Here is a 110,971-nt window from a genome sequence, read left to right on the forward strand (position 1 = left end):
GTGTCCCACTCCCAGTTGCTCGAGTGGATCTCGGGGTCGTTCATCCAGTCCCACTGGCCGTGCATCGTGTTGTGGCCGATCTCCATGTTTTCCAGGATCTTGGCCGAGCCGAGCATCAGCGTGCCCAACAGCCATGCCGGCGGGAAGAAGCTTGCGAACAGCGTGATGCGGCCGGCCGCTGCGAGGCGGCGCTGCAGGGTGATGACCCGGGTGACGTAGTCGCGGTCGGCCTGGCCGCGGGAGGCCTCGACCTCCTTGCGGATCTCGTCGAGCTCGGCGCCGATCGCCTCGACCTCTTCGTCGGTCAGGTGGGTGTATTCGCGTACGTCTGCGTATGCCATCGTGATCTCCTTTTCGTGGGGAGGTGGTCTAGAGAGTGAGGGTGCAGTCGCCGGCGGCGACCGAGATGCAGGTCTGGATGTATTCATTGGGCTCGTCGTGCTCGTTGCCGCTGCGCAGGTCGCGGATGCGGCCCGACGCCAGTGGCACGTCGCAGGTGTGACAGATGCCCATGCGGCAGCCGAACAGCATGTTGACGCCGGCCTTTTCTCCCGCTTCGAGCAGCGTCGTGGCGCCGTCGACCTCGACGGTCGGCCCGCCGACACCGAAGGTCACCATGCCGCCGGCTGCATCGCCGCCGGCCTTGTTGAGCGTGAAGCGCTCGATGTGGAGCTGGTCGAGCACCCCGTTGTTCTCGTAGTGCTCGCTGAATGCGTCGAGCATGGGCCCGGGTCCGCAGGCCCAGGTCTGGCGTTCCTTCCAGTCCGGGCACACCGTGTCGAGCTGGTCGGCGGTCAGCATGCCGTCGGTGTCGGTGAACCGGGGGAGGAAGGTCAGGGAGTCGGCCCGCTCCGCGAGCTCGGCAAGCTCGTCGTGGAACATCATGTCCTCGCGGTTCAGTGCCGAGTAGGACAGCACGACATCGGGCAGCGACTCCCGGCGCTCGAGGGTTCGGACGATCGACATGATCGGCGTGATGCCGCTGCCGCCGACGAGCATCAGCATCTTCTCCGGCGGCGGGTCAGGGACGACGAAGTCACCTTGGGGGGAGGCGAGGCGGACGATGGTGCCGGGCTCGAGCCCGTTGACCAGGTGGTCGGAGAGGAAGCCCTCCGGCATGGCCTTGACCGTGATGCTGACGGTCTTGCCCTCGACCAGAGGCACGGAGGACAGCGAGTACGACCGCCAGTGGAAGCGGCCGTCGATCTCGATGCCGATGCCGATGTACTGGCCGGGCGCGTGGTCGAACGACCATCCCCAGCCGGGCCGGATCACCAAGGTTGCGGCGCGCTCCGTCACGGGCTCGACTCGCTCGATGCGCCCACGCAGCTCGCGCTGCGACCAGAGCGGGTTGATCAGGGCGAGGTAGTCGTCGGGCGACAACGGTGTGGTCATGGCCTTGCCGAGCTGCCGGAGGCGGCGCAGAGCCGTGGACCGTTCGATGAGTGGTTCGGGCATCTGAACTCCCTGCGAGGTGGTGTGTAACTAAGGGTTACACCAAAGGGTTACACCTGTACACCGAACGCGCAACGGGAAGCCGACGTGACGCCCATGACGTGATGCCGATCATGATGGGTGGATGCACCCGCTCCATGACCTGACTTTGGCCGAATTGCGCCAGCGGACGAGCCTGAAGTGGCAGCTCCACGGGCCCGACGTCCTGCCACTCTGGGTCGCCGAGATGGACGTACGCCTGGCTCCGCCGGTCGCCGATGCCGTGACGGCCGCGGTCGCCGCAGGTGACACCGGCTACCCCTACGGTCCCGCGTATGCCGAGGCGTTCGCCGACTTTGCCGGTGAGCGCTGGGGGTGGAACGACGTCGACCCGCAACGGACCGCGCTGGTCGCCGACGTCATGACTGGGCTCGTCGAGGCGATTGCCCTGGTGTCATCACCCGGTGATCCGGTCGTGATCAACCCGCCGGTCTATCCGCCGTTCTTCCAGTTCGTCGACCACGCCGCACGCCACATCGTCGAAGCGCCCCTCGGCGCGGACGGCCGACTGGATCTGGAAACGCTCGAGGCCGCCTTCATCCGCGCCGGAGTGGATGGACGGCCGGTGACCTATCTGCTGTGCAATCCCCAGAACCCCACTGCTGTGGCGCACAGCGCGGAGGACCTCGGCGGAGTCGCGGCGCTCGCCCAGACATACCGGGTGCGCGTCGTCGTCGACGAGATCCACGCGCCGCTGGTGCCGGACGGGTTCGTGCCCTATCTCAGCGTGCCGGGCAGCTCGAACGCGATGAGCGTCGTGTCGGCCTCGAAGGCGTGGAACCTCGCCGGCATGAAGGCCGCGCTGCTCGTGGCGGGTCAGGATGCGGCGACCGATCTCGCGGTTGCCCGAGATCGTGGGCCACGGTCCGAGTCATCTGGGTGTGCTCGCTCACACCACCGCGATGCGGGAGGGTCGAGACTGGCTCGACGCCCTGCAGGCCGATCTCGCCGACAATCGGACGCTCCTGGCCGGGCTGCTCGCGGAGCACCTGCCCGGGGCTCGGTGGGCCGAAGGGGCGGCGACCTTCCTCGCGTGGATCGACTGCCGTGAGCTGGGGCTGGGCGACGACCCCGCGACGGCGTTCCTCGACGAGGGGCGGGTCGCGGTCAACTCGGGTCTCCCGTTCGGCAAAGGCGCCGGCCACGTGCGCCTCAACTATGCGACGACTCCCGAGATCCTGGCCGAGGCGGTCGAGCGGATGGGACGCGTGCGGCCGTGTTGAGCCTTGCTCGACGTGCTGATGGCCGGTTTCGGTCCTAGCGTGACGACATGGGTGAGACACCGAGACCTGAGCACATCCGGCCTGACGGGGCCAGCGACAACACGGTCGAGGCGCTCGGCAAGCTGAGCGAGGCCTTGGAAATCGTCGAGGAGGCGCGGGGCCATCTCTATGCGTTTCACCGGCGCACGGGAGCGGCCGACCTGGCGCTGGGCGAGGCAGTCGACCTGCTTCGCGACGCGGGTCACGACCAGATTGCCGAGCAGGTCTCCACGGAGCTGATCGGCCGCAATGTGCTGGAAGGCCGATGGACATTTCAAGTCGTGGAGGAGTACGACCGCGGCTACTACGCGGCGTTCCGTGCCCAGGAGCAGGCAGCGCGCGATCACCTCGTCGATGGCCGCACCCACCTGTTCGAGGCGGAGATGAAGGAGGCCCGGCGCACCCACGGCCGACGCCATCACGAAGCGACACCCGACTGAGGTGCTTATCCCGGCCGCAAACGGGTATACGGATGGCACGTCTACGAAAGGAACCCCTCATGGGACTCGATGACAAGCTGAGCAACGCAGCCGAAGACGCCAAGGGCAAGACCAAGGAAGCTGTTGGCGGCGCGACGGACAACGAGAAGATGGAGCGCGAGGGCAAGGGCGATCAGGCCAAGTCCGATATCAAGGGCGCCGGCGAAAAGGTCAAGGACGCGTTCAAGCACTGAGCGGCAGTCATTCAGGGGTGTCTCGACGTGAGTCGGGGCGCCCCTTCTGCACGTTCGGGCACGGATCGGCGCGTCAGCGGCCGCGTGCGTCCAGCACGGCGGCCTCCTCCAGCGTGGGGGCTGAGCCGCCCAGACGCGCCGGGACCCACGACTCGCCGGCCGGGTGCGGCCCATATGCCTGCTGAACCTCGTGGAGCAGCGCAGTCATCGCCACCCGGAGTGCGGCGGTGAGCTCCTCGGCCGTGCCGGTCGGCGAGATGGGCTCGCCGACGGCGATCATGACCGGTGTCTTGGTACGACCGAGGCTGTTCGCCCGGCCCTTCGGCGCGATGCGCTGCGAGCCCCACACGATGCTCGGGATGATCGGCACGCCGGCCTCAAGGGCCATGCGGGCCGCACCCGACTTGAAGTCCTTGAGCTCATAGCTCTGGCTGATCGTCGCCTCGGGGTAGATGCCGACGATCTCGCCCTTGCGCAGCTCCTGGACCGCTGCGAGGTAGGCGTTGTGGCCCGCCGACCGGTCGACCAGGATGACCTTGCAGGCCCACATCAGCCAGCGGAGGAGGGGGTTCTTGCGGAGCTCGACCTTGCCCATGAAGCGGATGAGGCGCTTGTCGCGGCCCTTGGCCTCGATGCCCATGAAGGTGAAGTCGACATAGCTGGTGTGGTTGATCGCGAGCACCGCGCCGCCGGTCGCCGGCAGCCGGGTGGAGCCCACCCGGCTGACCTCGTGCCCGCCGGCAAGATAGACGGCCCGCACGAACAGGACGAACAGCGCATAGATCACAGAGCCTCCAGGGTCACAAGGCCTCCAGGGTCTCCAAGGTGCGGGCCCACGCCCGCGACGAGGGGTCGATGACGACGAAGTGATCGCCCTCGACGTCGATGAGCTCGGCGTCCGCCCCGGCCGCCTTCGCCTGCTCAACGTAGTCGATGGACTGGCGCAACGGCACGATGTCGTCGGACCTGCCGTGAACGCATCTGACCGGCACGTCGAGCGGGATCTGCTCGCTGGGATCGGCCTGCTCGAAGTCCGCCGCGCCAGCCTCTCCCATGAACGCCTGCGTCGCCCCGGAACCGAGGTTCTCTGAGACTGCCGAGCCGAGGTCCAGCACACCGGCCTGCGCGATCGCGGCCGTGACCGGCACGGCCGGCGTGGCCCACGGGGTGCCGCGAAGCTTCGGCCGGCCGGCGGCCCACACGGCGAGATGCCCCCCGGCGGAATGGCCGAGCGTCACGACCTTCGTGGTGTCGAGGCCTTCGACCGTGCCGAGCGCATCGATGCCCGCCGCGACGTCATCGAACGTACGTGGCCACCCTCCACCGTTGCCGACCCGTCGATATTCGAGGTTGAAGGCAGTCCAGCCCTGCGCGACCAGGGATTCGGCCAGGGGCCGCCCCAGCGACAGGTCATACATCGATCGCCAGAAGCCTCCATGGATCACCACGACGACACCTTTGGACGCCCCTGAGGGGCGGGACAGCTCGCCGAACTGCGAGGGATCGCTGCCATATCGGACTTTCTGCACGCTGCGACCCCGCTTCCCCTTGGGCGATCCGGGAGACGACGAGCAGGCGGCGAGCGTCGACGCCGCCACCAACGCGATCATGCTTCGCCGGTCCACGGTCACAGCCAATCGGACTCCCGTGCGGGCCGCCACCTCAAACCTGCTCGCACGGTCAGAGCACCGCCTTCGGCCCGATAGAATCGGTGTCTGTCGAGACCTGGGAGGAGCCCGCGTGGACGCCCATGAGCTCGACCAGTATCTCCTGATCGGCTCCGGGGTCCTGGTTCTGGCGATTCTCGCGGTGCGAATCTCCGTGACCGCTGGCCTGCCCTCGCTCCTGGTCTATCTGTTCCTCGGCCTGATCCTCGGCAGCTCGGGGGTGGGGATCCAGTTCGCCGATGCCGATCTCGCCCACGCACTCGGGTTCGGCGGGCTCGTCCTGATCCTCGCCGAGGGTGGTCTCACCACGAAGTGGGAGCACGTGCGGCCCAATCTCGGGTATGCCCTGTTGCTGGCGACGCTCGGCTCGATCATCAGTGTCGCCGTCGTCGCGACCGGCGCGCACTACCTGCTGGGCCTGGACTGGGAGCTGGCGGTGCTGCTGGCCGCGGTCCTGACGCCGACCGATGCCGCTGCGGTGTTCTCGGTCCTGCGCACGGTCCCGCTGCGCCACTCCGTGACCGGGACGCTCGAGGCCGAGTCCGGGTTCAACGACGCTCCGATCGTGGTGCTGGTCGTCGCGATCAGCGCTGGTGATGCGCTCGAGCGCGGCGTCTGGGCCCTGATCGGTCTGATCGCCTTCGAGCTGGTCGTCGGCGGTGCGATCGGCTTCGCCATCGGGTGGTTCGGCGCCAACGGACTCCGGCGGGTCGCCCTTCCGGCTTCCGGTCTCTATCCGTTGGTCGTGTTCGCCTTCGCGGTGCTGGCATACGGATCGGCAGCGGCGATCCACGCCAGCGGCTTCGCAGCGGTCTACGTCGCCGCGCTGGTGCTCGGCAACACCGAGCTCCCGCACCGGGTCGCGACGCGTTCGTTCGTGGAGGGCATCGGCTGGCTCGCGCAGATCGGCCTGTTCGTGATGCTCGGCCTCCTCGCCAGCCCAGACGAGCTGAGGTGGTGGCATGTCTGGCAGGGCCTGGCCGCTGGCGCGATCCTGACGTTCGTCGCCCGACCACTGTCGGTCGGAGTGTGCGCGATCTGGTTCAAGCGTGACGTCCGCGAGCAGCTGTTCGTCGGCTGGGCGGGACTGCGCGGAGCAGTGCCGATCGTCCTCGCGACGATCCCGTTGGCCGCAGATGTGCCGGGGTCGCGCGACCTGTTCAACGTGGTCTTCGTGGCGGTGGTCATCTACACGCTGGTCCAGGCCGCCCCGCTGGCCCGGCTCGCCGCACTGTGCGGGGTCCTCAGCGCCGACGCGCGCGACGTCGAGGTCGAGGCCGCCCCGCTGGAACGGGTCTCCGCCGATCTGCTCCAGATCCACGTGCCCACGGGCTCGAGGCTTGCTGGGGTCGAGATGGGTGAGCTGCGGCTGCCCACCGGCGCCTCGGTCTCGCTCGTCGTCAGGGCCGGAACGACATTTGTGCCGCACCGGACCGACCGGATCGCGATCGCCGACGACCTGCTGATCGTGGCCGATCGGTCGATCCGCGAGCAGACCGAGATCCGACTGCGGGCCGTCGGCCGGCATGGGCGCCTCGCCGGCTGGGGCACCGAGGACTGATCCGTCGGCGAAGCCCGCCCGACTCAGGGCAGCGGGACGGTCGGCATGCAGACCTCGATGTCGCGATCGGTCCGGATCGACGTCGGGGCCTTCGACCGCAGCTTGCTGTAGTCGTCGCCGACGATGACCGCGACACCACCGTCGACAGGGATGTCGGGCTTGCGGTAGGCGACCTTGTCCTTGAACTGCCTGGCCACCAGGCGTACGCGGGGATCCTTGCGCTCGTCGGTCAGGATCGCGACACGTCTGGGCTTCGTTGCGCTCTCGCTGTTGCCGATCGAGTCGCCGAGGAATCCGTTGGTCTGCAGGTTGATCGTGACGCGGTTGGCCAGCCCGGACCGGTCAGAGGCGTTGTAGACGTCGACCTCCACGACGTTGCTGTCGAGCTTGGCGCCCTTCTTGATCGTCTGGTTGGTGCAGGTCGGGGGGGCAGTTCCGTCGGTGTCTGTGCTCGCGGTCAGGAGCCGGAATCCAGTGAGGCCGCCGAACACCAGCACGACTGCCGCGACAAGCAGGGTCAGCGCCCTGAGAGCCCCGGTCATGCGTTCCTGCCGATCGAGTGGACGCGGGCATGCAGCATGTTGCGCTGCTGGAGTGCGGCGCGCAGGGCGCGGTGCAACCCGTCCTCGAGGAACAGCTCGCCCCGCCAGCTCACGACATGGGCGAACAGGTCGCCGAAGTAGGTGGAGTCGTCATCCAGGAGGTGCTCGAGGTCGAGCTGTGTCTTGGTCGTCGTCAGGTCGTCGAGCCGCACCTGGGAGGGGGAGATCTCGGCCCAGGAGCTTTGCGTCAGCCCGTGGTCCGGATAGGGGCGCCCCTCGCTCACCCTCCTGAAGATCACCCGGTCAGTGTAGACAGGCGGCACGGCCGCTGACGGTAGCGTGTGCCCATGACGACCAGTGACGACGCGCAGGCGGCCGCAGACGAGGCCGCGGAGGCGGCAGAACGGGCCCGGGCCGGGGCCGACGCGGCCCAGAAGAAGGCTGACGAGCTCGCCGCCGCTGCCCAGCAGGCCAAGTCCCCAGAGGTGGGGGCTGCCCCCGCTGAGGCGAGTGAGATCGTGGCGATCGTCAAGGCCGGATATGCCACCTCCGGCACGGCGATCGAGATGGGCGCCCTGGTCGATGGTGACCCCGTCCCGGACGCACAGGTACGCATACCGCTGGCGATGCTCAATCGTCACGGACTGGTGGCCGGTGCGACCGGAACCGGCAAGACCAAGACCCTGCAGGTCCTGGCCGAGCAGATCTCCGCCAACGGGGTGCCGGTCTTCGCCGCAGACATCAAGGGCGATCTGTCCGGCATCGCGACGCCCGGCGTTGCCAGCGACAAGCTCCTCGAGCGCACCAAGAGCATCGGCCAGGACTGGCAGCCGGTTGCGACCCCGACGGAGTACTTCGCTCTCGGCGGGATCGGCATGGGCCTGCCGGTGCGTGCCACGATCGACGGCTTCGGGCCGACGTTGTTGTCCAAGGTGCTGGGGCTCAACGACACGCAGGAGTCATCACTGGGACTGGTGTTCCACTATGCCCGTAAGGCCTCGCTACCCATGGTCGACCTACAGGACCTGCGCGACGTCCTGACCCATCTGACGAGTGTGGAGGGCAAGGTCGAGCTCAAGACCCTCGGCGGTCTGTCGGCGGCGACGGTCGGCGTGATCCTGCGTGAGCTGATCGCCTTCGCAGACGAGGGCGCCGACCAGTTCTTCGGTCAGCCCGAGATCGTGGTCTCGGACTTCCTGCGCACGGCCCCTGACGGTCGCGGCATCGTGTCGCTCCTCGAGGTGCCCGGTGTGCAGGACAAGCCGGCTCTGTTCTCGACCTTCCTGATGTATCTGCTCCAACAGCTGTTCACCGAGCTGCCGGAGGTCGGCGACACCGACAAGCCCAGGTTGGTGTTCTTCTTCGACGAGGCGCACCTGCTGTTCGCGGATGCGTCCGACGACTTCCTGGCATCCATCACCCAGACCGTTCGCCTGATCCGGTCCAAGGGGGTCGGCATATTCTTCGTCACCCAGACTCCCAAGGACGTACCCGGTGATGTGCTGGCGCAGCTTGGCTCGCGGGTCCAGCACCAGCTCCGCGCCCACACGCCCGATGCAGCCAAGGCCCTCAAGGCCACGGTGTCGACATATCCCAACACGACGTATGACCTCGAGGAAGTGCTGACCTCGCTGGGAATCGGCGAGGCCATCGTGACCGTGATGAGCGACAAGGGTGCGCCCACCCCGGTGGCCTGGACGCGACTTCGGGCGCCGCAGGGCTCGATGGACCCGACCCCGGCGGACCAGATCCAGGCAGCGGTGGCGGCGTCGCCGCTGCTCGCGAAGTACGGCGCGGCCACCAACCCGCACTCGGCGAGCGAAGTCCTCAGCGCCAAGGTCGGAGCGGCCGCCAGCAATGGTGCCGCGGAGACGGGCGGCCAGCGGGGGCAGAAGGAGGCCGATCGCTTGCAGAAGGAGGCCGACAAGCTCGCCGGGCGCAAGGCGCCGACCAGGCCGAGATCGCGCCGGATGTCGACAGTTGACCGCGCCGTGGGAGAGGCCAGTCGAACGCTGGCGCGCGAGATCGTGAAGAACTTGTTCAAAAGACGTCGGTAGTCGCCGGTATCGTCTCAGGGAAGAAATCAGGGTGGACTCTGGTTGCCCTAGGCACGACCAGTTCGAGAGAGTGGTTCGCAGAGGACGTACTTGGGCGCCTTCTGCAGGGACTGGAGCCCAGTTTGAGCGCAGGAGGGGTGATGACGCAGTCGTCACAGCAGTCGCCGCCCACGCTGGTGGCGCGCCGCTCTCCTGCCCTGCACAGCTTCCGCCGGGCCGGCATCGAGCTGACGTTGATCGGCGCTCTCTACGCCTTCTACTGCGTGTCACGCACCCTCGCGTCGTCGGCCTTCGCGCCGGCTCGCGGCCGCGCCCTCGACATCCTCTCGTTCGAGAAGACGTGGCGTTTCGATGTCGAGTCGGGGCTCAACGAGCTGTTCCACCAGCACGAGTGGCTGGCGATGTTCGGCAGCTACTGGTACGCCACGACCCACTACGCGGTCACGTCGTTCGTCCTGGTGTGGATCTACCGTCGCAGCGCGACTGAGTACGTCACGGCCCGCCGCGCGCTGGTGTTCGCCACAATCATCGGTCTGGGGTTCTATCTCCTGATGCCCACCGCCCCACCGCGCCTTGTCGATGCCGGCTACTACGACATCCTCAGCATGCATTCCTCGATCGGCTGGTGGAGCACGAGCGGGTCGGCGCCCAAGGGACTCGGCGACATCACCAACGAGCTGGCCGCGTTCCCCTCCCTGCACGCGGGTTGGGCGCTGTGGGTCGCGATCGTGTTGATCCGGGCGGGCGTCCCGAGGGTGGTCCGCGCGATCGGCCTGTCCTACGCCGCGATGATGACGATCGTGATCATCGGGACCGGCAATCACTGGGTGCTCGATGCCGTCGTCGGCTGGGCCGTCGTCCTGATCGCCTTCGGTGCCGTGATCGCCTGGGAGAAGGGCCGCCCGGTCGTGGCCCACGAGGACCAACCCGTACCGATCTAGGTGAACAGCCTCGGAGCCGCAGGTCGGCAGTCGCAGCACACCGTCCGGTTCGACTGGGGCAGCTCAGGCGCCCGGGCCGTTGCCGAGGGGGTCGACGTCGCAGTGGTTGTCGATGTGCTCTCGTTCTGCACGACGCTGAGCGTGGCCGCCGACCGCGGGACCGTCGTCCTCCCCTGTCCGCCGAGTGCATCGGACGCCCCGACATACGCTGCGCAGCGCCAGGCCGTGCTCGCGGTCGACCGCCACCGGGCAGGACCGGGGCAGGTGAGCCTCTCGCCCGGGAGTCTGCGCAGAGCCGACCCGATCGACCGGCTCGTGCTTCCGTCACCCAACGGCTCTGCCCTCTCGATCGAGCTCGCATCGCTGGCGACGACAGTCGTGGGCGCCTGTCTGCGCAACGCGGTGGCGGTGGGCGACTGGATCGCCCGCGAGCACGACGCCGAGATCGCCACGATCGCCGTCGTGGCGGCCGGCGAACGGTGGCCTGACGACTCGCTGCGGCCGGCGGTGGAGGACCTGTGGGGCGCCGGCGCCGTCCTCGCGGCGCTGGAGGACCACGACTGGCCGGGGCTTTCGCCGGAGGCCGCGATGGCCGCCGATGCCTATCGCCTGATTGCGGGGCGCGAGGCCTCGCACCTGCGTGCATCCGCGTCCGGTGCCGAGCTGATCGAGCTGGGGTTCGGCGAGGACATCGACGTGGCCGCCGAGGTGGGTTCCAGCACCGTTGTGCCGCTGTTGAGCGATCGCGGCTTCGTCGTGGCCCCCTGACGCGCGAGAGCTTCGGCGCTGCTGTGGGCTGATCTGCTTGGAGCAGCACGTGCTGTTGTCGAGCGTCGCCCGGATGCACCATGGCGACATGGCCGACACCGATAAGATCCATCTCTTCTCTGCGCAGGCGCGACAACAGCTCCTGCACCGTCGCGTGCTGGTGCTGGACGGCGCCCTCGACGACGACAACGGGACCATGCTCGCCACGCAGCTGCTGACGTTGGCGGCAGAAGACCCGACCGCTGACGCCGTGCTCTGGATCCACTCGCCCGGTGGATCTGTGCCCTCGATGCTGGCGATTCGTGACGTGATGCGCCTCGTCCCGTGCGACGTGGCGACGCTGGCGTTGGGGCTCGCCTGCAGTGCAGGACAGTTCCTGCTGTCCGCCGGGACGAGAGGCAAGAGGTTCGCGATGCCGCACTCGCGGATCCTGATGCACCAGGGCTCAGCCGGGATCGGCGGATCGGCCGTTGATGTCGAGCTGCAGGCAAACGATCTGCGGCACACCCGCGACACGGTCCTGGGCATCATCGCCGAGGACACCGGGCAGCCGGTCGATCGAATCTTCCAGGACTCCCTGCGGGACCGGTGGTACTCCGCGCAGGAGGCCGTCGACTATGGATTTGTGGACAGCGTCGTCGACTCGTTCGACCAGGTGATGCCGACCATGAGGCAGGTCGTGGGGATGGGTGGTCGGGCATGAGCGGCTACACGATCCCCAACGTCATCGCCCAACATCCGCGGGGCGAGCGGATCATGGATGTCTATTCGCACCTGTTGGCCGAGCGGATCATCTATCTCGGCACGGGCATCGATCCCGGGGTTGCCAACGCCCTCATTGCCCAGCTCCTCCACCTGGAAGCCGATGGTCCGGGTCGCGAGATCAACCTCTACATCAACTGTGAGGGTGGCGACGAGACGGCGATGCTCGCGGTCTACGACACGATGCAGTTCATCCAGGCACCCGTGGCCACGACGTGTGTGGGTCAAGCCATCGCCGCCGGCGCCGTGCTGCTCGCGGCCGGCGCACCAGGCCGCCGGTCAGTCCTGCCGCACAGTCGCGTGGTGTTGCATCAACCCGCTGTGCAGGGGCGAGGCGCAATCCCTGATCTGATTCTGCAGGCAGACGAGGTCGTCCGGATCCGCGGCGACATCGAGGCAATCCTGTCGACCCACACCGGACAGTCCGTCGAAGCTCTGCGGGCAGACACAGACCGCGACCGGGTCTTCGCCGCGAGGGCCGCGATCGACTACGGATTGGCCGATGAGGTGCTGGTTCAGCGTGTGCACGCCGAGCCCGACAGCTGAGACCCGTCAGGCGGCGATCATCAGCACGGTCCGGCCGGACACCTCGGGGGAGTCTGCGAGGTCGCTGCGGCGAAGGTCGATGGCAACCTGCGTGGTGAGGTCGAGCAGACGGGCCTGCAGCGCGCCGGCCACAGCCGCGAGCACCTCGCTGGAGGGATCTTTGAGTCCGCGCTCGATCTCGGAGAGATATTGCGGGGAGATGCCGGCCCGCTCGGCCGTGTCGGCCAGCGTCTCGCCCCGCCGCACGCGCCTGGCGCGGAGTCGCCGGCCCAGCACTTCTCGCCACAGTGGCTCCGGGTCGGGGCTCCGGTGGCTCGGGACGGGGTGCAGGCGGACGATCTCGGTCATCTCCTCAGAGTAGGCAGAGGTGGGCCGAACGCGCCGTTGATTACGCTGTGAGCAGATCGCTTGTCAGGCGCCCGGGCCGGCCAGGTGGGCCCGCCTGCGGGTCAGGCACGACGTGGCCGCCGGGTCGTGTGTCGAGGAGATCGCGGCGGCGTATTGCGCGCGCGACTCGGCATCGCGACCGAGTCGCCGCTGGAAATCGGCCCGCCCCGACAGGTCGGCCCGGTCTGCTGATCACCCATGCCCAGCGCGCCGAACCGATGTACGTTGAGCGGACTCCCACGACAAAGGACCACGTCATGACCTATTTCGTGACCGGCGCGACCGGCTTCATCGGCCGCCGCTTCATCGCTGAGCTCGTGGAGCGTCGCACCGGGGACATCCACGTGCTGGTGCGCTCTGGCTCCGAGCCCAAGCTCGAGCGCTACGCCTACCTGTGGGATCACTCGCCCCGGGTCAAGCCGGTCACGGGCGAGCTCACCGAGGAGGGTCTCGGGGTCGCCGAGGAGTGGGTTGCCGACCACTCAGGGACGATCGAGCACGTCTTCCACCTCGCGGCCTCCTATGACATGACCGCCAGCGCAGACCAGAACGACCGTCTCAACCTCGACGGCACGATGCACGCGCTTCAGCTCGCTGGCAACGTCAAGGCCGAACGGTTCCACCACGTGTCGTCGATCGCGGCGGCAGGCGACTTCGCCGGCACCTTCACCGAGGACATGTTCGAGGAGGGCCAAGGATTTCCGTCGGACTATCACCGCACCAAGTTCGGCTCGGAGAAGCTCGTGCGCGAGACCGCGACGATGCCGTGGCGGGTCTATCGGCCGGCTGTGGTGGTCGGTGACTCCGTGACCGGCGAGATCGACAAGATCGACGGGCCCTACTACTTCCTCCCCTTGCTCAAGATGTTGCGCAACGCCCTCCCACCCTGGCTCCCGCTGGCCGCCGCGGGTCTCGGCCGGACAAATGTCGTCCCGGTCGACTATGTCGCGCGGGCCATGGACGAGCTGGCCCACAAGCCGGGCCTGGACAACCGGGCATTCCACCTCGTCAACCCTGAGCCGCAGTCCAACCTCGATCTCATCGACACATTTGCCCGGGCTGCCGGAGCGGCGCACCTGGCGGTATCGCTCGACAACGATCTGACCGACAACGTCGCCGAGAAGATCGTCGGTCCGTTGATGGCCCGGACCGCTGGCAGCGGTCCGGGACGGACGATCAGCCGCCCGGTACTGGCTCGGATGGGCATACCGCCGGAGGTCCTGAGCCATCTGCACATGCCGACGATCTTCGATGCGACCGCGACGCTGGCCGAGCTGGAGGGGTCCGGCATCGAGCCGCCCGCCCTGGCGACATACGCACCCGTCCTCTGGGAGTACTGGGAGGAGCACCTCGACCCGGCGATCCGTGCTGACAGCGCCACGCGGGCCGCAGTCGAGGGTCAGACCATCGTCGTCACCGGCGCCACCTCCGGCATCGGGAGGTCGACTGCCATCCGACTGGCTGCACTCGGCGCTTCGGTCGTGCTGGTGGCGCGTGGCGCCGAAGACCTGCAGCGGACGGTCGATGAGATCAGGGCCGAAGGCGGATCGGCGTCGGCATACCCGTGCGACCTGTCAGACCTCGACTCGGTCGATGCTCTCGTCAAGGATCTGGAGCGTGACCTCGACGGCATCGACGTGCTGGTCAACAGTGCCGGCCGGTCGATCCGGCGGTCGTTGCGCCTCTCGTACGACCGGTTCCACGACTTCGAGCGGACCATGCAGCTGAACTACTTCGGGGCCATCCGGCTCATGATGGGGCTGACTCCCGGCATGGCCCACCGAAAGCGTGGGCACGTCGTCAACATCTCCTCGATCGGCGTGCAGACCAACCCGCCGCGGTTCTCCGCCTACATTGCGTCGAAGGCCGCGCTCGACAGCTGGACCCGAGTCGTCAGCTCCGAGTTGTTCGACCGCGGAGTCACCTTCACCACGATCCACATGCCGTTGGTGCGGACCCCGATGATCGCCCCCACCAAGCTTTACGACGCCTTCCCGACCATCAGCCCTGCTCAGGCCGCCGACCTCGTGCTCAAGGCGGTCAGGGACAAGCCGCACGAGATCAACACGCTCGGCGGCACGGCGGGCGAGCTGGGTCATGCGGTTGCTCCGCGCATGGCGTTCAGGGTGCTGAACCGCGCCTATCACCTGTTTCCCGACTCGGCCGCAGCGCGCGGCAGCTCTGCTGGAACCTCCGCGACGCGGGCCCAGCGCACGCTCGCCTCGATCCTCAAGGGCGTCCACTGGTAGGAGTTCGGGAACGGCTAACGACTTCAGGATGGTTCCTCCAAGATTGTTATTACGATCTGTACACGGTTGAGTCAAGCATGTAATGTGCCGACATGACCGCGACCCATACCGTCACCAATCAGGTTCCGCCGCTCGTGGACCACGACGTCGCCGACTATCCGGCACTGCTGGAGGCCCTGCACCGCGAAGGCGCCGGCCACGCGATCGAGGAGCTGCATGCGGTCGGCCGGCTCGCCGGCAGCGCACAGGCTCAGGAATGGGGAGACCTCGCCGAGGCGCACCCGCCCATCCTTCGAACCCATGACCGCTTTGGCCACCGGGTCGACGAGGTCGTCTACGACCCCAGCTATCACCGGCTGATGGAGACAGCAGTCTCGCTCGGTCTGCACGGCGCTCCGTGGCAGGACCCGCGGCCGAACCCACACCTGACCCGTGCTGCCCGATCCTCGGTCTGGGGAGTCACCGATGCCGGTCACGGCTGCCCGATCTCGATGACATACGCGGTCGTGCCCGCCCTGCGTGCGAACCCCGAGCTGGCCGCGGAGTATGAGCCGCTGCTCTGCTCGCTGGACTACGACCCGTCGCAACAGGCGCCGTCGGGCAAGCGCGGTCTGATCGCCGGGATGTCGATGACCGAGAAGCAGGGTGGGTCCGACGTCAGAGCCAACCGGACCGAGGCCGTGCCGCAGGCCGACGGCTCGTACCGAATCACGGGCCACAAGTGGTTCACCTCCGCGCCGATGTCCGACCTGCTGCTCGTGCTCGCGCAGGCCCCCGGCGGTCTCTCGTGCTTCTTCCTGCCCCGGATCCTGCCCGACGGCACGCGCAACGCCATGACGATCCAGCGCCTCAAGGACAAGCTTGGCAACCACTCCAATGCCAGCGGAGAGGTCGAGTATGACAACGCGGTGGCTTGGCTCGTCGGCGACGAGGGTCGTGGCGTCCCGACGATCATCGAGATGGTCAACATGACCCGGCTGGACTGCACGATCGGCTCTGCGGTCGGCATGCGGGGGGGGGTGCAGCCGGCCGCCCACCCCGCCACCCCCCGCTGGGCCTTCGGCGCGCCGGTGGTCGACCCGCCGCTGATGCGCATTGGCCGGGCCGATGTGGCCATCGAGGCGGAGGCCTCGACGACCGTCGCGATGTGGCTGGCTGCGCTGACCGACCGTGCGGTGGCCGGCGACGAGCAGGCGACGGATCTTCGCCGCATCAGTCTTGCTGTCAGCAAGTACTTCGTCTGCAAGCGTGGGCCGATCCACGCTGCTGAGGCTCTGGAGTGCCTGGGCGGCAATGGCTATGTCGAGGAGTCGCGCATGCCGCGGCTCTACCGCGAAGCTCCGTTGATGTCGGTGTGGGAGGGCTCGGGCAATGTCGCAGCGCTCGACACCTTGCGCGCCATGGCACGGCAGCCCCACACCTTGCAGGCGCTCCTCGACGAGCTCGACAGCGCGGCCGGCGCAGACGCGCACCTCGATGCCGCCGTCATACGGCTCAAGGACTCGTTCACGGACCTCGAGTCGATGCAGCACCGCGCCCGCGCCATCGTCGAGGACATGGCGCTGGCGCTGCAGGGGTCGCTGCTCGTCAAGCACGGGCATCCCGCCGTGGCTGACGCCTTCACCCGCAGCCGGCTCGGTGGCGAGTGGGGGAGCGTGTTCGGCACGCTGCCCACGGGGGTCGACACGGCCGCGATCATCGAGCGTGCATGCCCCAAGGTGGGGGCATGAGCGACGGGACCCGGCCTGCGGCCTGGCGGGACGGTCATTCCGACGGCAGCGGGTCGCTCTACGCGGGTCGGCCCGAGCCCGTCGACCAGGCTGACTATCCGACCCTCACCTATGAGGTCACGGGCAGGGTGGCTCGGCTGACCTTCAACCGACCCGCGCAGGGCAACGCCATCACCAATGACACGCCGCTCGATCTCGCCCATGCCGTCGAGCGCGCTGACCTGGACCCGCGGGTGCACGTCATCTTGCTCAGCGGTCGGGGCAAGGGGTTCTGCGGCGGCTACGACCTGTCGGTCTATGCGGAGAGCGCCTTTGCGAGCGATGGCGCGGATGGCTCAGCCGGCACCGTGGTCGACCCCGTGGTGCAAGCCCGCAACCACGATCCGGATGGCACGTGGGACCCGATGGTGGACTACGCCATGATGAGTCGGTTCAACCGCGGCTTCTCCTCGCTGCTCCACGCCGACAAGCCGACGGTCGCCAAGCTCCACGGTTTCGCGGTGGCTGGCGGCAGCGACATCGCCCTGTTCGCCGACCAGATCATCTGTGCCGATGACACCCGCATCGGCTACCCGCCCACTCGTGTGTGGGGCGTACCGGCGGCAGGCATGTGGGCGCACCGCCTGGGCGACGCCCGGGCCAAGCGTCTCCTCCTCACCGGCGACTCGCTGACCGGGCGACAGGCCGCCGAATGGGGACTCGCGGTCGAGTCCGTCCCGGCCGATCAGCTCGACTCGGCAACCGAGGACCTGGTCGGGCGCATCGCCCAGATGCCTCTGAACCAGCTGATGATGGTCAAGCTGGCCCTCAACAGCGTGCTGCTCGCCCAAGGCGTTGCCACCTCGGGGATGGTCAGCACGGTGTTCGACGGCGTCTCACGCCACACCCGCGAGGGCTATGCCTTCCAGCAACGCGCCGCGACCGTCGGTTTCCGCGAAGCCGTTCGTGAGCGCGACGAGCCCTTCGGTGATGCCAAGCCGAGGGCGTCCCGATGACCGTCTCGGTGGAGCGCCACGGAGCCGTGACGCTGATCGGGATCGATCGGCCCGATGTCCGCAACGCGGTTGACGGGCCGACGGCCCTCGCCCTCGCCGATGCCTTTCGCGACTTCGACGCCGACGACACCGCCGCGGTCGCTGTCCTGTTCGGTCACGGCGGGACGTTCTGCGCCGGGGCGGACCTCAAGGCGCTCGCGACCGATCGAAGGAACCGCCTCGACGATGAGGGTGACGGCCCGATGGGCCCCACGCGGATGCGGCTCGGCAAGCCGGTCATCGCCGCCATCGAAGGTCACGCCGTTGCCGGGGGTCTCGAGCTGGCGCTCTGGGCCGACCTCCGCGTCGTCGCTGAGTCCGCGACCTTCGGAGTCTTCTGCCGGCGTTGGGGCGTACCCCTCATCGACGGTGGCACGGTCAGGTTGCCCCGCCTCGTCGGTGAGAGCCGTGCGATGGACCTGATCCTCACCGGCCGGCCCGTCGATGCGTCCGAGGCCGAACGAATCGGCCTGGCCAACCGGGTGGTCCCTGACGGCACTGCCGTCGACGCCGCGCGGGAGCTCGCCCAGAGCCTCATCGACTTCCCGCAGGACTGCATGCGGAGCGATCGGCAGTCCGTGCTCGACCAGGCGGGTCGGAGCGAGGCGGATGCGATGGCGATCGAGTTCGGCCACGGCCGGGCCGCCATCGGCTCCGAGATGCTCCAGGGGGCTGCCCGGTTCGCCGACGGCGCCGGCCGGCACGGGACCTTCCGCGACGCCCCGGCATGATGGGACCCATGTCTGTGCTGGCCGAGGTCCGCCCGCTGACGGCTCGGTCGGCCATCCTCAGCGTGCTTCTCGGGGCGCATCCTCCCGAAGCTGCCGGGAGCGAGATCGTCATGTGGGGCCTGCGGGTCGGCATCAGCGAGCCCGCCGTCCGCGTGGCCCTTTCGCGAATGGTGGCGTCGGGAGACCTTGAGCGACGCAACTCGGTCTATCGGCTGACCCCGCGCCTCATCGAGCGCCAGGCCCGACAAGATGACGCCATCGAGCGGGCACCCAAGACGTGGGACGGGACCTGGCACGTCGCCGCCGTCACGACCGTCGGCGCCGACTCCGCGACCCGCGCGAGCCTGCGTCACAGCATGACGACCGCCCGGTTCGGCGAGCTCCGTGAGGGGGTCTGGATGCGCCCGGCCAATCTGGACTGGACGCCCCCCGAATCACTGGTCGGCAGCCTGGAAGTTCTGTCGGCCACGCCGACGCGCCCCGCCGACGAACTTGCTCGCACCCTGTTCGACCTCGATCGATGGGCCCACACAGGCCGAGAGCTTGCCGCCGGGCTCGCCCGCACCGATGTCCTCGCCGGGCGGCTCGCACTGGCCGCCGCGGTCGTACGGCACCTGGTCGACGATCCGCTGCTCCCCGCGGAGGTGCTGCCCCGGGACTGGCCGGGTCAGGAGCTCCGCGAGGCCTACGCGGCCTTCAGGGCCGAGCTCCTGGGCCTGAGCGGGTTGTCGACGGGCTGATTCTGGGGCGTTGCGACGGTCCACCTCAGTCAGGGGCGTGCCTCAGCTTGCTCACGTCCTCACTGAGGACTCTTGTCTTGACCGACATCATCGACGGTGATGACTTCGTCATCGCGGGGTGCGACAACGCCTACGAAGAACTCGGCTCCTCGGTGCCGCGGGACTGGTCCATCCCCGACCCCGGGTCGCGAGGTGACGACGATGCGTTCGCCTCCTGAACCGAGCAGTCATGAACGGGGCGCAGGCAGGGCGTCGATGAGCTGGTCGATCTCCTGTTCGTCGTTGTAGTAGTGGGCGGAAGCGCGAACCAGGTCCCGTACGCCCCGTTGGGGAAGGTCGAATCGGGCGTAGTCAGCGAGAGACACGCTGGTGTTGACGCTCCGCCCGCGCAACTGCTTGTGCACCTCCTGGGCGCCGACCCCTGCGACCGTGAAGGTGACGAGGCCGCACCGCCGCTTGCCCTGATCATGGACCCGCACACCCTCGACGGACTTCAGCCGCCCGCGCAGCACGTCGGCAAGTGCTGTCACGCGTGTCTCGATCGCGTCAAGACCCCAGCTCAGGGCGTAGTCGACGGCGACACCCAGACCGATTCTGCCGGCGTAGTTGGTCTCCCAGGTCTCGAAACGGCGCGCATCCGTGCGAACCCTGAACTGGTCGGGGGCAGTCCACGTCGCGGCATGAAGGTCGAGGAATGGCGGCTCTAGACGTTCGATCATCGAGGAACGCACGTAGAGAAACCCCGTGCCGCGTGGGCCTCGCAGGAATTTGCGACCCGTCGCCGTCAGCATGTCGCAGCCGATGCGCTCAACATCAATCGGCATCTGGCCAACCGACTGGCACGCATCCAACAAGAACGGCACGCCAGCCTCGCGAGCGACCGCTCCGACTTCCTCGACAGGATTTACCAGCCCGCCGTGTGACGGTACGTGCGTGACGGCGATCAGTTTCACCGTGCCTGCACCGCCGTGCCCGATCTCGACACGACGGCGCAGATCCGCGATCGAGATCTGGCCGTGCTCATCGTCATCGACGACCTCGACCCTCGCGCCCGTTCGCGCCGCGGCCTGTAGGAAGGCGATGACGTTGCTGGCGTACTCCGCACGACCGGTGAGGATTCGATCGCCGGGCGCGAAGGACATCCCGTAGAACGCCATGTCCCAGGCTCGCGTTGCATTCTCCACGAGCGCAACCTCATCCGTCGTGCAATTGAGCAGTCGCGCGATGGCCGCGTATGTCGATTCGACCTGTCCCGCGGCGTCCTCGGCGGCTTCGTACCCGCCGATCTCGGCCTCCCGCCGAAGGTGAGCGATGACCGCCTCCGTGACCTGTGTCGGCGGCAACGCCGCTCCGGCATTGTTCAGGTGCGCAACATTGTTCGCGCCCGGCGTGTCGTGACGGGCCCGATCGAGATCGAAATCCATGTCGACACGCTAGCCCGGAGCCATGTCCGTCGGGCTCGCAGGCGAATATCTGCTGACCAACCTGTGACGGCTCAACCTCCACGGTTGTTTTTGTCGGTAGGCGGGTTGTAACTTCTCGAACCATGGGTGCACCAGTAGGCACAACCACATCGCAGCTCCCGGATTCGCCGTCGACGCAGATTTTCGATCGCGATCAGGCCGAGGCCTATGTGGCGATGATCTGTTTCAAGCACGGCCCTCCCCGGCTCCACGGGGTCGAGCTCGAGTGGACACTGCACCACCGCAACGATCCCGGCCGTCCTTTGGTCGCAAACGATGTGAGTTTGGCCCTTGGGGAACACGCGCCCAAGACAATCAACCCGCAAAGCACCCACGCCCCTCTTTCTGGCGGCTCCCTCGTCACCGTTGAACCCGGTGGTCAGGTCGAGATCTCACCGCCACCCTTCGTCTCACCCGCCGCTCTGATTGCTGCCGCCTCAACGGACGCATCCGAGCTCGCCGGCCTCCTCGACACATATGGATTCGTGGTCGGTCAACACGGGATCGACTCGCACCGCCCGCCCATGAGGTTGCTGTGTCTCCCGCGCTATGACGCCATGCAGTCCGCGTTCGACCGAGTCGGGCCGCAGGGCGTGCACATGATGTGCAGCACCGCATCGATGCAAGTCTGCCTCGATGCTGGCGAAGGCGAGGACGTCGCCAGACGTTGGCGGGCGGCTCACGCTCTTGGTCCCGCGTTGGTGGCACTGTTCGCCAATTCGCCTGAGCACGGCGGGCATCGCACCGGCTGGGCCTCCTCACGACTGAGGGCAACCCTTGGCACCTGCCCGCCCTTCACCTCACCGCCCGCACCGACAGATGATCCGGCCGCCCAGTGGGCCCGGATGGCCATGGAGGCCCCGGTGATCTGCGTCCGCGGTGATGGCCCGTCGTGGGCTGCCCCCCCAGGGCTGACGTTCGCGCGCTGGGTTTCCGAGCCCGGGTCGGTGGGACGCCACCCGACGTATGACGACCTCGACTACCACCTGACGACGCTTTTCCCGCCGGTGCGACCCAAGGGTTATCTCGAGATCCGATACCTGGACATGCAGGCCGGATCCGGGTGGGTGACGCCCTTTGCCCTCCTTTCGGCCTTGATGGCCCGGCCGTCCACGGTCGACCGGGTCCTGGATCTCACCGAGTCCACGGCGGGCCGATGGTTGGAGGCGGCGCGCGAAGGCATGGCCGATCCGGCCCTGCGGCATACCGCGGCCCAGATCGCCCAGCTCGGCGCCGATTCTCTGGACTGTCTTGACTTCACTTCCGCCCAACAGGCTCAGGTGATCGACGACCTGGCGCGCCGCGTCGGGACGAGTTCTTCGACCCGGAGGTGGTCGGCATGACAATCGCCCCATCCGCAGCAGACCGCACACCCGAAGACTGGCGTTCCCACGTTGCAGAAGTGTTGACCCGGTCCCGCAACCGCAGTCAGATGTTGACCGACGCCGTTGATGATGAGGACCTGGTGCGCCAGCACTCCCCATTGATGTCGCCGTTGGTCTGGGACTTGGCCCATATCGGCAACCAGGAGGAGTTGTGGTTGGTCCGCGACGTGGGTGGTCGCGCCCCGGTCCGGCAGGACATCGATGAGTTGTACGACGCCTTCAAGCATGCGCGCACGGACCGACCTTCGCTTCCCCTGCTCGGGCCGGCCGAAGCCCGCCACTATGTGAGCGAAGTGCGTGACAAGGTGTTCGACGTCCTCGAGCACAGCCCCTTGGACGGACGCCCTCTTCTGGAGCAGGCATTTGCCTTCGGCATGATCGCGCAGCACGAGCAACAGCATGCCGAGACCATGCTGGCCACGCATCAACTGCGTGCTGGCGCGGCGAGCCTGCATGCTGCGTCGCCCCCGCCAGGCACCCGGCTTCCTGCCTCGGAGGTCCTGGTTCCGGCTGGTCCTTTCACGATGGGCACCTCCACCGAACCGTGGGCACTGGACAACGAACGCCCTGCCCACATGGTCGATGTTGCTGACTACTTCATCGACACGGCGGCGGTGACCAACGGCCAATATCTTGCCTTCATCGAGGCCGGTGGCTACGACGAGCCACGGTGGTGGAATGCCGAGGGATGGGCTCACCGGGTGAAGAGCAGGCTGACCGGGCCGCTGTTCTGGGAACGTGACGGCGACACCTGGTGGCGCGTGCGATTCGGCGTGCGGGAGCAGGTGCCTGTGCAAGAGCCGGTCATGCATGTGTCCTTCCATGAGGCGGACGCGTATGCCCGGTGGGCAGGCAAGCGACTGCCCACCGAAGTCGAGTGGGAGAAGGCGGCGCGCTGGGATCCGGCCACCGGACGTTCGCGGCGATACCCGTGGGGGGATGAGGACCCGGGACCCGACCATGCGAACCTCGGCCAACGGCATCTGCGTCCTGCCGAGGCTGGTGCCTACCCCGGCGGCGCCTCACCACTTGGCGTGCATCAACTCATCGGCGACGTCTGGGAATGGACGTCGAGCAACTTCAGCGGCTATCCGGGCTTCACGGTCTTTCCGTATGCCGAATACTCGCTCGTCTTCTTCGGCTCGGACTACAAGGTGCTCCGCGGAGGATCGTTCGGCGCCGATGCCGTGGCCGTCCGCGGCACGTTCCGTAATTGGGACCTCCCGATCCGCCGGCAGATCTTCTCCGGATTCCGGTGCGCGCGCGACGCCCGGCCCGAAGAGTTGAGCTGACCATGTGCCGCCACCTCGCCTATCTCGGGCCACCCGTCACGCTGGCCGAGATGGTGCTGCTCGGCCCCCATTCCCTTCTGCACCAGTCATGGGCACCCCGTGAGATGCGGGGAGGGGGGACCATCAATGCTGACGGCTTCGGCGTCGGCTGGATCGATACCGAGACAGGCGGAGCCGCACGGCGCTATCGGCGAGAGATTCCGATCTGGTCCGATGCTTCGCTGCCCGACCTGGCGGCATCGGTCTCATCGGGTGCGATCCTGGCGGCGGTTCGTAGCGCAACGGTCGGTATGCCGGTGACTCACACAGCCTGCGCCCCGTTCGTCGAGGGGCCCTGGATGTTCAGTCACAACGGAGTGGTGGCCGGCTGGCCGGCCTCGGTCGCGGTCTTGGCTGACGACCTGCTTGCGGTGGACCTCATGACGTTGTGTGCGCCCACGGACTCTGCCTTCCTGTGGGCCTTGGTGCGCCAGCGATTGGGCGAAGGGCAGTCCGCGGCCAGGGCATTGGCTGGCGTCGCCGACGAAGTGCTCGCGTTGGCCCCAGGCTCGCGGTTGAACCTCCTGCTCAACGACGGTGTCACCATCGCGGCTACCACCGCCGGCCATGCCCTGTGGTATCGCCAGGGCGATCGGAGCGTGACGGTCAGCTCCGAACCCATCGATCCCGACCAAGAAGGGTGGCAGCCGGTGCCCGAGCTCAGCCTGCTCGAGGCAACGGCAAGCCAATGCTCAATCCAGTCCCTCGACAATCCAGCGACCAAGGACGGCCATGAACGCGCCAAGAGTTGACGTCTACCTGACCCACGACCATGCCGATCGGTCGCTTCGCGCGGACGCTCTTCGTGGGCTGACGAGCAGCCCCAAGTGGTTGCCGCCGAAATGGTTCTACGACAAGCGGGGCAGCGACCTGTTCGAGGAGATCACCCGGCTTCCTGAGTACTACCCGACCAGGGCGGAGCGCTCGATCCTCGACGCCTACGCCGGAGACATCGCCCGACGCACCGGCGTCCACACGCTGGTGGAACTCGGGTCGGGATCATCGGACAAGACCCGCCTCTTGCTCGACGCCCTGCAGGGGGAGGGGTCGCTGCGCGAGTTTGTGCCGTTGGACGTCTCCGAGACAGCGCTGCGCGACGCGGTCGAGGCACTGCACACCGACTACCCGGCGCTGGGCCTGCATGGAGTTGTCGGAGACTTCACCGAACACCTCGGCCACATCCCCGGCCAAGCCCCACGGATGGTGGTGTTCCTCGGCGGCACGATCGGCAACTTCTTCCCCAAGGAGCGCGCCACGTTCCTCGGGGACCTGCACAACACCCTCGAGCCCGGCGAATGGTTCCTGCTCGGCGTCGACCTGGTCAAGGACCCGGCAGCCCTGGTTCCGGCCTACGACGACGCGGCCGGCGTCACCGCTGAGTTCAACCGCAATGTGCTTGCGGTTCTCAACAGAGAGCTGAGCGGCGACTTCGACCTCCCCAACTACCGGCATGTCGCGGTCTGGGATGCGGAGAACGAGTGGATCGAGATGAGGCTTCGGGCCACTGCCGCAGCGACCGTCACACTTGCGGACCTCGACCTGCAGATCGAGCTTGCGGCCGGCGAGGAAATCCGGACCGAGATCTCATCCAAGTTCCGCCGGGAGGGCATCGAGCGTGAGCTCACAGCCGCGGGCTTCAGCCCGGACTCCTGGTGGACCGACCCCGAAGGCCGCTTCGCCCTCTCGTTGGCTCGAGCCACCTGAGCGCCAGGACGTCATGGGGTCAGGAACGAGAAATCCCGCCCGAGGAATCTGCGGCGATTCCAGAGGCGGGATTCTGCTGCGGAGGATAGGGGATTCGAACCCCTGAGAGCTTTCACTCAACCCGCTTTCCAAGCGAGCGCACTAGGCCACTATGCGAATCCTCCGCGAACGAGGTTACCGGTCGTGTCGGTCCGCTGATGACTCGGCATGTCGGTGATGGCCCAAAGCCCGGCTTGAGTGCGTACGAGACGGCTCCGTATGATGAACGCAGCCCCTCGCGCGGCGACACATCACCCAACTCCCCCAGGGCCGGAAGGCAGCAAGGGTCAGTGACCTCTGTCGGGTGCGCGAGGGGTCCTTTCATGCTCGCCCGCCGGTCGATTCATACACCGCCCCACGGTCGGTGACCTAGCGTCCAGACGAGACGCCCGAATGGTCGATAACTCACCGCCGACGGGGGCCGGAGCTCAGGGGAGGGGCTCGACGACGGTGTGGTCGACGAGGTTCGCCATCAGCTGGTTGAGGTGGTGCCGGCCGTCGCCGAGTGTGTGGTCGATCGCGGTGAGCCGGCTCATGTAGTGACCGACGCTGTACTCGGCGGTCATGCCGATGCCGCCGTGAAGCTGGATGGCTTCCTGGCCGATGTGCCGCCCCGCCTTGCTGACCTGCAGCTTGGCCCGCGATGCGGCCTGGGCCGCGTCGCCGCCGTCGAGGAGCACCAGCGTGGCCCAGCTGACGGTGCTGCGTGCCAGCTCCAGCGAGACATACATGTCGGCGGCCCGGAAGGTCAGCGCCTGGAACGTCATCAGCGGCACGCCGAACTGCTTGCGCGTCTTGAGGTACTCCGTGGTCGTCTTGAGGGCGGTGTCCATCGCGCCGAGCGACTCATGGCCGTATGCGATCTGGGCACGCGCGACCGTCGCGGCGATCGCCTCGGTCTGATCGGCGCCCGCCGCGCCGAGCGGGGTCGCGACCGTGCCGGCGAACGCGACGTGCGCGGCACGGCCACCGTCGTACGTCGTGTAGCTCGTACGCGTGAGGTTGTCGGCGTCACCCTTGACGACGAACAGGCCTGTCCCGCCGTCGACCGCAGCACTGACGATCAGCAGGTCGGCACGCTCACCGCCCAGGACGGGCTCCTTGACGCCGGTCAGCGTCCAGCTGTCGCCGGACTCGGCGGCGGTGACGCCGGAAGCGGCCAGGTCGTAGCGGGAGCCGGGCTCGGTGTGGGCGAAGGCGGGGACGAGCGTGCCCTCGGCCAGGGCGCCGATGATCTCGGCGCGCTGCTCTGCAGTGCCTGCGGCGGCGACGAGGCCGCCGGCCAGCACGACCGCCTCCACGAACGGCTCAGGCGCGATGACCCGCCCGATCTCCTCGGCGACGATCGACACCTCGGCCGGTCCCGCACCCATGCCGCCGTCCTCCTCCGCGAAGGGAAGCCCGAGGACCCCCATCTCGGCGAGTCGCTGCCAGGTCTTCTCGTCCCAGCCCGGGTCCTTCTTGGTGGCGGCGCGGCGGGTCTCGGAGGTGTCGTATGCCTTGGCCAGCAGGCCGCGAACGGCGTCGCGGAGTGCCTCTTGCTCGGAGTCCAGTAGGAAGTCCATGTCAGCCCCTCAGTCCCAGGATCGTGCCGGCGATGATTTGTCGTTGCACCTCGTTGGAGCCGCCATAGATCGACGCCTTGCGGAAGTTGAGGTAGTTGGGTGTCGCGACGCGAGCCCAGTCGGCGATGTCTGAACCATCACCGGCGCCCGAGGCCAGCGAGGCAGGTCCGGCGAGATCGACCACGAGTTCGGTGACGGCCTGCTGGAGCTCGGTGCCGCGCAGCTTGAGGACCGACGAGGCGGGGTGCGGCTTGCCGTCGGCGGAGTTCGCGACAACCCGCAGGGCCGTGAGCTCGAGCGCGAGCAGCTCGTTCTCCAGATCCGCGAACTGGGCTGCGACCAACGGATCGTCCAACAGCGACGTGCCGCCCGGGCCAGCGGTCTTGGCGACCTCCTTGGCCTGCGACAGCGTGCGCTTGGTCGAGCCGACCGGCGCCACGCCGACGCGCTCGTTGCCGAGCAGGAACTTGGCGTAGTCCCAGCCCTTGTTCTCCTCGCCCACGAGATTCTCGGCCGGGACGCGTACGTCCTCGAACCAGACCTCGTTGACCTCGACGCCGCCGTCGATCAGCTCGATCGGGCGCACCTCGACACCCGGTGACGTCATGTCGATCAGGAGGAATGAGATGCCGGCCTGCTTCTTGACCTCGGGGTCGGTGCGGACCAGCGTGAAGATCCAGTCGCCGTACTGCCCCAGGGTCGTCCAGGTCTTCTGGCCGTTGACGACGTACTCGTCGCCCTCCTTGACCGCGGTCGTACGCAGCGAGGCGAGATCGGACCCGGCGTCGGGCTCGGAGAATCCCTGCGACCACCAGATGTCGAGATTGGCGGTCTTGGGCAGGAAGCGCTCCTTGACCTCCTGGGAGCCGAACGCCGCGATGACCGGACCGACCATCGATGCGTTGAACGCCAGCGGCGGCGGGACGCAGGCCAGCTGCATCTCCTCGTGCCAGATGTGGCGCTGCAGGGGAGTCCAGTCCTTGCCGCCCCACTCGACCGGCCAGTTGGGCACGGCGATGCCGGCGGCATTCATGACCTGCACCGACTCGACGATCTGCTCCTTGCTGAGCTCACGACGGGCGGCGACGGTGTCGCGGATGTGCTGGGGGACCTTGGTCCGGAAGAAGTCCCGCATCTCTTCGCGGAAAGCGGCGTCCTCGGCTGACAGCTGCAGTTTCATATACGGCTCCTCGGCGATCGCGCCTCGTGGCGCAGCACGAGTCTAGGTGTTGGGCAGAACTATCTGCACGGTCAGCGCATCTTCTTTCGAACCGCCCGCGCTCGCAGCGGCCCGACGAGTCGAGGCCCGGCCAGTCGCTGTTCGAGCCGCCGAGCCTCACGACCCAGGGGCTGGGCGACGTATTCTCCGAGGATCACGCCGGCGGCGAGCGAGATCGCGATCGCAATGGCGGTGATCATCTCGAGGATGCCGGTGTAGTCGTTGTCAGCCAGCAGCGACAGCCCACGATAGATCGACAGGCCCGGCAGAAGCGGCACGATCCCGGCGACCACGATGACCAGCGGCGGGACACGAGCCCATCCTGCGACGGCATAGCTCACCAGGCCGATGAAGATTGCGGCAATGGCGGCCGGCCACGCCCGCCCGAGGTCGCTCTCGGCGAGAAGCAGATAGATCGCGGACGCGACACCGGCGATCCCGGCGATCGGCAGCAGGACGCGCCCGGGGGCGTAGGCCGCGAACGCGAAGGCTGCCGCGCTCAGCGCCGCTCCGGCCACCATGAGGGGGAAGCGTGACAGGCCCGATGCGCCGGGGTCGAGCGCGATGTCGACCCCCAGCATCCCGCCGACCGTGAGTCCGCCGCTGACCCCGACGATGACCCCGACGGTCGAGATCATGACCTCCAGGATGCGGGCCACGGCCGTGATGTAGAAGTCCGTGAGAGCATCCTGGATCGCGCCGATGAAGCCGAGCCCGGCCAGCAGCATCACGATGCTGGCGGTGATGACCAGCGAGGGGTCGGCGGCGATGTCGACGGCCGAGGCGCTGACCGCCAGCAGCGAGGCGAACAGCCCGCCGGCGACCTGCGCATAGAAGAACGGGAGCCGGAGGCGGGAGAGGAAGCGCTGCAGGATCTCGATGCCGACAGCTGCCACCGCGGCGATCAGGGCGACGATCCAGCTGCCTCCGATCAGCATCGCGACGCCTGCTCCGATGAATCCCCAGCTCAGCGTCACGGCCCAGCGGGGTGTCCGGTGACCCGTCGAGGAGATCTGGGCGATCCGGATGCGGGCCTCGTCGAGGTCGATCTCGCCCGACAGCAGATCGGTGACGAGGTGGTCCACCCGGGTCAGGTCGTCGAAGTCGGTCTCACGATGTGTGACGTGACGGGTGGCCGAGACCACGGGGTCGTCGGGAGTCGGCTGATAGCTCAGGTGCACCGTCGTGAACGTGACATCGACGAGGGTCTGCCGCAGGCCCAGGTGATGTGCGATCGACGACATCGTGGCGGTGACATCTGCGGCTCCGGCCCCGTTGGAGAGCAGCATCTCACCGACCCGCAGGGCGAGGTCGAGCGTGCGCTGCACCTCGCGTGTCTCGATCACCCTTCCCATACTGTTGGGTCCGACGTCCGTGTTCAAACGAGGAGTGCCGAATGACCGATTGGGTTCCCGATGAGCTGGGCGACGGCTATCAGCGGCGCACGATCCCACTCGGGGAGGACCCCGACGGCGAGGGTCTCGTCGAGGCGACCCTCGTTCGGCGCGCCCCTGGCAAGACCTACGACGCCGCCGTCCTGTACGTCCACGGGTTCAGCGACTACTTCTTCCAAAAGGAGCTCGCCGACTTCTTCGCCGAGCGCGGCTTTGCGTTCTATGCGCTCGACCTGCGCAAGTGCGGTCGTTCGCGCCGCGAGGGCCAGACCGGCCACTACGTCTCGGACCTCGCGCTCTATGACGCTGAGCTCGATGAGGCGCTGTCGATCATCCGGGACGAGACCGGGGACAAGCCCGTCGTCCTGTCCGCACACTCGACCGGCGGACTCATCCTGCCGCTGTGGCTGGACCGGCTCAACGCCCGCCCGGGAGGCACCACGGGCGCCGGCGTCGTCGGGCTGGTGCTCAACAGCCCGTGGTTCGACCTGCAGGGCAAGCCCTGGATGCGCTCGGTCGGCACCGCGGCGATTGCCGTCGCGGCGCGAATCCGGCCCAAGTCGTTCATGAAGCTGCCACACACCGATGCCTACGGCACGAGCCTGCACAGCAGCGCCCACGGCGAGTGGGACTTCAACACGGTCTTCAAGCCACTGGAAGGGTTCCCGGTGTCGTATGGCTGGCTGACCGCGATCCGACGTGGGCATGCCGAGCTGCACAAGGGTCTGGATGTCGGGGTGCCGTCCTTGGTGCTGCGGTCGACGAAGACCAGGTTTGCCGCGAAGTACTCCGCCGAGGTCGACGACGCCGATGCCGTGCTCGACGTCAAGCAGATCGCGCGATGGGCCGGATGCCTGGGCGATCACGTCTCGGTCGTGCCGATCGACGGTGCGCGGCACGACGTCTTCATCTCCAAGGACGGGCCGCGCAAGGCCGCCTACGCCGCGGTCGACGGGTGGTTGCGGACGACGCGTCTGATTCCCGCATGAGGCTGTGCCCCGGTCCGGCGGCGTCGTCACTGTCGGACCGGGCCCACCGAGCTCTGGACAAACCCTTCCTCTGACCAGTCATCTGTCCTTCAGCACCTCGCGGGCGACGACGGCCATACCCACGGCGGTGAGGCTCCAAGCGACGAAGTCGACCTGCGGGCTGCCGAGGATCACGGTGGCGGTGAAGTGCAGCGGCTGGGAGACGATGATCGCCCAACCCGCCCACGCCGGGATCCGGCCGGATCGGAGGAGCGCCAGTCCGAGGAGCACCGTGCCGATCACGTGACCCAGGACGAACACGCCGATGGCGACATCGATTGACGCGTGAGCTGCATCGACCATCGCGACGGCATCGGCTCGCGACAAACCGGCGTCTGACGCGCTCCAGAGGAGGTGGTCAGCACCCACGAGCATCCCGAGTGACAGGTAGCCGGGCACGCTGAACGCCAACGCCCAGGTCGTCAGACGCGGGGACGGGCCGCGGCAGACCCGTGCTGCTGCGAAGAGCCCCGGCACGAGTGTGAGGATGCCGATGTACGCCAGCCACAGGACCGCGCTCTGTCGTCCCGGATCCGCATAGACCGCGTCGACCATTCCGGCCGAGTCGCTCTCGGTGTAGTACGGCAGGATCAGCCTGAGTACGGCGATCGCTGCAGGCCCGATGGGCAACAAGAGGGCCATGCCCCACGTGGCCAGAGGGATCGAGCGGGCACGCGACGGCGCAGGCGTAGTGGTCATGACGCCACCGTCACTCTGTGACCACCGGCCACGAGCAGGACGCCCGCGGCCGTAAGGACGACTACGCCTGCGGCGGCTGCCTGTGCGCCAACCGGCACGTCGGAGACGAAGAACGCGGGCAACACGGTGATGGCGGACAGGACGCGCAGCCCGATCAACAGGCGGAGCGGCTTGCTCGGGTCGCGAAAGGCCTGGATCGCGAGCACGAGCGACACGAGCCCCAGCAGAGCTCCTACCGCGGCGACGGCGTAAGGCGGCGTCTCGCCGTCTGTGATGGCGAGGGTCGCGATGTCCCCGACAGACAGGAATCCGAAGATCGCGAGCCCGAGGCGTCGGCCGGTGGTGCGAGAAGTGTTCATCATGATGCTGATCCCTTCGAGAGGTGGCTGTTGTCAGCCACCGTCCAACGCGCCACGGCCCGGAAGTCAGAGGAACGTTCCCGGCAGGTCAAGGAGATCTCCGCGTCAGTCGGGAAGATTTCCCGGAATCACACCGGTGTGCAGCGGTATTGTCAGCCGAAGCCGCAGGAGGTGTTCGATGCGTAGAAGATTGCTCGCCGGGGCACTGGGCATCGCTGCGGTTCTTGCCGCGGCCGGCGCGATCGTGGGCGTGAGAGCGGTCGACTGGACCTTCACCGACGCGCTCGAGGCGTTCGTCGTCAGCAACATCCTCATCGGTCTCAGCTTTGGTCTGTGCGGAGCATTGATCGCGTGGCATCGACCGTCGTCGGCGCTCGGCTGGATGTATGCCGTCGGCGGTGTCTGCCAGACGATGTCCGCGCTGGCCGCGCCGCTGGGTCAGCTGCTCCATGACCGTGGCGCCGCGGAGTGGGTCCAGCGGCTCGACTCGACCGTGTTCCAGTGGGCATGGCCGGTCAACATCACCTTGATCCCGATCTCGCTCCTGCTGCTTCCCGATGGTCGAGTCGCGTCACGGCGTTGGCGACTCGTCGCAATCGCCGTGTCGGTCACTGCCCCGTTGTTCGTGCTCGAGATCGGGTTGGATCCGGAGGCCCCAGCCGGTATCGCGAGGTCGTACCTGACGCTCGACGAGGGAACGTACGACTCCTTGGCCTGGTTGTGGACTGTCAGCGATGTACGGTGGGCGCTCTCGGTGCTGATCGGGGTGGCATGTCTGGTCGTCCGGTATCGGCATGGCAACGAGGTCGTTCGTCGTCAGCTGTTGTGGCTGGTCGCTGCAGCTGCGGTGATCGTCGCAGCGGTCGTCCCGTGGGCCTTGGTCGCGGGCACGCCTCTGGCCGTGCTGTTCACGATTCCGCTGCTTCCCGCAGCAGTTGCCGCCGGGGTGCTGCGTCACCAGCTGCTCGACATCCGCCTGGTGGTGGCCCGCGGACTCACCTATGGGTTGCTCTCCGGGCTGGTCCTTGCAGCCTACGCCGGCCTGGTGGTCGTGCTCTCCGACGTCGCCTCCGCACTAGTGGTAGCCCTGATCGCTCTCCCGCTGCGCTCACGGCTTCAAGCCGGGGTCGACCAGCTGCTCTATGGGGAGCGCGGGGACCCGCTGAAAGTCGCCTCCCGTGTTGGCCGCTCGCTCGGTGCTGGGCTGTCCGAGACGCTGGGGGAGATTGCGAAGGCGCTCCGCCTGCCCTTTGTGGGCGTCATGGTCGATGGTCAGCCACTCGCGACCGGCGGGGTGCTGGTTGGGCCTTCGGCCGAATTGCCCCTTGAGGGAGGGACGCTGGTCGTCGGCCTTCGCCGGGGCGAATCTCGGCTCGACCCGGCCGACGAGCGCGTGCTCACGTTGCTCTCCGGGCCGCTGTCCACCGCGGTGCACGCCACCACTCTGCTCGAGCAGCTGCAGCTCTCCCGCGATCGGCTTGTGGGCGCCCGTGAGGAGGAGCGTCGTCGGCTCCGGCGCGAGCTGCACGACGGGCTGGGACCGCTGCTGACGGGCGTGGCGCTGTCGGCCGACACCGCCGCCAACCTTGCCGGCGGAGCAGCGGACGCCGCGCTCCAGGACAGACTCTCCGAGGTGCGATCCGACACAAGATCCGCGATACATGAGGTACGCCGGATCGTTGACAATCTTGGCTCACCCTCCTTGGACTCCTACGGGCTCGTCGAGGCGCTGCGCATCCGCGCGGACCAGGTCAGCCGCCGGTCCGACGGTGCCGAGCTGCGGACCGTGGTGGAAGCCGTTCATCTCCCACCGCTGCCTCACGCAGTCGAGCAGGCGGCCTACCGGATCGCCACCGAGGCCCTCACCAACGTCATACGGCACTCTCGTGCGACGTCTGTCGTGGTGCGGCTCGGCGCCGACGAGGCCGGACTGCACTGCGAAGTGCTCGACGACGGGGGCAGCTCGACCGCGTGGCTGCCCGGCGTCGGAATCGTGGGGATGCGCGAGAGGGTCGCCCTGCTGGGCGGCAGCTGCGAGGTGGGTCCCGGCCCGAGTGGCGGGGAGGTGCGGTATGTCTTCCGATGGAGCTGGCGTGATCCGCGTCCTCGTCGCCGACGACCATCCTGTCGTCCGATCCGGCTTGGTCGGCGTCCTGACCTCGCTCGACGGGTTCGACGTCGTGGCAGTCGCCGCCGATGGTCGCGAGGCCGTGCGCGAAGCCGTGATGCATCGACCGGACGTCGCGCTGATGGATCTGCAGATGCCCGGAACCGACGGTTTCACGGCCATCCGCGAGCTGGCACGGGCGGCGCCATCCGTGCGGGTCTGCGTGCTGACGATGTACGACGACGAGGACTCGCTCTTCGCTGCGGTGCGGGCCGGCGCTCATGGGTACCTGCTCAAGGGTGCCGAGCAGGATGAGATCGCCCGCGCGGTCCGGGCGATCGCAGCGGGCGAGGTGATCTTCGGGCCCGGTATCGCCGTACGTGTGCTGAGTCAGCTGACGTCACCGGCAGCCGAGTCAGCCGCTGCCCGCTTCCCGCACCTCACGGCGCGCGAGCTCGAGATCCTCGACCTGCTGGCCGAGGCGGCGCCGACCTCCGTCATCGCCCGGCGGCTCGACGTGACATCGAAGACGATCAGCAACCACGTCTCCAACATCCTCTCCAAGCTCCACGTCGCCGACCGAACCCAGGCCGCGATGCTGGCGCGTGAGGCAGGGCTGGGGCGGGGCCAGGATAACGGCACGCGCGGCCGCACCTGATGACTCGGCGGATCGGATCCCGCTCCCGGACCAAGGCGGACCGGCTCTGGAAACGGGCCTGGGCCGACGGCCTCGTCAGCGTCGGACCGGGTCTATAGAGTTCAGGTCGTGGATGCCCCCCTCGCCCTTTACCGCCGCTACCGGCCGGAGACGTTTGCCGAGGTGATCGGGCAGGACCATGTGACCGAGCCGTTGCGCCACGCACTGGCCGCCAACCGGGTCAACCATGCCTATCTGTTCTCGGGTCCGCGAGGCTGCGGCAAGACCACGAGCGCCCGCATCCTGGCCCGCACTCTCAACTGCGAGAAGGCGCCGGTCGCTGATCCGTGCGGCGAGTGCCAGAGCTGTCGCGACCTCGCCCGTGGCGGGCCGGGCAGCATCGACGTCATCGAGATCGACGCGGCCAGTCATGGTGGTGTCGATGACGCCCGCGACCTGCGTGAGCGGGCGTTCTTCGCGCCGGTCAGCAGCCGCTACAAGGTCTACATCATCGACGAGGCGCACATGGTCTCCCCGCAGGGCTTCAACGCCCTGCTCAAGCTCGTCGAGGAGCCGCCGCCTCATCTCAAGTTCATCTTCGCCACGACCGAGCCCGACAAGGTCATCGGCACGATCCGTTCGCGCACCCACCACTACCCGTTCCGGCTCGTGCCGCCCAAGACGCTCGCTGAGCACCTGATGCAGCTGTGCACGGCCGAGCACGTCACGCTCGAGCCCAACGCCCTGCCGCTCGTCGTTCGCGCTGGTCAAGGATCTGTCCGAGACACGCTCAGTGTCCTCGACCAGCTGCTGGGTGGTGCCGGACCCGACGGCGTGACCTATGACCTCGCGGTCCAGCTGCTCGGCTACACGCCCGACTCGTTGCTCGATGAGGCGATCGACGCCTTCGCTGCGAGTGACGGCTCGACGGTCTTCGGCGTGGTCGACAAGGTCATCGAGTCAGGCCAGGATCCGCGCCGGTTCGCAGAGGACTTCCTGCAGAGATTGCGCGACCTGGTGATCGTCGCGGCGGTGCCCGACGCGCTCTCGAAGGGCCTGCTCGATGTGCCCGGCGACCGTGCGGAGCGGCTGCTCAGCCAGGCAAGCGGCTTTGGCCCGTCCGAGCTGACCCGGGCCGCCGACATCGTCAACGACGCGCTGATGGAGTTCCGCGGCGCCACCGCACCTCGCCTGCTGCTCGAGCTGATGTGCGCGCGAATCCTCGTGCCCGGATCCGACAACTCGACCCAGGGGTTCCAGGCCAGACTCGACCGGGTCGAGCGGAGGCTGTCGATGGACGGCGGCGCTCCTCCGGTCGCCGCGGTCCCAGCGCCCGCTGCAGCACCGCCATCTGCGCCCCCTGGTGTCGTGGCCGCAGCCCCGGCTGCTCCACCTGCAGAGGTGTCGCCCGCACCGCAGGCCCCTCCGGTCGCTGAGGCTCCTGCACCCGTGGCCGAGCCCGAGCCGGTCGTCGAGACCGAGACTCCGCGACCCGAGCCGATCCAGCAGCCCGCCGAGGTGCCGCAACCCGAACCTGAGCCCGAGCCGGCGACCACGGCAGGACCTGCGGCGGGAGCCCTCACGATCGCCGACGTTCGCCGGTTGTGGCCCGAGATCCTCGACAAGATCCGCGACCTGCGCCGGTTCGCCTGGGTCATGCTCAGCCAGAACGCCACGGTGACGGGCCTGGACGGATCGACCCTGACGATCGCGTTGGTCAACTCCGGAGCCCGGGACTCATTCATCAGCAGTCGGTCCGAGGACTATGTCCAGCAGGCGCTGCACGCCGTGCTCGGCGTCACCTGGCGGATCGAGGCCATCGTCGATCCCGGCGCCCGCCCCGCGACGTCGTCAGGAGTCGATGAACCGGCTTCGGTCGACCCCAGCCCGGCCTCCGCCGAGGCCCGCAAGGGTGTCGGCGCACCCGACTCGGTGCGCGAGGCGCTGCGTGACCCGGTCACGCCGCAGACGCGTGAGCACCCAGATGTCTCGGCCAACCGCGACGACCCCGTGGTCGACAGCGAGATCATCGATCCCGAGCTGTTGCTGAGCCGGGAGCTGGCGGCCGAAGTCATTGACGAGACCCGCACGGACTGATCACGGCGTCGCCCGAACGCGTCTGGACCTTGATCTCGACCCGCTCGACGTCCTCCGCTTGTTTCGGGGCCGCGACCGACTCGTGGCGCTGCTCGGCGCTTGGCACCATGGCGAGGCGCTTATCGCTTTCGACCCGGTCGAGGTCCTGGAAGGCGACCCGTTCACCGGCATCGATGACTCGATCGGGCCGGGGGGGCGCCTGGATCCCCTGGTCGATGGGTTCGGTGGCGGCTGGATCGGCGCATGGGGGTATCAGCTCGGCCGACTGATCGAGCAGATCCCGGCGGCCCCGCACCGCCCGATCCCGCAGCCCGATCACCGCATCGCGTTCTACGACCATGTCCTCCGCCGGACCGATGGCACGTGGTGGCTCGAGTCGCTGAACCCTGATGCCGAGCGCGATGCCGGCATCGTGGCGATCCTCGCCGGCCCGCCGGCCGACCCGCAGGCATACGAGGTGGGCGCGTTCGAGATGACCCCGACGCCGGACCGGCATCGAGCTGCGCTCGCGCAGGTGCTGGAGCACATCGCGGCCGGCGACATCTTCCAGGCCAATCTGTGCACACGGCTCGAGGCATCGTTCGGCGGCGACCCGCTGGACGTGTTCTGCGCAGGGGTCGAGCGATTGCGCCCGGCATACGCGGGATTCGTGTCGAGCCCCGAGGGTGCTCTGGCGAGCCTGTCCCCCGAGCTGTTCCTGCGCCGCACCGGCGATGAGGTTCTGAGCTCGCCGATCAAGGGCACGGCCCCGCTGGACACCGATCCCGAAGAGCTGGTGGCGTCGGCCAAGAACCGCGCGGAGAACATCATGATCGTCGACCTGATGCGCAACGACCTGGGGCGGGTCAGCGTGCCCGGTTCCGTGCGAGTGCCGGCCATCACCCGGGCCGAGCGGCACGCGGTGTGGCATCTCGTGTCGGACGTGGTCGGGCATGTGGCTCACGGTGTGAGTGACTCGGAGCTGCTGCGGGCGACCTTCCCGCCGGGGTCGGTGACCGGCGCGCCCAAAGTCCGCGCGATGGAGATCATCAACGTTCTCGAGGTGACCGGACGCGAGGCCTACACCGGCGCGATCGGCCATGTGAGCCCGACGGCCGGGATGGAGCTCAACGTCGCGATCCGCACGTTCGAGTTCGCCCGCGACCGCGTGTGGCTGGGGGTCGGCGGCGGGATTGTCGCGGACTCGACGCCAGATGGTGAATATGCCGAGTGCCTGGTCAAGGCGCGCCCTCTGATCGAGGCGATCGGCGGGATCCTGGAGCTCACCGCGAGGACGCCGGAGGTCGACGAGCCGCGGATGCCGGGTGTGCCCCAGCAGATCCCCACGGTCGACGAGTCGGTCGGCATCTATGACACCCTGCTCGTCGACGACGGACGGGTCGCCGATCTCGAGGCCCACCTCGCGCGGCTCGACGCCAGCGTGCGCGCGGTCTACGGCACCACGATCCGGGCAGGTCTCGACGATGCCGTGATCCGCCGCGCAGCGGGGATGCGAGGACGCCAGCGACTGCGCATCGACGCCGTGCCGGACGACAGCGGAGTCCGGGTCACGATGGCTAGCCGGATCATTGACGATGATGCCGACACCTGGGCCCTGACACCTCGCACGATCGAGGGCGGCTTCGGGCAGCACAAGTGGGGCGACCGCCGAGCGCTGTCCTTCAAGGGCGGCCCCGATCGTGACCTGGTGCTGTTCGCCGAGGACGGATCGCTCCTGGAGACCGCACGTGCCAGCATCTTCGTGGTGCACGACGACGGGGTCCACACGCCTCCGATCGACGGCCGCATCCTGCCCGGCACCGCGCGCGCCCGGGTCATCGAGATCCTGCGCGACGCAGCGGTGCCGGTGTTCCAGCGCCGTCTCACAGTCAGCGACCTGTCCGCGGCGACCGAGGTCTTTGTGACCAACTCCCTGCGCGGCGTGGTGCCTGTGGTGTCATGCGAAGGTGTCGGCGGCTGGACCGTCGGGCGTACGACGAGCTGGCTCCGCGATGAGCTCCGGCGCTTCTGGCGCGACTCGAGCCTCGGGGGCGGTGGGTCCGCGTCCACCATGCCTCCCGTCGTGGACGCCACGTCACCGCCCACGCAGGCCAGGGTGATGTTCATCGACAACTACGACTCGTTCGTCTACAACCTCGTCCAGTACGTCGGCGAGCTCGGCGCGCAGGCTGACGTCGTACGCAACGACGCCGTGACCGTCGACGAGCTGGTCGCGGCGAGGCAACGAGGCGACTTCACGCATCTCGTCGTCTCGCCGGGACCGGGCACCCCGGCTGATGCGGGGATCAGCATCGAGGCGATCCGTCATCTGGGTCCCTCTACGCCGACGCTGGGCGTGTGTCTGGGTCACCAGGCGATCGGCCAGGCCTACGGCGCCACGATCGTGCGAGCCCCCGAGATCGTGCATGGCAAGCCGTCGCTGATCCACCACGACGGCCGGGGTGTCTATGCCGGGCTGCCCACGCCGCTGGTCTGCGCCCGCTATCACTCTCTCGTGATCGACCCCGCAACCCTGCCCGTCGACCTCGAGGCAACCGCGCACACTGCGTCGGGCATCGTCATGGGCGTGCGCCACCGCACCCACCCGGTCGAGGGTGTGCAGATGCACCCGGAGTCGATCTTGACCGCCCGAGGTCACGACATGCTCCAGTCCTTCCTCGTCCGTTGATCTGGCCGCCCGTCCGAGCGTGCCCGGCAGCGAGTCGGCGAGGCCCGCCGGGTGCGGACGGCATACGCTGAGCCCCTATGTATGACGGCGTGATCCAGGATCTGATCGATGAGCTCGGGCAACTGCCCGGCATCGGTCCCAAGAGTGCGCAACGCATCGCGTTCCACCTGCTCGACGCCGACCCCGAGGACGTACGCCGCTTCGCTGCCACGCTCCTCGAGGTCAAGGCCAAGGTCCACTTCTGCTCGATCTGCGGCAATGTCACGGTCGACACGGAGTGCCGGGTCTGCGCCGATCCGCGCCGTGACCTCAGCGTGATCTGTGTCGTCGAGGAGTCCAAGGACGTCGTGGCGATCGAGCGCACCCGTGAGTTCCGCGGCCGCTATCACGTGCTCGGCGGTGCGATCTCGCCGATTGCCGGCATCGGGCCGGACCAGCTGCGCATCAAGGAGCTGCTCCGCCGCCTGCAGGACGGCGTCGTGACCGAGGTCATCATCGCGACGGACCCCAACCTCGAAGGCGAAGCGACCGCGACCTACCTCATCCGGATGTTGACGCCGCTCGGCTTGCGGGTCAGCAAGCTCGCGAGCGGCCTGCCCGTGGGCGGCGACCTCGAGTATGCCGACGAGCTGACTCTCGGCCGTGCGTTCGAGGGTCGCACCACGATCGGCTGACCCGTGACCAACGTCTGACGTCTGCCCTCCACCTGTTGTGGCATGTCGTCCGCCCGACCAGACTCACCACATGACTGATCCGGATTTCAGCGATCTTCGTGCCGTCTTCATCAATGCCACCCTCAAGCGGTCTCCCGAGCCGAGCAACACCGACGGCCTGGTGACCAAGAGCGCCGACATCATGCGCCGTCACGGCGTTGAGGTCACCGAGATCCGCGCGATCGACCGTGAGATCGCGACGGGTGTCTGGCCGGACATGACCGAGCACGGTTGGCAGGTCGACGAATGGCCCGCGATCCTCGAGCAGGTCATGGGCGCCGAGATCCTGGTGCTTGCCGGACCGATCTGGCTCGGTGACAACAGCAGCATCATGAAGCAGGTCATCGAGCGGCTCTACTCCGCCTCGAGCATCCTGAACGATGCCGGCCAGTACGCGTTCTACGGCAAGGTCGGCGGTTGCCTCATCACGGGAAACGAGGACGGCATCAAGCACTGCGCCATGAACGTGCTCTACAGCCTCCAGCACGTGGGGTTCACCATCCCGCCGCAGGCCGACGCCGGCTGGATCGGCGAGGCAGGTCCCGGTCCGTCCTATCTGGATGACGGTTCGGGCGGTCCCGAGAACGACTTCACCAACCGCAACACGACCTTCCTGACCTACAACCTGCTGCACGTGGCGAAGCTCCTCAAGGGAGCCGGCGGCATACCTGCATACGGCAACCAGAGGACCGTGTGGGACTCCGGCGTGCACGAGTATGGAGCGAATCCGGAGTATCGGTAGACTTGTCGCGCGCAGCGTCGCGCATCCGTACGTTCTCCAGCTCCAAGGAACAATCGTGGGCATTGTCGTCCAGAAGTACGGCGGCTCCTCGGTTGCCGACGCAACCAGCATCAAGAGGGTCGCCCAACGCATCGTCGCGACCAAGAAGGCCGGTCACGACGTCGTCGTCGTGGTCTCGGCCATGGGCGACACGACCGATGAGCTCATCGATCTGGCCAACCAGGTCGCACCGTTGCCGCCGGGTCGTGAGCTCGACATGCTCCTGACCGCTGGCGAACGGATCAGCATGGCGGTGCTCGCGATGGCGATCGGCACTCTCGGCCAGGAGGCGCGCTCGTTCACCGGCTCGCAGGCCGGTGTCATCACCGACTCCGAGCACGGCCGAGCCAAGATCATCGACGTCACCCCGGGTCGCATCGAGGCCGCCCTCGCCGAGGGGGCCGTCGCGATCGTCGCGGGCTTCCAGGGTGTCTCGCAGACCACCAAGGACATCACGACTCTTGGCCGCGGAGGCTCGGACACCACGGCGGTGGCGCTCGCTGCCGCGTTGCACGCCGAGGTGTGCGAGATCTACACCGACGTCGACGGCATCTTCACCGCTGACCCGCGCATCGTGTCCAACGCCCGGCAGATACCGCGCATCTCCTACGAGGAGATGCTCGAGATGGCGGCCAACGGCGCCAAGATCCTGCACCTGCGCTGCGTCGAGTATGCCCGCCGCAACGACATGCCGATACACGTACGTTCGTCGTTCTCCGACAAGACCGGCACCTGGGTCGTCAAGACCGAGGATGTCATCCAAGAGGGGCTCCCCATGGAACAAGCAATCATCTCCGGCGTCGCGCACGATCGCAGCGAGTCCAAGATCACCGTCGTCGGGGTCCCCGACAAGGTCGGCGAGGCGGCGACGATCCTCCAGGCTCTGGCCGACGCGCAGATCAACATCGACATGGTGGTGCAGAATGTCTCGGCGGCTGCCACGGCGCTGACCGACATCTCGTTCACCCTTCCGCGCGCTGACGGCCAGACCGCCATGACCGCCCTGGCCAGGCTCAAGGACACCGTCGGGTTCGAGCGGCTGCAGTACGACGACAGCGTCGGCAAGGTCTCGATCGTGGGCGCCGGTATGCGGTCGTCGCCGGGCATCACGGCTCGCTTCTTCCGCGCGCTCGCCGACGCCGGGGTCAACATCGAGATGATCTCGACCTCGGAGATCCGCATCTCCGTCGTCGTGACCGAGAACCAGGTCGATGCTGCGGTCAACGCCGCCCACGCCGCCTTCGACCTCGGCACCGACGAGGTCGAGGCTGTCGTCTACGGAGGTACCGGCCGATGACGACCCTCGCCATCGTCGGCGCGACCGGCCAGGTCGGCGTCGCCATGCGCAGCATCCTCGAGGAGCGCAACTTTCCGGCCGACCAGGTGCGCTTCTTCGCATCCGCGCGCTCGGCCGGCAAGACGCTGCCGTGGAAGGGCGACGAGATCGTCATCGAGGATGCCGAGACCGCAGACCTCTCGGGCATCGACATCGCCTTGTTCTCCGCCGGCGCCTCGACGTCCCGGGTCCAGGTGCCGCGGTTCGCCGAGGCCGGCGCGATGGTCATCGACAACTCGTCGGCGTTTCGCAAGGATCCCGAGATCCCGCTGATCGTCAGCGAGGTCAACCCCGAGGACATCGCCAAGGCGACTCGTCGCATCATCGCCAACCCCAACTGCACCACGATGGCCGCGATGCCGGTCCTCAAGCCATTGCATGACGAGGCCGGGCTCGCCCGCCTGGTGGTGAGCAGCTATCAGGCCGTCTCCGGCTCCGGCATCGCCGGTGTGCAGGAGCTGCACGGCCAGGCGCTCTCGGTCGTCGACAAGGCCAACGAGCTGGCCTACGACGGCTCAGCCGTGACCTATCCGGCCCCGGCGATCTACGTCGCACCGATCGCCTTCAACGTCCTGCCGATGGCCGGGGCGATCGTCGACGACGGGTCCTTCGAGACCGACGAAGAGCAGAAGCTCCGCAACGAGAGCCGCAAGATTCTCCATCTCCCTGACCTTCGGGTCTCGGGAACCTGCGTACGCGTGCCGGTGTTCACCGGCCACTCGCTGTCGATCAACGCCGAGTTCGACCGGCCGATCACTCCTGAGCGCGCCACCGAGATCCTGGCTCGCGCGGAGGGTGTCAGGCTCGTCGACGTACCGACACCGCTGCAGGCAGCTGGCACCGACCCGAGTCTGGTCGGCCGCATTCGTCAGGACCAGGGCGTCGGCGACTGCCGCGGACTCGTGCTGTTCGTCAGCGGCGACAACCTGCGCAAGGGTGCTGCCCTCAACACGATCCAGATCGCCGAGCTGCTCCTCTAGCCCTACTCCAGGGAGGCGGGGCTGCTCTCGGCGAGTGTCATGAGCCACTGCGCGACGAGGTAGGTCAGCGCGCCGACTGCGGGCACGAGCGCGAGCGCCCACTGGGTGGCGGCGAGATCGAGGAACAGCGCCAGGATCGCGACAATCGCCAGGATCACGCCGAGGAAGCTGATCAGACCGGCCTGGGCCACCCCGAAGGCCGACAGGAGCAGGTCTCCGAGGACCATCGCGATGAACGCGACGAGGACGAAGGTCAGCGTGCCCCAACGCCCGCCTCCGCTCGCCACTCCGCGCACCTCGCTGAAGATCTCGAGGGCGACCAGTCCCAGCCCGACGGAGACCAGGCCGACGACGAGGCCGGTGATGACCGATGCCAAGCGCGGGTCGAGGTGCGGAACGCGCCATGCGCGAGCGGCGTGGAATCGGTCGGCCGCAAACGTACCGGTGGCCCGTCCGGCCGTGCCGGCGATGCCGGCCGTCCTCGAAGCGACCCCTGCTCCTCGGGATGACAATGCCTTGCCGGCCGCGCCGACCTTGGCGCCGACCGGGGGCCGGCTCTTGGTGGCCGTGCCAGCGGACTTGTTTGCCGGTTTGGGGACCGGCCTGCTGGTCAGGCGGGCTGCAGCCTTGGCCTGCGGCTTGATCGCGGTCGTCGAGACGGCCCGGCCGTAGCGGACGTTCTGGGCAGCCGGCGCTGAGGCAGGCCGCGTGACGGTCTTCTTGACGACGCGCTTGACCACCTTCTTGGCGGGCTGCTGCTCGTCGACCATGCGCCAAGTGTTCCACAGGGGGTGTCGCCGCGCCCCCCGTCGCTGGGACTGACGCCGGTGATGCGCCGACCGACCTGTCGCCTCGAACGGGTCACTCGCGGCGGGAGGGGAATGAAAACACTCGGATCTGCTCTCACAGGTCCGGGTGTCTTGAGACATCACATGGTCGGGCTGACAGTGTGCTGGTTCAGGACATAGGCAAGAGATCTCTCAAGACATAGGCAAGACTCCCGGCCACCCTTTCGGAGGTGTCCAAAGCCCGCCTCGTCATCACCGCGATCACCGTCCAAGGCCTGTCGCAAGCCCAAGCCGCCCGCACCTATGGACTGTCTGAGGCCTGGGTCTCACGCCTCATGGCCCGCTACCGGGTCGACGGCGAGGCCGCGTTCGAGCCCCGCTCGAGACGACCCAAGACGGCGCCAGCCGCGACACCAGCGACGACTGTCGAACTGATCGTCAGACTGCGACAAGACCTCTCCGCGGCAGGTCTGGACGCCGGCCCCGACACCATCAAGTGGCACCTCACACATCACCACAACATCACAGTCTCGGCCGCCACGATCAGCCGACACCTGACCAAAGCCGGCCTCGTGGTCCCTGAGCCGAAGAAGCGCCCCAAGTCCTCCTACGTCCGCTTCCAAGCCGCGATGCCCAACGAGACCTGGCAATCAGACTTCACCCACTACCGCCTCATCGACGGCGTCGATGTTGAGATCCTGAGCTGGCTCGACGACTGCACCCGCTACGCCATTAGCGTCACCGCCCACCGAAGGGTCACCACACCGATCGTGCTGGCCAAGTTCCGAGCAGCTGTCAAAACCGCCGGAATTCCAGCCTCAACGCTGACCGACAACGGGATGGTGTTCACCGTCAGACTCGCCGGCCTCGGACGCCAAGGCGGCCGCAATGCCTTCGAGCACGAACTCAGACGACTGCACGTGGTCCAGAAGAACGGCCGACCCAACCACCCCACGACCCAGGGCAAAGTCGAGAGATTCCAGCAGACACTCAAGAAGTGGCTCCGCGCGCAAAGTTTCCGCCCGGAAACAATCGAGCAACTGCAGACTCTGCTCGACGCGTTCGTCGACGAATACAACCACCGCCGACCTCATCGCTCATTGCCGCACCAAGCAACCCCAGCGGCCCTGTTCGACACCATGCCGAAAGCTCTGCCAGGCGACAGCCGAGACCGCGAAACCCATGACCGGATCCGTCACGACCGCATCGACAAAACAGGCGCCGTGACCCTGCGGGTCAACGGCAAACTCCACCACATCGGCGTCGGCCGAACCCACGCCCGAACCCACATCATCCTGCTCGTTCAGGACCTCGAAGTGAGGATCATCAATGCCGTCACCGGCGAACTGCTCCGCGAGCTGACCATCGACCCAGAACGCGACTACCAACCGCGCAAATAGCAAGTCCCGAACCCGCTTCCGCAGGTTCGGGACTTGCCTATCTCTTGCGACATCACATGGTCGGGCTGACAGGATTTGAACCTGCGGCCTCGTCGTCCCGAACGACGCGCGCTACCAAGCTGCGCCACAGCCCGAGTGCTCCCCTAGATGCGGGAACCGGATGAGTCTATCCCAGTCAGGGTGAGCAGCGCCGCCTCGGGGCGGCAGGCAAAACGTACGGGCGTGTAGGGCGAGGTGCCGAGCCCGGCGGACACGTGGAGCCAGGACGGATCTTGCCCGGCAACTTGGTGGTGGTGCAGGCCCCGCGCCCTCGCCCGATCGAGATCGCAGTTGGTCACGATCGCGCCGTAGAACGGTATGCGGAGCTGTCCGCCGTGTGTGTGCCCGGCCATGATCAGCGGATAGCCCAATGCGTTCCATCGATCGAGCACTCGGAGATAGGGCGCGTGCGCCACGCCGATCGCGAGGTCCGCATCGGGGTCGGCGGGGATCTCGTCGAGGACGTCGAAATTGAGGTGTGGGTCGTCGACACCGACGAATGCCAGCCGGCGACCCTGCACGACGAAGGAGGCGTGGCGGTTGGTGAGGTCGGTCCATCCACGCTGCTCGAACGCGTGCCTCAGCTCGTTGAACGGGAGATCCTTCTCCCGCCGCCAGTTGCCACCGGTGCCGCCGCGGAGGTAGTTGACCGGATTCTTGGCGACAGGGGAGTAGTAGTCGTTGGACCCGAAGACGAAGGCGCCCGGGAGGTCGAGCAGATCGCCATAGGCGGCCAGGACCGAGGGCACGGCATCGAGGTGGGCGAGATTGTCGCCGGTGTTGATGACCAGGTCGGGCTGCAGGTCGGCGAGCCCACGGAGCCACTGTTGCTTCTTGAGCTGGCCCGGGGTCATGTGGGTGTCCGACAGATGCAGGACCCGCAGCGGCTCCGAGCCGGCGGCGAGCACGGGCACCGTCACCTTGCGCAACGTGAACGCACGGACTTCGTAGACGGAGGCGTAAGCCAACCCGGCCGCAGCGGCCGCGACCGGCCATAGCAAGGAGCGCACGGCCCCAGCCTGTCATACGGAGGATGGGACACTGGAGGCATGTCAGCCCTCAAGGACCAGCTCCACGCAGATCTCACCGCTTCCATGAAGGCGCGCGACGCGCTGCGCACCTCGACACTGCGCATGGTGCTCACTGCGATCACCAACGCCGAGGTCGCGGGCAAGGAGGTCCGGGAGCTGAGTGACGAGGATGTCATCACGGTGCTCGGCTCGGAGGCCAAGAAGCGCCGGGAAGCCGCCGAGGCATTCGCCGAGGGCAATCGTCCCGAGCTCGCCGAGAAGGAGAAGGCAGAGGCGGCGATCCTCGCCGACTACCTGCCGACCCAGCTCACCGCAGAAGAGATCAGGGCGGTCGTCACACAGGCGGTCGAGTCGACCGGCGCCGCCGGCGAGGGGATGCGAGCCATGGGCAAGGTCATGGGAGTCCTCGCCCCCCAGGTCAAGGGCAAAGCAGACGGTGGGGCGGTTGCCGCCGAGGTCAAGCGGCAGCTCGGCGCCTAGCTGTCGCTCCTAGCGGTCGTCGTCCCGATCGCCGCCGTTGCCGCCACCGCCGCCGTTGCCGCCACCGCCACCGTTGCGGGGGTCAAATCTAGGATCAGTGTTGTTCTGCTGATCCCGGGCGGACGGTTGGCCCTTGGGCGGTGGGTCGAACGGCACGGACGGCAAGAACTCCTGGATGACTCCCATGGCCTTCTTCCACATGGGTCCGGCGAGCGAGCTGCCGCCGACCGCGGCAAAGTTGAGCGGCCGACCGTTGATCGTCACATCGGCGAGTGTCTTGGGGCTGCCGTTCTTCTTGACGCCGGCGATCATCGACATCGCCGTGAGCTTGGGGGTGTAGCCGGCGTACCAGACCGCCTGGTTGTCCTGGGCCGTCCCGGTCTTGGCCGCTGAGGGGATGTTGAGTCCGGTGCCGTTGTTGAATCCGAAGCCGCCGGGCTGCTGGAGTCCCTTGAGGATGTCGTTGATCTGCGCCGCATCATCCTCGGACATGACGCGTTCGCATGCCGGACCGAACTTCTTGATCGTCTTGCCATTGGTGTCGGCGATCGAGGACACCGGACGGGGCTTGCAATACATCCCGCCCGATGCCGGCACCGCGTAGGCAGCGGCCATGTCGAGTGGGCTGACGTTGGTGACGCCGAGCGTGAATGACGGAACCTGGTTGGTGATGCCCTTGGCCGGGTCGAACGGGACGTTGATCCCCATCGACTCGGCGGCACGAACGGTGTTGCACAGGCCAGCCTTCTTCTCAAGCTGGGCGAAGTAGGTGTTCACGGACAAACGCAGCCCGGTGTACATGTTCATCGTGCCGCTGGACGTGGAGTTGGAGGGACTCCACGAGGCCGTCCCGCCACCCTCGCAGTCGAAGTAGGACCCGGCCGGCATCGTGATCTTCGCCGGCGACCTGAAGCTCTGGCTCACGTCGATGCCCTGCTTGAGGGCGGCCGCGACGGTGAACATCTTGAAGGTCGATCCGGCCGGGAAGCCGCCGGAGTCGCCGTAGATCCTGGGGACCGTGAAGTCGATGAAGGACTGCCCCTTCTTCTTGCTGCGGCCCATCGGGCGGGACTGCGCCACTCCCCGCACCTTGCCGGTGCCGGGCTCGAGCAGTGCCATCGCCCCGATGGCCCTGTCCTTGGGCGCCACGGTCGAGGACACGGCCTTGTTGATCGCCTTCTGCATGCGGACGTCGACGTTGGACTTGATCGTGAGGCCGCCGCGCTCGAGGGCGCGCTGCCGATCCTCGGTGGTCGCGCCGAGCGCCTTCTGCCTGAGCAGGTAGCGACGCACGTAGTCGCACGAGAACTCGGCGACGGTCGAGACACACCCGTTGGGGAACTTGGTGATCTTGAGTGCGAGGGGGGCGGCCTGATGGCGCTCGGCGTCCGTTTCGGAGATCTTGCCGTCACGTGCCATGACCGCAAGCACGGTGTTGCGCCGCTGGAGGGCCTTTTCGGGATAGACGTTGGGGTCGAACTCAACCGGGTTCTTGACCAGACCGGCCAGCGTGGCGGCCTGACGCACGTTGAGCTTGGCGGGGCTCACCGAGAAGTAGTGGTAGGAAGCGGCGCTGATGCCGTAGGCGCTGTCGCCGAAGTAGGCGAGGTTGAGATAGCGCTCCAGGATCTCCTTCTTGGTGTGGGTCTGCTCGTAGGAGATCGCGAGCTTGAGCTCGCGGATCTTGCGCGATGTCGACTTCTTGGTCGCGGCCCGCACCTGCGCATCGGTGGTCGCCTGCGACACGAGGGTCAGCTTGACCAGCTGCTGCGTGATCGACGAACCGCCCTGGGTCTGACCTTCGGACGCGTTGTTGACGAGCGCGCGCAGGGTGCCCTTGAGGTCGAGCGCCCCGTGCTCGTAGAAGCGGCCATCCTCGATCGAGAGGAGTGCGTCCTGCATGACCGGAGCAATCTTGGCCAGCGGGATGTCCTGCCGGTTCTCCTCGTAGAAGTACGCGATGAGGTCGCCGTTGGAAGCCAACAGGCGGGTCGTCTGGGCGTTGGGCTGATCGTTGAGCGACAACGGCAGGTCGACGAGGTCGTTGCTGACGTTGTTCGCCGTGGACGCGAACAGGGCCGTGCCGGGGATCAGGATCGCGGCGAGGAGGACTCCGGCTATCGCTGAGAGCAGCGCCATCGTGCCCAGGATCGAGAGGGGGCCGTCGTGGTGCTTTTCGCGCTGCGCTGCTTGGCGCAGCGATGTGCGCATCTCGTCCCAAGGCATGCGTCTCAGCGTACGTGACGATGGTAAGGATCGCTCCGACGCGACAATGTGTCTAGTTCATGAGGACTAGTCAAAGATGGTCACGAACGCTCTGACGCCTGCCGCGGGGCCTTCCTAGATTGGGGTTTACCAACTTCGGCCACCGGGCCGGTCTCGGGGAGGTCATGAACATGTGGAATGAGAATTGGGCGGCTGAGGCCGCTTGTCGCGGAAAGTCTGACGCGCTCTTCGTCAAGGGTGCCGAGCAGAACCGCGCGAAGCAGGTATGCGGGACATGTCAGGTGCGAGCCGAGTGCTTGTCCGAAGCGCTGGACAACCGCATCGAGTGGGGTGTCTGGGGCGGTATGACCGAGCGTGAGCGTCGTGCCCTGCTCCGGCGTCGGCCCAACGTCACGACGTGGCGCAGCATCCTGTCCGTCTCAGTCGCCGTCTGACCCTCAGGCCTCTCCGGCCAGCAGTCCGCCGATCTGGCGCAAGCCGTCGAGGTCGTGGACGTCGCCTGCCAGGGCGGCGACAGACACCGTGGCAACGCCTGAGTGGGCGGCGCTGAAACGCCTCTTCAACCGCGCCTCACGTGCGGCCACCCGCATGCGCTCGGCGTGGATCGTCAGCAGATCGGCGGTGATCTGGTCGGTCGCGGTCCCGTCTCCAAGCTTTCGAGTCGCCGACTCCGCGTCGGAGGCCGTGATGCCGTCTGCACCGTTCTCGTGCACGCGGTTGATCACCAGGCCGGCGAGCGGCATACCTTCACCGGCGAGGCGCTCGACGAAGTAGGACGCTTCGCGCATCGCGGCGGGCTCCGGCGCGGCGACGACGATGAAGGCGGTCCCCTCGGCCTGCAGCAAGGCGTATGTGCTCTCGGCCCGTTGACGGAATCCCCCGAACAGCGTGTCGAACGCCGCGACAAAGGTCTGCATGTCGGTCAGCACCTGCGCGCCGAGGATCTTGTTGAGCGCGCTCGTGACGATGCCGAATCCGGCGCTGAGCAGCCGGGCCGGACCCTTGGCGGGGGCGAGCAGCAGCTTGATGAAGCGGCCGTCCAGCATCGAGGAGAGCCGATCGGGGGCATCGAGGAAGTCCAGGGCAGACCGGGAGGGCGGCGTGTCGACGACGATGAGGTCCCACGCCTTCGCGGTGGGGGCCCCGGCCGTGCCCTTGAGGTCGGAGTCCTGGACGATCTGGCCCGCCTGGGCGTGCAGCTGGCCGAGCTTTTCCATGGCCATGTACTCCTGGGTGCCCGCGAACGAGCTCGACAGCGCGACATAGAACGGGTTGGCCAGGATCTGTTGCGCCTTCTCGGGGGTCGCATGCGCCTCGACAACCTCGTCGAAGGTGCGTTTCATGTCGAGCATCATGGCGTCGAGCGAGCCACCCTCGGCGCCGATGTCCTTGACCGGCCGGGGCGTGTTGTCGAGCTCGGTGAGTCCCATGGCCTGCGCGAGGCGCCGGGCCGGGTCGATCGTGAGGACGCAGACCTTACGACCCTGCTCGGCCGCGCGGAGCGCCAGGGCCGCCGCGGTCGTGGTCTTGCCAACCCCGCCGGATCCGCAACACACGATGATCTCGGTCGTCCGGTCACCGAGCAGGTGATCGATGTCGAGCGGGCCGGCCGCTGGACCGCTCTGGCCGCCGCGCGGGGATGAGCGGCCTTTGCGGCTCGGGGGTGATGTCTGCGCCTTGCCGGTCACTCGGGGCCTCCCAGCCGTTCGGCGAGATCGAACAGGGCACCGAGATCGATGCCATCGCTGAGCAGGGGGAGCTCCACGAGGGGCCGTCCGCAGTCCTCGAGGATCTCGCGCTGTCCGGCCTGCAGCCGCTGGCGCTCGAGATGCGCCGATCCGCCGGCGATCAGGGCAGAAGCGGCGGCGCCGTCGAGCGAGGCCTTGGCGAGCGACTTGGCGACCTTGGCCGGCCCGAGCGACCCGGCCTCGAGGGCCTCGCGCGTGCCGACCGCCAGCAGCGACGGGCGTACGAGGTTGAGGATGACCTGACCGACCGGAAGGCGGGCGGACTGCAGCTCGGCGATGCCGTCGATCGTCTCCTGGACGGGCATCTCCTCGAGCACCGTCACCAGGTGCACGTGCGTCTCCGGCGACCGCATCATCTGCATGATCGAGTCGGCCTGGCGGCGGATCGGCCCGACCTTGGCCAGTCCGGCCACCTCGGAGTTGACGTTGAGGAATCGGGTGATGCGACCGGTCGGCGGGGCGTCCATGATCACCGCGTCATAGGTGAAGCCGTTGTCGTCGCGACGCCTCGCGGCCTCATAGACCTTGCCGGTCAGCAGCACGTCGCGTACGCCCGGCGCTATCGTCGTGGCGAAGTCGATGATGCCGAAACGGTCGAGCGCCTTGCCCGCGCGGCCGAGCCGGTAATACATCGAGAGATATTCCAGCAGGGCTGCCTCCGGGTCGATCGCCAGGGCGAAGACCTCGCCACCACCCCGACCGACCGCGATCTTGCGCTCCTCGTAGGGCAGCGGGGGGACGTCGAACAGCTGGGCGATGCCCTGCCGCCCTTCGACCTCGCACAGCAGGACCTTCTTGCCCTTGCCGGCCAGTGACATCGCAAGGGCGGCGGCGACCGTCGTCTTGCCGGTGCCGCCCTTGCCGGTGACGACATGGAGCTGAGTCGAGAGAGCCACGCGATGAGCCTACTTCTCCGCTGAACACCTGCATCCCGGACCGCGGAATTCGCTGCGCGGCCGGGTCGTGGCGTCCTATTCTGAGATCCCCTGGCCGAGGAGTTCCCATGCGTCGAAGCATTGTCACACTCATTGTTGGGCTGGTGTGCACCCTCGGTGCGTGCGGCGGCGGAGGCGACGAGTCGGACTCGGGGTCCACGAGTGACTCTTCATCCTCGTCGTCCAAGGACGACGCGGATTCTGGGGAGTCATTCGATCCGTGCTCGGTGATCACCGCGGCGGAGGCGGAGAAGGTGCTCGGATATCCGGTCATCCAGGAGGAGGATCCCGCGGGTGGCTGTTCGTGGAGGAATGAGGACGACCCACGCAAGGCGACCTTCTCGGTGACCAAAGGCATGCCCGCCGATCAGGGCGGTGGCATCGAGAGCGCCAAGGCAGGCACCCAGAGCGTGCTCGAGGGCGAACCCCAAGAGGTGCCGGGCGTGGGTGACACCTCCTTCCTGGTCGTGGGCAAGGGCAAGTCCTTTGCCAAGGAGGCATTCCAGGCGCAAGGTGTCATCGAGGCCGGGGGCCAGCTGATCACGGTCGGCATCACTCAGCTGGGCGAGGCGAGCGAGGACGAGGTCACGGAGCAGGCGACCGCCGGCATGAAGCTCGTCGGCTCCAAGGTTTAGGCCCGGGCTGACGCTGAACCCTTGACGACTCCGGGCAGATAGAGTCGAGCCATGACGAACTGGGAGTACCTCACCGCGCCTGTCCTCGTGCACGCGACCAAGCAGATCCTCGACAACTTCGGCCGGGACGGCTGGGAGCTCGTGCAGATCGTCCCGGGCATGAATCCGGAGAACCTCGTCGCCTACTTCAAGCGCCCCATAGCGTGAGCGAGGTCGATGATCGGTTGGCCGGGCTGGGCCTCCAGGTCCCCCCGGTGCCGCCCCCGGTCGCCGTCTACGTACCCGCGGTGCGAACCGGCTCCTACGTCTACACCTCCGGGCAGCTCCCGCTGCGCGACGGGCAGCTCCTGTTGACCGGCAAGGTCGGGGGCGAGGTCTCGGCTGAAGAGGCATACGACTGCGCGCGGCAGTGCGCGCTCAACGCGATCGCTGCGGTCAAGTCTCAGGTCGAGGATCTCGACTCGGTCGTGCGCGTCGTCAAGGCCACGGTGTTCGTGGCCAGCACGCCGGACTTCACGGGTCAGGCGGCCGTCGCCAACGGCGCGAGCGAGCTGTTCGGTGCCGCGTTCGGGGAGGCCGGACAGCACGCACGCAGCGCAGTCGGGGTTCCCGTGCTGCCGCTCGATGCCCCGGTCGAGGTCGAGCTCATCGTCGAGGTCGGCTGACTGTGCGAGTCCCGGTGCCCGAGACGTTGCGCCAACACGCACGCGGCCTCGGCGGTGCCGTCGCAGAGCCGCGCCACGCCTCGACGATCGTGGTGGTGCGCGACGGGGCCGAGGGCATCGAGGCCTACCTCATGCGGCGGCAGACCAGCATGGCCTTCGCGGCCGGCATGTATGTCTTCCCCGGCGGCGGCATGCACCCCGACGACATCACGCAGGACGTGCCATGGGCCGGCCCGGCGGCAGCGGAGTGGGGAGATCGGCTGCGGTGCGAGGAGTCGTTGGCGCGGGGGCTCGTGGTGGCCGCCGTCCGGGAGACGTTCGAAGAGACCGGCGTCCTGCTGGCCGGGCCGGATGAGTCCACCGTGCTGGCCGACACCAGCGGCGCCGACATGCAGGCCGCGCGAGCGGCGCTCGAGGACGGCGAGCTCGCCTTCGGCGACTTCCTGCGCGATCACGGCCTGATCCTGCGTGCCGACCTGATCGGCGCGTGGGCGCACTGGATCACCCCGGCCTTCGAGCCGCGACGCTATGACACCAGGTTCTTCGTCGCCGCGCTGCCCGCAGGGCAACGGGTCGGTGAGATGAGCCGCGAGGCCGACCGCGCGGACTGGGCGCCCCTGCGCCGGGTCCTCGCCGCCGTCGAGGCCGGTGAGGCGGCCATGATGCCGCCGACAGCCATCACGTGCCAAGAGGTGGCCGAGCACACGGCCGACACGATCCTGACCGCCGCCGCCGCCCGTACGATCCACACTGTCGAGCCGCGGCTCGTGGAGGTCGACGGCGAGCTGTTCCTCGAATCCGATCTGGAAGGTCCCACATGACCGCAGCCGTCAACGTGACCGACCGCGCGGCATACGTGTTGGCCGCCAACCCGGGCATCATGACGCTCGACGGCACCAACACGTGGATCCTCCGAGAGCCTGGCGCCGAGCGTGCCGTCGTGGTGGATCCGGGACCGGCAGACGAGACCCACCTCCAGGCGGTTCTGGCGGCGGCCGGGACGGTCGGCCTGATCCTGTTCACCCACCGGCACTTCGACCACACCGAGGCGCTTGGCCGATTCGCAGAGCTGACCGGTGCCCCGGCGCGATCGATGGATCCAGAGTTCACCCGAGACGGCCAGCCGCTGGTCGACGGCGAGTCGATCATCGTCGACGGGCTGGAGATCGAGGTGATCGCGACACCGGGACATACGAGTGACTCCACGTGCTTCCGCCTCGTCGCCGACGACACGTTGGTGAGCGGCGACACCATCCTGGGCCGCGGCACGACGGTGATCGCCCATCCCGACGGGGTGCTCGGGCCGTATCTTGACTCGCTCGCGCACATCCGGGAGCTCGCCGAGGAGGGACTCGTGACGCGCATCCTGCCCGGGCACGGCCCGGTCATCGATGAGCCCGCCACGGTCCTGGACTTCTATCTGGAGCATCGGGCCGAGCGGCTCGACCAGGTGCGGGCAGCGCTGGAGGCCGGCGCGACCACGCCTCGTGCGGTCGTGGCCGAGGTCTACCAAGACGTCGACGAGTCGCTCTGGGGCGCCGCGGAGCTCAGCGTCGCCGCCCAGCTCGACTACCTGCAGCGCTAGCACCCCCAAGATTTGGCGCTTTTGCAACGCTTTCTCGGCCGGTGGCGGCGAATTTCGGTTGCAAGGGCGCCGAATCTCGGGGGTGCACAGGCGACCTTGACGGCCTGCCCGGTCCACAGCCTGCCCCTGGCCCCTTTCGACGTTGAATCCGTTGGCGTGATGGTCGGGGTGTGCAGCCAGTCCCTCCGGAGCTCCTCGGACGCCCGTTCACGCCCGAGCAGGCCGTGCGGGTCGGCATATCGTCCCGCATGCTGCAGGGAGCACGGTTCCACCAGGTGTTCCGAGGGGTCTGGCGGGCGGATTCCACGGAGGACACCTTCGATCTGCGCGTGCGGGCGGCTCTCCTGGTGCTGCCGGACGACGCGACATTGAGCCACGTCAGCGATCTTCAGTGGCGCGGCCTCGACATCGGGGACACGGAGCCGATCCACTTCTCGACCGCTTCCGATGTTCACGTGCACCGACGCGGCCTCGTGATTCATCGCCGCCAGGACCTGCTGCGCTCAGAGTTCGTGCGAGGTGTGCCGCTGCTCCCGGCCGCGAGGACCTTTGTCGACGTGGCGACGTTGCTCGGCGATCGTGATCTCCTGCGCGTCGGCGACTGGTTGGTGCGGTGGAAGCATCTCGATCTGCTCGACCTGAGGGCATTCGTCCTCCGATCACACCTCGACGGCGTGCAGCATGCGCGGCTCATCGCGCCACTCGTGTGTGAGCGGGTCGACTCCGTGCGGGAGTCGGACGTGCGGTGGATCATCTTCGCGGCCGACCTGCCGATGCCCATATCGAACCTGCCGATCTTCGATGCGTATGGCGTGCGGATCGCGAAGGGCGACTTGGCCTATCCGCTCTTCAAGGTCCTGGTGGAGCACGACGGCTGGCATCATGAGCGGGACGCGGCGCAGCGACAGCGCGATCACTTGCGGCGGGAGCGCCTCGAGGCCGAGGGTTGGCTCGTGATCGTGATCACGTCGGCCGACTTCGGCAACGAACATTCCATCGCCTGGCGCATCTACAGCGCCCTCAAGCTACGCGGCTACACCGGCCCCCGACCAAGATTTGGCGCGTAGCCAACCAAAAGCCGCCGACGAGCGGCAAGAAAAGGTTGCAAACCCGCCAAAATTTGGGGGTGGGGGAGAGGTCAGCGGGCCCGGCGCTGAAGACGCTCGAGATCAAGGATCACGACGCTGCGGGGCTCAAGGCGGAGCCAGCCACGCGAAGCGAAGTCCGCGAGGGCCTTGTTGACGGTCTCGCGAGAGGCGCCGACCAGCTGCGCGAGCTCTTCTTGTGTGAGGTCGTGGTTGACGTGCACGCCGTCGTCGGCGCGGCGACCGAAGCGGGAGGCGAGATCGAGTAGCGCCTTGGCAACACGACCCGGTACGTCGGAGAACACCAGGTCGCCGACGACCTCATTGGTGCGACGCAGCCGGCCAGCGAGCTGGTTGAGCAGCGCATGCGCGACGTCGGGGTGCGCGTTGAGGACGGGGCTCAATGCCTCGTGGCCGAGGCTCTTGAGCTCGACATCCGTGACGGCCGTGGCCGTCGCCGAGCGGGGGCCCGGGTCGAAGAACGACAGCTCCCCGAACATCTGTCCGGGGCCCAGGATGGCGAGCAGGTTCTCTCGACCGTCGGGGGAGGTGCGACCCAGCTTGATCTTGCCGTCCGTCACGACGTACAGCTGGTTGCCGTCGTCGCCCTCGTTGAAGAGGATCTCTCCACGGCGCAGCGAGGCCGACGACATCGACGACTCGAGCGCACCGGCTACCTCGTCGTCGAGGCCGGAAAACAGCGGAGCCTGGCGGAGAACGTCGTCGGTCACGGGACTTCCCTATCGGTCGTGTTGCATCGGTCACAGTGTGTGCACCGATCGCAGTTTCCCACATCGAGAGCGCTCGTGCCGAATACGCGCCGAGACACGTACGCTGGGCGCCGTGCCGAATGACCTGGATCGACCCGATACGGCACTCGTCCGCCGGGCCCGGAAGGTCAATCGAGTGCTCGCCGAGACCTATCCGGAGGCCGGTTGCGAGCTCGACTTCCGTACGCCATTCGAGCTCCTCGTCGCGACCGTCCTGTCGGCCCAGACCACCGATCGACGGGTCAATGCCGTCACCCCGGCCCTGTTCGCGGCCTATCCGGACGCACACGCGATGGCCGCCGCCGAGCGCACGGCGCTCGAGGAGCGGATCCGTTCGACCGGCTTCTTCAGGGCCAAGACCGAGAGCCTGCTGCGGCTGTCGGCAGACCTTGTCGAGCGACATGACGGCGAGGTCCCCGGCCGGCTCGAGGACCTGGTGACGCTGCGGGGGGTGGGGCGCAAGACCGCCAACGTCGTCCTGGGCAACGCCTTCGACGTGCCGGGGCTGACTGTCGACACGCACTTCGCCCGCCTGGTCCGACGCTTCGGCTGGGTGTCCGACAGCGTCGTCAAGGATCCGGTCAAGACCGAGCACGCGGTTGCGGCGATCTTTCCACGCCGGGAGTGGACCATGCTGAGTCACCGGCTGATCTGGCACGGACGGAGATGCTGCCACGCCAAGAAGCCGGCGTGCGGTGCGTGCCCGGTGGCGCACTGGTGCCCGTCCTTCGGCACCGGACCGACCGACCCGGTCGAGGCGGCCGCACTCCTCACGACCCAGGGTCCCGCGTGAGGGCGCGGCTCTTGCTGGCGGGGTTGGCGCTTCTCATCCTGGCGGCGTGCGCCGGCGGGGACCCGGACAGCGACCAGCCGGTCTTCGGCGGCGATGCGCCTGCGGCCGGCGCGAGCGAGCTCGCCGCGGCCAAGGAGCTGGCCGGTGTCGAGGACTGTCCGCCTTCGCCCGGCAAGGCGACCGGGGACAGCGGGCTTCCAGACCTGACGCTCCAGTGTCTCGGCGGTGGTGACCCCGTACGCCTCGCGGGCCTGACCGGAACCCCCACCGTGATCAACCTCTGGGCCAGCTGGTGCGGTCCTTGCCGCGACGAGCTGCCCCTGCTCGCGAAGGCCGACCGGGCGTACGGCGACAAGCTCCGGATCATCGGTGTCGACTTCGCGGACTCCGCGCCGGATGAGGCTCTCGAGCTCGCGGCCCAGTCCGGTGTGACCTATCCGCTGTTGGCCGATCCGGAGTCCGACACCAAGGGCCCGTTGCGTGTCATCGGTCTGCCCCAGACAGTGTTCGTGGACGCACAAGGAACAATGGTTGCCACGGAGCGCGTCGCGTTCCGTTCGTACGCCGAGCTGACGGCGGCGATCGATCGTCACCTGGAGGTGTCTCCGTGAGCTGGGAGCACCTCCCGGAATGGCTCAGGCCCCTGGCCGAGCTTGCCGGCTCGGTCAACGCCGAGCAGCTGGCGCCCCGATTTCCGCACCCACCCGCGGATGCTCGCCCTGCTGCGGTGCTGATGCTCTTCGCGGATGGCGAGAACGGTCCCGAGCTCCTGCTCACCGAGCGGGCGACCACGATGCGGAGCCACGCGGGTCAGATCTCCTTCCCGGGGGGTGCCTCGGATCCCGGGGATGCCGATGCCGTCGCGACCGCGCTGCGTGAGACGCAGGAGGAGGTCGGTGTCGAGCCGAGCACGATCGACGTCTTCGGGAGGCTGCCCACGCTGTGGGTGCCGCCCAGCAACTTCGCCGTCACCCCCGTGCTCGGCTTCTGGCGCGAGCCCGGCCCCCTCCACCCGGTCAACGCCGAGGAGGTCGGCGCGATCATCCACCAGCCGATCCGCAGGTTGCTCGATCCGGCCAACCGGTTCAGCGTCGAGCATCCGTCCGGGTGGCGCGGTCCGGCGTTCGAGGTCGGCTCGGGCGTTCCACTCTGGGGCTTCACTGCCGGTGTGGTCTCGCGGCTGTTCGAGCGCCTGGGCTGGGAGCAGCCCTGGGATGACAGTGTCACCCGGCCCCTCCCTGAGTTCTCATGAACTCCCTCGACGTCATCCTCATCCTGATCCTGGTGGCCTACGCCGTCTCGGGCTATGTCCAGGGTTTCGTCGTCAACCTGATCGCCACGGTCGGTCTGCTCGTGGGCGGTCTGCTCGCGGTCGCAATCGTGCCGAAGCTCCTGTCCGGTGGCACCCCGACCCTGAGCTCGTCGTTGTTGGCGCTCGGCCTCGTGGTTGGGGCCGGTGCGATCGGGCAGGGCGTCGGCACATATGTCGGAACGGACCTGCGCGACGGGCTCAAGTGGCGTCCGCTGCGGTGGGTCGACGCGGTCGGCGGCAGCATGCTCAGCATGGTCGCCGTGCTGTGTGCCGGCTGGGCGCTGGGCTATTCCGTCAGTGGCACGACGATCCCCTATCTCTCGACCGCTTCGCGGGACTCGGTGATCCTCGACCGGGTCGATTCCGTCATGCCGCCCCAGGCGACCTCCGGCCTGCGAGCGTTCAACGAAGTCCTCGATGCCAACTTGTTCCCGCGCTACATCGACCCGTTCGAGACCGAGGACATCACGGCGGTCGGCCCGCCCGACACCGCGACCCTTTCCAGCGTGGGCGTGCGGAGGGCATCGGGCAGCGTCGTCAAGATCCTCGGTGAGGCCAGCTGTCAGCGGGGGATCGAGGGATCCGGCTTCGCCTATGCACCGGGGCGGGTCATGACCAACGCCCACGTCGTCGCCGGCGTGAGCGAGCCGTTCGTGGTGAGCAACGGACAGCGCACGAACGCCGAGGTCGTCCTGTTCGACCGCAAGCTCGACATCGCCGTCCTCGCTGTCGACCAGCCGGACCTGCCGACCCTGGATTTCGACACGAAGGGCAAGGCGGGTCAGTCGGCGGTGATCCTCGGCTTCCCCGAGAATGGTCCGTTCGACGCCCGCGCAGCCCGGATCCGCAGTGAGATGAGACTGCGCAGCCCCGACATCTATGACCGAGGGCAGGTCGTGCGGGAGACGTTCTCGGTCCGTGGGCTCGTACGCTCGGGCAACTCCGGCGGCCCGCTGGTGTCGGCCAAGGGCGACGTGCTCGGCGTGATCTTTGCGGCCTCGATCACCGACAAGTCGACCGGCTACGCTCTGACCGCCACCCAGGTGGCTGACGACGCGCGGGCGGGCATCGCTGCGACGTCACCGGTCTCGACGGGGGGATGTGCGTGATGCGGTCGTTCTTGTCCTTCATCGGCGGTGCGGTGGCGCTGCTGGCACTCCTGGCCACGGTTCCGCTGCTGTGGGTCTCGACGCACATCGTCGAGGAGGACGGTTACGTGGCGTTCAGCAGCACACTCGCCGAGGACGAGGAGCTGCAAGGCGCCTTCGCGGCCTACCTGGCTGACGAGCTGGCCGCCCGCGGTGTGCTCCCGGAGGCGTTGGCGCCAGTGGCGACGACGGCACTCACACGGGTCGCCAGCCGTACGAGCAACCAGCCGGGATTTGTGGAAGCGTGGGAGAAGACTCAGCGCAACTCTCACCGATCTGCGTTCGCCGAGCCGATGCCGCGTGTCCTGGGCGTCGACGTCGGCCCCATGGCGTCGTTCGTCGCCAAACGAGTCAGTGGTGCCCTGCCGGTCACCCTCGCCGTGCCGGATGACCTCGTCGTGCCGGTTGTGACTGGTGCCGGCGATCGCGAGGCTGTGCAGCGGATCAAGGAGACGTCACGCCAGAGCCGCATCGGAGCTGTCATCGCGCTGGTCGGGGCGGTCGCCTGCATCGGATTCGCCCGACGCAAGTCTGTCGCGGCGGCCGGACTCGGGGTCGGCTCCGTGGCCGTCGCCGGTCTCTTGTGGCTGACCAGTGGGCCCGCCACCCAGAGGATCCTGGACCACACCGAGGCGCCGTCGGAGTTCGCCCGCACTCTGCAAAAGCTTCTCGTCGATCGCGCTGCGGACTCGCTCGGGGCCTGGCTCGTAATCGTGGCGGTGATGGGGGGCGTCGTCGCGGCAGCCGGACTCGTGGGGCGGGCTGTCGGCGGACGGAGCTAGCTCGTACGCCCCTTGAGCGCCGCAGGGATCTCCTTGGCGGTCGCGATCGTCTTTTGCGGTGCGCGGATCTTCTTGAGCTTGAAGATGCCGATGACGATGAGCAGGAGCGCGAGCACGAGGTAGCCGCCCGCCACGATGAGGAACGCCCATGCGGGGTCCAGACCGGTCATCGTGAGGAAGTACGCCCCGGCGATCGAGACCAGGACGATGATCAGCAGCCCGAAGAACGCGGCCGTCAGGATCAGCGCCGTGCCGATGCCGCCTGCCTTGGCGCTGACCTTGAGCTCACGCTTGGCGAGCTTGATCTCCGACTGGACGAGCGCCGAGATGTCGCGGCTGGCATCGGCAACCAGCCGGCCGATCGTCGGATCTTCCACAGGGCTCAGTTGCTGGCGCTCGCTCATACCCGGAGCCTACAAGCCCCGCGCTGGGAGTGACGCTTTTGTGGTCAACACGCGGTCCGCGCATCAAAAGCGTCACGCCCAGCGGGTGGGTGAGGTCAGTCCTCGTCCTTGGCGGTCTTCATCCCGGCGGTGATCTTGTCCATGATGCCGGTGTCGGCCAGGGTCGTGGCGTCACCGACCTCTCGGTTCTCGGCGACGTCACGCAACAGCCGCCGCATGATCTTGCCCGACCTGGTCTTGGGCAGCTCGGGCACGACCATGATCTGGCGGGGCTTGGCGATCGGCCCGATCTCCTTGCCCACGTGGGTGCGCAGCTCGTTGACGATCTCCTCACCACCATCGCCGGCGGACTCCCTGAGGATCACGAAGGCCACGACGGCCTGCCCCGTCGTGTCGTCTGTGGCTCCGACGACCGCTGCCTCGGCAACCTTGGGGTGCGACACCAGAGCGGACTCGATCTCGGTCGTGGACAGGCGGTGGCCGGAGACGTTCATGACGTCGTCGACGCGGCCCAGCAACCAGATGGCGCCGTCCTCGTCCTTGCGGGCACCGTCGCCGGCGAAGTAGTACTGAGGCCAGCGCGCCCAGTAGGTCTCCTTGTATCGGTCGTCGTCGCCCCAGATCGTGCGCAGCATCGAGGGCCACGGCTCGGTGATCACGAGATAGCCGCCCTCGCCGTTGTCGACCGGGTTGCCGGCGTCGTCGACGACGTCGGCGGCGATGCCGGGGATCGCAGTCATGGCCGAGCCGGGCTTGGCCGCCGTGACACCTGGCAGCGGGCTGATCATGTGGGCGCCGGTCTCGGTCTGCCACCACGTGTCGACGATGGGCGTGTGGCCGCCGCCGATGTTCTCTCGATACCAGACGTATGCCTCGGGGTTGATCGACTCACCTACCGAACCGAGGATGCGCAGGGAGCTGAGGTCATGCTCGGCGGGGATCTGCTCGCCCCACTTCATGCACGTACGAATCGCGGTGGGGGCGGTGTAGAACAGCGAGACCTTGTACTTCTCGATGATCTCCCACCAACGGCCCTTGTGGGGAGTGTCGGGAGTGCCCTCGTAGAGGACCTGGGTCGCGCCGTTGGCCAGCGGTCCGTAGACGATGTAGGAGTGGCCGGTGACCCAGCCGACGTCGGCGGTGCACCAGTAGACGTCCTCGGGCTTGTAGTCGAAGACGCCCCAGAACGTGTAGGTCGACTGCACCAGGTAGCCGCCGGTGGAGTGCAGGATGCCCTTGGGCTTGCCGGTCGTGCCGGAGGTGTACATGACGTAGAGCGGGTGCTCGGCGTCGAACATCTCGGGCTCATGGATCTGCGACGACTCATCGACGAGCTCGTGCCACCACACGTCGATGCTGCTGTCGAAGTCGACGTCCTGCCCGGTCCGGCGCACCACCAGGACGTTCTCGACGATGGCGGTGTTCTTGTTGTCGATCTTGATCAGGGCCTCGTCGACAGCCGGCTTGAGGGCACTGGCCGCACCGCGCCGGTAGCCGCCGTCGGCGGTGATGATGAGCTTGGCCCCGCAGTCGACTATGCGGCTGCTCAGCGCGTCCGCGGAAAAGCCGCCGAAGACGACCGTGTGTGGCGCGCCGATCCGCGCACATGCCAGCATCGCGATGACGGCCTCGGGGATCATCGGAAGGTAGATCGCGACGCGGTCTCCGGCCTCGATGCCGAGCTCTTCGAGTGCGTTGGCGGCGCGGCTGACCTCGTCCTTGAGCTCGGCGTAGGTGATGTCGCGGGTGTCGTCGGCGGGCTCGCCCACGAACTGCAGGGCGACCTTGTCACCGTTGCCGGCCTCGACGTGACGATCGACGCAGTTGTAGGCCGCGTTCAGGGTGCCACCGACGAACCACTTGGCAAACGGTGGGTTGGACCAATCGAGCACCTCGGTGAACGGGGTGCCCCAGCTGATCCGGTCGGCCTGTTCACCCCAGAACGCGACGCGGTCCGCGGCCGCCTGTTCGTAGACCTCGGCCTTGACGTTGGCGTTGGCGGCCAGGTCCGTCGGCGGCTCGAAGACGCGATCCTCGTGGGACAGGTTGCTGATGTTCTGCTCGGTCACGATGGCTCCTCGATTCGGCTGGTGTTCTGTGTGCATTGTGTCCCACGCTTCGCTCGCCCGACCATGGGCCGAGCGAGCGAAGCGAGCGACGGCAGGCGCCCGGGCGAAGCCCGGCAGCGCTGAGGTACGAAGCGCTGGAGCGGCGAAGCCGCGCGCCCTACTTTTCCGAGCCCGCGCCGGTCATCGACCGGACGTCCAGCTCGACGTAGCGCTCCTCGGCGTCGGCGTCACGTGCCGTGACGGTGCCCAGCCAACCGAAGAAGAAGCCGAGCGGGATCGAGATGATGCCCGGGTTGGCCAACGGGAACCAGCTGAAGTCCGAGCCCGTGATCATGGCGGTCTCCGAGCCCGAGACGACCGGCGAGAAGATCACCAGGCCGACGCACGAGATCAGGCCGCCGTAGATGCTCCACACCGCTCCGCGGGTGTTGAACCGCCGCCAGAACAGGTTGAACAGCAGCGCCGGAAGGTTGGCCGAGGCCGCGACGGCGAAGGCCAGTGCCACCAGGAAGGCGATGTTGAGCTTCTGCGCCGGGATCGACAGGGCGATCGCGACTCCGCCGATCACGAAGGCGGCGATACGGGCCACCTTGACCTCCTGCTTCTCGGTGACCTTGCCCTTCTTCCAGACGTTGGCGTAGAGGTCGTGGGCGACAGACGACGCCGAGGTCAGGGTCAGACCAGCCACGACCGCCAAGATGGTGGCGAATGCGACGGCTGAGATCAGGGCCAGGAGCACGGCGCCCCCGGTCGATCCGGACCCACCGCCAACGGCCTCGGCCAGCAGCGGCGATGCGAGGTTGCCACCGGAGTCGACGATGTCCTGCTTCTTGTCACCCTTGACCAGGGCCGCGGCACCGAAGCCCAGGACGAGGGTCATGAGGTAGAACGACCCGATCAGGCCGATCGCCCAGAGCACCGACTTGCGGGCCTGGCGGGCGGTCGGAACCGTGTAGAAGCGGATCAGGATGTGCGGCAGGCCGGCCGTGCCGAGCACGAGCGCCAGGCCCAGCGAGATGAAGTCGATCTTGGCCTCGGTCGAGACTCCGTACTTGAGTCCGGGTTCGAGGAAGGCCTTGCCCGCTCCGCTCTCTTCAGCCGCGGTGCCCAGCATGTCGCTGACGTTGAAGTTGAACTTCGCGAGCACCAGGACCGTGATGAGGACCGTGCCGACCATCAGGAGCACGGCCTTGACGATCTGGACCCACGTCGTGCCCTTCATGCCGCCGACGACCACGTAGAAGATCATCAGCACGCCGACACCGGCGATCGTGAGGTTCTTGGCGGTCTCGCTGTCGACGCCGAGCAACAGCGCCACGAGAGCGCCGGCGCCGACCATCTGGGCGAGCAGGTAGAAGATCGACACGACGACCGTGGACGTCGCCGCTGCGGTGCGGACGGGCCGCTGGCGCATACGGAATGCCAGCTGGTCGGCCATCGTGAACCGGCCGGAGTTGCGCAGGAGCTCCGCGACCAGCAGGAGCGCCACGAGCCAGGCGACCAAGAAGCCGATCGAGTAGAGGAATCCGTCGTAGCCCGACAGCGCGATGGCGCCGGAGATGCCGAGGAATGACGCGGCCGACATGTAGTCACCCGCGACGGCGAAACCGTTCTGGGCGCCGGTGAAGCTGCGCCCGCCTGCGTAGTAGTCGGCGGCGGTCTGGTTGTTGCGGCTGGCCCAGAAGGTGATCCCGACCGTGATCAGCACGATCAGGATGAACAGCGAACCGGTCAGTGCCTGGTTGCTGTTGTCGTCGGTGGCGGCGCGCAAGATGGTGGCTGTCGTGCTCATCGCTCGATCTCCTCTTCGTACTCATCGCGCAGCTTGTCCGCGATGGGGTCCATGCGCACGGCCGCGAACTTGGCGTACCAGATCGCGATGCCGAATGTCGTGACGAACTGCAGCAGGCCGAACACCAGAGCGACATTGATGTTGCCGAACAGGACGTGGCCCATGAAGCCGGAGGCGTAGTTGGAGGCCAGGACGTACAGCAGGTACCAGGCCATGAAGCCGATCGTCAGTGGGACGACGAATCTCAGGTAGGTCCGCTTGAGCTCGGCGAACTCGTCGGTTGCGTGGATGCGTTGGTAGGCCGCGTGGGCCTCGGCGGAAATTTTCTCAGCCACGGTGGGTCACCTCTTTCGTGAACAGGGCAGACGGCGCGAGGGCGCCACCACCCTGAACGTATGGGCGTCCGGAGCTGTGAGCCAGATCACGGGGAGGGTCGTGCGACGGGCGCCCGGGCGCTTGCGACATACGGTCGGGGACGCGCGACGAGCGGTCGGTCCGGCACGACGAACGGTCGGGGTCAGAACTGCCGGTCGACGTCCAGGCGCTCGGGCGTGTGGAGCCGGACCATGGTGCGGGAGACGTTGGCGGGCACGTCACCGCGGGTCAGCAGGGAGCCACCGATCATGAGCCCGAATCCGACCGGGACGGACCACGCGGCGGGCTGGCTCATGAGCACCCCCAGCCAGCCCTCGGGGCCCCACGCGATCGTCATGACCGGTGCGATGCCCGCGCACAGGCCGCCGCCGATGAGTCCGGCGATCGCGCCACGGGCGGTGAGGCCGCGCCACCAGATGCCGAGGACGAGCAGGGGACAGAATGTCGACGCCGCGAGGGCGAATGCGAAGGTCACGGAGTTGGCGACCGCGATCCGTTCGGCCGAGAGGGCCAGCGCCAGCGGCACGAGGACCCCGCCGGCCGCCGCGAGCCGCAGGGTCGTGATGGTTGAGATCCGCCGCGCCCAGGCCGGACGGGTCGAGGCGCCCATCCCGCGGGTCAGACCCTGCCCGACCACCCCGGCGATCGACATCGTGATGCCCGAGGACGTCGACAGGAACGCGGCGAAGGCGCCAGCGGTCAGGAGCGCGGCCAGCACCTCGCCCGTGCTGCCGCCGATCATTCGCGACGGCAGCTCGAGGACGACGGTGTCCGTACGCCCCGAGGCAAGCAGGTCCCGGGCATAGATCCGGCCGAGGACGCCATAGATCGTGGGCAGCAAATAGAACGTTCCGAGCAGGGCCAGCACGATGAGGGTCGTCCGACGCGCCGCGTGGCCATCGGGGTTGGTGTAGAACCGGACGACGACGTGCGGCAGGCCCATCGTGCCGAGGAAGGTCGCGACCATGACGGAATAGGTCAGGTAGAGACCCGGCCCGGTGGCCTCGCCGAAGGGCTGGAACCACGCCGTGGGCGCAACTGGGGAAGGTCTGCCGTCATCGGTCCAGGCGTGCAGCAGGAAGAACACCGGGATCAACAGTGCCGTGAGCTTGAGCCAGTACTGGAACGCCTGCACGAAGGTGATGCTGCGCATGCCGCCTGACACGACGTTGATCACGACGATGACGGCGACCACCGCGGTGCCGACCCAGTTGGGGGCCCCGGTCACGGTGCGCAGGGTCAACCCGGCGCCCTGGAACTGCGGCATCAGATAGAGCCAGCCGACGCCGACGACGAGGATGCTCGCGACCCGGCGCACGCCGACCGACTGGAGACGGACCTGCGCGAAGTCCGGGATCGTGTATGCCCCGGAGCGGCGGAGTGGAGCGGCGACGAAGACCAGCAGCATGAGGTAGCCCGTGGTCCACCCGATGGGATACCAGAGCATGTCTGCGCCGCTGGCCAGCACGAGGCCGGCGACGCCGAGGAACGACGCGGCAGACAGATACTCCCCGCCGATCGCGGAGCTGTTCCACACTGGACTGACCGAGCGGGACGCGACATAGAAGTCGCTGGTGGTGCGGCTCAGCCGCAGGCCGAAGGCGCCGATGCCGAGAGTCGCCAGGGCCACGAGCGCGACGGCGATGATGCCGTACGTGGTGTTCACGACTCTTCCGGCTCCACCAGATCGGCGAAGTCGCGCTCGGCGCGCTCGGCCTGGCGGACATACAGCCAGCCAAGCGCGAAGAGGGCCGGATAGACCGCGGCGCCCAGAACCAGCCAGGGCAGGGGTACGCCCCAGACCTCGAAGTCGGTCACGGAGTCGAATGCGAGGAAGATCAGCGGCAGCGTGCCGATCGAGAGCAGCAGCGTCGTGGCGACGGTCAGGGCGGCTCGCAGCTGGGAGCGGATCAGGGAGCGCATGTAGACCTCGCCGACGCCGGTCGACTCGTCGATCTCCTGGCGGACGCTCCGCCGTACGTGCGAGGGCGCCGTCGTCAGCGGGTTCGTGACCCGGATCCGCCCCTTGGCAGGTTCGTCGGTCACAGCGCACGCTCGTGGAGGAGCTCGCGGAGCGTACGGGTGTGGCGGCGCGCCACGACCAGCTCAACGAGGTCGTCGCCGACCGGGAGCAGGACGCTGCAGCGTCCGCTGTTGACCCGCACCTCGCGGACGTGGCTCAGGCTGACGAGGTGGCTGCGGTGGATCCGGACGAATCCTGCATCGGCCCATTCGTCAGCGAGCGTGCCGATGGGGACCCGGACGAGGTGACTCGGACCGTCGGCGGTGTGCAGCCTCACGTAGTCGCCCTGTGCCTCGACGTAGGACACCGTGCGGCGCGACACGAAACGGGTGACTCCGCCGAGCTCGACCGCGATCGAGTCCTCGGTCGCGGGCGCTGCGGACTCGCTGTCGACGCACGCCCGGCGCACACTCTCGCGCAGGCGCTCCTCCCGGATGGGCTTGAGCAGATAGTCGACGGCGTTCATCTCGAATGCCTCGACGGCGTATTCATCGTGTGCCGTGACGAAGACGACCCGCGGGGGGGAACGGAACCGGCTGAGCACCCGCGCGATCTCGAGACCACTCAATCCCGGCATCGCCACATCGAGGAAGACCAGGTCGATGTCGCTCTCGTCGAGCACCCGCAGGGCCTCGGCCCCGGACCGCGCGGCGCGCACCGTCCCGATCCGGTCGTCGCGCTCCAGCAGCCACACGAGCTCATCGAGGACGGGTTGCTCGTCATCGACCACGAGGGCGCTGAGGGCTGCGGTCATGTCCTGATCCTGTCGAGGTGTGATCCGGACCACAAGTCGGACGAGGTCTCAGGCGGTGGTCGGGTCGACCGGGTGAAACTTCGGCACGCGCAGCGTGACCTTGGTGCCTTCCCCAGGCGCGGTGTCCACGACGATGCCGTAGCCGTCGCCGTAGACCGTGCGCATCCGCTCGTCGACGTTGGCGAGGCCGATCGATGCGCTGGTCGTACGCCCCATCAGGACGTCGCGCACGGTGTCGGGGTCGACGCCCACGCCGTCGTCCTCGATCGTGATGATGCACTCCGTGCCCTCGTCGAGTGCGATCACCGTGAGGGTGCCGTCGCCGTCCTTGGCCTCGAGGCCGTGTCGGATCGCGTTCTCCACGAGCGGCTGGACCGAGAGGAAAGGGAGGTTCACGCTCAGCACCTCAGGGGCGACCCGCGTGACAACCCGGAGCCGGTCGCCGAAGCGGGCCTTCTCCAGGACCAGATAGCGCTCGATCGAGCGGAGCTCCTCGGCGAGGGTCGTGAACTCGCCGTGCTCGCGAAACGAGTAGCGAGTGAAGTCGGCGAACTCCAGCAGCAGGTCGCGCGCGCGCTCAGGATCGGTGCGCACGAATGAGGCGATGGCGCCGAGCGAGTTGTAGATGAAGTGCGGCGAGATCTGGGCGCGGAGCGCGCGAAGCTCAGCGGCCATCAGCGCGGTTCGCGAATCCGACAGCTCGGCGAGATCGAGCTGGCTCGACATCCAGCGGGCCACCTCGGTCGTGGCGCGCGCCAGCCCTGCCGAGGCCTCGTCGCTGATGACCACGATGCTGCCGACGACCCGCTCCTCGACTGACAGCGGCGCGACGATGACCCGGTCTGACGCCTGGGTCGTGCCCTTCGCGAGTGCGGCCGACATCAGCGCAAGGACATCGACCTCCTGACGTGGGCCGGCCCAGGCCAACGGTCCCTGCAGGTCGGTGATCGCGACGGTCGATGTCCCGAGCAGCGCCCGGACATGCGGGATGGCGCGGCCCGCGCTCTCCTCGTCGAGGCCGAGGCGCAGGGCTGGGGCCGCTAGTGAGGCGGTGTGCAGCGTCTTGTATGTCGCTCGGTCGGCCGGCGAGCCGAGCGCGCGACGTCGGGTGAGCAGGCGCCAGCGGACGAACCCGGCCGTGGCGACAAGGATCGCACCCAGCGCCGCCACGGTCGTGAAGTTGTCCATCGGGCGACGCTACCGCGGCGGATCGCCAGCCGGCAGTGCCGTAAACCAGCCGGGTGCCTGCCGGCGGAACTCCGTACGGGCGAGCGAACCGGCACCGGCGGGGATGAGTCCGTCCAGCGGGGCGCCTGTGAGCCGCGGCAGGTCGGTGCGGTTGCAGCGCTCGGCGAGACCCGGCTCGGCCGCACAGTCGCCCAGAACGAGTCGCGGGGAGAACCCCTCGGCCCGAACCCGGTCGAGGGTCAGCCCGGTGTGGTTCAGCGTCCCGAGCTGCTCGGTGGTGACGACGACGACCTGGGCGTCGAGGGCCCGGGCGAGATCCAGCACCGTGCCGCCCAGGAGGTCGAGCCTGACGAGCACCCCGCCGGCACCCTCGACCAGGACGATGTCGGCGTCGATGCGGCAGGTGCGATCGACCAGCTCGGCAATCGTCGGCAGCGGGCTTCCCCGCAAGCGGGCCGCGGACTCAGGAGCCAAGGGATCGCGCAGCCTGGCGAGCTCGTGCACGGCGGCAGAGCCCGTGAGCCGTATGACATCGTCGACGTCACCGGGTTCGCCCGGTCCCACGCCCGTCTGCACGGGCTTGACCACGGCCACCCGGGCTCCACCGTGCTCGAGCGCGACGGCGAGGGCCGCGGTCGTGACGGTCTTGCCCACGCCCGTCCCGGTGCCGGTGATCACGATGTAGTCGGTCATCGCACCACGGAGTCGATGAGCTTGCAGGCAAGGGCCAGCTCATCGTCGTCGATTGCGGCTGAGGCGGTCAGCCGCAGCCTGCTGATCCCGTCGGGGGTCGAGGGCGGCCGGAAGCAACCGACTCGGACCCCGGCGTCGCGGCACTGCGCCTGAGCGTCGAGTGCTTCGGCCGGCCCGGCCATCTCGACCGAGAGCACGGCCCCGGGCACGCGCGGCACCCCGGCGGCGTCGGCGAGCGAGTCTGCGACATGGTGCAGCCTGGCCACCCGGTCGGGCTCGGCATCCATGACCCGCAGGGCCTCGAACGCGGCGGCGGCGGCGGCCGGCGCCAAGCCGGTGTCGTAGATGAACGGCCGCGAGCGATTGACCAGGTGGTCGATGACGGCCTGGCTGGCGAGCACGGCGCCTCCCTGGCTGCCGAGCGCCTTGGACAGCGTCATCGTGACGATGACCGAGGGTCTGGGCGACAGTCCCAGCTCGTGAATGCGCCCGCGTCCGTGTCTGCCCGCCACGCCGATGCCGTGGGCCTCGTCGACGAGCAGAGTCGCGTCGTGCCGCTCGCACAGCTCCACGAGCTCCGTGAGTGGCGCGGCGTCACCGAGCACCGAATAGATCGACTCGACCAGGACCAGCGCCCGGGCTTGTGTACGTCGGGACAAGCTGGCCTCGACCGCGGTGAGGTCGTTGTGGCCGACGACCGCCACCGTCGCTCGGGAGAGCCGGCAGGCATCGACGAGTGAGGCGTGCACATGGGCGTCCGACACCAGGAGGGTGTCGCGGTCCGTGAGCGCTGTGACCGCGGAGAGATTGGCGTGATAGCCGGTCGAATGTACGAGGGCGGCCTCATGCCCGAGCCGGTCGGCGAGCGCTTCTTCGAGCTGGGTGTGCACGGGCAGGGTGCCGGTGACGAGCCGCGAAGCCCTCGCCCCAGCGCCCCACTCGACAGCCGCCGCGGCTGCCGCGGCAGTCACCCGCTCATCGCGGCAGAGCCCGAGGTAGTCGTTGCCGGCGAGGTCGATCAGGTCGTGCCCGACCGAGTGGGGCACCAACGAGCGGACCAGGCCGGCTCGGCGCCGCTGCTGGGCCTGCTCCTCGAGCCAGTCGTGCATGGTCATTGCGCGCTCCGGGCTGCAGCGACGAGTGCACCGGTGATGACGGCGAGGTCGTCATCGGTGCTGATGTAGGGCGGCATGGTGTAGATCAGGTTGCGGAACGGACGGATCCACGTGCCGTGGTCCAGGGCAACGGCCGTGGCGGCCGAGATGTCGACCGGCTCGTCGAGCTGGATCACGCCGACGGCGCCGAGCGTACGGACCTCGGTCACACCCGCCAGCTCGCGGGCCGGCGCCAGGCCGACCTCGAGTGCGGCGCCGATGCGGGTGATGTCGAGCCTCCAGTTCGAGTCGGTGAGCACGTCGAGCGAAGCCGCCGCGACGGCACAGGCGAGGGGGTTGGCCATGAACGTCGGCCCGTGCATTAGCGCGCCGGACTCTGAGGCGTCGATCCCGGCGGAGACCTCCGCCGTGCAGAGGACGGCCGCAAGGGTCAGGTAGCCGCCGGTGAGGGCCTTGCCGACGCACATGATGTCGGGACTGATGCCGGCGTGGTCGGCACCGAACATCTCGCCCGTGCGGGCGAACCCGGTCGCGATCTCGTCGAGGATCAGCAGCCAGCCGCGCTGGTCGGCGACGTCGCGGAGCCAACGGAGAACGGCCGGGGGATAGACCCGCATACCGCCGGCGCCCTGCAGCACAGGCTCGACGATGACCGCAGCGATCGTGTCGTCAAGGGAGTCGACCATGTTCTGGGCAGCGGCTATCCACTGCGCTGGGTCGGCGTCGAGGCCGGACGGTGGTTGGGGAAGGAAGACCTGCTCAGTCAGCACGTCGGTGAACATCTGGTGCATGCCGCCGACCGGATCGCACACGCTCATCGCGCCGAAGGTGTCGCCGTGATAGCCGCCACGGAGGGTCAGGAGCTGCGTACGTCGGGGGTGCCCACTGCCGCGCTGGAACTGCAGCGCCATCTTGAGCGCGACCTCGACCGCGACCGAGCCGGAGTCGGCGAAGAAGACCTTGTCGAGACCGCTCGGTGTGATGTCGAGCAGCCGCCGGGCCAGCTCGATCGCCGGCTCATGGGTGAGGCCGCCGAACATGACGTGCGACATCGATCCGGCTTGATGGCGCAGTGCCTCGTCCAGACGCGGGTGGCGGTAGCCGTGGATCGCCGCCCACCACGAAGACATCGCATCGATCGGCTGCCGTCCGTCTGCCAGCGTCAGGCGATTGCCCTGCGCCGAGGTGACGAGCAACGGTGTCGACGGTGAGTCCATCGGGGCATACGGGTGCCAGAGGTGGGCGCGGTCGAACTCGATGAGGTCAGTCATGAGGGCGGTCAGGATCTCGATGGTCGAGTTTGACCTGAACACTGTTCAGGATACATTCCTCCCATGACCGACGTCCTACAGGCCGCACGCACCCACGTCCTCGAGCAGGGTCTCGGACTCCCCGAGGATCTGCTGGTCGAGGTGCTCCGACTTCCTGACGAGAGCATCCCGGAGCTGTTGGAGCTGGCCCATGCGGTGCGGATGAAGTGGTGCGGACCCGAGGTCGAGGTCGAGGGCATCGTGTCGCTCAAGACCGGCGGCTGCCCCGAGGACTGCCACTTCTGCAGCCAGTCGGGCCAGTTCCAGTCGCCGGTCCGTTCGGTATGGCTCAACATCCCCGAGCTCGTGGAGGCCGCCAAGGAGACCGCCAAGACCGGCGCTTCGGAGTTCTGCATCGTCGCCGCGGTACGCGGCCCGGACCAGCGCCTGATGGACCAGGTCCGCGAAGGCATCAAGGCGATCCAGGCCGAGGTCGACATCAACATCGCCTGCTCGCTCGGGATGCTGACCCAGGCGCAGGTCGATGAGTTCGCCGAGATGGGCGTGCACCGCTACAACCACAACCTGGAGGCCGCGAAGTCGTACTTCCCCCAGGTCGTCTCGACGCATTCGTACGAGGAGCGTTGGGAGACGTGCCTCATGGTCCGCGAAGCGGGCATGGAGCTGTGCTGCGGTGGACTCGTCGGGATGGGCGAATCACTCGAGCAGCGGGCCGAGCTCGCGGTCCAGCTGGCCGAGCTCCGGCCGCACGAGGTGCCGCTCAACTTCCTGAACCCGCGTCCCGGGACGCCGTTCGGCGACCAGGAGCTGATGAGCTCGCAGGACGCCCTGCGCACGATCGCCGCGTTCCGCCTCGCGATGCCGCTGACGATCCTGCGGTATGCGGGCGGCCGCGAGCTGACCCTGGGTGACCTCGGCACGCGTGAGGGCCTGCTCGGTGGCGTCAATGCGGTGATCGTCGGCAACTACCTCACGACGCTCGGTCGCGATGCCAACGAGGACATCGACCTGCTGGCCGAGCTCGGCATGCCGATCAAGGAACTCCAGAAGACTCTCTGATCGCGACCTGGATGAGCACCTTCTGCGGGCAGTGTGGCGAGCGGGTCGACACGCACGGGCATCTTCGCTGTACCGAGCTCCTGCGGATGGAGCCGCCCAGGTTCTGCTCGCACTGTCGCAGACGGATGGTGGTCCAGGTGACTCCCGGCGGCTGGGTGGCTCGCTGCGTCGAGCACGGGGAGCTCACCTCGGGCTGAGCGGCGTCAGTCGTCTCCGATGCCGCGAGCGTGGAGGGCAGCGCCGGTGTCGTAGGCATGGGCGACGGTGCGGATGGCCATCGGTGAGAGGTTCGCGCGCAGGCTCCGCTCGAGTCCGCGTGCCTTGGCCGCCTCGCGGGTCTCGTGCGCGATCTGGAATATCGCGGGGATCGCGTTGATCATCAGCGAGAACGCGAGGGCGATCTTCTCGGGCCGTACGCCCACGCGCCTGAGCGGTCCGAGGCCGCGGACGATGGCATCGAGCATCCGATCCATGGCTGTGGTCGCCGTGAAGGTCGTCCCCACCACGATCAAGGCGACCGTGGTGGCGACGACCTCGACCGCCACTGGCCAGCCGCGCTGCCACCATTGGAAGGCGCCCAGGATCGCAACCACGATGAGGAACGGCCGAAGCCCTCGCCACACCGCACTCGGGGGCACCCGCGCCCACAACGCAACGCCGAGCGCCGCGACGAGGGCTGCCATGGGGAGCCATGGCCCGCTCAGTGCGACGACCGCAATGCTGACGAGGGCGACGAGGGCGAGCTTCGGGCCGGCCGGGACTCGGTGCCAGACGGTGGATCCTGGGCGATAGGTGCCCAGCGGGAGTGAGCGCCTCACGGTGCGGCCACGGTCTCGCGATAGTGCGTGACGGCAGCGGCAGGGTCTCCGTCGAACCCGATGGTCCCGCCCTCGACGACGATCACCCGGTCGCACTGGAGGGCGAGGTCGAGGTCGTGGGTCACGAGGACGAGCTGTTGCTCGAGGGCAAACAGCCTTTCGGCCACGGTCCGGCTGTTGCGCAGGTCGAGGAGGGTCGTCGGCTCGTCCGCCACCACGATCGTCGGCTCGATGGCCAGGACGCCCGCGATCGCGAGCAGCTGCTGTTGGCCGCCCGAGAGGGAGTGGACGCTGGACGCGGCCAGGTGTGCGAGTCCGTAGGAGTCGAGGATCGCGGTGACCCGGCGCTCGCGCTCGGCCTTGTCAGGCACGCGGCGGCGCAGCGACAGCGCGATGTCTTCGGCGACGGTCGGCATGACCAGCTGGGCGGCGGGGTTGGTGAACACGAAGCCGACGCGGCGACGTACGGCCGGTCCGTCGTCCGCGACGTCGATGCCGTCGACCGTCACGGTGCCGGCAGACGGTGTCACGAGCCCGTTGACGAGTCGGGCCATGGTCGACTTGCCGGACCCGTTGCTGCCGATGAGCCCGATGCGATGTTCTGTGAGCTCGACGGACACGTCGTGCAGGATGACCACATCACCGGCGGCTGACTCCGCGGTGACGGTCACATCGTCGAACGAGATGGCGGCCACTGGCCGAACGCTACCGACTGCGGCCGAGCAGGGTGGGGAATGCGCGGTGCACCGCGGCTGCGACGACGGCGGCCGCGACGAGCTTGACCAGGTCGGCCGGGACGTAGGCGAAGGCACTCTTGATCGTGGTGAACAGGGGCGTGTCAGCGGACAGCGAGATGCCGGTGGCACCGACCAGCCAGACGAGGGCCTCGGCCACGATGCCCCCGGCGATGATGACACCGGCGGTCACCGCGGTGTTGCGGCGACGGGCGCGCTCGACGACGAAGCCCACGACGAGCGCGGCCAGCGGGAATGCGATCAGGTAGCCGCCGGTCGGACCGCTGAACGGCGCCAGACCAGACGTTCCGCCCGCGAAGATCGGCAACCCGGCTGCGCCAACGACGAGGTAGAGGACGACGGTCAGGAAGCCGCGCTTGGCGCCGAGCACCGCGCCGGCGAGGAAGACGCCGAACAGCTGCAGGGTGACCGGGACCCCGTTGACGCCGAACGGGAGGGCGGTGGACACCGCGAGGACGGCGATCAGTGCGGCGAATGTGGCGATGAGCGCGAGGTCGGTGGTCGAAACTGACCGCTTGGTCGAGGGCGCTGCGGTGTTGCTCATGCTCGTCTCCTGGATCGCGACCTGAACGATGCTCAGGTGAACGGCGTTCAGGCTAGCCTATAGGCTGAGGTGACCGACAATCCGAGCCGGAGGCCCGCGTGCGCTATCACCGTTCCGACATCGTGGGACGGGCCGTCGACATCCTCGACATGTACGGATTGCCGGACATGTCGATGCGCCGGATCGCCTCCGAGCTCGGCCTTCAGCCCAGCGCGCTCTATCACCACTTCGCCAGCAAGCAGGCGCTGCTCGCGGCCGTCGCCGACGAGATCCTGGCGCGCGGGATACGTCCCGCACCGGCGGCCGAGCGGTGGGACGAGCAGGTCGTCGCTGTGAGCCATGAGCTGCGTGACTCGATGCTGGCCTATCGCGACGGTGCCGAGCTGGTCGCGACGGTCCACGCCTTCGGGTTGGGGGCCGCAGCGCTGGAGGGGCGATTGGCCGCCGCGATCTCGTCGGGTGGTTTCGACGATGAGTTCGCCGGGGCCGCAGCGACCACGATCCTCTACTTCCTGTTCGGACACGTGTCGGACGAGCAGACTCACCTGCAGGCCAACAGCGTCGGTGCGATCGACGCCGAACCACTCGGCCGGGCGGGCTCGGAGTCGTTCGACCTCGGCCTCGGGTTGATCCTCGACGGCATACGCCTGCAGCAATCCAGCCCTGCCCGGGAGCGGTGAGTCAGCGACCTATCGTCCGGATGGGCGGTGTCCTAGCGACCTTTCAATATGCTCGATACGTCGCTGAGTCACCACCCTGGAGCAGGATAGGTCGCTGAGTCACCGCCCTGGAGCGGGATAGGTCGCTGACTCACCGCCGAAGGGTTACCAGCTGGCGTGGAGCGGGCGCCCTTCGTCATAGCCGGCCGAGCTCTGCAGCCCGATGACGGCTCGCTCGTGAAAGTCTGCGAGTGACCGCGCGCCAGCGTAGGTTGCGCTCGACCGTACGCCCGCGATGATCGAGTCGACGAGGTCCTCGACGCCGGGGCGATCGGGATCGAGGAACATCCGGGAGGACGAGATGCCCTCTTCGAACAACGCCATGCGGGCGCGCTCGAACCCAGCTGCGTCGCGGGTGCGGTTGGAGACAGCACGGGCCGATGCCATGCCGAACGACTCCTTGTAGGGCCGCCCGTCCGGTCCGACCTGGAGGTCGCCGGGGCTCTCGAGCGTGCCGGCGAACCAGGAGCCGATCATGACGCTGGCCGATCCGGCGGCCAGCGCAAGGGCCACGTCTCGGGGGTAGCGGACGCCGCCGTCGGCCCAGATGTGCGCGCCCAGCTCACGGGCGGCCGCAGCACATTCGAGGACGGCGGAGAACTGCGGACGACCGACGCCGGTCATCATCCGCGTCGTGCACATTGCGCCGGGCCCGACACCGACCTTGATGATGTCCGCGCCGGCGGCGACCAGGTCCCGCACACCCTCGGCGGTCACGACGTTGCCTGCCGCGATCGGCACCCGGCGACCGGACTCCGCGGCGTAGGCATCTCGGGCCGCCAGGACCAGTGGGAGCGCCTCGCTCATCTTGGCCTGATGGCCGTGGGCGGTGTCGACGACGAGGACGTCGATGCCGAGATCCAGCAGGGCTGCGGCCTTGCGCGACACGTCGCCGTTGATGCCGACCGCGGCGCCGATCACGAGCGAGCCGGCGGTGTCGACCGCGGGCTCGTAGATCGTCGAGCGCAGAGCGCCCTTGCGGGTCAGCACGCCGACGAGCCGGCCGCCGTCAAGGATCGGGGCGAAGTCGATGTGGCGCGCCGACAGATCGTTGAAGCAGGTGCGAGCGTCCGTGCCGGCCTCGATCGTCAGGATGTCGGTCGTCATGACCTCGCGAACCTGCGCGAAGCGGTCGATCTCGGCGCCGTCGCGCTCGGTGACGATGCCGAGGACCTTGGCATCCTCCACCACCACGGCGGCCCCGTGCGCGCGTTTGGGGAGCAGGCTCATGACCTCGCCGATCGTGGTCGCAGGCGTGACGGTGACGGGTGTCTCGTAGACCGTGTGCGCCGCCTTGACCCGCTGGACGGTCGCCGCGACGATGTCGAGCGGGATGTCCTGCGGGATGATCGCGATGCCGCCTCGCCGGGCAATGGTCTCGGCCATCCGTCGGCCGGATACCGCCGTCATGTTGGCAACGACGAGCGGAAGTGTCGTGCCGATGCCGTCACTCGTGGTCAGGTCGACGTCGAAACGGCTGGTCACGGCTGATCGACCCGGGACCATGAACACGTCGTTGTAGGTCAGGTCGTACGTGGGCTGCAGATCGTTGAGAAACTTCACCGCACAAGTCTAGGCCAGCCGTGCCGGCTCAGGCGGTGCGTCGTGCCCGGTCCGTGGTGACGTAGGGGGCATCAACCAGGAACGCGATGCCGCACTGCCGGCAGATGCCGTTGCCCGACGTCAGGTCCTCGGGCAGGTCGATCTCGCCCTCGCACGTCTCGCACGCGAGGGCCAGGCCGATGTGCGCCAGTGAGTGCCTCATCGCGATCTCCCTTCCGTCTCTCCCACCATAGGAAGCGGGTGCGACAGAACCTTGCATCGCGGAGCGAGTCGCGTGGCGTCGATGCCGAGGCATGTCGGCCTGACTAGGTCCTCGCGGCCAAGAACTCGAACATGTTGCGAGCCCACCCCTGCGGGCTGAGGCGTTGGGACATGGCGTGGCTCACCCGGGACATGTCGCCGAGCCGATCAGGCGTCGACCCACTCAAGCGGACCATCGCAGCTGCCAGTGCGTCTGGATCTCCGGGTGGCACCATCCATCCGTTGTATCCGTCTTGGACCATGGTCGGCGCCGCTCCCACAGAGCTCGACGTCAAGATCGGCAAGGATGAGGCGGCCGCCTCATGGAGAACCACCCCGTACGGTTCGGCCCGCGAGGGATTGATGTACGCCGAGCTGCGATGCATGAGGGCGGAGAGTTCCGCGGGCTGGACGAACCCGTGGCTGACCACGCCAGGCTGTTTGACCAGCCCGGTCAGAAGTGGTCCCTCCCCGGCGACATGCAAGTTCCATGGGTCATCCGCGAGTGACCGATATCGGTCGTATGCCTCGGCAAGAACGTCTGCGCCCTTGTGGTGCACCATCCGCAACGCGGAGACGAACTGAGCCCGCTCGAGCAGCTCGGCGCCGGCCACCGGCGCTGCACCGTACAAGTCCGTGTCGGCCGCCAAGCTGCCGCGGAGGATGTCTTCCTCACCGAAACCTAGCCGTCGGGCGAACAGCTCAGTCCGCTCGCACGGCACAAATGCCGCATCGAAGAGCCGGCGGACGTACCAGGGGCTCGTGGCCCGTCCGAGCCACTGCTTGGGAGTTCCCAACCAGTTGTTGTCCATCCAGAGCAGGCGGGTGCTAAGTCCTGCTCGCTTCTTCAGAACCGCACGATATGGCGGCACGTGCCAGGAGTGGACGAGGACCGCGTCAGGGTCGAAGTCGTCCACGAGACGGTTCAGCTCGGCACCGGTCGGTTCGTCTTCCCAGGCGTGAACTCGCGCCAGCTGGGTGATCGGGAACGGCTGGTAGTCGACGTCGGGGCGGAAGCGACGCGTGATGATGAAGAGTTCGACCCCATGGTCGACAAGTTGTCGGAAGCTGGCGTCGAGGTAACCGGTGAGACCAGTCGCCAACATGACGACCTTCACGTCAGTTCCTTGGAGCGGAGGATTGCCGGGCGTGGAGCAGCTGCCGGTCCCTCTCGGTGGTCATGACGACGTCCACCAGGTCAAAACCGAGAGCATTCAGACGATCGATCTCGACGTCAAGCCGGTCGTGCCCTTCGTAGATCAGCTCTTGATGTTGGCTCAGGAACTTGAGCACACGATCTCGGTTGGGCAACCAGTGGACGACCGACAGGGCGGTCACGATGTCATGGCCACCGAGCCGAGACTCCCAATCGCTCTCGTCCGTCAGGTCGACCTGCTCGAACCGCGCAGGGACGTCGAGCGCCGCGGCAACCTTCCTAGCCGAATCGATGATGGTCGAATCGTGATCGACGCCGAGGGCATCCCGCGCCCCTGCGACAGTCGCGAAGGTCGACAACAATCCCATGTTGCACCCGAGCTCGAGCACACTCTTGCCCGCAAAGTCGACAGTCTTCGATATGGGCTCCCACCTGAGCTGCCATGCGCGTTCGCCCGAATAATGCTGCGCTCGGTAGCTCCAGGCGTAGTAGGCAACGCCTTGTCCCCTTGAGTTCGCCGAAGAGCTCTCGGCAAGGTCCCAAGCGTTTCGAAGGGCGCCGACATCTGTCGCGCCTGACACGGGCCGTCCCGCAGTCCGAGCCTTCACGAGTCTCCACCGCACTCGCCGAGCCAAGCTCTTGCTTTTCGGGACGAGGACGAAAAGGGCCAGCTTCCAGACCGGAGTGCGCCTCTGGAGGCCTTTCCCTACACCGATCCAATCCCGCAGGACCACGTGAAGTCTTGAGCCACGCGTCGCGCGGTCGAAGTCGATCAACGTCACCTTGTCGCGCTCGATCAACAGGTTCTCAGGGTTCAGGTCACCGTGAGAGACGCCGTGGCGATGAAGCTCCTTGAGCTCGGGGAGGAGGTTACGAAGCACGCGCAGTCGGGCTCGCACGCCAAAGGCCGTGTCCTGCTGGTCGAACAGGTAGTTGCTGAATCGGGTACCAGGCATTTCATCCTGAACCGAGTATTCCCACTCACCCCACGTCGCGTAGCTTGCGTTGCGGCTGAGTGCCTGAAGACTCGCGACCTCCCGGCGCAGCTCGGTGTCAGGGTGCGATCCTTCAAGTCTCCTGATCTTTGCCGCTTTGTTGTTTCCTCGGTAGACCCGGCTGTCCGTCACGAAACAACTCACCGAGACAAGTTCGGCCCCCTCCGGCAGGACGTGGTGAACCACCGCGTTCCAGCGGTCCTGCTCGTGGCGGATTTGCTCGCGAGGGGTGAGAGAAGTGCCGTCGTCCATCGTCATCCTCGGATTGTCGGTTGCATGTCGGCTCGCACCCTAACATCGAGCGACACGGGCGGTAGATCACGTCTGTGTGGGTCGCCCGACGTGGTAGTTCTGCGCGTCGGGACCACGTGTGGGCCGATACGAGAGGTGGATACGGTGACACCCGCGCTCGGCGCAACTTTGTTAGGATTCCGTGATGCGCGTGAGAAGTATGTGTCGCTGGGCCTCCTCCGCTGATCGGGATGGATCCCATCGGTGACGACGTTGATCGTCGAACCGAATCCTGCAGGCCATCACTTTCAGGCGGTTGCCAACGTGGCGCGCGTCGCCCTCCGCCTCGGCGATGTCGTTCTGTTGACCACGACCGACGCGAGGGGACGTGACGAGTTCAACGTCTACCTGGCAGATCTGTCATTGACCGTTGAGGAACGCCTGAGCAGCATCGATCAGCCCACCAAGGATTTGGTCGCCGCTGTCGCCGACACGTGCCGAAGGGTTGGCGACGTCAAGCACATCGTCTTCATGGATGCCGACAACGCCCTCAAGACCTGGTGGATTGCGGCCATCGGGGCCTTCAAGGGGCTGGACCGCCGTCCGAAAGTCTCGTTCTTCCTGACGAGGTGGTCGAGCTCGCTGGCATGGGCGGGTCTCAAAGATCTCTACTACCTCAAGATCCGGTCCGCGAAGATCGTCCTGGTCCTTCTGGCGCGCCTCACTCGTACGGTCGATCGATGCTCAGGGTTCGCCGGACGTGATGTCACGTCACCGGGTTGGCCCGTGCGGAACGTTCGGGATCCGGCCATCTGCAGCGCACGCTCGACAGACCGGAGCCGCCTTCGAACCGAGCTGTCCCTTCCGCACGACCGAAAGCTGGTCGGCATCTTCGGCGGCATCAACGTCCGAAAGTATCCCCCGCTCGCCCTCGACGCTGTTCTGGCAGCCGACGACGATGCTGATCTGCTGCTGGCAGGGCCCTTCGACGCCGACGCCCGATCGTGGCTGGATGCTTTGGAGCCGGCCCACCGTCAGCGCGTCCTGGTCGTTGATCGATTTCTCTCAAACGCCGATCTCGACCGCATGCTGGCCGCATCGGACGTCGTTCTCCTGCTCATGCGTCTGGAAGGGCCCAGTGGAATCATGGGCAAGGCCATGGTTGCCGACGTGCCAGTGGTGACGGCCGGTTCGGGGTCTCGCGCCCGTGAGCTCGAGACTCTGCACCGCGGCGCGGCCACCGAGAGCGAAGTCGCCTCCTTGGCCAAGGGCCTGCACAGGGTCCTGAACTCCTCAGAAGGAAGGCGACCCCGCACGATGGAGCTTCCGACGGCCGACACCTTCGGGGCGGCGGTCCTGGGCCTGGACGGAGCGGACCCGGTCGTGAGACGTCGGCGCTGGGGCCGGCGTTCCGGCCAGGCTGTTCAAGACGACGAGTCTGCAACCACAGGGGTGCCGCGATGAGGTCAAAGGTCCAGCCGCAGCTGAAGGGGTCGGGCCGGTGACGGCTCGCCGATGGCTGACCCACGCGGTTGCCGCCCGCCTCGGGCGTCGCGGGTTCGAGATCCGGCGACACTCGTCAACCCGTAGGCAGTCGATGTTGATGCGCCACGGAGTCGACCTCGTGCTCGATGTCGGTGCTGCGGACGGCGGGTACGGCACGTCGCTACGCGCCTTCGGATACGCCGGACCCATCGTGTCCTTCGAGCCCCAGGCCGCGGCCTTCGCCCGACTGGGCGAGACGATCTCCGGCGATCCGACGTGGACAGCCCGGCACCTGGCACTTGGTTCGGACCCAGGCGAGGTCACGATGAATATTGCCTCGAACAGCACCAGCAGCTCCATTCTTCCGATGCTTGCGACTCACATCGACGCGGCGCCGTCGGTGACCTACATCGGCACGGAGACCGTGACCGTGTCCACGCTGGACGATGAGACGCGAGAGCTGCTGCCGAAGTATCACCGGCCGTTCCTCAAGATCGATACGCAGGGGTTCGAGCGTGAGGTGCTCGCCGGTGGCAGTGAGACGGTTGCGGCCTGCGTGGGCCTGCAGCTCGAGCTGTCACTCGTGCCGCTGTACGGCGGTGGGATGCTCATCGACGAAGCGATCGGCTGGGCTTACGCCCATGGCTTTCAGATGGTGGGCGTCGAGCAGGGATACGCAGCGCCTTCCGGCGAGATCCTGCAGATCGATGGCGTCTTCATGAGAGTGCCTGCCGGCCAACGGGCCGTGGGGTAGTGTTCGGGCGATGTCACAGGCGCCTGTCCCCAGCTCCTCGGACCAGCTCAGCTTCAGCCAATTGGTCTTCTCCGACTATGCCCGTTATCGGCCGGGCGGCAAGCAGAGCTGGCTCCACGTCCTCCTGAGGATTCCGTCGATTCCAGGCCTGTTGGCGTCGGTGATCCTGCGTGCCCAACAGTGCCTGCACCGCTCAGGCAAGGTGACCCTCGCGCACGCCCTGAGGACCCCCGCGAACGTCCTGGTCGGGGCCGACTTCGGAGCGGGCATGGTGGTCGGCACCGGTTTCATGATGGCCCACCCGGTGGGTGTCACGATCGGATTCGGGCTGGTCATCGGCGACGATGTGACCTTCGCCGGCGGGGTGACGGCCGCCGCCCGTCACTATGAGGCCATCCCCGGACAGGAGCAGTCGTTCGCGACGATCTGCGACGGAGCCGTGCTCGGAGCCAACTCGGTGCTGGTGGGGGGTGTTCGAATCGGTCGGAGCGCGATGGTCGGAGCGAACACCGTGGTGCTGTCCGATGTCGCCGACGGCGCCGTCGTGATGGGCACACCAGCGCGTCAGGTCGGCACGCGTGAGATTGCCAGGCCTGCCGATGGGCGCCCGGTCGATGCCGGTGAGGCGAGCTGATTTCGCCGCACGACCTTGCCCACTTAGAGCATCTTTCCGTCTGCTGATACCAGGAGTCACCCCATGAACACGCCCCTGTCCCTCCCGGTACGAGTCCTGGTCAAGGGTGCCTCGACGGTCAACTGGGTGTCGTGGATGGGTGGCCCGAGGAGCGACTTCACGTTCCCGCGTGCCATGGAGGCCAAGCTCCTTGCGGACGGAAGACCGTGTGACGTTCACACGGTCACGATGACGTCGGAGCGGACGTCGATGATCCTCAGCTCCTGGCAGCGCGAGGTGCTCGGTTTCTCACCCGACGTCATCGTGCTGGTCTACGGCCATTACGAGACGATCCACCTGTTCCTGCCGCGCTGGTTGGAGAGGCACGCCAACACCCTGCGAGCGAAGCCGCGAACCCTGAGCGGGATCTACCGCTCGTTGGTCCTTCGGCGGGTGTGGAAGGCCCTGGCCAGGCTGCAGGCCAGGATCGACTCGACGCTCGACCCGACGCTGCGCCGCCGCCGACCCCAGCATGTCGCGGCTGATCTCGAGCGTTACATCACGCAGGTCCAAAAGGTCGGCAGCCCGCTGGTCTATGTCTTCGAGCTACTGCCGCCAGCCAGCCGGTACCAGGCGTGGTTCCCGGGGATGACCGCTCGCATCGCGGTCATGAACACGGCGCTCGAGTCGATGGTCGATCGGGTCGGCAAGGACAATGTGCGCTACTTCCGCGTCAGCGATCTCGTCGACGAGCACGCCGGTGGCGACCCGGAGATCGCCGCGCCCGACGGTTTCCACTACTCCCCCGAGATGCACCGGCACATCGGGACGGCGCTCGCGCTCGAGATCGAGGCGTGGGCCGACTCCCAGCCCCACCTCGGCGCGGAGGGATCACTGTGAAGTCGATGACGGAGGCGGCGAGAGTCACCCGACCAGGAGGAAAAGGCACATGAGCGCATCATCGACAGGCTCAGGGGAGCCGGCGGTCGAGGCCACCTCCGAGTACGACCCGGCATCGCACTACGACCGGGTCACGGCCGCCTGGCAGCTTCTGTTGGGCGATGAGCTGCACTACGGAGTGTTCGACAGCGGCGACGAGTTGTTGGAGGTCGCCACTGGCGCGCTGACAGCGCGGATGGTGCAGGCGGCCGGATTCGCCGAGCTCGCGGCCGCCAGGTCGCCGGCCCGCGTCCGTGTGCTCGACGTCGGCTGCGGGTCCGGGGCTCCAGCGTGCGAGCTGCGTACGACTGAGGGCGTCGAGGTCGTGGGCATCACGACCAGCGGCGTAGGAGTCGACGCTGCCCGGGCCCGAGCCACGGCCCTCGGCATCGACGGCGTGTCCTTCGAGCAGCGCGACGGCATGGACAACGGTTTCGCGGATGCGGAGTTCGATGTCGTGTGGGCACTCGAGTCCTCGCATCTCATGCGTGATCGTGAGGCACTCATCAACGAGTGCGCACGCGTCCTCCGTCCGGGCGGGAGACTCGTGCTGTGTGATCTGGTCAAGTGGCGGGACATCCCGTTCGCGGAGGTGCGCGGGCGCATCGCCGACTTCGCGACGTTGCGCGAGGCATTCGGCGATGCGCACTTCGAGTCCTTGGACTATTACGCGGGAACCGCGACCGCAGCGGGACTGACGGTCGAGCGCACCGACGACCTCACGGCTGCGACCCTCCCGACGTTCGACCGGTGGCGTGCCAATGCCGCTACCCACCGCGACGAGGTGGTGGGCCTGATCGGCATCGGAGGGCACGAAGCCTTCGTGCGCTCGTGCGATATCCTCGAGGCGTTCTGGCGCGACGGTACCTTCGGCTACGGTCTCATCTCGGCCGTCCGCCCCAGCTGACCGCACCATCTGTCCTCGTTGACCAGTAACGGCCGACCGGCCCGGAGCCTCTAAGGAGCACGTAGCCCCATGAACACCTCTCCCGCTGAGATCGAGCAGACCGTCGTAGCGTTCCTGACGCGGGTCAAGAAGTATCCGGCCGACTTCCACGCCGGCATGTCTCTGGCTGCTGACGGGGTCGGCCTGGACTCGCTCGAGACGGCCGAGCTTTCTGCGACTCTCGAGGACGCGCACGGCATCGACCCCTATTCGACCGGCATCATGCCGCAGACCCTCACCGAGATCCAAGCGTTCTACGACACTGTTCCGACCGAGGTCTGAGTCCCAGTTGTTCGAGCTTCTCCAGCGGGTTGCCGATCAGGACCCGCAGCGTGTGGCGGTCCTGACCCACGCCGGATCGACGTCCTATGCGGACCTGGTATCCGCGTCGCGTCGAGTAGCCGCATTCCTGAGACGAGAACGGATCTCGCGGTTCGCTGTGGTTGACCACGAGGCCGAGGTGATCGTCCCGCTCCTGGCGGGGGCAGCGCTCGCCGGAGTCGAGGCCTGCCAGTACCCGCCGGCCGATGCCGGGGAGGTGGTCGACCTGCTGGGCCGCCTGGGTCACGAGGTGCTCGTGACCGACCGTGCCGACCTGGCCGGGCTCGCCGAGCGCACGTTGGCAACCCACGAGCTGACGGCCCAGGCTGAGGGATCAGATGACATCGTCGTCGCGACGGACACGCCGCACCTGGTGCTCACGACGGGTACGACCGGAGCGCCCCGCGGGGTCCGACACGACTGGTCCCGGCTCCTGCGTGGCACGCCCCGGATCAAGTCGGGGGCGGGGGAGCGATGGCTCCTGGCCTACGGACTGCATCAGTTCGCCGGCCTGCAGATCCTTCTGCACGTCTTCGCTGCCGGAGCGGTACTCGTCGCACCCGCGCCGCGCCGACCGATCGAGGGACTCGCCGCCATGCGCGCCTTCGAGGTCACCCATGCGAGTGCGACACCGACATACTGGCGATTCCTGCTGGCCGAGATGCGATCTGACGGAGGTCCCGTCCCGGCGCTGCGTCAGATCACGATGGGGGGTGAGGCAATCCCCGGCCCATTGCTCGGCGACATCCAGCGGACGTTCCCCCAGGCCCAGGTATCGCAGGTCTATGCTGCTTCGGAGTTCGGCTCGACCGGCTCGATGCGCGATGGTCGTGCGGGCCTGTCGATCAGCGTGCTCGAGCGCGGCGACGACGCGGACGTGGCGATGAAGATCGTGGACGGTGAGCTGTGGATCCGGTCTCGAACCGGGATGCTGGGCTACCACGACGAGGCGCCAGTCGAGGCTGACGGTTGGCGCGCGACGGGTGACCTCGTCGAGGTCACCGACGACCGCATCCTGTTCAAGGGCCGCTCGTCCGAAATCATCAACGTCGGCGGGGTCAAGGTCCACCCGTTGCCGATCGAGGAGCGGGTCAGCGCCGTCGACGGTGTCGACCTGGCCCGCGTCTACGGGCGTCCCAACGCGATGACGGGGTCCATCGTGGCGCTCGAAGTTGTCGCGGCTGTCGGCGCCGACCGGCAAGCTGTGGACGCCGCCATCCGCCGTGCCTGCGAGGATCTGTCCCCCGCAGCCCGCCCTCGCAGCATCCGTTTCGTCGACAGTCTCCTGACAGTCGGCGACAAGATCATCAGGAGTCACACAGGTGAGCACTGAACCCCGCGTCGTCATCGTCACCGGCGGTAGCCGTGGATTGGGGGCCGGCATCGTCAGCTCCTTTCTCGACTCCGGCGACAAGGTCGCTGCGTGCGCGCGCTCTGCCACTCCCGAGGTCGAGGCCTGGGCCAAGGAGCACCCTGACCGCTTCCTGTTCATGCCGGCCGACCTGTCGAGGCCCGAGGACTGCAAGGCGTTCGTCGATGCCGTCATCGAGACGTGGGACCACGTCGACGTCCTGATCAACAACGCCGGGGTCGCGCGCGATGGCATCCTGGGCATGGCAACCGACGAGGACATCGACATCGTGGTCGATCTCAACATCAAGGGCACGCTGTACATGTCGCGTCTCGTCAGCCGCAGGATGCTGGCACGCCGCTCGGGCAACATCGTCAACATCTCTTCCATCGTTGGCCGCTCCGGCTATCGGGGGCTCGGCGTCTACAGCGCGACCAAGGCCGCGCTCGACGGCCTCACCAGGGCACTCGCCCGCGAGCTGGGGTCGCGCGGCATCACCGTCAACGGCATTGCGCCGGGCTACCTGAAGACCGAGATGAGCCACGGCCTCGATGCCGGCCAGATGGACCAGATCGTCCGGCGTACGCCGGCAGGTCGCCTCGGCGACCCCGACGACATAGCCCGCGTGTGCCAATTTCTCACTGACCCTCGCAACGACTACCTGACCGGACAGGTCCTCGTGGTCGATGGTGGCCTCACGAGCTGAATTGCGGGACGACGCGTCGTCGATCGAACTCGTGCGGCACGCGCTCAGGGTGCGGGTATTCCTTGACCGGCGCGAGGGACGGCGTCCCGCCTTCCCACGACCCAGCCGAGGGAGAGGCAGCTGAGGGCCCCGACCGCAGCCAGGCTCATCCCGATGCCGGGCAGGCTCTCCTGCGCGGCTGCCACGGCGATGCCGGCCATCATCATCGGCAACAGCGTCAGCTCGATCCAGGAGGCCGTCCCGCCACGTCCCTCACCCTGGAGCACTGCGATGAGCACCTTGCGCAGGGCCATCAGACCGTCAGCCACGATCAGCCAGCGGGCGCACTCGATGCCCCCTGCGAACTCTTCTCCGAAGGCCGTGCGGATGATCGGGTCTACCAGAATCTGAAGCACCACCACCAACAGCACGATGAGTCCTGCGGAGAGACTGACCCAGCGTCGGATCACGGCACGCTGCGCCGTCCGGTCGGCACCGTGCATCGCCACCCTGGGCAACACGATCACCGCCACCGCATTGCTCACAAGGCTGCAGAGGTTGGAGACGGCCAGGGCGGCCGTGTAGAGACCCAGAGGTGCGGTGCCGAGCAGGCCGCCGACGGCGATGCGATCCAGCGCCAAGCCGTCAAGGGGGCGCACGCTGCTGACATACATCCTGCGGGACTCCGCCCACAGGGGGGTCTCATCGAGCTGGTCCTCGGCTCGACGAGACGGGCGGAGCAGCGACGAGAAGGCGAAAGCGAGCCCGAGGGTGCCGGTCACGAAGTACGCCAACAGCACGTCCAGCGCCTGCCAGTCCCACCTTTGCAGGGCAGCGGTGGTGAGTACGACCGTGAAGAGGAGCTGCGGCGCCAATCCGGCCAAGGCCATACGGACGAGTCGCCCCTCGCCCTGCAACCCGCCGGCCAAGATGCGAAAGAGCATCGTCTGCAAGGCCATCACGAAGACCGCTGCTGCCAAGAGGTACTTCTGCGGGCCGGCCCCCGATCGTTGGAGGAACAGCATGAACGCCGCTGCCGTCAGACAGGGCAGAACCAGGAGCACACCCCTGCGTCGAGCGATCCGGCCGAATCCGTCGCGCGCGGCGATCTGCCGCTCGGCGAGCGCCTTTGCGAGGGCGTTGGGGAGAGAGGCCCCGAACGTCAGCTGTGAGGCGAACATCCCGAGCGCCAACACGAGGGCGATGATGCCTCGTCCTTCGACACCGAGCAGTCGGGCGATGATGACGCCGGTGATCAGAGTCAGGAACTGCAGCCCGAAGGTTACTCCGACGATCAGCAGGAATGAGAACCGATCACGCATCTGCTTCGGTGCTCGGGGTGGTTCGTACGCCTCGGACACAGCGAAAGCATACTGTCAGCGCGTCGGGCTGAGCGCGTTCCGTATCATCATCTCCATGGTTAGCCCCCCGTCGAGCTCCCGACCGCCGTTGTCCGCCAAGCAGCGCGCCGCTCGCGTCCTGCCGAGCTGGATCGTCTCGTGGCTCGACGGCTTGGTTTTCCGAGCTCGCCGGCTCCGGATCCGTGCCGTACAGAAGTCGTTCGGACTTCTGGGTTTCAACGTGGTCAAGAAGGCGGACTACTACTCGACCCTGCCGGTGCTCGCGGAGATCGAGCAGACGCGGGAGCGATGGGACAGGCCGAGCGCCCTCGTCGGAGTCGAGATCGATGTTCCAGGGATGACCAAGACGCTTGCTGCGCTCGCTGACCGGTGGGAGTCCGAATACTCCGAGGTCGCCGGCGATTATGTCGCCAACACGCGGCAAGGCTTCGGCCCGGGCTACCCGCAGATGGATGCCCGGACGCTCTATTACATGATCCGAGAGCACAAGCCGGCTCGATATCTCGAGGTCGGCTCGGGGCTGTCCACTTACTACGCGTCCCTCGCGGCACGCCGCAATGCCGACGAAGGGTCACCCGTTCAGATCAGCTGTGTTGAGCCCTATCCCTTCGACGCACTGAAGAGCCTGCCTGACTTCGAGCTCATCGAAGGGTTCGTCCAGGACGTGGCTCTGGAGCGCTTTGAGGCCCTGGAGGCCGGCGATGTGCTGTTCATCGACTCCTCGCACGCGCTCAAGATCGACAGCGACGTGGCCTTCTTGTTCCTCGAGGCATTGCCGCGGGTCAAGCCCGGCGTCCTGGTGCACATCCACGACGTGCACTTCCCCTTCAACGGTCCATTCCCGGCCGACACGTGGCTGTTTGGGGAGAGGTGGCCGGTCTATTGGAATGAGGCCATGGTCGTGCAGACCTTCCTCGCCTTCAACACCGCCTTCCAGACGCTGCTCTCGGTGCCGATGATCCGGCACGAGGACGAGGACAGCCTCAACGTGCGCTTCGACGACTACACGCCGCTGGCGAAGGACCCGAACCCGCCGTCGTCGCTGTGGCTGCGACGGGTCCACTGACGGTCAGGAGTCAGAGCGCACGAACAGTCCGTCGACCTGCAGCATGCGACCGTTCTTGTCGGAGATGCCTGGCTCCAGTTGTTGGAGTCGATAGCCGTCGGCAGACATCCGCGCGATCAGGTCGTCGAACAGAAGTTGTCCGTCATAGAGCTCGACGAACGACAGCTCGAGCTGAATGGCACCCATCTGGCCGATCAGGTCTCCGGCGCCCTGGAGCACCTCGCCCTCGAACCCCTGCGTGTCGATCTTCAGCAGCGTGCGCTCCGGCGCGATGCCGTATCCGGTGACGAGCTCGCGCACCGTCGTCACGGGCACCTCTTCGGTGCTGATGAATCGGGACTGCGGGGCGGTGTCGAGGTGGGCAGCGGTCATGTCTCGGATCGAGGAAGAGAACGAGTTCTCCGAGACGTTGATCGTCGCAGTGCCGATCTCGGCCCCGACGGCCGAGTTGAGCGCCGTCCAGCGGGCATCGCCTGCGGCGCGTCGATCCAGCTCGGCAAAGGCGCCGCTCAGCGGCTCGCAGCTGATGATGCGGCCGGCGAAGCCCGCGCTGCGGGTCAGCACGGCGTACTGGCCGACATTGGCACCGATGTCCAGCACGGTGTCGAGGCCGCACGACTGCAGGGTCTGGTTGAGGCGGCTGGCGTAGGAGCCTCGTCCGATCTCGAGGTCGGCGTGCTGGAGCGCACGACGCAACCAGAGCTTGCCGGTCTCCCGCGCTCGGTTGGTCAGTGACTGGTCGCTCATGTGGTGACTCCTTCTGGCTCGATGATGATCGGGCTCACTGCGCGAGCAGCTCCTCGACTGCATCAACCACGGCGTTCGGTGAGATGTCGATGTCATTCTGGACGCGATTCATCCGGCGCTCGGGGCGGTCCGGTTCGACCGGTTCCGCCACGAGGTAGCGGTAGGTCGAGTCTGGGACATTGTCGGTGATCGCCCAATAGCCCGGATTGAGGTAGCGGGGCGCGAAGAGCTCCAGCACGCGCACCCCAGCGGGTGCGAAGTTCAGGTTGACGAGCCCGGCTCCGTGCGGCGCAACGACGACCTCGGCCGCGGCGAAGTGGTCGATCTGTTCCTGCACGGAAACCGACCCGGGATCGAACCTGGTGAAGCCCAGTCGCTCCAGGATGGGCATCAGCTCGGGCTCCCGTATGACCCTCCGCGTGTTGGGCGCCTCACCCCGTGTGACGTAGAGACGCTTGGGGCGGCTGCTGACATCCTTGGCGGGGAGCGACGTCCTTAGCCAGTCGGTGATCCACGGAGGGGCCAAGGTGCTCTGGTTGTTGAGGCACGGCACCAGGAGGCGCTCGGCTCGGATCGACAGGTGCTTGGCGGGCTCGACGAGCTCGATGTCGCCGAGACCCAGCAATGCCACGAGCTCGCGGTCCCACCGGCTCTGCTGACTGATCACGATGCGATCGGGCCGGATCCCCGGCATCGCCTCCTGGAGCACGCCCCAGCGTGGCAGCGCGTCCATGATCGAGTGGTAATAGTTGCGCCCGGAGGCGGGTGAGGCAAGTGACAGGACGACGCCGGCCAGCGGCGCCGACTCCGGCAGTCGCGGCCGAAGGTAGATCGGATGCTCGTGCCAGCCGCGGATGCCGAAATATGGACTTGTCTGCAGGTCCAGCGCGCCGCCTGGGGTGATGGTGGCGGCGTAGTCACCGACGAGTCGCCCCTGCTCGACCTCGAGCACGAAACGCGGAGGTGTGTCGAGATGGCGGACCTCGTCCCAGAAGCGCAGACCTCCGGGTCTCCCGACCGGGATGTCGCGCCGTAGGGCCTCTGCAGGTCCGCCCACGTGCAGCCGGACCTGGCCCGGCTCTCTGGCCGCTGACTCCGCAGAGGTTGCCGACACTGCACCGGGAACCGCGCGCTCACCGCCAAGCCCCGTCCCGCGAGTGACTCGTCCGACTGCGCGGGTGGCTCCGCGATGCACGAGCTTTGCCGCAGGCCACATCGGTTGCAGCGCGGGAGGTAGCCGGGTCATGTCGCGGGCTCAGGCGGCCCGGGTGGTGGCCCGGGCGAACCACGCATTGCCCAGACCCGGGCGGTCGGCCGGCTCGTCGCGGACGAGCTTGAGGCCCAGGACGTCGAAGAAGTCGACCAGCTCGCTGAAGCTGTAGCCCTCGACCGGGTGATATTCCATGACGACCCGCTGCACGCCGGCCCAGTGATCCGGGTTGCTGGTCAGGATCACGCCGTACTCGGCGCCTTCTGCGTCGCTCTTCAGCAGGTCGATGCGGCCGCCAGTAGCGGCGTGGATGTCGGCGAACGTGACGCAGGGGACGGAGACGAGGACTCCGGAGCCGTCCGGAGCCGTCAGGCCGTTGTGGGCGCTGGCCTCGCCGTTGTCGATGATCTCCAGCGCACCCTCGTGGTCGGATACCGCGCTGCGGTGGACTATCAGCCGATCACCCAGGTCGTTTGCGGCTACGTTGCGCTCGAGCCAGTCGGCAGTTGACGGAGATGCTTCGTAGGCGTGGACGGTAGCGCCGGGAACGGCCGCGCACACAGCGCTCGAGAAGCTGCCGATGTGAGCGCCGATGTCGACTGCCGTCAGGTCGGCCGGAAGCCCGTCGAGCAGCTCCCCGAGCCGGTAGACGTCGTCGGCATTGATTTCATAGATCGGGAACCGGGCGCCGGCCACGTTGGGTGCGTACATCGTCAGGCCGGTCTTGGTGCGGAATTTCATCTCAGTCGAACGAAATGTGCTCATCAGCAGCTCAGGCCCGTTGTCGAAATGCGTGAACGACTGTCGGATCCGGCGTCCGGCTCGAACGATCCTGCGCATTCTCATGCGGCTACCTCTCTTCGACTGGCCTGGCGGGTCATGCGGCTGCGCCTGAGGAAGCGGGCCAGCGTGAACGGCCCGTCCAGTATGCACGGCACCTGCGGGCCGTTGTTCAGCGGAAGTCGAGCAGCATCGTCTCGGGTGGCTCGACCTGAACTCCCAGGCTCGACTTGTCGACCTCGGCACGTACGCAGAACGTCTCGTGGCGCAGCCGCAGGAACCCGGTCTGGGCGCCATAGCTCATGAACAGGTCGCGCACCTGGGCAAGCGCCGACTCGCCGACCGAGGGATGCCGGGTCGCTTCGGCGAACCGCATGAGCCCTGGCAGATCGAGCTTTTCCCATGTGCCGAACTCATGGGTCTCGGGCTCGTGGAACAGGCCAGATGCGCTGAAGGTGTCGACGGGGGTCGGAGGCGTCGTACGATCGCCGGTGATCTCGCGCAGCTTGCGCATCCACGGGATCGAGTCGTCGTAGCGCTGCGAGATCATCGAGAGCAGCCCGCTTGGCCGCAGGACCCGGGCGTACTCGGCGAGCGCCATCGGGGCCTCGCGCAGCTCGGGCACGACGACGACGTCGAAGGAATCGGCGAGGAACGGTAGGCGATCGCCCTGGCTACGGACGTACTGGATGTCCTCGTGACGACTGGCGGTGACGTCGTCGCCAGCCACGACGACCTCGTGCCCCTGCTCCGCGAGCTGGTAGGCCAGCGACCCGTCACCGAGGTGCAGGACACAGGACAGACGGTCCCCGACCAGCCATTTGGCGGTGCGATCTTGCGGGGAGTCGTTCATCTTCTGAAGGCTACCGGTCGGCACGAGGGGCGGCCGGTACGCTTCGGGCGTGTCCGATCCGTTCATCTCGGCTGCCCAGCTCGAGGGCATCCCGTCGACCTACGCAGGCACCCGTGACGGCATCGACTCGATGCTCCGTGATCGCGGTCTGCGGCGCAGCTCACCCGAAGACACCGCCCGCTCGTTGCTGCTCGGAGCGGCGGCCACCGCCGCGCTCGCCGGCAGCGCCTACGAGGTCGAGGTGCTTGCTGCGGGCGGTGGGGACGAGGTCGCCCGGGGAGCCGTGCGTCTGTCCACCGAGCTGCTCGGACTGCTGCCGGTCTGGCATCACTCGCCGGTCCAGGCCCTTGCCCGCATGCATGCGCTCGCCGCCGCCGGATCGGTCGACGATGCGGACCTGGGTCGACCGGTCAACCCCGATGGTGTCGCCCGGCTCTCTGCCTTGGCGTCGATGCTCAGTGTGCCGACCACTGCACCGGGACTCGTCGTCGCGGCACTGGTACATGCCGAGATCGCCGCCGCAGGCGCCTTCGCGACGCACAACGCCGTCGTCGGTCGGGCCGCCGAGCGGTTGGTGCTCGTCGCCAAGGGCGTCGACCCAGCGTCGGTGACCGTGCCCGAGGCCGGTCATTCGGCGGAGCCCGACGGCTACCGCGCCGCTCTCACGGCGTACGCGGGCGGAGAGCCGACCGGGGTCCATCAGTGGTTGATGTATGCGTCGCAGGCCTTCACGCGAGGTGCCGAGGCGTCACCGCTCGCGCTCTGACATCAGCGGGATGCTCAACCGGGTTGGCCGCTGACGAGAATCTCGCTGAACTGTGACGCGACCTTGTCGACGTCGAACTTGCGCTCGGCGGTCTGCCGAGTCCGCTCACCGATTCGTGCCACGAGGTCGGGCTCCGAGGCGAGCTCGACGAGCCAGGCGCCAGCAGACTTGGCTCCCACCTCGGACGGATCGACGACGATGCCACCGCTCTCGGTGATGTCGAGCGCGGCTGGGTTGTCGGCCGGCATCAGCCCCAGGATCGGTCGCCCGGCGGCCATGTAGGACAGCACCTTGCTGGGTATCGAGAACTTGGTGGCGTCCGGCTCGAGCAGCGCGACCAGGACATCGGCGGAGCCGAGCACATTGGGAAGGTCCTCAGCCGGCTGGAATGGGAGGACTCGAAGGGGAATCCCGTCGGTCGCCGCGGCCGCGGCCAGGTCGTTGGCCGCCTCCCCCTGTGAGACCACGACCATGGAAGCCGAGATGCCATTGTCGAGGGCGTTGCGCAGGAGGTCGATCAGCAGCCGCGGATTGTGCTTGCGGCCGATCGTGCCGGCGTACACGAGGCGCAGTGAAGCATCGTCCGGGAACAGGTCGTCCGAGCGTGGGTTGTCGCGCTGCACCGGGAACACCTTGTCCAGGGGGGCCCAGTTGGGGATGACCGAGACCTTTCTCGGATCGACCTTCCATCCGGGGTAGACGCCCTTGAAGGCCTCGCCGATCGCCACGACGTGACAGGCGTTGCGTGTGCAATAGGCCTCCATCCGAATGAACACTCGTGTGCCGAGTCGGGCCAGCGGCCGAGGCAGCCTGCGCCGCAGCTCATCTGCCAGCCCACTGCTGTAGATGTCCTGGTGCCACATGACGTACGCAAGCTTGGCCTTGCGGGCATGGCGGGCGAACAGGAACATCGAGATGAGCGGCAGGTTGCAGGCGATGACCGCGTCGGGTCGCGAGTCGTCGATACGCTTGTTCCACGCTCGCCCGTACGCCCGCTCGAACCGCACGCGGCCAAGTGGGGCGTACTTCTGGAACGGCAGGTCAATCGCCATGCCGGTGAACGACAGGTTCGGGCTGTCGCCGGGCTGGACCGAGAGATGGCCCTTGCCGCTGACGTACTGGTCTGCGGACACGTGGTCGACGCTGTGCCCGAGCTCAGCCAACTTGCGGGAGAGCTCCGCCTGGAAGGGGTGGCCCGAGAAGTCGTGCAGGATGACCTTCATCGCGTCAGCGGGCACTCAGCTGATCGTAGATCCAGGCGTAGGTCTTCTCTAGGCCGTCCCGCAGCGAGATCGACGGCTCCCAGCCGTAGATGCTCTCGAACATCGTGTTGTCGGAATTGCGGCCGCGCACGCCCTGCGGCGCGGTCAGGTCATGGCTGCGGGTGACAGTGATTCCGGCGATCTCCTCGAGGATCGAGGCCATCTGGTTGATCGTCACCAGCTCGGATGATCCGAGGTTGACCGGCTCGACGTTATCGCCAGCCAGGATCTCCTTGGTGCCGTGGACGCAGTCGTCGATGTACATGAAGCTGCGGCTCTGCTCGCCGTCGCCCCAGATGTCGATCGTGTGATCGCCGCTGAGCTTGGCCTGGGCGATCTTGCGGGAGAGCGCGGCCGGGGCCTTCTCGCGGCCACCCTCGAACGTTCCTTCGGGCCCGTAGACATTGTGGTAGCGGGCCACCCGGGTCTCGATGCCGAAGTCTTCGCGGAAGTGACGCGCCATGCGCTCGCTGAAGAGCTTTTCCCAGCCGTAGCCGTCCTCGGGGTCCGCCGGATAGGCGTCGGACTCCTTGAGGGCCGTGACGTCGGGATCGGTCTGCTTGTCGCCGGCATAGACGCAGGCCGAGCTGCTGTAGAAGTAGCGTTGTGTACCGGCGTCGCGGGCGGCGACCAGCACGTTCGTGCTCGTGAGGACCGAGAGCATGCACTCGGCCTTGTTGTTCTCGATGAAACCCATCCCGCCCATGTCCGCCGCGAGGTTGTAGATCTCCTGCGTGCCGACGGCCATCTTGTGCGCGTCACCCATGTCGGCGCAGTCGGCGACGACGTTCTCGGCGTCGCTGTGCACCTGGTACCACTCGTCCTGCGGCTTGATGTCAACAGCCCTGACGCTCTTGCCTTCGCTGAGGAGGTCTGCCACCAAGTGGCCTCCGATAAATCCACCGGCGCCCGTAACTAGGATTGACATCGATCCCTCAATTCTTCTCGTCTGGAGTGCCGCGTCGTGGCGCGACCTATGACCAAGATCGTTACACGAAACAACGATTGACGGATGACAAGTTACGCGGGTGCCCCCGCGCTTTGCCGACCTGCCCTCTACTTTGATGCGCGAGACGCGCCACGCCAAACCGGCTGAGCCGATCCAGTCCAGCCGTGGGATAGTGGAGGGTGTGGCCGGATGGCCGCACTTTCTCACATAGACTCGCTCTGACCTTCCGGCAATCGGGCGGTTCCGTTCGACAAGGGGAGCCAGGTGGATCTGCGGCAATTTCTCGGCACGCTGCGAGCGCGCTGGAAGTTCATTCTGGGCACCATCGTGCTCGGATCGTTGGCGACCGTGTTGCTCGTCCTGAGCATCACCCCACAGTACGGCTCGAGCGTCAAGCTCTTCGTGTCGACGCCTACCGGGGGCCAGGCCGACTATGCCGCAAGCCTGGCCGTGGGTCAGCGGGTCGCGTCCTACTCCGACCTCGCACGTGACCCGTCGGTCATGCAACGAGTCATCACCAGGCTCAACCTCGACATGACCTATGAGGAACTCCAGTCGCAGATCACGACGGAGGTCGTCACCGGCACGCAGACGATCCAGATCGACGCCCAGGCGGACAGCCCTGAGCTGGCGCGCCAGATCGCCGACGCGGAGGCCCAAGAGGTCGTCGGGCTGATCAAGCGCCTCGAGGAGCCCGCAGACGAAGAACTCCAGCCGGCAATCGTCGCGCGCGTGGCGGGCAAACCCAGCATCAGCTCGGCCGCCGTCTCGCCCAATGTCCCGCTCAACATCTTGATTGGAATCTTGCTGAGCATCTTCGTCGGGATCGCCGGCGCCTTGCTCCGCGACCTGCTCGATCGCACGGTGAAGAGTCGCGAGGATGTCGAGGAGCTTGCCGGAAGCGCGATCCTGGCCACACTGCCCTTTGAGCCACAGGTCAAGAAGCAGCCGCTGAGCACCGGCGGGGGTGGCACGCTGGCCGAGGCCCTACGGGTGCTGCGCACCAATCTTGAGTTCGCCAATGTCGACGCCAAGCCGCAGACGATCCTGGTGTCGAGCGCCGTCCCCAACGAGGGCAAGACGTTGGTGGCAACCAATCTCGCCTTGTCGATGGCCCAGACCGGCCGATCGGTCCTGTTGATTGATGCCGACATGCGCAACCCCAACGTCGCCGAGCTGCTCGGCCTGGAGAACACCGTCGGTCTTGTGACGGTGCTGGTCGGTCGCACGAGCCTGGCCGAAGCCACACAGCCGCATGTCAGCGGCGTCAACTTCTTGGGCACCGGTCCCACCCCGCCCAACCCCGCCGAAGTGCTCAACACGCAGGCCATGCGCGACCTGTTCGTGCAGGTCCGCGAGGAGTACGACGTGGTCATCATCGACGCGCCGCCCATGCTCCCCGTCGCCGATGCCTCGATCCTGATGACCGAGGTCGACGGCGCACTGCTGTTGGTGCGTTATGGCTCGACGACCCGCGAGCAGCTGCGACTTGCCGCAGCCCGCATCGAGACGGTGGGTGGCCGGCTCTTCGGCACGGTCCTCAACCGCACCCCTCGTCGTACCAGCGACTCCTACGGCTATGGCTACAGCTACGGCTATGGCTACGGCACTACCACCGCCGAGCCCGAGGCTCCGTCCCGCGCCGAGGAGCAGTCCCGGCGCGCACACCGCCGCGCATCGCGGTAGCGAGCTATGACAGGGACTCGGCGCAAGTCCAGCTCGCGCAGCACCAGCTCGGCCGGCTCATATCGAAGCGGCCCGGCCAGCTGGGTCGGTGCGACAGTGCCGGTCCTGGGTAGCGCTCTGGCCCTGATCGTCCTGCTGCCGCTGAGCATGTACTCGACCCTGGGTGCGGCAGTCGCCGTGACGGCGGCCGCGATGGTGACGATGCTGGTGGCAGTCGGGATCGAAGGATCGGCCATCGCGGTGCTCACGATCGGTTTCGTCTTCGCGCCGCTGAACGACGTGCGCCCGATCCCGGCGCTCACCTTCGTGACAGCGTCCGATGTGTGTCTGCTCGTGGCAACCCTGCTGCTGGCCCCCGGCCTCCTCATGAAGAAGGTCCAGCCGCAAGTCCTGTTCCTGGCGGCAGCGGGGTGCCTGGTGGCGGTGGGTCTCATCTCGTCCGTGGCCAATCCCGAGCCGTTCGTCAATCTGAACATCATGCTGCGGCTTGTGGTCGGAGCCTTGCTGCTGCCGGTGCTGTTCATGCTTTGGCGCCCGCCCCGCGCTGTCCTGGTGACCTTTGCGATCGCTTACGTAGCGGGCAACGTGGTCAACGTGGTCCAAAGTGTCGCTTTTGGTGCCACCTCCTTCGAGAATCGCTACATCGGCCTGACGACGCACCCCAACGTCCTCGGACTGTGCGCGCTGCTCGGACTCGCGCTCGTGCCGTTCATCTACCAGGAGCTGCCCAAGGCATACGCCTGGATTGTTGTCGGTGCCGGTGGCACCTGTGCCTACGGCATCTGGATCAGCGGTAGCCGTGCGGCCCTCTTGGTGGCAGTGGCGGTGGCGGTGCTGTATCCAGTCCTCTCGAAGTCCATCGAGACCGCCGTGCTCCTTTTCGGCGTCAGCATTCTTCCCGCCTACGTGGTGGGCAGGATTCTGACATCGGGCGAGGTGCAGAACAACATTCTCGGCCGGCTGGTCGGTGGCGGAAGCGCCTCGGCCTCGGACCAGGTCCGAGAGCAGGTGGCGCAGAAGGCACTGGACAAGTTCTTGGCCAACCCGATCGTCGGGGGCGGGTTTGGCGAGGTCCTCGAGGCCCACAATGTCTACCTGCAAATTGCGGCGGCATGCGGGCTGGTGGGGGCGGTGTTCTACGTCATTCTCCTGGTGGCGGTCGTACGACAGCCCTTCATGCTGGGTTCGTCGAACCTGTTGCTGGCGCTGCCGTGCATGAGCTACATCATGATCGGCCTGATGACCCCATTGATCTGGGATCGCTATATCTGGTGTGTCCTGGCCCTACCATTTCTCGTGCCGCTTCTCGACAAGTCTGCGGTCGACGACCCGTTATCCCTCGAGCCTGCGCTGTCCAAGGAGAGTTCATGAAGGTTGCTCGCCGCGTCCGTTCCGTCGCGCGACGCATTCGCCAGACTGTGGTCTCGTTCGACAATGGATGGTCTGTACTGCAGCAGATCCTGACCCGGTCCGATGAGCTGGTCTACCGGGTGGGCGACCTGCAGATCACCGGCCCCAACGTTCCGGGCGCCAGGGTTCCGGTCTACGAGGTGTTCTCCGAGGATGAGTACGCCATGACGTGGTTCTCCCAGGGCCTCGGGCGGGAGCCCGTCCTGGTGGACATCGGCGCGCACATCGGCTGCTTCTTGTTGGAGTTCACGTCCCAGCACCCGGGCGCGCGTGTCGAGGCATACGAGCCGACTCCCTCAACGGGGTCCTACCTGCGGCGCAATGTGGACGCCAATGGGTTGTCAGACCGCGTCACGGTGCATCACGAGGCCGTCGCGGCTGCTCGAGGGCAGCTCGTCATGGCCGACAACGGAGCGGGCAGCGGTCACAACGGCGTGCTGCACCTGGGGGAGGCCGGGTCGGTCACGATCGAGGTACCCTGCGTCAGCCTGGCCGAGGCCTTCGATGCCGCTGGCGGTCATATCGACCTTGTCAAGATGGACGCTGAAGGCGCGGAGTATGACATCGTGCTCAACACCTCCCCGGACATCTGGGCAGGAGTTCAGCGCCTCGTGATGGAGTATCACGCGTTGCCCGGTCACACCTTCGAGGAGCTGGAGTCGCACCTCGCAGCGGCAGGACTTCAGCTCGCCCGTCGCGATCGCTATGCGGCCGGCCTGGGTCTGGCTTGGTTCTCGCGCGACATGCCGGCCTGATTCTCGCGCGAACGCCACAGAGCGGCGGCGCCAGTTCCGTGGAACGGCGCCGCCTGGCCAGCATTTCCGGCTACCAGGCGTGCTGTCATCTGCGTCGTCGCGGCTCCTGAAATCCCTGAGTGGAGAGGAGACCGGCGAGCGACTATCCCATTGAGACGGGTGATCGCCGCGTGGGTACCGGGTGCTGTGCCGCTGTGGAGTTCTTCAACTCCTGTGTACCTTCCCCAGTCGTAGAGTGACAGGCCTACTCGCTCGTAACATTGTGCGAACAGATTCACAATCGATGTCGCCCGGCCTCAAGCGGCCGGGCTAGAGTTGACGTATGCATCGAGGTTGGGCTGGTTCCATCGCGCTGGTCCTGCTCGGCTCGCTCGTCGGTTGCGGTGGTGATGGTCCGCCCCCAGGCTCTGGCCGTTACGTGGCGTTGGGCGATTCTTTTGTCTCAGGTCCGGCAATCTCGAAACAGGATCCCAACGCGCTCGCCTGTCTGCGCTCCGACCGCAACTACCCGAGCCTGGTGGCCAAGCAGCTGAAGTGGAAGGAATTCGTCGACGTCAGCTGCGGAGGGGCGACCACCGAGACCATGCGGAGCGGCCGGGTGACCGCGCAGGGTGAGTCGATCAGGCCCCAGCTGGATGCGCTGACTGTCGACACCGACCTCGTCACGGTCGGCGTCGGTGGCAATGACGAAGGAGCTGCCACGAATCTGTTCACGTTCTGCCTGATCAAGGCCACCGCGACGGACGCCAAGTGTCGCGCATTCTCCGCGGCGTACGTCAAGACTGTCGAGGACTCCAGCCGCGATCGGGTGCGGTCGATCCTGTCAGAGATCAAGGGGCGTGCCCCCGAAGCGAAGATCTTCCTGGTGGGCTATCTGCGGATCGTCCCGGACCAGGGTGACTGCCCCGATCTGCCGATGTCCGAGACCTCTCGCGCCGCGGCCATGGAGGTGGAGAAGGCCTTCGGGTCGGCGTTGAAGAGCGCCGCCCGTGCTGCCGATGTGCCGTTCATCGACGTGCGCCCCGGCTCACGCGGGCACGACGCGTGCGCCGGTCAAGAGGCGTGGGTCAACGGGATCGAAAACCCTCCAGGTGACGGCGCTTTCCTGCACCCCAATGCCGCTGGCATGCGATATGTCGCGAAGGCTGTTGAAAAGGCTCTCGAAAGGTCCTGACTCAGCCCCGCAGGTCACAGGTCAGGCGGCGAGGCGCTGCTTGCGGCGCGAGACCAGGGCGACCGTGATCACGCCGACCGCGCTGGCGACGACGGCTGCAGCAGCTGCCTTGCCGACCCGCGTGTCGAGGCCCAGTCGGCGGCGCAGGGCGACGGGCCGGGCGAACGTCAGGATCGGCCAGCCGTTGTCCTCGGCCATCCGGCGCAGCGTCTTGTCGGGGTTGACCGCGAAGGGGTGACCCACCGCCTCGAGCATGGGCGCGTCGGTCTCGGAGTCCGAGTAGGCGTAGGACTCGCTGAGGTCGTAGCCGCGATCGGCGGCCAGCGCTCGCATCGCCTTGGCCTTGTTGGGGCCGTATGCGTAGAAGTCGACTTCACCGGTGTAGCGGCCGTTCTCGGCGACGAGCGTCGTGGCAATGACGTAGTCGACGCCGAGCATCTCGCCGATCGGTGCGACGACCTCGGACCCGGAGGCCGACACGATGACGACGTCGCGGCCGGCGGCCTGGTGCTCTTCGATCAGGTCGACGGCCTCGTCGAACACGATCGGGTCGATGATCGAGTGCAGGGTCTCGGCAACGGCCTGGCGAACGACCTCGACGTCCCAGCCCTTGATCATCTGGGTCATGTAGGCGCGCATCTTCTCGAGCTGCTCGTGGTCAGCCCCGCTGATCGAGAACATGAAATTGGCGTAGGCGCTGCGGAGAACGGCCCGACGACTGAGCAGTCCGCCTTCATAGAACGGCTTGCCGAACGCGAGCGTGCTCGACTTGGCGATGATGGTCTTGTCCAGGTCGAAGAATGCGGCAGACCTCAAGGGGCTCACACCTTCAAGGATAGGCCGGTCCACACCCTGATGGGTCAGGCTCGTCCGTCCACAGGGCGTGTCATGCGGGTTTTGCCAAGAGCTCACGCGCGCAACGATCGGACGTATGCCCGACGTCGTCAGCCCGCTGATCGCCACCGCAGACGAGCTGCTGCTCGACGATGCACTCCGCTGGTGCGCCGCCGTGGGAGCCGTGCCCGAGGTGGCCCCGGACGTCACCGCGGCCCGCAGGTCGTGGCGTCATGCCTCGCTGGTGATCGTCGGCGAGGACCTGGCCGGCCAGCTGGCCAGGGCCGCGCTGCCACGGCGGGAGCACGTCATCGTGCTGGCTCGCGAGCCAGCACGATGGTGGCCGGACGCCGTGGCGCTCGGTGCAGTCGCGATGTTTGCTCCGCATGACGAGGACGGCATCCTCGAGGCCTTGGCGATCGCGCTCGACGGCAGGGGTGAGGCGTGCGTCGTCAGCATGGTCGGTGGTTCTGGTGGTGTCGGTGTCTCGACACTCGCCGTGGCACTCAGCCTGGCAGCGCAGCGGCGGGGGTTGCGCTCGCTCCTGTTCGACGCCGACCCCCTGGGTGGTGGGCTCGAGCTGCTCACCGGGGGTGAGGGTGCGGAGGGGCTTCGATGGCATGACTTCGACGCAACCCATGGTCGGCTCAGTGCGGGATCGTTGGCGGATGTCCTGCCGGTGCACCACGGGGTGTCGACATTGTCGTGGGCCCGCTCGGGCACTGCGGTGCTGCCAGACGCGGTGCCTTCGGTCCTGACGGCGGCGGTGCGGGGCTTCGACCTGGTCGTCGCGGACATACCCCGGCATCTCGGTCCCGCGGGAGTCGACATCGTGGGCAGATCGGTGCTCACCGTTCTGGTGGTCGCGGAGGACATCTGCGGGATCGCGGCCGCCCGACAGGTGCTCGAACGGGCGCAGCAGATTGCGTCATCGATCGTCGTCGTCAGCGTGGGTCGGCCCGGCGGCGTCGGACCGGCAGCTGTGTCGGAGGCATTGGGGCTACCGGTCCTGGCCCGGCACCGTGTCGATCGGCGGATCCGTGTCGCCGTGGACCGCGGCATGGGGCCGGGGCGATCCCGGTCGGCACGCCGCACTGCGACGGCTGTGCTGGACACGTTGGGACTCGAGATCCCATGACAGAGCTGTCGATCCTGGAGCGAATCCGGCGACGGCTCGCCGCGGAGACCTCCGAGGCGACCCCGCACAGCGTCGCGGCAGCGTTGCGTGCCGAGCACCAGGTTGCCGGCAGCGGCACGGTCCTCGCGCTCGTCGACCAGCTCCGCAGCGAGACCCGCGGCGCCGGCCTCCTCGATCCACTCCTCGCGACACCAGGGGTCACCGACGTCCTGGTCAACGGACCCGATGAGGTCTATCTCGATCGTGGTCGGGGACTCGAGAAGTCCGCTGTGCGGTTCGCCGACGAGGCGTCCGTACGCCGGCTGGCGCAACGTCTCGCCGCGCAGGCGGGTCGGCGACTCGACGATGCGAGTCCGTGGGTCGATGCCCGGCTGAACGACGGCACCCGTCTGCACGCCGTGCTCGCCCCGCTGGCTCGGCCAGGGACGCTGGTCTCGCTGCGCGTGCCGGCACGCCGGACATTCACATTGGAGCAGCTTCACGCGGCCGGATCGCTCACCGACGAGTCAGCCGCCGTGCTGAGACGGGTTGTCGCCTCGAGAGCGGCGTTCGTCGTCACAGGCGGGACCGGCTCCGGCAAGACGACACTGCTGGCCGCGCTGCTCGCAGAGGTCGATCCCCATGAACGGCTCGTCATCGTGGAGGACGCCACCGAGCTGAGACCGGACCACCCCCATGTCGTCGGGCTCGAGGCGCGGCCGGCCAATGTCGAGGGCGCAGGACTCGTGACGGTCCGCGACCTCGTGCGTCAGGCACTGCGGATGCGTCCTGACCGGCTCGTGGTCGGCGAGGTACGCGGCGCCGAGGTCGTCGACCTGCTCGCGGCGCTCAACACGGGTCACGAGGGTGGGTGCGGCACGCTGCACGCCAACTCGACGACCGACGTACCAGCCAGGTTCGAGGCACTCGGGGTGGCGGCAGGGCTGCCCCGCGAGGCCGTCCACAGCCAGCTGGGCGCCAGCCTGGATCTGGTGATCCACCTGGTCCGCGGTACCGACGGGCTGCGTCGAGTGGCACAGATTGCGGTCTTCGAGAGGAGTCCAGACGGTCTGGTCAGCTGTGTGCCTGCACTGTCACTCGGACGGGGTCGCTCGGAGAAGGGATGGGGCCACGACCAGCTCGAGGCGGTGATCGGGTGACGGTGCTGGCCGGTCTGTTCACGGTGTCGGCCCTCCTGTTGCGGCGACCCTCCGGGCGATGGCTGGCGCGGCAGCGGCTGGGAGTGGAGGCCATCCGTTGGACCCCCTCCTGGTCGATCGTTGGTCCGCCGGCAGCTGTGCTGGTGGTGGTGGCTGCCATCTCATTGGGAGTCTCGGGGCCCCACGTCATCCTGGTCGCGGTCACGATCGGCGTGGGGGTCTTCGGACTGCGCCAGTGGCGGGCCGAACGTCGCAGGAGGAGTCTGAGACTGCGGCGCGGGCTCGTGTCGGAGGCCATGGGCCTGATGTCGGCCGAGCTCCGTGCCGGAGTCCTGCCACAAAGGGTGTTGACCGGATTGGCACCGGACTTCGACTTCCTCGCCTCGGCTGCGCGCGCGGCCGACCTCGGTGGCGATGTGCCCGCAGCCCTGTCCGCGGCTGCCGACGAAACGGGTGCAGAGCTGCTGGCTGAGCTTGCCGGTGCGTGGCTCGTTGCCGAGCGGGCGGGGGCACCCCTGGCGCGTGTGCTCGATCGGCTCGAGGAGACCGCCCGCGGTGACCTCGAGGTCGAGCGCGAGGTCGAGTCCGGGCTGGCACCCGCGCGGGCGACGGGGAGGCTCATGGCGGTACTCCCGGTGTTCGGCCTGGCTCTGGGGTCAGGCATGGGGGGCGATCCGGTCGCGGTTCTCGCCGGGACGATTCCCGGCGTGCTCTGCCTCGCTGCAGGTTGCGGGCTGGCCTGTGCTGGGGTGGCGTGGGTCGAGCAGATCGCGACAAGCGCAGAGCGGGAGCCATGATCACGGCGATGTTGGCCGCTCTGGCGGTGTGGTGCTCCATGCCGGGCACGGCGACCGCCAGGCGGCGCGCGCTCTTCGGCGGACCGGGGCAGGGCAGTCGGATGGATCCAGCCATTCTCGCGGCCATTCTCACGCCTCTCGCGGCTCTGCTGGTGCTGGGTATGCCGCTCGGGCTCCTGATCGGCATACCGCTTGCAGCTGTCGTGCACCGGTCGATGAGCAGGCTTGAGTCGTCCTCGGTCCGCCGCCGCAGCGCGCAGATCGCCGCCCAGCTTCCCACCGCACTGGACCTGATGGTCGCCGCGCTGGAGGTCGGCCGTCCACCCGTGACGGCATTCGCGTTGGCCGCGGAAGCGACGGCGGAGCCGTTGGGGTCCGAGCTCGGCCTGGTCGCCGGCAGGCTGGCGATCGCCGGAGACTCCGAGGTGGTGTGGCGGACACTCGCCGCCGAGCGGTCACTTGCGCCGGTCGGCCGCGCCTTTCGCAGGGCGGCGACATCGGGCATGCCAGTCGCGCAGGTCGTCTCGGGAGTCGCCGACGAGCTGCGACGTGAGCGTCGGGCCAGCCGGCGTGAGCGCAGCCGCAAGGTCGCGGTGCGCACCGCAGCACCCCTGGGTGCATGCTTCCTGCCGGCGTTCTTCCTGATCGGGATCGTGCCGACGATCATCGCCACATTTCGATCCTTCAGCTTCTTTTGATCTCCGTCCACAGCAGCCCAACCCGGCCCCCTTTTCCCCAGCGCCTGCGTCGTCGTCGCAGATCAGGTGGCTCGAGCCACATCTTCTAGTCGACAGATTCATCCATCGAAAGGACTCCACATGTTGCACCTCCAGCGCCGCGCCGAGCACGGCATGACGACTGCCGAATACACCGTCGGCACCCTCGGTGCCTGCACGATCGGCGGCGTGCTCGTCAAGGTCGGGCAGTCTCCTTGGTTCGGCAAGCTCGTCGAGGACGTCATCAGCAAGATCCCCGACCTCCTCCCGTTCTGATCCGACCGGTCCGGGGCGGCGGAGCGTCGCCCCGGACCCCCTGACGAAAGGACCTCGCATGTCACCTCACAGCGAACGCGGCATGGCGACTGCCGAATACACGGTCGGCACTCTCGGCGCCGTTCTGATCGCCGCGGTTCTCTACAAGTTGGGTCTTCTCGACGACCACAATCCGTGGATGGAGGCCATCAGGAACCTGCTGGATCGCGCGCTGGGATGGGGCCGGCTCAACGATCTGTTCACTCGCATGCCCCGCCATCCCATCCGATTCCCATGAGGCGAGATCGGGGGATGGTGACGGCCGAGCTGGCGACAATCGCTCCGTTCGCAGTGGCCTTTTCCTTCCTGTTGCTATGGGTCGTCTCTCTGGGCCTGACCCAGGTCCGCCTCGCGGACGCCTCACGCGAAGCGGCTCGCATGATCGCTCGTGGCGAGTCGATTCAGGAGGCCGAGGGAGTCGTCCGTCGGCACTCCCCGTCGGGTGCAGAGGTGACGGTCGACTCGGAGTCGGGCGCCGTGACGGTGACCGTGACGGCCAGGTCGCGGATGCCTCTGCCCTTCTTCTCGGGCATCGGCTCGCAGGAGATGGAGTCTTCGTCGGTCGCCGCGGTGGAGTCGCCATGAGATCGCACGCTGATCGTGGTGCGGTGGCTGTGCAGGCCTCGGTGGTCGCGCTGATGCTGGTCATCGCCGCAGTGCTCGTCACTGAGATCGCCGGGCTCGTGCGCCTGCGACACCAAGTCGCGGCGGCCGCAGACCTGGCCGCGCTGGCGGCGAGCCAAGCCAGCGTCGGGGGGCAGGATGCTTGCACAGCGGCCCGACGCATCGTCGACCGCAATGGTGCCGAGCTGCTGACATGTCGGATGGACTACGACGTCGCCACGATCACCGCGCGAGGCACGAGCAAGTCGTGGTGGGGCCACCGGTGGGCGTTCGAGCAGGACGCCCGAGCCGCCCCCGACTTCTACCTGCCGGACTAAGTCTTGGATCTGGTTGCGTAGGAACTCGGCAGCTCGCTGCCGGACTACGTGGCCGGTGCGTCGCTCAGGAGGGCGTCGAGCAGGCGTACGGCCCCGGCCTTGTCGAGCGGTTCGTTGCCGTTGCCGCACTTGGGGGAGTGCACGCATGACGGGCAGCCGGTCGAGCACTCGCAGGCGTCGATCGCGCTGCGGGTGACGTGCAGCCAGCGAGCCGCCAGCTCATAGCCGCGCTCGGCAAATCCAGCGCCCCCGGGATAGCCGTCGTAGACGAAGACTGTCAAGGTGCCGGTGTCGGGGTGGAGTGCGGTGGAGACGCCGCCGATGTCCCAGCGGTCGCAGGTGGCCAGGAGCGGCAGCAGGCCGATCGCCGCATGCTCGGCGGCGTGTGCGGCACCTGGCACATCGTCGTGCTCCAGCGCGGCCGCGACGGCCGCAGGGGAGAGCGTCCACCACACGGCCTTGGTCTGCAGGGTCCGGGCCGGCAGGTCGAGCATCTCCTCGCCAAGGATCCCGCCGCCTGTCGTGCTCCTCATGAGATAGGAGACGACCTGGTCGACGACGTCGACCGAGCCGAACGACATCGCTGCCTCGCCCCACTGAACCGTGCGCTCGGTCTCGGTCACCGCGATCTCGGTCACCGACCTGGCCATCGTGGAGTAGTCGGGGTCGTCTCGGTGCACGATGGCGACGCCTTGCTCGACGTCGTAGTCGTCGACGATGTGGACGTCGCCCTGGTGGATGTAGACCGCGCCCTGGTGCACCGTCGAGTCCGCTGATCCACCGTCAACTGTGCCGATCAGTCGGCCGGTCGACGCGTCCACGATCTGCACCGGCGCGCCTCCGCTGGAGCGGATGTCGGCGAGATCGCTGGCCCGTTCGCGCTTGGTCCAGAACCAGCCGGCCGGTCGCCTGCGCAGCCAGCCCGCCGCTTCCAACGCCTGCACGCCCTCCGCGCTGCGCGGTCCGAACAAGGTGAAATCGTCTTCAGTCAGCGGGATCTCGTGCGCCGCTGCCGCAAGGTGCGGTCCGAGGACATAGGGATTGTCGGGGTCGAAGACCGAGGCCTCGACCGGGCCGCCGAGCAGGGCCTCTGGGTGGTGCACCAGGAACGTGTCGAGCGGGTCATCGCGTGCCACGAGGATGCCGATCGAGTCACGACCGGACCGGCCGGCCCGTCCGAACTGCTGCTGGAGCGCGGCGCGGGTGCCCGGGAAGCCGACGCTGATGACGGCGTCCAGGCCCGCGATGTCGATGCCCAGCTCGAGCGCATTGGTGCTCGCCAGACCCAACAGATCGCCGCTGCGCAATCGTTGCTCCAGCTCGCGACGTTCCTCCGGGAGGTAGCCCCCGCGATAGGTCGCGACGCGGCCGACCAGCTCTGGATCGACCTCGCTGAGCCGCCGCTGCGCGGTCGCGGCGACGGCCTCAGCCCCGCGTCGCGATCGGACGAATGCGAGAGTGCGGACCTTGCCGATCACAAGATCGGTCAGGAGCTCGCCGGCCTCGGTCGTGGCGGCCCTACGGACGGTGCTCTCGACCTCTGCCCCGCTCGTCGGGTCCCGCCCGGGCAGGAGCGGCGGCTCCCACAGGGCGATGGTGCGTGCGGCGTGCGGAGAGGCATCGTCGGTCACGGGGACGACCTCGAGCCCGGTGAGTCGGCCGGCGAACACCTCGGGCTCGGCCACGGTCGCGGAGGAGAGCACGAATGTGGGGTCGGCGCCGTAGTAGGCGCAGATCCGCCGGAGCCGCCGCAGGACATGGGCGACGTGTGCACCGAAGACGCCCCGGTAGTGGTGGCACTCGTCGATGACCACGTGACTGAGGCCACCGAGAACGCGAGCCCATCGGGCGTGCGCCGGGAGGATCGAGTGGTGCAACGTGTCGGGATTGGTCAGCAGGTAGTTGGCGTGGTCCCGGGCCCAGACCCGCTCCTCCCGCGAGTTGTCACCGTCGACCGTCGCGGGCCGGGCGAACCCACGGGCGCCGGACAGCCTGCGCAGCTGATCTGCCGCCAGCGCCTTGGTCGGTGCCAGGTAGAGGACAGTGGGCAGCCGGTTGCCCCGAAGTGAGCTGCCCGATCGACCCTCGGCGAGCCCGGTCAGGGCCGGCGCCTGGAAGACCAGCGACTTGCCCGACGCCGTACCGGTGGCGATGACGACGTGTCGGCGCGCGTGGACGTGGTGCAGGGCTTCGGCCTGGTGGCCCCACAGCGCCGAGATGCCCTCGGACTCGTACATCGCCCGAACCGCCGGATCGACCCAGGTCGGCCACGGCTCGACGACCGCTTCGTGCTCAGGCAACCGCTCGACGTGTGTCACCCGTTCGCCGTAGCGCAGCAGGAGATCGGCGGGGTCCACCAGCAGAGTCTCCCAGACTGTCCGCTGACAGGTCGCTCGTCGGCGCGCGCGAGTCATCATGATTGAATGCAGGCGGAGAAGGGGAGTGCCGAGATGGAGCTGTCACTGACGTCGCGTGCCGACGGTGAGTTCGAGATCATCGAGGTCGGAGGCGAGATCGACGTCTACACCGCTCCCAAGCTCCGTGAGGCGATCGTGACGGCTGTCGACGCCGATCGCACCCGCCTGATCATCGACGTCCAGAAGGTCGACTTCCTCGACTCGACCGGCCTCGGGGTCCTGGTCGGCGCCCTCAAGCGAGTTCGCGCCGAGGGCGGATCGCTCGATATCGTGTGCACCCAGGAGCGCATCCTCAAGATCTTCGAGATCACCGGCCTCGACAAGGTCTTCGGGTTGCACACGACGCTCGACGAGGCCCGCACGGGCCGTGCCTGAGACAGGATCACCCCGGTGACCAGCGGACCTGCCGCCGAGCGGCACGCAGCCGATGAGCATGACCTGATCCGCGTGCACGGGGCGCGGGTCAACAATCTCAAGGACATCAGCATCGAGATCCCGAAGCGCCGACTGACGGTGTTCACGGGTGTCTCCGGATCGGGCAAGAGCTCGCTGGTGTTCGGGACGATCGCTGCGGAGTCGCAGCGGCTCATCAACGAGACATACAGCTCGTTCGTCCAGGGCTTCATGCCGACGACGGCCCGGCCCGAGGTGGACGTCCTCGACGGGCTGACCACGGCGATCATCGTCGACCAGGAACGGATGGGCTCGGACCCCCGCTCAACCGTCGGCACCGCCACCGATGCCAACGCGATGCTGCGCATCCTCTTCAGCCGGCTCGGCAAGCCGCACATCGGCTCGCCCCAGGCGTTCTCGTTCAACGTCGCCTCCATGTCGGGTGCGGGTGCGGTCACGATCGAGCGCGGGGGCAACCCGACCAAGGAGCGACGCAGCTTCAGCATCACCGGCGGCATGTGCCCGCGATGCGAGGGCCGCGGCGCGGTCAACGACATCGACCTGACCCAGCTCTACGACGACACCAAGTCGATCGCCGAGGGAGCGTTCACGATCCCCGGCTGGAAGTCGGACAGCTGGTGGACCGTCCGGATCTATGCCGAGTCGGGCTTCCTTGATCCGGACAAGCCGATCAACAGGTTCACCAAGAAGGAGATGCAGGACTTCCTCTACCGGGAGCCGACCAAGGTCAAGGTGGAGGGCATCAACCTGACCTACGAGGGCCTGATCCCCAAGATCCAGAAGTCGATGCTGTCCAAGGATGTCGACTCGATGCAGCCGCACATCCGTGCCTTCGTGGAGCGGGCGGTCACCTTCACCACGTGCCCCGACTGCGACGGCACCCGGCTCAGCGAGGCGGCCCGGTCCTCGAAGATCGAAGGGATCAACATCGCCGACGCCTGCGCGATGCAGATCAGCGACCTCGCCGCATGGGTGAGCGGGTTGAAGGAGCCCTCGGTGGCGCCGCTGCTCGACACGCTGCGGCACACCCTCGACTCCTTCGTCGAGATCGGCCTCGGCTACCTCTCGCTTGACCGCCGGTCCGGCACGCTGTCGGGCGGTGAGTCGCAACGCACCAAGATGATCCGTCACCTCGGGTCCAGCCTGACCGACGTCACGTATGTCTTCGACGAGCCGACGATCGGCCTGCACCCCCACGACATCGTGCGGATGAACGACCTCCTGCTGCAGCTGCGCGACAAGGGCAACACCGTGCTGGTCGTCGAGCACAAGCCGGAGACGATCGCGATCGCCGACCACGCCGTCGACCTCG

At 67.6% G+C, this 110,971-nt stretch carries 111 protein-coding genes, 2 tRNA genes, 1 other RNA gene and 3 pseudogenes; 69 read left to right on the forward strand and 48 right to left on the reverse strand.

The annotated features are described in order from the left end of the window. Nucleotides 1–341 (reverse strand): annotated as a pseudogene (locus WKF39_RS11130) (acyl-CoA desaturase); the annotation flags it as partial. A 28-nt stretch (nucleotides 342–369) separates the two neighbouring features. Continuing rightward, a complete protein-coding gene (locus tag WKF39_RS11135; protein ID WP_340388350.1) occupies nucleotides 370–1,458 on the reverse strand; it encodes a ferredoxin reductase in 1,089 nt (362 codons plus the stop codon). A 121-nt stretch (nucleotides 1,459–1,579) separates the two neighbouring features. Here WKF39_RS11135 and WKF39_RS11140 point away from each other — a divergent pair, with 121 nt between their 5' ends. From WKF39_RS11140 to WKF39_RS11150, 3 genes are all read left to right on the forward strand, one after another. Beyond that, nucleotides 1,580–2,545: an aminotransferase class I/II-fold pyridoxal phosphate-dependent enzyme gene (locus WKF39_RS11140; protein ID WP_340388352.1), complete on the forward strand. Its 966-nt coding sequence runs from the start codon at nucleotides 1,580–1,582 to the stop codon at nucleotides 2,543–2,545. A 219-nt stretch (nucleotides 2,546–2,764) separates the two neighbouring features. Then, the gene (locus tag WKF39_RS11145) at nucleotides 2,765–3,196 is read left to right on the forward strand and encodes a hypothetical protein (protein ID WP_340388354.1); all 432 of its coding nucleotides are present in this window, start codon (nucleotides 2,765–2,767) and stop codon (nucleotides 3,194–3,196) included. Nucleotides 3,197–3,255: 59 nt separating this feature from the next. Then, nucleotides 3,256–3,429 (forward strand): CsbD family protein, encoded by a 174-nt coding sequence (locus WKF39_RS11150; protein WP_340388356.1) that lies wholly within the window; start codon nucleotides 3,256–3,258, stop codon nucleotides 3,427–3,429. Between the two features lie 73 nt (nucleotides 3,430–3,502). Here the strand turns inward: WKF39_RS11150 and WKF39_RS11155 are convergent, their stop codons facing one another. Beyond that, nucleotides 3,503–4,216, reverse strand: coding sequence for a 1-acyl-sn-glycerol-3-phosphate acyltransferase (locus tag WKF39_RS11155; protein ID WP_340388358.1), 714 nt, complete (start codon nucleotides 4,214–4,216; stop codon nucleotides 3,503–3,505). A gap of 13 nt (nucleotides 4,217–4,229) precedes the next feature. Beyond that, a complete protein-coding gene (locus tag WKF39_RS11160; protein WP_340388360.1) occupies nucleotides 4,230–5,054 on the reverse strand; it encodes an alpha/beta hydrolase in 825 nt (274 codons plus the stop codon). Nucleotides 5,055–5,169: 115 nt separating this feature from the next. On the opposite strand from WKF39_RS11160, the gene WKF39_RS11165 reads away from it, so the two are divergent. Continuing rightward, a complete protein-coding gene (locus WKF39_RS11165; RefSeq protein WP_340388362.1) occupies nucleotides 5,170–6,657 on the forward strand; it encodes a potassium/proton antiporter in 1,488 nt (495 codons plus the stop codon). Between the two features lie 23 nt (nucleotides 6,658–6,680). On the opposite strand, the gene WKF39_RS11170 is transcribed toward WKF39_RS11165, so the two are convergent. Together WKF39_RS11170 and WKF39_RS11175 are read right to left on the reverse strand one after the other, a co-directional pair. Beyond that, complete coding sequence (locus tag WKF39_RS11170; RefSeq protein WP_340388364.1) at nucleotides 6,681–7,199, reverse strand: LytR C-terminal domain-containing protein; 519 nt, start codon at nucleotides 7,197–7,199, stop codon at nucleotides 6,681–6,683. After that, nucleotides 7,196–7,498, reverse strand: coding sequence for a type II toxin-antitoxin system VapB family antitoxin (locus tag WKF39_RS11175; RefSeq protein ID WP_340388366.1), 303 nt, complete (start codon nucleotides 7,496–7,498; stop codon nucleotides 7,196–7,198). Before WKF39_RS11175 ends, WKF39_RS11170 begins: the two co-directional genes overlap by 4 nt. A 48-nt stretch (nucleotides 7,499–7,546) precedes the next feature. On the opposite strand from WKF39_RS11175, the gene WKF39_RS11180 reads away from it, so the two are divergent. The 5 genes from WKF39_RS11180 (at nucleotide 7,547) to WKF39_RS11200 (ending at nucleotide 12,273) form a co-directional block, all read left to right on the forward strand. Continuing rightward, nucleotides 7,547–9,256, forward strand: coding sequence for a helicase HerA-like domain-containing protein (locus WKF39_RS11180; RefSeq protein ID WP_340388368.1), 1,710 nt, complete (start codon nucleotides 7,547–7,549; stop codon nucleotides 9,254–9,256). Nucleotides 9,257–9,396: 140 nt separating this feature from the next. Beyond that, complete coding sequence (locus WKF39_RS11185; protein ID WP_340388370.1) at nucleotides 9,397–10,197, forward strand: phosphatase PAP2 family protein; 801 nt, start codon at nucleotides 9,397–9,399, stop codon at nucleotides 10,195–10,197. Next, nucleotides 10,198–10,965, forward strand: a complete 768-nt coding sequence (locus tag WKF39_RS11190) for a 2-phosphosulfolactate phosphatase (protein ID WP_340388372.1) — start codon at nucleotides 10,198–10,200, stop codon at nucleotides 10,963–10,965. 88 nt (nucleotides 10,966–11,053) lie between these two features. Further along, entirely contained in the window at nucleotides 11,054–11,668 is a 615-nt protein-coding gene (locus WKF39_RS11195) for an ATP-dependent Clp protease proteolytic subunit (RefSeq protein ID WP_340388374.1), read from the forward strand. Then, complete coding sequence (locus WKF39_RS11200; RefSeq protein ID WP_340388376.1) at nucleotides 11,665–12,273, forward strand: ATP-dependent Clp protease proteolytic subunit; 609 nt, start codon at nucleotides 11,665–11,667, stop codon at nucleotides 12,271–12,273. The genes WKF39_RS11195 and WKF39_RS11200 overlap by 4 nt, the downstream gene beginning before the upstream one ends. 6 nt (nucleotides 12,274–12,279) lie before the next feature. Here WKF39_RS11200 and WKF39_RS11205 read toward each other — a convergent pair whose 3' ends face one another. Beyond that, a complete protein-coding gene (locus WKF39_RS11205; protein ID WP_340388378.1) occupies nucleotides 12,280–12,621 on the reverse strand; it encodes a helix-turn-helix transcriptional regulator in 342 nt (113 codons plus the stop codon). Between the two features lie 296 nt (nucleotides 12,622–12,917). Between WKF39_RS11205 and WKF39_RS11210 the strand changes: the two genes are divergently transcribed. The 6 genes from WKF39_RS11210 (at nucleotide 12,918) to WKF39_RS11235 (ending at nucleotide 19,362) form a co-directional block, all read left to right on the forward strand. After that, on the forward strand, nucleotides 12,918–14,909 hold the full coding sequence (locus tag WKF39_RS11210; RefSeq protein ID WP_340388380.1) for an SDR family oxidoreductase: 1,992 nt from the start codon (nucleotides 12,918–12,920) through the stop codon (nucleotides 14,907–14,909). Between the two features lie 92 nt (nucleotides 14,910–15,001). Then, nucleotides 15,002–16,639, forward strand: a complete 1,638-nt coding sequence (locus WKF39_RS11215) for an acyl-CoA dehydrogenase family protein (RefSeq protein ID WP_340388382.1) — start codon at nucleotides 15,002–15,004, stop codon at nucleotides 16,637–16,639. Beyond that, the gene (locus WKF39_RS11220; RefSeq protein WP_340388384.1) at nucleotides 16,636–17,634 is read left to right on the forward strand and encodes a crotonase/enoyl-CoA hydratase family protein; all 999 of its coding nucleotides are present in this window, start codon (nucleotides 16,636–16,638) and stop codon (nucleotides 17,632–17,634) included. The genes WKF39_RS11215 and WKF39_RS11220 overlap by 4 nt, the downstream gene beginning before the upstream one ends. Continuing rightward, complete coding sequence (locus tag WKF39_RS11225) at nucleotides 17,631–18,404, forward strand: crotonase/enoyl-CoA hydratase family protein (RefSeq protein WP_340388386.1); 774 nt, start codon at nucleotides 17,631–17,633, stop codon at nucleotides 18,402–18,404. The genes WKF39_RS11220 and WKF39_RS11225 overlap by 4 nt, the downstream gene beginning before the upstream one ends. Nucleotides 18,405–18,412: 8 nt before the next feature. Then, a complete protein-coding gene (locus WKF39_RS11230; protein WP_340388388.1) occupies nucleotides 18,413–19,144 on the forward strand; it encodes a PaaX family transcriptional regulator C-terminal domain-containing protein in 732 nt (243 codons plus the stop codon). A 77-nt stretch (nucleotides 19,145–19,221) separates the two neighbouring features. Further along, on the forward strand, nucleotides 19,222–19,362 hold the full coding sequence (locus WKF39_RS11235; RefSeq protein ID WP_340388390.1) for a hypothetical protein: 141 nt from the start codon (nucleotides 19,222–19,224) through the stop codon (nucleotides 19,360–19,362). 9 nt (nucleotides 19,363–19,371) lie between these two features. Here WKF39_RS11235 and WKF39_RS11240 read toward each other — a convergent pair whose 3' ends face one another. Then, nucleotides 19,372–20,568 (reverse strand): aminotransferase class V-fold PLP-dependent enzyme, encoded by a 1,197-nt coding sequence (locus WKF39_RS11240; protein ID WP_340388392.1) that lies wholly within the window; start codon nucleotides 20,566–20,568, stop codon nucleotides 19,372–19,374. 122 nt (nucleotides 20,569–20,690) lie between these two features. Here WKF39_RS11240 and WKF39_RS11245 point away from each other — a divergent pair, with 122 nt between their 5' ends. From WKF39_RS11245 to egtD, 4 genes are read left to right on the forward strand one after another with little or no spacing between them, the layout of a single operon-like run. Further along, complete coding sequence (locus WKF39_RS11245; RefSeq protein WP_340388394.1) at nucleotides 20,691–21,950, forward strand: glutamate-cysteine ligase family protein; 1,260 nt, start codon at nucleotides 20,691–20,693, stop codon at nucleotides 21,948–21,950. Next, complete coding sequence (gene egtB, locus WKF39_RS11250) at nucleotides 21,947–23,284, forward strand: ergothioneine biosynthesis protein EgtB (protein WP_340388396.1); 1,338 nt, start codon at nucleotides 21,947–21,949, stop codon at nucleotides 23,282–23,284. The genes WKF39_RS11245 and egtB overlap by 4 nt, the downstream gene beginning before the upstream one ends. Nucleotides 23,285–23,286: 2 nt before the next feature. Further along, on the forward strand, nucleotides 23,287–24,075 hold the full coding sequence (gene egtC / locus WKF39_RS11255) for an ergothioneine biosynthesis protein EgtC (RefSeq protein ID WP_340388398.1): 789 nt from the start codon (nucleotides 23,287–23,289) through the stop codon (nucleotides 24,073–24,075). Further along, complete coding sequence (egtD, locus tag WKF39_RS11260; protein WP_340388400.1) at nucleotides 24,056–25,027, forward strand: L-histidine N(alpha)-methyltransferase; 972 nt, start codon at nucleotides 24,056–24,058, stop codon at nucleotides 25,025–25,027. Before egtC ends, egtD begins: the two co-directional genes overlap by 20 nt. Before the next feature lie 79 nt (nucleotides 25,028–25,106). On the opposite strand, the gene WKF39_RS11265 is transcribed toward egtD, so the two are convergent. After that, nucleotides 25,107–25,191: transfer RNA gene (locus tag WKF39_RS11265), tRNA-Ser, on the reverse strand. Between the two features lie 102 nt (nucleotides 25,192–25,293). On the opposite strand from WKF39_RS11265, the gene ffs reads away from it, so the two are divergent. After that, an RNA gene (gene ffs, locus WKF39_RS11270) (signal recognition particle sRNA small type) lies at nucleotides 25,294–25,390 on the forward strand. A gap of 104 nt (nucleotides 25,391–25,494) precedes the next feature. On the opposite strand, the gene WKF39_RS11275 is transcribed toward ffs, so the two are convergent. From WKF39_RS11275 to WKF39_RS11285, 3 genes are all read right to left on the reverse strand, one after another. Beyond that, nucleotides 25,495–26,631, reverse strand: a complete 1,137-nt coding sequence (locus tag WKF39_RS11275) for an acyl-CoA dehydrogenase family protein (RefSeq protein WP_340388402.1) — start codon at nucleotides 26,629–26,631, stop codon at nucleotides 25,495–25,497. A 1-nt stretch (nucleotide 26,632) separates the two neighbouring features. Next, a complete protein-coding gene (locus WKF39_RS11280) occupies nucleotides 26,633–27,811 on the reverse strand; it encodes an acyl-CoA dehydrogenase family protein (protein WP_340388404.1) in 1,179 nt (392 codons plus the stop codon). Nucleotides 27,812–27,882: 71 nt separating this feature from the next. After that, nucleotides 27,883–29,196: a threonine/serine exporter family protein gene (locus tag WKF39_RS11285; protein ID WP_340388406.1), complete on the reverse strand. Its 1,314-nt coding sequence runs from the start codon at nucleotides 29,194–29,196 to the stop codon at nucleotides 27,883–27,885. Nucleotides 29,197–29,246: 50 nt separating this feature from the next. Between WKF39_RS11285 and WKF39_RS11290 the strand changes: the two genes are divergently transcribed. Continuing rightward, entirely contained in the window at nucleotides 29,247–30,233 is a 987-nt protein-coding gene (locus WKF39_RS11290) for an alpha/beta hydrolase (RefSeq protein WP_340388408.1), read from the forward strand. A 78-nt stretch (nucleotides 30,234–30,311) separates the two neighbouring features. On the opposite strand, the gene WKF39_RS11295 is transcribed toward WKF39_RS11290, so the two are convergent. Next, nucleotides 30,312–30,971 carry a hypothetical protein gene (locus tag WKF39_RS11295; RefSeq protein WP_340388410.1) on the reverse strand — a complete coding sequence of 220 codons (660 nt, stop codon included), beginning with the start codon at nucleotides 30,969–30,971 and terminating at the stop codon, nucleotides 30,312–30,314. Further along, nucleotides 30,968–31,333 (reverse strand): hypothetical protein, encoded by a 366-nt coding sequence (locus WKF39_RS11300; protein ID WP_340388412.1) that lies wholly within the window; start codon nucleotides 31,331–31,333, stop codon nucleotides 30,968–30,970. Before WKF39_RS11300 ends, WKF39_RS11295 begins: the two co-directional genes overlap by 4 nt. 1,258 nt (nucleotides 31,334–32,591) lie before the next feature. On the opposite strand from WKF39_RS11300, the pseudogene WKF39_RS11305 reads away from it, so the two are divergent. The 8 genes and pseudogenes from WKF39_RS11305 to WKF39_RS11340 all read left to right on the forward strand — a co-directional run. Next, nucleotides 32,592–33,017 (forward strand): annotated as a pseudogene (locus tag WKF39_RS11305) (histidine kinase); the annotation flags it as partial. A 385-nt stretch (nucleotides 33,018–33,402) separates the two neighbouring features. Then, a complete protein-coding gene (locus WKF39_RS11310) occupies nucleotides 33,403–34,095 on the forward strand; it encodes a response regulator transcription factor (protein ID WP_340388414.1) in 693 nt (230 codons plus the stop codon). Between the two features lie 108 nt (nucleotides 34,096–34,203). Then, nucleotides 34,204–36,171, forward strand: coding sequence for a DNA polymerase III subunit gamma and tau (locus WKF39_RS11315; RefSeq protein WP_340388416.1), 1,968 nt, complete (start codon nucleotides 34,204–34,206; stop codon nucleotides 36,169–36,171). A gap of 58 nt (nucleotides 36,172–36,229) precedes the next feature. After that, nucleotides 36,230–38,839, forward strand: a complete 2,610-nt coding sequence (locus WKF39_RS11320) for an aminodeoxychorismate synthase component I (RefSeq protein WP_340388418.1) — start codon at nucleotides 36,230–36,232, stop codon at nucleotides 38,837–38,839. 77 nt (nucleotides 38,840–38,916) lie between these two features. Next, entirely contained in the window at nucleotides 38,917–39,513 is a 597-nt protein-coding gene (gene recR, locus WKF39_RS11325; protein WP_340388420.1) for a recombination mediator RecR, read from the forward strand. Nucleotides 39,514–39,583: 70 nt separating this feature from the next. Next, nucleotides 39,584–40,294, forward strand: coding sequence for a flavodoxin family protein (locus WKF39_RS11330; protein WP_340388422.1), 711 nt, complete (start codon nucleotides 39,584–39,586; stop codon nucleotides 40,292–40,294). Between the two features lie 55 nt (nucleotides 40,295–40,349). Continuing rightward, nucleotides 40,350–41,630 (forward strand): aspartate kinase, encoded by a 1,281-nt coding sequence (locus WKF39_RS11335; protein WP_340388424.1) that lies wholly within the window; start codon nucleotides 40,350–40,352, stop codon nucleotides 41,628–41,630. Further along, complete coding sequence (locus WKF39_RS11340) at nucleotides 41,627–42,649, forward strand: aspartate-semialdehyde dehydrogenase (protein ID WP_340388426.1); 1,023 nt, start codon at nucleotides 41,627–41,629, stop codon at nucleotides 42,647–42,649. The genes WKF39_RS11335 and WKF39_RS11340 overlap by 4 nt, the downstream gene beginning before the upstream one ends. A gap of 2 nt (nucleotides 42,650–42,651) precedes the next feature. Here WKF39_RS11340 and WKF39_RS11345 read toward each other — a convergent pair whose 3' ends face one another. Next, the gene (locus WKF39_RS11345; protein ID WP_340388428.1) at nucleotides 42,652–43,419 is read right to left on the reverse strand and encodes a hypothetical protein; all 768 of its coding nucleotides are present in this window, start codon (nucleotides 43,417–43,419) and stop codon (nucleotides 42,652–42,654) included. A 248-nt stretch (nucleotides 43,420–43,667) separates the two neighbouring features. Between WKF39_RS11345 and WKF39_RS11350 the strand changes: the two genes are divergently transcribed. Further along, the gene (locus WKF39_RS11350; protein ID WP_340388430.1) at nucleotides 43,668–44,837 is read left to right on the forward strand and encodes an IS481 family transposase; all 1,170 of its coding nucleotides are present in this window, start codon (nucleotides 43,668–43,670) and stop codon (nucleotides 44,835–44,837) included. Nucleotides 44,838–44,894: 57 nt separating this feature from the next. Here the strand turns inward: WKF39_RS11350 and WKF39_RS11355 are convergent. Together WKF39_RS11355 and WKF39_RS11360 are read right to left on the reverse strand one after the other, a co-directional pair. Continuing rightward, nucleotides 44,895–44,971 (reverse strand) — tRNA-Pro (locus WKF39_RS11355). 9 nt (nucleotides 44,972–44,980) lie between these two features. Beyond that, nucleotides 44,981–45,886, reverse strand: a complete 906-nt coding sequence (locus WKF39_RS11360) for a metallophosphoesterase (RefSeq protein WP_340388432.1) — start codon at nucleotides 45,884–45,886, stop codon at nucleotides 44,981–44,983. Between the two features lie 39 nt (nucleotides 45,887–45,925). On the opposite strand from WKF39_RS11360, the gene WKF39_RS11365 reads away from it, so the two are divergent. After that, nucleotides 45,926–46,387: a GatB/YqeY domain-containing protein gene (locus WKF39_RS11365; RefSeq protein ID WP_340388434.1), complete on the forward strand. Its 462-nt coding sequence runs from the start codon at nucleotides 45,926–45,928 to the stop codon at nucleotides 46,385–46,387. A 9-nt stretch (nucleotides 46,388–46,396) separates the two neighbouring features. Here WKF39_RS11365 and WKF39_RS11370 read toward each other — a convergent pair whose 3' ends face one another. Continuing rightward, entirely contained in the window at nucleotides 46,397–48,613 is a 2,217-nt protein-coding gene (locus tag WKF39_RS11370; RefSeq protein WP_340388435.1) for a transglycosylase domain-containing protein, read from the reverse strand. A 170-nt stretch (nucleotides 48,614–48,783) separates the two neighbouring features. On the opposite strand from WKF39_RS11370, the gene WKF39_RS11375 reads away from it, so the two are divergent. Further along, nucleotides 48,784–49,047 carry a WhiB family transcriptional regulator gene (locus WKF39_RS11375; RefSeq protein WP_340388437.1) on the forward strand — a complete coding sequence of 88 codons (264 nt, stop codon included), beginning with the start codon at nucleotides 48,784–48,786 and terminating at the stop codon, nucleotides 49,045–49,047. Between the two features lie 3 nt (nucleotides 49,048–49,050). Here the strand turns inward: WKF39_RS11375 and WKF39_RS11380 are convergent, their stop codons facing one another. Both WKF39_RS11380 and WKF39_RS11385 read right to left on the reverse strand, forming a co-directional pair. Then, the gene (locus WKF39_RS11380; RefSeq protein WP_340388568.1) at nucleotides 49,051–50,208 is read right to left on the reverse strand and encodes an ArsA-related P-loop ATPase; all 1,158 of its coding nucleotides are present in this window, start codon (nucleotides 50,206–50,208) and stop codon (nucleotides 49,051–49,053) included. 89 nt (nucleotides 50,209–50,297) lie between these two features. Beyond that, entirely contained in the window at nucleotides 50,298–51,257 is a 960-nt protein-coding gene (locus WKF39_RS11385) for an ArsA-related P-loop ATPase (protein WP_340388439.1), read from the reverse strand. A gap of 107 nt (nucleotides 51,258–51,364) precedes the next feature. On the opposite strand from WKF39_RS11385, the gene WKF39_RS11390 reads away from it, so the two are divergent. From WKF39_RS11390 to WKF39_RS11415, 6 genes are all read left to right on the forward strand, one after another. Beyond that, a complete protein-coding gene (locus WKF39_RS11390; RefSeq protein WP_340388441.1) occupies nucleotides 51,365–51,931 on the forward strand; it encodes a DUF3558 family protein in 567 nt (188 codons plus the stop codon). A 51-nt stretch (nucleotides 51,932–51,982) separates the two neighbouring features. Continuing rightward, the gene (locus WKF39_RS11395) at nucleotides 51,983–52,138 is read left to right on the forward strand and encodes a DUF4177 domain-containing protein (RefSeq protein ID WP_340388443.1); all 156 of its coding nucleotides are present in this window, start codon (nucleotides 51,983–51,985) and stop codon (nucleotides 52,136–52,138) included. Beyond that, complete coding sequence (locus WKF39_RS11400) at nucleotides 52,135–52,596, forward strand: RidA family protein (protein ID WP_340388445.1); 462 nt, start codon at nucleotides 52,135–52,137, stop codon at nucleotides 52,594–52,596. The genes WKF39_RS11395 and WKF39_RS11400 overlap by 4 nt, the downstream gene beginning before the upstream one ends. Nucleotides 52,597–52,610: 14 nt before the next feature. After that, nucleotides 52,611–53,417 (forward strand): NUDIX hydrolase, encoded by an 807-nt coding sequence (locus tag WKF39_RS11405; protein ID WP_340388447.1) that lies wholly within the window; start codon nucleotides 52,611–52,613, stop codon nucleotides 53,415–53,417. Continuing rightward, nucleotides 53,414–54,181: an MBL fold metallo-hydrolase gene (locus WKF39_RS11410; protein ID WP_340388449.1), complete on the forward strand. Its 768-nt coding sequence runs from the start codon at nucleotides 53,414–53,416 to the stop codon at nucleotides 54,179–54,181. The genes WKF39_RS11405 and WKF39_RS11410 overlap by 4 nt, the downstream gene beginning before the upstream one ends. 170 nt (nucleotides 54,182–54,351) lie before the next feature. Beyond that, a complete protein-coding gene (locus WKF39_RS11415; RefSeq protein WP_340388451.1) occupies nucleotides 54,352–55,248 on the forward strand; it encodes a hypothetical protein in 897 nt (298 codons plus the stop codon). Between the two features lie 71 nt (nucleotides 55,249–55,319). On the opposite strand, the gene WKF39_RS11420 is transcribed toward WKF39_RS11415, so the two are convergent. After that, nucleotides 55,320–55,997, reverse strand: a complete 678-nt coding sequence (locus tag WKF39_RS11420; RefSeq protein WP_340388453.1) for a Crp/Fnr family transcriptional regulator — start codon at nucleotides 55,995–55,997, stop codon at nucleotides 55,320–55,322. A gap of 112 nt (nucleotides 55,998–56,109) precedes the next feature. On the opposite strand from WKF39_RS11420, the gene nth reads away from it, so the two are divergent. The 5 genes from nth to WKF39_RS11445 are packed head-to-tail and all read left to right on the forward strand — an operon-like array spanning nucleotide 56,110 to nucleotide 60,071. Continuing rightward, nucleotides 56,110–56,829: an endonuclease III gene (gene nth, locus WKF39_RS11425; RefSeq protein WP_340388455.1), complete on the forward strand. Its 720-nt coding sequence runs from the start codon at nucleotides 56,110–56,112 to the stop codon at nucleotides 56,827–56,829. Continuing rightward, the gene (locus WKF39_RS11430) at nucleotides 56,826–57,440 is read left to right on the forward strand and encodes a TlpA disulfide reductase family protein (RefSeq protein WP_340388457.1); all 615 of its coding nucleotides are present in this window, start codon (nucleotides 56,826–56,828) and stop codon (nucleotides 57,438–57,440) included. Before nth ends, WKF39_RS11430 begins: the two co-directional genes overlap by 4 nt. Further along, nucleotides 57,437–58,081: a CoA pyrophosphatase gene (locus tag WKF39_RS11435; protein WP_340388459.1), complete on the forward strand. Its 645-nt coding sequence runs from the start codon at nucleotides 57,437–57,439 to the stop codon at nucleotides 58,079–58,081. Before WKF39_RS11430 ends, WKF39_RS11435 begins: the two co-directional genes overlap by 4 nt. Continuing rightward, nucleotides 58,078–59,250: a MarP family serine protease gene (locus WKF39_RS11440; protein WP_340388461.1), complete on the forward strand. Its 1,173-nt coding sequence runs from the start codon at nucleotides 58,078–58,080 to the stop codon at nucleotides 59,248–59,250. Before WKF39_RS11435 ends, WKF39_RS11440 begins: the two co-directional genes overlap by 4 nt. Continuing rightward, entirely contained in the window at nucleotides 59,250–60,071 is an 822-nt protein-coding gene (locus WKF39_RS11445) for a hypothetical protein (RefSeq protein ID WP_340388463.1), read from the forward strand. The genes WKF39_RS11440 and WKF39_RS11445 overlap by 1 nt, the downstream gene beginning before the upstream one ends. Here WKF39_RS11445 and WKF39_RS11450 read toward each other — a convergent pair. The 11 genes from WKF39_RS11450 to WKF39_RS11500 all read right to left on the reverse strand — a co-directional run bounded on the left by WKF39_RS11450 (nucleotide 60,068) and on the right by WKF39_RS11500 (nucleotide 71,755). After that, nucleotides 60,068–60,475, reverse strand: coding sequence for a phage holin family protein (locus WKF39_RS11450; protein WP_340388465.1), 408 nt, complete (start codon nucleotides 60,473–60,475; stop codon nucleotides 60,068–60,070). The two genes, WKF39_RS11445 and WKF39_RS11450, sit on opposite strands and share 4 nt — an antisense overlap. Nucleotides 60,476–60,570: 95 nt before the next feature. After that, entirely contained in the window at nucleotides 60,571–62,544 is a 1,974-nt protein-coding gene (gene acs, locus WKF39_RS11455; protein ID WP_340388467.1) for an acetate--CoA ligase, read from the reverse strand. Nucleotides 62,545–62,701: 157 nt separating this feature from the next. Next, the gene (locus WKF39_RS11460) at nucleotides 62,702–64,336 is read right to left on the reverse strand and encodes a cation acetate symporter (RefSeq protein WP_340388470.1); all 1,635 of its coding nucleotides are present in this window, start codon (nucleotides 64,334–64,336) and stop codon (nucleotides 62,702–62,704) included. Continuing rightward, entirely contained in the window at nucleotides 64,333–64,671 is a 339-nt protein-coding gene (locus tag WKF39_RS11465; RefSeq protein WP_340388472.1) for a DUF485 domain-containing protein, read from the reverse strand. Before WKF39_RS11465 ends, WKF39_RS11460 begins: the two co-directional genes overlap by 4 nt. Before the next feature lie 182 nt (nucleotides 64,672–64,853). Beyond that, a complete protein-coding gene (locus WKF39_RS11470; protein ID WP_340388474.1) occupies nucleotides 64,854–66,377 on the reverse strand; it encodes a cation acetate symporter in 1,524 nt (507 codons plus the stop codon). Beyond that, on the reverse strand, nucleotides 66,374–66,757 hold the full coding sequence (locus WKF39_RS11475; protein WP_340388476.1) for a hypothetical protein: 384 nt from the start codon (nucleotides 66,755–66,757) through the stop codon (nucleotides 66,374–66,376). Before WKF39_RS11475 ends, WKF39_RS11470 begins: the two co-directional genes overlap by 4 nt. Continuing rightward, a complete protein-coding gene (locus tag WKF39_RS11480) occupies nucleotides 66,754–67,488 on the reverse strand; it encodes a LytTR family DNA-binding domain-containing protein (RefSeq protein ID WP_340388478.1) in 735 nt (244 codons plus the stop codon). The genes WKF39_RS11475 and WKF39_RS11480 overlap by 4 nt, the downstream gene beginning before the upstream one ends. A 48-nt stretch (nucleotides 67,489–67,536) precedes the next feature. After that, nucleotides 67,537–68,676 carry a histidine kinase gene (locus tag WKF39_RS11485; RefSeq protein WP_340388480.1) on the reverse strand — a complete coding sequence of 380 codons (1,140 nt, stop codon included), beginning with the start codon at nucleotides 68,674–68,676 and terminating at the stop codon, nucleotides 67,537–67,539. A 9-nt stretch (nucleotides 68,677–68,685) separates the two neighbouring features. Continuing rightward, complete coding sequence (gene bioD / locus WKF39_RS11490) at nucleotides 68,686–69,369, reverse strand: dethiobiotin synthase (protein ID WP_340388482.1); 684 nt, start codon at nucleotides 69,367–69,369, stop codon at nucleotides 68,686–68,688. Next, nucleotides 69,366–70,484, reverse strand: a complete 1,119-nt coding sequence (locus WKF39_RS11495; protein ID WP_340388484.1) for an 8-amino-7-oxononanoate synthase — start codon at nucleotides 70,482–70,484, stop codon at nucleotides 69,366–69,368. The genes bioD and WKF39_RS11495 overlap by 4 nt, the downstream gene beginning before the upstream one ends. Beyond that, the gene (locus WKF39_RS11500) at nucleotides 70,481–71,755 is read right to left on the reverse strand and encodes an adenosylmethionine--8-amino-7-oxononanoate transaminase (RefSeq protein ID WP_340388486.1); all 1,275 of its coding nucleotides are present in this window, start codon (nucleotides 71,753–71,755) and stop codon (nucleotides 70,481–70,483) included. Before WKF39_RS11500 ends, WKF39_RS11495 begins: the two co-directional genes overlap by 4 nt. A 63-nt stretch (nucleotides 71,756–71,818) precedes the next feature. Here WKF39_RS11500 and bioB point away from each other — a divergent pair, with 63 nt between their 5' ends. Continuing rightward, the gene (gene bioB, locus WKF39_RS11505; protein ID WP_340388489.1) at nucleotides 71,819–72,814 is read left to right on the forward strand and encodes a biotin synthase BioB; all 996 of its coding nucleotides are present in this window, start codon (nucleotides 71,819–71,821) and stop codon (nucleotides 72,812–72,814) included. Between the two features lie 203 nt (nucleotides 72,815–73,017). Here the strand turns inward: bioB and WKF39_RS11510 are convergent, their stop codons facing one another. The 3 genes from WKF39_RS11510 to WKF39_RS11520 are packed head-to-tail and all read right to left on the reverse strand — an operon-like array spanning nucleotide 73,018 to nucleotide 74,931. Continuing rightward, nucleotides 73,018–73,632 carry an energy-coupling factor transporter transmembrane component T gene (locus WKF39_RS11510; protein WP_340388491.1) on the reverse strand — a complete coding sequence of 205 codons (615 nt, stop codon included), beginning with the start codon at nucleotides 73,630–73,632 and terminating at the stop codon, nucleotides 73,018–73,020. Next, nucleotides 73,629–74,327: an ABC transporter ATP-binding protein gene (locus WKF39_RS11515; protein ID WP_340388493.1), complete on the reverse strand. Its 699-nt coding sequence runs from the start codon at nucleotides 74,325–74,327 to the stop codon at nucleotides 73,629–73,631. The genes WKF39_RS11510 and WKF39_RS11515 overlap by 4 nt, the downstream gene beginning before the upstream one ends. 10 nt (nucleotides 74,328–74,337) lie before the next feature. Further along, nucleotides 74,338–74,931: a biotin transporter BioY gene (locus tag WKF39_RS11520; protein WP_340388494.1), complete on the reverse strand. Its 594-nt coding sequence runs from the start codon at nucleotides 74,929–74,931 to the stop codon at nucleotides 74,338–74,340. Nucleotides 74,932–75,029: 98 nt separating this feature from the next. Here WKF39_RS11520 and WKF39_RS11525 point away from each other — a divergent pair, with 98 nt between their 5' ends. Then, entirely contained in the window at nucleotides 75,030–75,611 is a 582-nt protein-coding gene (locus WKF39_RS11525) for a TetR/AcrR family transcriptional regulator C-terminal domain-containing protein (RefSeq protein ID WP_340388496.1), read from the forward strand. 144 nt (nucleotides 75,612–75,755) lie between these two features. Here WKF39_RS11525 and WKF39_RS11530 read toward each other — a convergent pair whose 3' ends face one another. From WKF39_RS11530 to WKF39_RS11545, 4 genes are all read right to left on the reverse strand, one after another. Then, nucleotides 75,756–77,213 (reverse strand): GuaB1 family IMP dehydrogenase-related protein, encoded by a 1,458-nt coding sequence (locus WKF39_RS11530; RefSeq protein WP_340388498.1) that lies wholly within the window; start codon nucleotides 77,211–77,213, stop codon nucleotides 75,756–75,758. A 28-nt stretch (nucleotides 77,214–77,241) separates the two neighbouring features. Continuing rightward, the gene (locus WKF39_RS11535) at nucleotides 77,242–77,415 is read right to left on the reverse strand and encodes a hypothetical protein (RefSeq protein WP_340388500.1); all 174 of its coding nucleotides are present in this window, start codon (nucleotides 77,413–77,415) and stop codon (nucleotides 77,242–77,244) included. A gap of 103 nt (nucleotides 77,416–77,518) precedes the next feature. Further along, the gene (locus tag WKF39_RS11540) at nucleotides 77,519–78,571 is read right to left on the reverse strand and encodes a glycosyltransferase family 4 protein (protein WP_340388502.1); all 1,053 of its coding nucleotides are present in this window, start codon (nucleotides 78,569–78,571) and stop codon (nucleotides 77,519–77,521) included. 1 nt (nucleotide 78,572) lies between these two features. Next, nucleotides 78,573–79,862 (reverse strand): phosphotransferase, encoded by a 1,290-nt coding sequence (locus WKF39_RS11545; RefSeq protein WP_340388504.1) that lies wholly within the window; start codon nucleotides 79,860–79,862, stop codon nucleotides 78,573–78,575. A gap of 297 nt (nucleotides 79,863–80,159) precedes the next feature. Here WKF39_RS11545 and WKF39_RS11550 point away from each other — a divergent pair, with 297 nt between their 5' ends. The 8 genes from WKF39_RS11550 (at nucleotide 80,160) to WKF39_RS11585 (ending at nucleotide 86,950) form a co-directional block, all read left to right on the forward strand. Next, nucleotides 80,160–81,299: a glycosyltransferase gene (locus WKF39_RS11550; protein ID WP_340388505.1), complete on the forward strand. Its 1,140-nt coding sequence runs from the start codon at nucleotides 80,160–80,162 to the stop codon at nucleotides 81,297–81,299. Between the two features lie 37 nt (nucleotides 81,300–81,336). After that, nucleotides 81,337–82,074 (forward strand): FkbM family methyltransferase, encoded by a 738-nt coding sequence (locus tag WKF39_RS11555; protein WP_340388507.1) that lies wholly within the window; start codon nucleotides 81,337–81,339, stop codon nucleotides 82,072–82,074. Between the two features lie 10 nt (nucleotides 82,075–82,084). Next, entirely contained in the window at nucleotides 82,085–82,708 is a 624-nt protein-coding gene (locus WKF39_RS11560) for a hypothetical protein (RefSeq protein ID WP_340388508.1), read from the forward strand. Between the two features lie 63 nt (nucleotides 82,709–82,771). Then, a complete protein-coding gene (locus WKF39_RS11565; protein WP_340388510.1) occupies nucleotides 82,772–83,587 on the forward strand; it encodes an SGNH/GDSL hydrolase family protein in 816 nt (271 codons plus the stop codon). Nucleotides 83,588–83,636: 49 nt separating this feature from the next. Continuing rightward, a complete protein-coding gene (locus WKF39_RS11570) occupies nucleotides 83,637–84,533 on the forward strand; it encodes a methyltransferase domain-containing protein (RefSeq protein ID WP_340388512.1) in 897 nt (298 codons plus the stop codon). Between the two features lie 69 nt (nucleotides 84,534–84,602). Beyond that, nucleotides 84,603–84,854, forward strand: coding sequence for a hypothetical protein (locus WKF39_RS11575; RefSeq protein WP_340388514.1), 252 nt, complete (start codon nucleotides 84,603–84,605; stop codon nucleotides 84,852–84,854). A gap of 7 nt (nucleotides 84,855–84,861) precedes the next feature. Beyond that, a complete protein-coding gene (locus WKF39_RS11580; protein ID WP_340388516.1) occupies nucleotides 84,862–86,226 on the forward strand; it encodes a class I adenylate-forming enzyme family protein in 1,365 nt (454 codons plus the stop codon). Further along, nucleotides 86,216–86,950: a 3-oxoacyl-ACP reductase family protein gene (locus tag WKF39_RS11585; protein WP_340388518.1), complete on the forward strand. Its 735-nt coding sequence runs from the start codon at nucleotides 86,216–86,218 to the stop codon at nucleotides 86,948–86,950. The genes WKF39_RS11580 and WKF39_RS11585 overlap by 11 nt, the downstream gene beginning before the upstream one ends. Before the next feature lie 44 nt (nucleotides 86,951–86,994). Here the strand turns inward: WKF39_RS11585 and WKF39_RS11590 are convergent, their stop codons facing one another. Beyond that, a complete protein-coding gene (locus tag WKF39_RS11590; RefSeq protein ID WP_340388520.1) occupies nucleotides 86,995–88,290 on the reverse strand; it encodes an oligosaccharide flippase family protein in 1,296 nt (431 codons plus the stop codon). A gap of 55 nt (nucleotides 88,291–88,345) precedes the next feature. Between WKF39_RS11590 and WKF39_RS11595 the strand changes: the two genes are divergently transcribed. Further along, nucleotides 88,346–89,356, forward strand: a complete 1,011-nt coding sequence (locus tag WKF39_RS11595; RefSeq protein WP_340388523.1) for a class I SAM-dependent methyltransferase — start codon at nucleotides 88,346–88,348, stop codon at nucleotides 89,354–89,356. 3 nt (nucleotides 89,357–89,359) lie between these two features. Here WKF39_RS11595 and WKF39_RS11600 read toward each other — a convergent pair whose 3' ends face one another. From WKF39_RS11600 to WKF39_RS11615, 4 genes are all read right to left on the reverse strand, one after another. Next, nucleotides 89,360–90,103, reverse strand: coding sequence for an FkbM family methyltransferase (locus WKF39_RS11600; RefSeq protein WP_340388525.1), 744 nt, complete (start codon nucleotides 90,101–90,103; stop codon nucleotides 89,360–89,362). 34 nt (nucleotides 90,104–90,137) lie between these two features. Next, on the reverse strand, nucleotides 90,138–91,349 hold the full coding sequence (locus WKF39_RS11605; protein WP_340388527.1) for a glycosyltransferase family 61 protein: 1,212 nt from the start codon (nucleotides 91,347–91,349) through the stop codon (nucleotides 90,138–90,140). A 9-nt stretch (nucleotides 91,350–91,358) separates the two neighbouring features. Next, the gene (locus WKF39_RS11610) at nucleotides 91,359–92,159 is read right to left on the reverse strand and encodes an FkbM family methyltransferase (RefSeq protein WP_340388529.1); all 801 of its coding nucleotides are present in this window, start codon (nucleotides 92,157–92,159) and stop codon (nucleotides 91,359–91,361) included. 106 nt (nucleotides 92,160–92,265) lie between these two features. Next, on the reverse strand, nucleotides 92,266–92,946 hold the full coding sequence (locus WKF39_RS11615) for a class I SAM-dependent methyltransferase (protein WP_340388531.1): 681 nt from the start codon (nucleotides 92,944–92,946) through the stop codon (nucleotides 92,266–92,268). Nucleotides 92,947–92,995: 49 nt separating this feature from the next. Here WKF39_RS11615 and WKF39_RS11620 point away from each other — a divergent pair, with 49 nt between their 5' ends. Further along, nucleotides 92,996–93,712: an oxidoreductase gene (locus WKF39_RS11620; RefSeq protein WP_340388533.1), complete on the forward strand. Its 717-nt coding sequence runs from the start codon at nucleotides 92,996–92,998 to the stop codon at nucleotides 93,710–93,712. Between the two features lie 14 nt (nucleotides 93,713–93,726). On the opposite strand, the gene WKF39_RS11625 is transcribed toward WKF39_RS11620, so the two are convergent. Together WKF39_RS11625 and WKF39_RS11630 are read right to left on the reverse strand one after the other, a co-directional pair. After that, nucleotides 93,727–94,950, reverse strand: coding sequence for a glycosyltransferase family 4 protein (locus WKF39_RS11625; protein WP_340388534.1), 1,224 nt, complete (start codon nucleotides 94,948–94,950; stop codon nucleotides 93,727–93,729). Continuing rightward, on the reverse strand, nucleotides 94,940–95,902 hold the full coding sequence (locus tag WKF39_RS11630; RefSeq protein WP_340388536.1) for an NAD-dependent epimerase/dehydratase family protein: 963 nt from the start codon (nucleotides 95,900–95,902) through the stop codon (nucleotides 94,940–94,942). The genes WKF39_RS11625 and WKF39_RS11630 overlap by 11 nt, the downstream gene beginning before the upstream one ends. A gap of 285 nt (nucleotides 95,903–96,187) precedes the next feature. On the opposite strand from WKF39_RS11630, the gene WKF39_RS11635 reads away from it, so the two are divergent. The 4 genes from WKF39_RS11635 to WKF39_RS11650 all read left to right on the forward strand — a co-directional run bounded on the left by WKF39_RS11635 (nucleotide 96,188) and on the right by WKF39_RS11650 (nucleotide 100,948). Further along, a complete protein-coding gene (locus tag WKF39_RS11635) occupies nucleotides 96,188–97,609 on the forward strand; it encodes a polysaccharide biosynthesis tyrosine autokinase (protein ID WP_340388538.1) in 1,422 nt (473 codons plus the stop codon). A 177-nt stretch (nucleotides 97,610–97,786) separates the two neighbouring features. Next, nucleotides 97,787–98,980, forward strand: coding sequence for an O-antigen ligase family protein (locus WKF39_RS11640; protein ID WP_340388540.1), 1,194 nt, complete (start codon nucleotides 97,787–97,789; stop codon nucleotides 98,978–98,980). Then, nucleotides 98,977–99,774: an FkbM family methyltransferase gene (locus tag WKF39_RS11645; RefSeq protein WP_340388542.1), complete on the forward strand. Its 798-nt coding sequence runs from the start codon at nucleotides 98,977–98,979 to the stop codon at nucleotides 99,772–99,774. The genes WKF39_RS11640 and WKF39_RS11645 overlap by 4 nt, the downstream gene beginning before the upstream one ends. A gap of 322 nt (nucleotides 99,775–100,096) precedes the next feature. Then, nucleotides 100,097–100,948 (forward strand): SGNH/GDSL hydrolase family protein, encoded by an 852-nt coding sequence (locus WKF39_RS11650; RefSeq protein WP_340388544.1) that lies wholly within the window; start codon nucleotides 100,097–100,099, stop codon nucleotides 100,946–100,948. Nucleotides 100,949–100,969: 21 nt separating this feature from the next. Here WKF39_RS11650 and WKF39_RS11655 read toward each other — a convergent pair whose 3' ends face one another. After that, a complete protein-coding gene (locus tag WKF39_RS11655; protein ID WP_340388546.1) occupies nucleotides 100,970–101,773 on the reverse strand; it encodes an HAD family hydrolase in 804 nt (267 codons plus the stop codon). A 106-nt stretch (nucleotides 101,774–101,879) separates the two neighbouring features. Between WKF39_RS11655 and ssd the strand changes: the two genes are divergently transcribed. The 8 genes from ssd to WKF39_RS11695 all read left to right on the forward strand — a co-directional run bounded on the left by ssd (nucleotide 101,880) and on the right by WKF39_RS11695 (nucleotide 106,828). Beyond that, on the forward strand, nucleotides 101,880–102,920 hold the full coding sequence (gene ssd / locus WKF39_RS11660; RefSeq protein WP_340388547.1) for a septum site-determining protein Ssd: 1,041 nt from the start codon (nucleotides 101,880–101,882) through the stop codon (nucleotides 102,918–102,920). Then, nucleotides 102,917–104,059 carry a TadA family conjugal transfer-associated ATPase gene (locus WKF39_RS11665; protein WP_340388550.1) on the forward strand — a complete coding sequence of 381 codons (1,143 nt, stop codon included), beginning with the start codon at nucleotides 102,917–102,919 and terminating at the stop codon, nucleotides 104,057–104,059. The genes ssd and WKF39_RS11665 overlap by 4 nt, the downstream gene beginning before the upstream one ends. Then, nucleotides 104,056–104,856 (forward strand): type II secretion system F family protein, encoded by an 801-nt coding sequence (locus WKF39_RS11670; RefSeq protein WP_340388552.1) that lies wholly within the window; start codon nucleotides 104,056–104,058, stop codon nucleotides 104,854–104,856. Before WKF39_RS11665 ends, WKF39_RS11670 begins: the two co-directional genes overlap by 4 nt. Nucleotides 104,857–104,864: 8 nt before the next feature. Then, the gene (locus WKF39_RS11675; RefSeq protein ID WP_340388554.1) at nucleotides 104,865–105,554 is read left to right on the forward strand and encodes a type II secretion system F family protein; all 690 of its coding nucleotides are present in this window, start codon (nucleotides 104,865–104,867) and stop codon (nucleotides 105,552–105,554) included. A gap of 120 nt (nucleotides 105,555–105,674) precedes the next feature. Next, on the forward strand, nucleotides 105,675–105,848 hold the full coding sequence (locus WKF39_RS11680) for a DUF4244 domain-containing protein (protein ID WP_340388556.1): 174 nt from the start codon (nucleotides 105,675–105,677) through the stop codon (nucleotides 105,846–105,848). Between the two features lie 58 nt (nucleotides 105,849–105,906). Beyond that, complete coding sequence (locus WKF39_RS11685) at nucleotides 105,907–106,125, forward strand: DUF4244 domain-containing protein (RefSeq protein ID WP_340388558.1); 219 nt, start codon at nucleotides 105,907–105,909, stop codon at nucleotides 106,123–106,125. Continuing rightward, nucleotides 106,122–106,472: a TadE family type IV pilus minor pilin gene (locus tag WKF39_RS11690; protein ID WP_340388560.1), complete on the forward strand. Its 351-nt coding sequence runs from the start codon at nucleotides 106,122–106,124 to the stop codon at nucleotides 106,470–106,472. Before WKF39_RS11685 ends, WKF39_RS11690 begins: the two co-directional genes overlap by 4 nt. Continuing rightward, nucleotides 106,469–106,828: an Rv3654c family TadE-like protein gene (locus WKF39_RS11695; protein WP_340388562.1), complete on the forward strand. Its 360-nt coding sequence runs from the start codon at nucleotides 106,469–106,471 to the stop codon at nucleotides 106,826–106,828. The genes WKF39_RS11690 and WKF39_RS11695 overlap by 4 nt, the downstream gene beginning before the upstream one ends. Before the next feature lie 44 nt (nucleotides 106,829–106,872). On the opposite strand, the gene WKF39_RS11700 is transcribed toward WKF39_RS11695, so the two are convergent. After that, complete coding sequence (locus tag WKF39_RS11700; RefSeq protein WP_340388566.1) at nucleotides 106,873–109,185, reverse strand: DEAD/DEAH box helicase; 2,313 nt, start codon at nucleotides 109,183–109,185, stop codon at nucleotides 106,873–106,875. A 93-nt stretch (nucleotides 109,186–109,278) separates the two neighbouring features. Between WKF39_RS11700 and WKF39_RS11705 the strand changes: the two genes are divergently transcribed. Next, the gene (locus tag WKF39_RS11705; protein WP_340388570.1) at nucleotides 109,279–109,620 is read left to right on the forward strand and encodes an anti-sigma factor antagonist; all 342 of its coding nucleotides are present in this window, start codon (nucleotides 109,279–109,281) and stop codon (nucleotides 109,618–109,620) included. 15 nt (nucleotides 109,621–109,635) lie between these two features. Continuing rightward, nucleotides 109,636–110,971 (forward strand): annotated as a pseudogene (locus tag WKF39_RS11710) (excinuclease ABC subunit UvrA); the annotation flags it as partial.

It is taken from the genome of Aeromicrobium sp., assembly GCF_037719875.1.
Taxonomy (GTDB): Bacteria; Actinomycetota; Actinomycetes; order Propionibacteriales; family Nocardioidaceae; genus Aeromicrobium.

What these genes read in the sequence shown, in the direction of transcription:
- WKF39_RS11370 (WP_340388435.1), bottom strand. Translation starts at nt 48,613, where the DNA reads ATGCCTTGGGACGAGATGCGCACATCGCTGCGCCAAGCAGCGCAGCGC.
- WKF39_RS11535 (WP_340388500.1), bottom strand. Translation starts at nt 77,415, where the DNA reads ATGAGGCACTCACTGGCGCACATCGGCCTGGCCCTCGCGTGCGAGACG.
- WKF39_RS11440 (WP_340388461.1), top strand. Translation starts at nt 58,078, where the DNA reads ATGAACTCCCTCGACGTCATCCTCATCCTGATCCTGGTGGCCTACGCC.
- WKF39_RS11575 (WP_340388514.1), top strand. Translation starts at nt 84,603, where the DNA reads ATGAACACCTCTCCCGCTGAGATCGAGCAGACCGTCGTAGCGTTCCTG.
- ssd (WP_340388547.1), top strand. Translation starts at nt 101,880, where the DNA reads ATGCCCGACGTCGTCAGCCCGCTGATCGCCACCGCAGACGAGCTGCTG.
- WKF39_RS11645 (WP_340388542.1), top strand. Translation starts at nt 98,977, where the DNA reads ATGAAGGTTGCTCGCCGCGTCCGTTCCGTCGCGCGACGCATTCGCCAG.
- WKF39_RS11450 (WP_340388465.1), bottom strand. Translation starts at nt 60,475, where the DNA reads ATGAGCGAGCGCCAGCAACTGAGCCCTGTGGAAGATCCGACGATCGGC.
- WKF39_RS11685 (WP_340388558.1), top strand. Translation starts at nt 105,907, where the DNA reads ATGTCACCTCACAGCGAACGCGGCATGGCGACTGCCGAATACACGGTC.
- bioB (WP_340388489.1), top strand. Translation starts at nt 71,819, where the DNA reads ATGACCGACGTCCTACAGGCCGCACGCACCCACGTCCTCGAGCAGGGT.
- WKF39_RS11185 (WP_340388370.1), top strand. Translation starts at nt 9,397, where the DNA reads ATGACGCAGTCGTCACAGCAGTCGCCGCCCACGCTGGTGGCGCGCCGC.
- WKF39_RS11225 (WP_340388386.1), top strand. Translation starts at nt 17,631, where the DNA reads ATGACCGTCTCGGTGGAGCGCCACGGAGCCGTGACGCTGATCGGGATC.
- WKF39_RS11460 (WP_340388470.1), bottom strand. Translation starts at nt 64,336, where the DNA reads ATGAGCACGACAGCCACCATCTTGCGCGCCGCCACCGACGACAACAGC.
- egtB (WP_340388396.1), top strand. Translation starts at nt 21,947, where the DNA reads ATGACAATCGCCCCATCCGCAGCAGACCGCACACCCGAAGACTGGCGT.
- WKF39_RS11245 (WP_340388394.1), top strand. Translation starts at nt 20,691, where the DNA reads ATGGGTGCACCAGTAGGCACAACCACATCGCAGCTCCCGGATTCGCCG.
- WKF39_RS11445 (WP_340388463.1), top strand. Translation starts at nt 59,250, where the DNA reads ATGCGGTCGTTCTTGTCCTTCATCGGCGGTGCGGTGGCGCTGCTGGCA.
- WKF39_RS11135 (WP_340388350.1), bottom strand. Translation starts at nt 1,458, where the DNA reads ATGCCCGAACCACTCATCGAACGGTCCACGGCTCTGCGCCGCCTCCGG.
- WKF39_RS11565 (WP_340388510.1), top strand. Translation starts at nt 82,772, where the DNA reads ATGAACACGCCCCTGTCCCTCCCGGTACGAGTCCTGGTCAAGGGTGCC.
- WKF39_RS11295 (WP_340388410.1), bottom strand. Translation starts at nt 30,971, where the DNA reads ATGACCACTACGCCTGCGCCGTCGCGTGCCCGCTCGATCCCTCTGGCC.
- WKF39_RS11330 (WP_340388422.1), top strand. Translation starts at nt 39,584, where the DNA reads ATGACTGATCCGGATTTCAGCGATCTTCGTGCCGTCTTCATCAATGCC.
- WKF39_RS11205 (WP_340388378.1), bottom strand. Translation starts at nt 12,621, where the DNA reads ATGACCGAGATCGTCCGCCTGCACCCCGTCCCGAGCCACCGGAGCCCC.
- WKF39_RS11705 (WP_340388570.1), top strand. Translation starts at nt 109,279, where the DNA reads ATGGAGCTGTCACTGACGTCGCGTGCCGACGGTGAGTTCGAGATCATC.
- WKF39_RS11275 (WP_340388402.1), bottom strand. Translation starts at nt 26,631, where the DNA reads ATGGACTTCCTACTGGACTCCGAGCAAGAGGCACTCCGCGACGCCGTT.
- WKF39_RS11560 (WP_340388508.1), top strand. Translation starts at nt 82,085, where the DNA reads ATGTCACAGGCGCCTGTCCCCAGCTCCTCGGACCAGCTCAGCTTCAGC.
- WKF39_RS11210 (WP_340388380.1), top strand. Translation starts at nt 12,918, where the DNA reads ATGACCTATTTCGTGACCGGCGCGACCGGCTTCATCGGCCGCCGCTTC.
- WKF39_RS11150 (WP_340388356.1), top strand. Translation starts at nt 3,256, where the DNA reads ATGGGACTCGATGACAAGCTGAGCAACGCAGCCGAAGACGCCAAGGGC.
- WKF39_RS11630 (WP_340388536.1), bottom strand. Translation starts at nt 95,902, where the DNA reads ATGTCAATCCTAGTTACGGGCGCCGGTGGATTTATCGGAGGCCACTTG.
- WKF39_RS11215 (WP_340388382.1), top strand. Translation starts at nt 15,002, where the DNA reads ATGACCGCGACCCATACCGTCACCAATCAGGTTCCGCCGCTCGTGGAC.
- WKF39_RS11170 (WP_340388364.1), bottom strand. Translation starts at nt 7,199, where the DNA reads ATGACCGGGGCTCTCAGGGCGCTGACCCTGCTTGTCGCGGCAGTCGTG.
- WKF39_RS11230 (WP_340388388.1), top strand. Translation starts at nt 18,413, where the DNA reads ATGTCTGTGCTGGCCGAGGTCCGCCCGCTGACGGCTCGGTCGGCCATC.
- WKF39_RS11390 (WP_340388441.1), top strand. Translation starts at nt 51,365, where the DNA reads ATGCGTCGAAGCATTGTCACACTCATTGTTGGGCTGGTGTGCACCCTC.
- recR (WP_340388420.1), top strand. Translation starts at nt 38,917, where the DNA reads ATGTATGACGGCGTGATCCAGGATCTGATCGATGAGCTCGGGCAACTG.
- WKF39_RS11495 (WP_340388484.1), bottom strand. Translation starts at nt 70,484, where the DNA reads ATGACCATGCACGACTGGCTCGAGGAGCAGGCCCAGCAGCGGCGCCGA.
- egtD (WP_340388400.1), top strand. Translation starts at nt 24,056, where the DNA reads ATGAACGCGCCAAGAGTTGACGTCTACCTGACCCACGACCATGCCGAT.
- WKF39_RS11500 (WP_340388486.1), bottom strand. Translation starts at nt 71,755, where the DNA reads ATGACTGACCTCATCGAGTTCGACCGCGCCCACCTCTGGCACCCGTAT.
- WKF39_RS11545 (WP_340388504.1), bottom strand. Translation starts at nt 79,862, where the DNA reads ATGACGATGGACGACGGCACTTCTCTCACCCCTCGCGAGCAAATCCGC.
- WKF39_RS11485 (WP_340388480.1), bottom strand. Translation starts at nt 68,676, where the DNA reads ATGGACAACTTCACGACCGTGGCGGCGCTGGGTGCGATCCTTGTCGCC.
- WKF39_RS11680 (WP_340388556.1), top strand. Translation starts at nt 105,675, where the DNA reads ATGTTGCACCTCCAGCGCCGCGCCGAGCACGGCATGACGACTGCCGAA.
- WKF39_RS11600 (WP_340388525.1), bottom strand. Translation starts at nt 90,103, where the DNA reads ATGAGCGACCAGTCACTGACCAACCGAGCGCGGGAGACCGGCAAGCTC.
- WKF39_RS11410 (WP_340388449.1), top strand. Translation starts at nt 53,414, where the DNA reads ATGACCGCAGCCGTCAACGTGACCGACCGCGCGGCATACGTGTTGGCC.
- WKF39_RS11290 (WP_340388408.1), top strand. Translation starts at nt 29,247, where the DNA reads ATGACCGATTGGGTTCCCGATGAGCTGGGCGACGGCTATCAGCGGCGC.
- WKF39_RS11280 (WP_340388404.1), bottom strand. Translation starts at nt 27,811, where the DNA reads ATGAAACTGCAGCTGTCAGCCGAGGACGCCGCTTTCCGCGAAGAGATG.
- bioD (WP_340388482.1), bottom strand. Translation starts at nt 69,369, where the DNA reads ATGACCGACTACATCGTGATCACCGGCACCGGGACGGGCGTGGGCAAG.
- WKF39_RS11375 (WP_340388437.1), top strand. Translation starts at nt 48,784, where the DNA reads ATGTGGAATGAGAATTGGGCGGCTGAGGCCGCTTGTCGCGGAAAGTCT.
- WKF39_RS11480 (WP_340388478.1), bottom strand. Translation starts at nt 67,488, where the DNA reads ATGACCGCAGCCCTCAGCGCCCTCGTGGTCGATGACGAGCAACCCGTC.
- WKF39_RS11690 (WP_340388560.1), top strand. Translation starts at nt 106,122, where the DNA reads ATGAGGCGAGATCGGGGGATGGTGACGGCCGAGCTGGCGACAATCGCT.
- WKF39_RS11395 (WP_340388443.1), top strand. Translation starts at nt 51,983, where the DNA reads ATGACGAACTGGGAGTACCTCACCGCGCCTGTCCTCGTGCACGCGACC.
- WKF39_RS11345 (WP_340388428.1), bottom strand. Translation starts at nt 43,419, where the DNA reads ATGGTCGACGAGCAGCAGCCCGCCAAGAAGGTGGTCAAGCGCGTCGTC.
- WKF39_RS11365 (WP_340388434.1), top strand. Translation starts at nt 45,926, where the DNA reads ATGTCAGCCCTCAAGGACCAGCTCCACGCAGATCTCACCGCTTCCATG.
- WKF39_RS11605 (WP_340388527.1), bottom strand. Translation starts at nt 91,349, where the DNA reads ATGACCCGGCTACCTCCCGCGCTGCAACCGATGTGGCCTGCGGCAAAG.
- WKF39_RS11180 (WP_340388368.1), top strand. Translation starts at nt 7,547, where the DNA reads ATGACGACCAGTGACGACGCGCAGGCGGCCGCAGACGAGGCCGCGGAG.
- WKF39_RS11675 (WP_340388554.1), top strand. Translation starts at nt 104,865, where the DNA reads ATGTTGGCCGCTCTGGCGGTGTGGTGCTCCATGCCGGGCACGGCGACC.
- WKF39_RS11570 (WP_340388512.1), top strand. Translation starts at nt 83,637, where the DNA reads ATGAGCGCATCATCGACAGGCTCAGGGGAGCCGGCGGTCGAGGCCACC.
- WKF39_RS11310 (WP_340388414.1), top strand. Translation starts at nt 33,403, where the DNA reads ATGTCTTCCGATGGAGCTGGCGTGATCCGCGTCCTCGTCGCCGACGAC.
- WKF39_RS11195 (WP_340388374.1), top strand. Translation starts at nt 11,054, where the DNA reads ATGGCCGACACCGATAAGATCCATCTCTTCTCTGCGCAGGCGCGACAA.
- WKF39_RS11140 (WP_340388352.1), top strand. Translation starts at nt 1,580, where the DNA reads ATGCACCCGCTCCATGACCTGACTTTGGCCGAATTGCGCCAGCGGACG.
- WKF39_RS11610 (WP_340388529.1), bottom strand. Translation starts at nt 92,159, where the DNA reads ATGAGAATGCGCAGGATCGTTCGAGCCGGACGCCGGATCCGACAGTCG.
- WKF39_RS11220 (WP_340388384.1), top strand. Translation starts at nt 16,636, where the DNA reads ATGAGCGACGGGACCCGGCCTGCGGCCTGGCGGGACGGTCATTCCGAC.
- WKF39_RS11615 (WP_340388531.1), bottom strand. Translation starts at nt 92,946, where the DNA reads ATGAACGACTCCCCGCAAGATCGCACCGCCAAATGGCTGGTCGGGGAC.
- WKF39_RS11300 (WP_340388412.1), bottom strand. Translation starts at nt 31,333, where the DNA reads ATGATGAACACTTCTCGCACCACCGGCCGACGCCTCGGGCTCGCGATC.
- WKF39_RS11200 (WP_340388376.1), top strand. Translation starts at nt 11,665, where the DNA reads ATGAGCGGCTACACGATCCCCAACGTCATCGCCCAACATCCGCGGGGC.
- WKF39_RS11595 (WP_340388523.1), top strand. Translation starts at nt 88,346, where the DNA reads ATGGTTAGCCCCCCGTCGAGCTCCCGACCGCCGTTGTCCGCCAAGCAG.
- WKF39_RS11695 (WP_340388562.1), top strand. Translation starts at nt 106,469, where the DNA reads ATGAGATCGCACGCTGATCGTGGTGCGGTGGCTGTGCAGGCCTCGGTG.
- egtC (WP_340388398.1), top strand. Translation starts at nt 23,287, where the DNA reads ATGTGCCGCCACCTCGCCTATCTCGGGCCACCCGTCACGCTGGCCGAG.
- WKF39_RS11145 (WP_340388354.1), top strand. Translation starts at nt 2,765, where the DNA reads ATGGGTGAGACACCGAGACCTGAGCACATCCGGCCTGACGGGGCCAGC.
- WKF39_RS11650 (WP_340388544.1), top strand. Translation starts at nt 100,097, where the DNA reads ATGCATCGAGGTTGGGCTGGTTCCATCGCGCTGGTCCTGCTCGGCTCG.
- WKF39_RS11240 (WP_340388392.1), bottom strand. Translation starts at nt 20,568, where the DNA reads ATGGATTTCGATCTCGATCGGGCCCGTCACGACACGCCGGGCGCGAAC.
- WKF39_RS11520 (WP_340388494.1), bottom strand. Translation starts at nt 74,931, where the DNA reads ATGAGCAACACCGCAGCGCCCTCGACCAAGCGGTCAGTTTCGACCACC.
- WKF39_RS11665 (WP_340388550.1), top strand. Translation starts at nt 102,917, where the DNA reads ATGACAGAGCTGTCGATCCTGGAGCGAATCCGGCGACGGCTCGCCGCG.
- WKF39_RS11340 (WP_340388426.1), top strand. Translation starts at nt 41,627, where the DNA reads ATGACGACCCTCGCCATCGTCGGCGCGACCGGCCAGGTCGGCGTCGCC.